The sequence below is a fragment of the Bifidobacterium sp. KRGSERBCFTRI genome, from assembly GCF_025908335.1.
Map to the genome: position 1 here is coordinate 2,246,309 of NZ_CP109653.1, position 115,343 is coordinate 2,361,651.

The 115,343-nt window shown below is 61.0% G+C and carries 85 protein-coding genes, 2 tRNA genes, 1 other RNA gene and 3 pseudogenes (2 of these 91 running past the window's edge); 32 read left to right on the forward strand and 59 right to left on the reverse strand.

Annotation, left to right across the window (positions count from 1 at the left end; genetic code table 11):
• The 5 genes from feoB to pgl all read left to right on the forward strand — a co-directional run.
• On the forward strand, positions 1 to 1,226 hold the 3' portion of the coding sequence (gene feoB / locus OGI63_RS09765) for a ferrous iron transport protein B (protein WP_004217690.1). The gene continues 826 nt to the left of window position 1, outside the view; only the last 1,226 of its 2,052 coding nucleotides appear in the window; the start codon falls outside the window, past its left edge; it ends in the stop codon at positions 1,224 to 1,226.
• Positions 1,223 to 1,591, forward strand: coding sequence for a hypothetical protein (locus OGI63_RS09770; RefSeq protein ID WP_014482984.1), 369 nt, complete (start codon positions 1,223 to 1,225; stop codon positions 1,589 to 1,591). The genes feoB and OGI63_RS09770 overlap by 4 nt, the downstream gene beginning before the upstream one ends.
• A gap of 138 nt (positions 1,592 to 1,729) precedes the next feature.
• On the forward strand, positions 1,730 to 3,289 hold the full coding sequence (gene zwf / locus OGI63_RS09775) for a glucose-6-phosphate dehydrogenase (protein ID WP_004217688.1): 1,560 nt from the start codon (positions 1,730 to 1,732) through the stop codon (positions 3,287 to 3,289).
• Positions 3,286 to 4,236 carry a glucose-6-phosphate dehydrogenase assembly protein OpcA gene (locus OGI63_RS09780; protein WP_004217687.1) on the forward strand — a complete coding sequence of 317 codons (951 nt, stop codon included), beginning with the start codon at positions 3,286 to 3,288 and terminating at the stop codon, positions 4,234 to 4,236. Before zwf ends, OGI63_RS09780 begins: the two co-directional genes overlap by 4 nt.
• A 79-nt stretch (positions 4,237 to 4,315) precedes the next feature.
• On the forward strand, positions 4,316 to 5,107 hold the full coding sequence (gene pgl / locus OGI63_RS09785) for a 6-phosphogluconolactonase (RefSeq protein ID WP_004217686.1): 792 nt from the start codon (positions 4,316 to 4,318) through the stop codon (positions 5,105 to 5,107).
• Between the two features lie 78 nt (positions 5,108 to 5,185).
• Here pgl and gndA read toward each other — a convergent pair whose 3' ends face one another.
• Together gndA and OGI63_RS09795 are read right to left on the reverse strand one after the other, a co-directional pair.
• Positions 5,186 to 6,643 (reverse strand): NADP-dependent phosphogluconate dehydrogenase, encoded by a 1,458-nt coding sequence (gene gndA / locus OGI63_RS09790; protein ID WP_004217685.1) that lies wholly within the window; start codon positions 6,641 to 6,643, stop codon positions 5,186 to 5,188.
• A 58-nt stretch (positions 6,644 to 6,701) separates the two neighbouring features.
• The gene (locus tag OGI63_RS09795) at positions 6,702 to 7,409 is read right to left on the reverse strand and encodes a Type 1 glutamine amidotransferase-like domain-containing protein (protein WP_004217684.1); all 708 of its coding nucleotides are present in this window, start codon (positions 7,407 to 7,409) and stop codon (positions 6,702 to 6,704) included.
• Positions 7,410 to 7,559: 150 nt separating this feature from the next.
• On the opposite strand from OGI63_RS09795, the gene brnQ reads away from it, so the two are divergent.
• Complete coding sequence (gene brnQ, locus OGI63_RS09800; protein ID WP_004217683.1) at positions 7,560 to 8,924, forward strand: branched-chain amino acid transport system II carrier protein; 1,365 nt, start codon at positions 7,560 to 7,562, stop codon at positions 8,922 to 8,924.
• A 16-nt stretch (positions 8,925 to 8,940) separates the two neighbouring features.
• On the opposite strand, the gene msrB is transcribed toward brnQ, so the two are convergent.
• Positions 8,941 to 9,933, reverse strand: coding sequence for a peptide-methionine (R)-S-oxide reductase MsrB (msrB, locus tag OGI63_RS09805; RefSeq protein WP_004217682.1), 993 nt, complete (start codon positions 9,931 to 9,933; stop codon positions 8,941 to 8,943).
• Positions 9,934 to 9,940: 7 nt separating this feature from the next.
• Positions 9,941 to 12,766 (reverse strand): heavy metal translocating P-type ATPase, encoded by a 2,826-nt coding sequence (locus OGI63_RS09810; protein ID WP_012619904.1) that lies wholly within the window; start codon positions 12,764 to 12,766, stop codon positions 9,941 to 9,943.
• A gap of 181 nt (positions 12,767 to 12,947) precedes the next feature.
• On the opposite strand from OGI63_RS09810, the gene OGI63_RS09815 reads away from it, so the two are divergent.
• Positions 12,948 to 13,757 (forward strand): SDR family NAD(P)-dependent oxidoreductase, encoded by an 810-nt coding sequence (locus tag OGI63_RS09815; protein WP_012619903.1) that lies wholly within the window; start codon positions 12,948 to 12,950, stop codon positions 13,755 to 13,757.
• A 252-nt stretch (positions 13,758 to 14,009) separates the two neighbouring features.
• On the opposite strand, the gene OGI63_RS09820 is transcribed toward OGI63_RS09815, so the two are convergent.
• On the reverse strand, positions 14,010 to 15,947 hold the full coding sequence (locus OGI63_RS09820; protein ID WP_004217677.1) for a DEAD/DEAH box helicase: 1,938 nt from the start codon (positions 15,945 to 15,947) through the stop codon (positions 14,010 to 14,012).
• A 232-nt stretch (positions 15,948 to 16,179) separates the two neighbouring features.
• Here OGI63_RS09820 and OGI63_RS09825 point away from each other — a divergent pair, with 232 nt between their 5' ends.
• The 5 genes from OGI63_RS09825 (at position 16,180) to OGI63_RS09845 (ending at position 21,042) form a co-directional block, all read left to right on the forward strand.
• A complete protein-coding gene (locus tag OGI63_RS09825) occupies positions 16,180 to 17,289 on the forward strand; it encodes a YeiH family protein (RefSeq protein ID WP_012619901.1) in 1,110 nt (369 codons plus the stop codon).
• Positions 17,290 to 17,517: 228 nt separating this feature from the next.
• A complete protein-coding gene (locus OGI63_RS09830) occupies positions 17,518 to 18,849 on the forward strand; it encodes a uracil-xanthine permease family protein (RefSeq protein ID WP_004217675.1) in 1,332 nt (443 codons plus the stop codon).
• A gap of 138 nt (positions 18,850 to 18,987) precedes the next feature.
• Positions 18,988 to 20,061: an alpha/beta hydrolase gene (locus OGI63_RS09835; RefSeq protein ID WP_004217674.1), complete on the forward strand. Its 1,074-nt coding sequence runs from the start codon at positions 18,988 to 18,990 to the stop codon at positions 20,059 to 20,061.
• A gap of 165 nt (positions 20,062 to 20,226) precedes the next feature.
• Complete coding sequence (locus OGI63_RS09840) at positions 20,227 to 20,526, forward strand: hypothetical protein (RefSeq protein ID WP_012619899.1); 300 nt, start codon at positions 20,227 to 20,229, stop codon at positions 20,524 to 20,526.
• 165 nt (positions 20,527 to 20,691) lie between these two features.
• Positions 20,692 to 21,042 (forward strand): cupin domain-containing protein, encoded by a 351-nt coding sequence (locus tag OGI63_RS09845; RefSeq protein WP_004269118.1) that lies wholly within the window; start codon positions 20,692 to 20,694, stop codon positions 21,040 to 21,042.
• 88 nt (positions 21,043 to 21,130) lie between these two features.
• Here OGI63_RS09845 and ychF read toward each other — a convergent pair whose 3' ends face one another.
• From ychF to OGI63_RS09860, 3 genes are all read right to left on the reverse strand, one after another.
• The gene (ychF, locus tag OGI63_RS09850) at positions 21,131 to 22,225 is read right to left on the reverse strand and encodes a redox-regulated ATPase YchF (protein ID WP_004217671.1); all 1,095 of its coding nucleotides are present in this window, start codon (positions 22,223 to 22,225) and stop codon (positions 21,131 to 21,133) included.
• Between the two features lie 132 nt (positions 22,226 to 22,357).
• Positions 22,358 to 23,152, reverse strand: coding sequence for a pyrroline-5-carboxylate reductase (proC, locus tag OGI63_RS09855; RefSeq protein WP_004217670.1), 795 nt, complete (start codon positions 23,150 to 23,152; stop codon positions 22,358 to 22,360).
• A gap of 62 nt (positions 23,153 to 23,214) precedes the next feature.
• Positions 23,215 to 24,552, reverse strand: coding sequence for an alpha/beta fold hydrolase (locus OGI63_RS09860; RefSeq protein ID WP_004217669.1), 1,338 nt, complete (start codon positions 24,550 to 24,552; stop codon positions 23,215 to 23,217).
• A gap of 122 nt (positions 24,553 to 24,674) precedes the next feature.
• Here OGI63_RS09860 and OGI63_RS09865 point away from each other — a divergent pair, with 122 nt between their 5' ends.
• A complete protein-coding gene (locus tag OGI63_RS09865) occupies positions 24,675 to 27,230 on the forward strand; it encodes a histidine kinase (protein WP_004269120.1) in 2,556 nt (851 codons plus the stop codon).
• A 95-nt stretch (positions 27,231 to 27,325) separates the two neighbouring features.
• Complete coding sequence (locus OGI63_RS09870) at positions 27,326 to 28,030, forward strand: response regulator (protein WP_004269122.1); 705 nt, start codon at positions 27,326 to 27,328, stop codon at positions 28,028 to 28,030.
• A gap of 115 nt (positions 28,031 to 28,145) precedes the next feature.
• On the opposite strand, the gene OGI63_RS09875 is transcribed toward OGI63_RS09870, so the two are convergent.
• From OGI63_RS09875 to OGI63_RS09895, 5 genes are all read right to left on the reverse strand, one after another.
• On the reverse strand, positions 28,146 to 30,752 hold the full coding sequence (locus tag OGI63_RS09875) for an ABC transporter permease (RefSeq protein ID WP_004217665.1): 2,607 nt from the start codon (positions 30,750 to 30,752) through the stop codon (positions 28,146 to 28,148).
• Between the two features lie 43 nt (positions 30,753 to 30,795).
• Positions 30,796 to 31,710 carry an ABC transporter ATP-binding protein gene (locus OGI63_RS09880; RefSeq protein WP_012619898.1) on the reverse strand — a complete coding sequence of 305 codons (915 nt, stop codon included), beginning with the start codon at positions 31,708 to 31,710 and terminating at the stop codon, positions 30,796 to 30,798.
• 185 nt (positions 31,711 to 31,895) lie between these two features.
• A complete protein-coding gene (locus OGI63_RS09885) occupies positions 31,896 to 32,699 on the reverse strand; it encodes an energy-coupling factor transporter transmembrane component T family protein (RefSeq protein WP_004217661.1) in 804 nt (267 codons plus the stop codon).
• On the reverse strand, positions 32,699 to 34,246 hold the full coding sequence (locus OGI63_RS09890) for an ABC transporter ATP-binding protein (protein ID WP_014483177.1): 1,548 nt from the start codon (positions 34,244 to 34,246) through the stop codon (positions 32,699 to 32,701). Before OGI63_RS09890 ends, OGI63_RS09885 begins: the two co-directional genes overlap by 1 nt.
• 236 nt (positions 34,247 to 34,482) lie before the next feature.
• Positions 34,483 to 35,805, reverse strand: coding sequence for an O-acetylhomoserine aminocarboxypropyltransferase/cysteine synthase family protein (locus OGI63_RS09895; protein ID WP_004217656.1), 1,323 nt, complete (start codon positions 35,803 to 35,805; stop codon positions 34,483 to 34,485).
• A 305-nt stretch (positions 35,806 to 36,110) separates the two neighbouring features.
• On the opposite strand from OGI63_RS09895, the gene OGI63_RS09900 reads away from it, so the two are divergent.
• The 7 genes from OGI63_RS09900 to OGI63_RS09930 all read left to right on the forward strand — a co-directional run bounded on the left by OGI63_RS09900 (position 36,111) and on the right by OGI63_RS09930 (position 44,001).
• On the forward strand, positions 36,111 to 36,980 hold the full coding sequence (locus OGI63_RS09900) for a pyridoxamine kinase (protein ID WP_004217655.1): 870 nt from the start codon (positions 36,111 to 36,113) through the stop codon (positions 36,978 to 36,980).
• Positions 36,981 to 37,176: 196 nt separating this feature from the next.
• Entirely contained in the window at positions 37,177 to 37,653 is a 477-nt protein-coding gene (locus tag OGI63_RS09905; RefSeq protein WP_004217654.1) for a YraN family protein, read from the forward strand.
• Positions 37,653 to 39,185 (forward strand): YifB family Mg chelatase-like AAA ATPase, encoded by a 1,533-nt coding sequence (locus OGI63_RS09910; RefSeq protein ID WP_004217653.1) that lies wholly within the window; start codon positions 37,653 to 37,655, stop codon positions 39,183 to 39,185. The genes OGI63_RS09905 and OGI63_RS09910 overlap by 1 nt, the downstream gene beginning before the upstream one ends.
• Before the next feature lie 33 nt (positions 39,186 to 39,218).
• Positions 39,219 to 40,364 carry a DNA-processing protein DprA gene (locus OGI63_RS09915; protein ID WP_004217651.1) on the forward strand — a complete coding sequence of 382 codons (1,146 nt, stop codon included), beginning with the start codon at positions 39,219 to 39,221 and terminating at the stop codon, positions 40,362 to 40,364.
• Between the two features lie 28 nt (positions 40,365 to 40,392).
• Positions 40,393 to 42,252: an FAD-binding protein gene (locus OGI63_RS09920; RefSeq protein WP_004269123.1), complete on the forward strand. Its 1,860-nt coding sequence runs from the start codon at positions 40,393 to 40,395 to the stop codon at positions 42,250 to 42,252.
• Between the two features lie 108 nt (positions 42,253 to 42,360).
• Positions 42,361 to 43,317, forward strand: a complete 957-nt coding sequence (locus tag OGI63_RS09925) for a succinate dehydrogenase/fumarate reductase iron-sulfur subunit (RefSeq protein WP_004217646.1) — start codon at positions 42,361 to 42,363, stop codon at positions 43,315 to 43,317.
• A gap of 12 nt (positions 43,318 to 43,329) precedes the next feature.
• On the forward strand, positions 43,330 to 44,001 hold the full coding sequence (locus OGI63_RS09930) for an O-methyltransferase (RefSeq protein WP_004217645.1): 672 nt from the start codon (positions 43,330 to 43,332) through the stop codon (positions 43,999 to 44,001).
• Between the two features lie 62 nt (positions 44,002 to 44,063).
• Here the strand turns inward: OGI63_RS09930 and OGI63_RS09935 are convergent, their stop codons facing one another.
• From OGI63_RS09935 to OGI63_RS10025, 19 genes and pseudogenes are all read right to left on the reverse strand, one after another.
• Positions 44,064 to 44,867: a TIGR00730 family Rossman fold protein gene (locus OGI63_RS09935; RefSeq protein WP_004217644.1), complete on the reverse strand. Its 804-nt coding sequence runs from the start codon at positions 44,865 to 44,867 to the stop codon at positions 44,064 to 44,066.
• A 230-nt stretch (positions 44,868 to 45,097) separates the two neighbouring features.
• A pseudogene (gene nhaA, locus OGI63_RS09940) lies at positions 45,098 to 46,346 on the reverse strand (Na+/H+ antiporter NhaA); the annotation flags it as partial.
• An 85-nt stretch (positions 46,347 to 46,431) separates the two neighbouring features.
• Positions 46,432 to 47,652 (reverse strand): MalY/PatB family protein, encoded by a 1,221-nt coding sequence (locus tag OGI63_RS09945; RefSeq protein WP_004217642.1) that lies wholly within the window; start codon positions 47,650 to 47,652, stop codon positions 46,432 to 46,434.
• Positions 47,653 to 47,818: 166 nt separating this feature from the next.
• A tRNA-Arg gene (locus OGI63_RS09950) sits at positions 47,819 to 47,892 on the reverse strand.
• Between the two features lie 46 nt (positions 47,893 to 47,938).
• Positions 47,939 to 48,012 (reverse strand) — tRNA-Arg (locus OGI63_RS09955).
• A gap of 89 nt (positions 48,013 to 48,101) precedes the next feature.
• Positions 48,102 to 49,430: an ATP-dependent Clp protease ATP-binding subunit ClpX gene (clpX, locus tag OGI63_RS09960; protein ID WP_004217641.1), complete on the reverse strand. Its 1,329-nt coding sequence runs from the start codon at positions 49,428 to 49,430 to the stop codon at positions 48,102 to 48,104.
• A 101-nt stretch (positions 49,431 to 49,531) separates the two neighbouring features.
• Positions 49,532 to 50,233, reverse strand: coding sequence for an ATP-dependent Clp protease proteolytic subunit (locus tag OGI63_RS09965; protein WP_004217639.1), 702 nt, complete (start codon positions 50,231 to 50,233; stop codon positions 49,532 to 49,534).
• 2 nt (positions 50,234 to 50,235) lie between these two features.
• Positions 50,236 to 50,823, reverse strand: a complete 588-nt coding sequence (locus OGI63_RS09970) for an ATP-dependent Clp protease proteolytic subunit (RefSeq protein ID WP_035136458.1) — start codon at positions 50,821 to 50,823, stop codon at positions 50,236 to 50,238.
• Between the two features lie 125 nt (positions 50,824 to 50,948).
• Positions 50,949 to 52,346, reverse strand: coding sequence for a chloride channel protein (locus OGI63_RS09975; RefSeq protein WP_004217636.1), 1,398 nt, complete (start codon positions 52,344 to 52,346; stop codon positions 50,949 to 50,951).
• A gap of 74 nt (positions 52,347 to 52,420) precedes the next feature.
• A complete protein-coding gene (tig, locus tag OGI63_RS09980; RefSeq protein ID WP_004217635.1) occupies positions 52,421 to 53,806 on the reverse strand; it encodes a trigger factor in 1,386 nt (461 codons plus the stop codon).
• Between the two features lie 57 nt (positions 53,807 to 53,863).
• Complete coding sequence (locus OGI63_RS09985; RefSeq protein WP_004217633.1) at positions 53,864 to 55,165, reverse strand: HRDC domain-containing protein; 1,302 nt, start codon at positions 55,163 to 55,165, stop codon at positions 53,864 to 53,866.
• A gap of 100 nt (positions 55,166 to 55,265) precedes the next feature.
• Positions 55,266 to 56,168, reverse strand: a complete 903-nt coding sequence (pflA, locus tag OGI63_RS09990; RefSeq protein WP_004217632.1) for a pyruvate formate-lyase-activating protein — start codon at positions 56,166 to 56,168, stop codon at positions 55,266 to 55,268.
• Between the two features lie 90 nt (positions 56,169 to 56,258).
• The gene (gene pflB / locus OGI63_RS09995; RefSeq protein WP_004217631.1) at positions 56,259 to 58,637 is read right to left on the reverse strand and encodes a formate C-acetyltransferase; all 2,379 of its coding nucleotides are present in this window, start codon (positions 58,635 to 58,637) and stop codon (positions 56,259 to 56,261) included.
• A gap of 225 nt (positions 58,638 to 58,862) precedes the next feature.
• Positions 58,863 to 59,063, reverse strand: coding sequence for a hypothetical protein (locus OGI63_RS10000; protein WP_004217630.1), 201 nt, complete (start codon positions 59,061 to 59,063; stop codon positions 58,863 to 58,865).
• A gap of 41 nt (positions 59,064 to 59,104) precedes the next feature.
• On the reverse strand, positions 59,105 to 60,805 hold the full coding sequence (locus OGI63_RS10005) for an NAD+ synthase (RefSeq protein ID WP_004217629.1): 1,701 nt from the start codon (positions 60,803 to 60,805) through the stop codon (positions 59,105 to 59,107).
• Positions 60,806 to 61,024: 219 nt separating this feature from the next.
• A complete protein-coding gene (locus OGI63_RS10010) occupies positions 61,025 to 62,188 on the reverse strand; it encodes a M20 metallopeptidase family protein (RefSeq protein WP_004217628.1) in 1,164 nt (387 codons plus the stop codon).
• A gap of 104 nt (positions 62,189 to 62,292) precedes the next feature.
• Positions 62,293 to 63,003 carry a methionine ABC transporter permease gene (locus OGI63_RS10015; RefSeq protein WP_004217625.1) on the reverse strand — a complete coding sequence of 237 codons (711 nt, stop codon included), beginning with the start codon at positions 63,001 to 63,003 and terminating at the stop codon, positions 62,293 to 62,295.
• Positions 63,003 to 64,298: pseudogene (locus OGI63_RS10020) on the reverse strand (methionine ABC transporter ATP-binding protein). Before OGI63_RS10020 ends, OGI63_RS10015 begins: the two are co-directional and overlap by 1 nt.
• A gap of 186 nt (positions 64,299 to 64,484) precedes the next feature.
• Entirely contained in the window at positions 64,485 to 65,483 is a 999-nt protein-coding gene (locus tag OGI63_RS10025) for a MetQ/NlpA family ABC transporter substrate-binding protein (RefSeq protein WP_004217622.1), read from the reverse strand.
• Between the two features lie 214 nt (positions 65,484 to 65,697).
• On the opposite strand from OGI63_RS10025, the gene OGI63_RS10030 reads away from it, so the two are divergent.
• Complete coding sequence (locus OGI63_RS10030; protein WP_004269135.1) at positions 65,698 to 66,237, forward strand: peptidylprolyl isomerase; 540 nt, start codon at positions 65,698 to 65,700, stop codon at positions 66,235 to 66,237.
• A gap of 94 nt (positions 66,238 to 66,331) precedes the next feature.
• On the opposite strand, the gene OGI63_RS10035 is transcribed toward OGI63_RS10030, so the two are convergent.
• The 3 genes from OGI63_RS10035 to OGI63_RS10045 all read right to left on the reverse strand — a co-directional run bounded on the left by OGI63_RS10035 (position 66,332) and on the right by OGI63_RS10045 (position 69,532).
• The gene (locus OGI63_RS10035; protein ID WP_264309044.1) at positions 66,332 to 68,665 is read right to left on the reverse strand and encodes a RelA/SpoT family protein; all 2,334 of its coding nucleotides are present in this window, start codon (positions 68,663 to 68,665) and stop codon (positions 66,332 to 66,334) included.
• Between the two features lie 106 nt (positions 68,666 to 68,771).
• Entirely contained in the window at positions 68,772 to 69,242 is a 471-nt protein-coding gene (dut, locus tag OGI63_RS10040; RefSeq protein WP_035136525.1) for a dUTP diphosphatase, read from the reverse strand.
• Entirely contained in the window at positions 69,239 to 69,532 is a 294-nt protein-coding gene (locus OGI63_RS10045; protein WP_004217617.1) for a DUF4193 domain-containing protein, read from the reverse strand. The genes dut and OGI63_RS10045 overlap by 4 nt, the downstream gene beginning before the upstream one ends.
• Positions 69,533 to 69,658: 126 nt before the next feature.
• Between OGI63_RS10045 and sepH the strand changes: the two genes are divergently transcribed.
• Positions 69,659 to 70,993, forward strand: coding sequence for a septation protein SepH (gene sepH / locus OGI63_RS10050; RefSeq protein ID WP_012754423.1), 1,335 nt, complete (start codon positions 69,659 to 69,661; stop codon positions 70,991 to 70,993).
• Between the two features lie 11 nt (positions 70,994 to 71,004).
• Here sepH and OGI63_RS10055 read toward each other — a convergent pair whose 3' ends face one another.
• Positions 71,005 to 72,282 (reverse strand): alkaline phosphatase family protein, encoded by a 1,278-nt coding sequence (locus tag OGI63_RS10055; protein WP_004217615.1) that lies wholly within the window; start codon positions 72,280 to 72,282, stop codon positions 71,005 to 71,007.
• Positions 72,283 to 72,404: 122 nt separating this feature from the next.
• Here OGI63_RS10055 and OGI63_RS10060 point away from each other — a divergent pair, with 122 nt between their 5' ends.
• Positions 72,405 to 75,080: a DNA topoisomerase (ATP-hydrolyzing) subunit A gene (locus OGI63_RS10060; protein ID WP_004217614.1), complete on the forward strand. Its 2,676-nt coding sequence runs from the start codon at positions 72,405 to 72,407 to the stop codon at positions 75,078 to 75,080.
• An 82-nt stretch (positions 75,081 to 75,162) separates the two neighbouring features.
• On the opposite strand, the gene OGI63_RS10065 is transcribed toward OGI63_RS10060, so the two are convergent.
• The 3 genes from OGI63_RS10065 to OGI63_RS10075 all read right to left on the reverse strand — a co-directional run bounded on the left by OGI63_RS10065 (position 75,163) and on the right by OGI63_RS10075 (position 81,572).
• Complete coding sequence (locus OGI63_RS10065; protein WP_004217613.1) at positions 75,163 to 76,122, reverse strand: GRP family sugar transporter; 960 nt, start codon at positions 76,120 to 76,122, stop codon at positions 75,163 to 75,165.
• 131 nt (positions 76,123 to 76,253) lie between these two features.
• Positions 76,254 to 80,927: a DEAD/DEAH box helicase gene (locus tag OGI63_RS10070; RefSeq protein WP_012619884.1), complete on the reverse strand. Its 4,674-nt coding sequence runs from the start codon at positions 80,925 to 80,927 to the stop codon at positions 76,254 to 76,256.
• 15 nt (positions 80,928 to 80,942) lie between these two features.
• Positions 80,943 to 81,572 (reverse strand): hypothetical protein, encoded by a 630-nt coding sequence (locus tag OGI63_RS10075; RefSeq protein ID WP_004217611.1) that lies wholly within the window; start codon positions 81,570 to 81,572, stop codon positions 80,943 to 80,945.
• A 173-nt stretch (positions 81,573 to 81,745) separates the two neighbouring features.
• On the opposite strand from OGI63_RS10075, the gene OGI63_RS10080 reads away from it, so the two are divergent.
• Complete coding sequence (locus OGI63_RS10080; protein WP_049754444.1) at positions 81,746 to 82,243, forward strand: hypothetical protein; 498 nt, start codon at positions 81,746 to 81,748, stop codon at positions 82,241 to 82,243.
• 47 nt (positions 82,244 to 82,290) lie between these two features.
• On the opposite strand, the gene OGI63_RS10085 is transcribed toward OGI63_RS10080, so the two are convergent.
• Complete coding sequence (locus OGI63_RS10085) at positions 82,291 to 83,472, reverse strand: MFS transporter (RefSeq protein WP_004217610.1); 1,182 nt, start codon at positions 83,470 to 83,472, stop codon at positions 82,291 to 82,293.
• Between the two features lie 112 nt (positions 83,473 to 83,584).
• On the opposite strand from OGI63_RS10085, the gene OGI63_RS10090 reads away from it, so the two are divergent.
• Positions 83,585 to 84,757, forward strand: a complete 1,173-nt coding sequence (locus OGI63_RS10090; protein ID WP_004217609.1) for a glycosyltransferase family 4 protein — start codon at positions 83,585 to 83,587, stop codon at positions 84,755 to 84,757.
• Between the two features lie 134 nt (positions 84,758 to 84,891).
• Here the strand turns inward: OGI63_RS10090 and OGI63_RS10095 are convergent, their stop codons facing one another.
• The 3 genes from OGI63_RS10095 to OGI63_RS10105 all read right to left on the reverse strand — a co-directional run bounded on the left by OGI63_RS10095 (position 84,892) and on the right by OGI63_RS10105 (position 89,668).
• Positions 84,892 to 87,231, reverse strand: coding sequence for a DNA gyrase/topoisomerase IV subunit B (locus OGI63_RS10095; RefSeq protein WP_004217608.1), 2,340 nt, complete (start codon positions 87,229 to 87,231; stop codon positions 84,892 to 84,894).
• Positions 87,232 to 87,365: 134 nt separating this feature from the next.
• The gene (locus tag OGI63_RS10100; RefSeq protein WP_072633050.1) at positions 87,366 to 88,892 is read right to left on the reverse strand and encodes an RNA polymerase sigma factor; all 1,527 of its coding nucleotides are present in this window, start codon (positions 88,890 to 88,892) and stop codon (positions 87,366 to 87,368) included.
• A 71-nt stretch (positions 88,893 to 88,963) separates the two neighbouring features.
• Positions 88,964 to 89,668: a hypothetical protein gene (locus OGI63_RS10105; RefSeq protein WP_004217606.1), complete on the reverse strand. Its 705-nt coding sequence runs from the start codon at positions 89,666 to 89,668 to the stop codon at positions 88,964 to 88,966.
• A 180-nt stretch (positions 89,669 to 89,848) separates the two neighbouring features.
• On the opposite strand from OGI63_RS10105, the gene OGI63_RS10110 reads away from it, so the two are divergent.
• Positions 89,849 to 90,949: a polyprenyl synthetase family protein gene (locus OGI63_RS10110; RefSeq protein WP_004217605.1), complete on the forward strand. Its 1,101-nt coding sequence runs from the start codon at positions 89,849 to 89,851 to the stop codon at positions 90,947 to 90,949.
• Between the two features lie 59 nt (positions 90,950 to 91,008).
• Entirely contained in the window at positions 91,009 to 93,234 is a 2,226-nt protein-coding gene (locus OGI63_RS10115; protein WP_004217604.1) for a protein kinase domain-containing protein, read from the forward strand.
• Between the two features lie 49 nt (positions 93,235 to 93,283).
• Here the strand turns inward: OGI63_RS10115 and OGI63_RS10120 are convergent, their stop codons facing one another.
• Positions 93,284 to 94,024, reverse strand: a complete 741-nt coding sequence (locus OGI63_RS10120; protein ID WP_004217603.1) for a lysophospholipid acyltransferase family protein — start codon at positions 94,022 to 94,024, stop codon at positions 93,284 to 93,286.
• A gap of 49 nt (positions 94,025 to 94,073) precedes the next feature.
• Here OGI63_RS10120 and OGI63_RS10125 point away from each other — a divergent pair, with 49 nt between their 5' ends.
• Positions 94,074 to 94,640 carry a TrbC/VirB2 family protein gene (locus OGI63_RS10125; protein ID WP_004217602.1) on the forward strand — a complete coding sequence of 189 codons (567 nt, stop codon included), beginning with the start codon at positions 94,074 to 94,076 and terminating at the stop codon, positions 94,638 to 94,640.
• A gap of 91 nt (positions 94,641 to 94,731) precedes the next feature.
• Here OGI63_RS10125 and trpD read toward each other — a convergent pair whose 3' ends face one another.
• From trpD to hpf, 3 genes are all read right to left on the reverse strand, one after another.
• Positions 94,732 to 95,784, reverse strand: a complete 1,053-nt coding sequence (trpD, locus tag OGI63_RS10130) for an anthranilate phosphoribosyltransferase (protein ID WP_004217600.1) — start codon at positions 95,782 to 95,784, stop codon at positions 94,732 to 94,734.
• A gap of 133 nt (positions 95,785 to 95,917) precedes the next feature.
• Entirely contained in the window at positions 95,918 to 98,842 is a 2,925-nt protein-coding gene (secA, locus tag OGI63_RS10135; RefSeq protein WP_004269150.1) for a preprotein translocase subunit SecA, read from the reverse strand.
• A 207-nt stretch (positions 98,843 to 99,049) separates the two neighbouring features.
• The gene (gene hpf, locus OGI63_RS10140; RefSeq protein WP_004217596.1) at positions 99,050 to 99,736 is read right to left on the reverse strand and encodes a ribosome hibernation-promoting factor, HPF/YfiA family; all 687 of its coding nucleotides are present in this window, start codon (positions 99,734 to 99,736) and stop codon (positions 99,050 to 99,052) included.
• Between the two features lie 281 nt (positions 99,737 to 100,017).
• Between hpf and rnpB the strand changes: the two genes are divergently transcribed.
• An RNA gene (gene rnpB, locus OGI63_RS10145) (RNase P RNA component class A) lies at positions 100,018 to 100,370 on the forward strand.
• Positions 100,371 to 100,407: 37 nt separating this feature from the next.
• Here rnpB and OGI63_RS10150 read toward each other — a convergent pair.
• From OGI63_RS10150 to miaB, 9 genes and pseudogenes are all read right to left on the reverse strand, one after another.
• A complete protein-coding gene (locus OGI63_RS10150; RefSeq protein ID WP_004217594.1) occupies positions 100,408 to 101,037 on the reverse strand; it encodes a regulatory protein RecX in 630 nt (209 codons plus the stop codon).
• Between the two features lie 109 nt (positions 101,038 to 101,146).
• Entirely contained in the window at positions 101,147 to 102,295 is a 1,149-nt protein-coding gene (gene recA, locus OGI63_RS10155; RefSeq protein WP_004217592.1) for a recombinase RecA, read from the reverse strand.
• Between the two features lie 271 nt (positions 102,296 to 102,566).
• Entirely contained in the window at positions 102,567 to 102,806 is a 240-nt protein-coding gene (locus OGI63_RS10160; protein ID WP_004269152.1) for a DUF3046 domain-containing protein, read from the reverse strand.
• A 141-nt stretch (positions 102,807 to 102,947) separates the two neighbouring features.
• Positions 102,948 to 103,461: pseudogene (locus tag OGI63_RS10165) on the reverse strand (helix-turn-helix domain-containing protein).
• Between the two features lie 22 nt (positions 103,462 to 103,483).
• Positions 103,484 to 104,110 carry a CinA family protein gene (locus OGI63_RS10170; RefSeq protein ID WP_004217587.1) on the reverse strand — a complete coding sequence of 209 codons (627 nt, stop codon included), beginning with the start codon at positions 104,108 to 104,110 and terminating at the stop codon, positions 103,484 to 103,486.
• A gap of 182 nt (positions 104,111 to 104,292) precedes the next feature.
• Positions 104,293 to 104,946 (reverse strand): CDP-diacylglycerol--glycerol-3-phosphate 3-phosphatidyltransferase, encoded by a 654-nt coding sequence (gene pgsA, locus OGI63_RS10175; protein WP_012619879.1) that lies wholly within the window; start codon positions 104,944 to 104,946, stop codon positions 104,293 to 104,295.
• A 115-nt stretch (positions 104,947 to 105,061) separates the two neighbouring features.
• Entirely contained in the window at positions 105,062 to 107,917 is a 2,856-nt protein-coding gene (locus OGI63_RS10180) for a DNA translocase FtsK (protein WP_012619878.1), read from the reverse strand.
• A gap of 17 nt (positions 107,918 to 107,934) precedes the next feature.
• Positions 107,935 to 108,969: a tRNA (adenosine(37)-N6)-dimethylallyltransferase MiaA gene (miaA, locus tag OGI63_RS10185; RefSeq protein WP_004217584.1), complete on the reverse strand. Its 1,035-nt coding sequence runs from the start codon at positions 108,967 to 108,969 to the stop codon at positions 107,935 to 107,937.
• Positions 108,950 to 110,440 carry a tRNA (N6-isopentenyl adenosine(37)-C2)-methylthiotransferase MiaB gene (gene miaB, locus OGI63_RS10190; protein WP_004269157.1) on the reverse strand — a complete coding sequence of 497 codons (1,491 nt, stop codon included), beginning with the start codon at positions 110,438 to 110,440 and terminating at the stop codon, positions 108,950 to 108,952. Before miaB ends, miaA begins: the two co-directional genes overlap by 20 nt.
• A 114-nt stretch (positions 110,441 to 110,554) precedes the next feature.
• Between miaB and OGI63_RS10195 the strand changes: the two genes are divergently transcribed.
• Positions 110,555 to 111,319, forward strand: a complete 765-nt coding sequence (locus tag OGI63_RS10195) for a GTP pyrophosphokinase family protein (RefSeq protein WP_004269158.1) — start codon at positions 110,555 to 110,557, stop codon at positions 111,317 to 111,319.
• 85 nt (positions 111,320 to 111,404) lie between these two features.
• Here the strand turns inward: OGI63_RS10195 and OGI63_RS10200 are convergent, their stop codons facing one another.
• Entirely contained in the window at positions 111,405 to 112,190 is a 786-nt protein-coding gene (locus OGI63_RS10200; RefSeq protein ID WP_004217580.1) for a Bax inhibitor-1/YccA family protein, read from the reverse strand.
• Positions 112,191 to 112,451: 261 nt separating this feature from the next.
• Here OGI63_RS10200 and OGI63_RS10205 point away from each other — a divergent pair, with 261 nt between their 5' ends.
• Positions 112,452 to 113,477 (forward strand): dihydrodipicolinate reductase, encoded by a 1,026-nt coding sequence (locus OGI63_RS10205; protein ID WP_004217579.1) that lies wholly within the window; start codon positions 112,452 to 112,454, stop codon positions 113,475 to 113,477.
• Positions 113,478 to 113,601: 124 nt separating this feature from the next.
• Here OGI63_RS10205 and OGI63_RS10210 read toward each other — a convergent pair whose 3' ends face one another.
• Together OGI63_RS10210 and OGI63_RS10215 are read right to left on the reverse strand one after the other, a co-directional pair.
• Positions 113,602 to 114,906, reverse strand: coding sequence for an ABC transporter permease (locus OGI63_RS10210; RefSeq protein WP_014483038.1), 1,305 nt, complete (start codon positions 114,904 to 114,906; stop codon positions 113,602 to 113,604).
• Positions 114,893 to 115,343, reverse strand: partial view of an ABC transporter permease gene (locus tag OGI63_RS10215; RefSeq protein ID WP_004217577.1) — the 3' end only. Its footprint extends 830 nt past the window's final position; only the last 451 of its 1,281 coding nucleotides appear in the window; its start codon lies beyond the right edge, outside the window; the stop codon is at positions 114,893 to 114,895. Before OGI63_RS10215 ends, OGI63_RS10210 begins: the two co-directional genes overlap by 14 nt.

The window sequence follows — 115,343 nt, forward strand, 5'->3', positions numbered from 1 at the left end:
GCGTCATCGTGTTCCTCGCCCTCATGTATGCGATGTTCCAAGCCACCACGGTATTGGCCGGCCCTGCCCAGGATTGGGTGGACGGCACTGTGCGCGAATGGCTCACCGCAGGCGTGGACTGGGTGTTCAATCTATTCGGGCCGCATACCGTAGACGGCTGGTTCCACTCACTCGTCGTCGACGGGCTCATCGACGGCATCGTCACGATCGGCACATTCATTCCACCAATGGGCATCATGTTCATCTGCCTGTCGTTGCTCGAAGATTCCGGATACCTCGCCCGCGCGGCCTTCGTGATGGACAGGGCGATGCGCTGCATGCATCTCGACGGGCGCGCCTTCTTGCCGATCGTCATCGGATTCGGCTGCAATCTGCCGGCGCTCGCCGCGACCCGTACGCTACCCGATTCGCGCCAACGCGTGATGGTGGGCATGCTTGTGCCGTTCTCAAGCTGCACCGCGAGACTGTCGGTGTACATGGTGCTCGCCTATGCATTCTTCCGCGAGCAGGCGGGTCTTGTGGTGTTCCTCATGTATGTGATCTCCATTGTGCTCATTCTGCTGGTGGGCATCCTGCTGCGCAAGGTGAAGTTCACGAGCCTGACCTCCGAGCCTTTCGCAATGAGTCTGCCGCCATACCAGTGGCCGCGTCTCGTCGTGCTCATTCGCTCGGTGCTCATGCGCCTGTGGGGATTCGTACGTGGCGCGAGCTCGATCATCATCACCATGCTCATCGCCATGTGGCTGCTGCAGAGCATTCCGGCGACCGCGACGGCCGGCTCGTTCGCTGCGGTGGATGACGTGCATGATTCGGTGTATGGCGTTGTGGCCGACACCGTGGCCCCTGTGTTCAAGCCCGCGGGTTTCGACGACTGGCATGCATCGGCCGCCTTGATGACAGGCTTCGTGGCCAAGGAGGTCGTTGTCGCGTCCATGGCGCAATCGTACAGCATCGACACCGGCGATGAGGACGAGCAGCACCAGGGCGAAGGCTCGCTTGGCGCCCGTCTGCGCTCGTCGTTCGACGAATCATCCGGAGGGCACGGCAAGGCCGCGGCCATTGCGTTCCTGGTGTTCACGCTCGCGTACACACCATGTCTGGCCACGGTGGCGGAGATGAGACGGCAGTTCAATATGAAGATAGCGATGCAATCCGTGGGCATGAGTCTGATCATCGCCTATGTGCTCGCCGTGCTCGCATTCCAGTTGCTGAGGTTCATCTGGTGAGCACCGGTTTCCGTCGGACGGCCGCACACCCAGCTACCGACAGCGGGCGAGCGGACGGTGTGGTAGAACGCACCATCCGCTCGCTTGAATCGGGTATGTCAGTGGGCGAGGTTGCGCGCGCGAGCAATCTGCCACGCGATTTCATCGAACAGATCGCGGTGTTCGCACGCGAGCGCGGGCGGCTTGACTTCGTGTCGCTCTCGGCAGACTCGGGATGCGGAACCGGTTCATGCACGCCCGATCCCGATTCGATCATCTGTGCAAGCTGCCCGCTCGCGCCACCTGCCGCGAAGCGAGGCCATACGCCTCTGGCCCATATCGCGTCAACTGTACGCAATGCAATCGGCCGCAATAAGCGTTCCTAGGAATGCGGTTAACAAACGCCAGCCATCGTGAACCGCATGCATATTCGCCATGCGTTTGCATAGCGCAGGCACATGCGTATAGCGATGGGCTGAACAGGCGAGACCCCGCTCCCCCGCCCAGGTATTACTATGAACACTATGACTGAACACACAACGCACACTCCCGGGGACTCGCCCTGGGTCAATCCGTTGCGCGACCCACGAGATCTGAGGCTTCCCCGCATCGCCGGGCCATGTTCGATCGTGATCTTCGGCGTCACGGGCGATCTGGCTCGCAAGAAACTGTTGCCGGCGATCTACGATCTCGCGAACCGGGGCTTGCTGCCACCGAGCTTCGGTCTCACCGGTTTCGCACGGCGTGATTGGACGGAGGATCATTTCCGTCAATTTGTCAAGGAAAATGTGCAGCAGCATTGCCGCACGCATTTCAACGAGGTCACCTGGAACCAGCTTGCAGAGGGCATACGTTTCGTGCATGGCACCTTCGAGGATGCCGATGCATTCGAGCGCCTGAGCAATACGGTGGCCGAACTCGACAAGGACCGTGGCACACGCGGCAACCATGCCTTCTACATGTCGATTCCGCCCCGTGACTTCCCGCTCGTGGCGCAGCAGCTCGCCAACTGCGGTCTGGCCAAATCGAACGGCGACGCCTGGAGGCGCGTGATCATCGAAAAGCCGTTCGGGCACGATCTGGCCAGCGCCAAGGAGCTCGACCGCGTGATCTCCGAGGTGTTCGACCCGAACTCGGTATTCCGCATCGACCACTACCTGGGCAAGGAGACCGTGCAGAATCTGCTGGCGTTGCGCTTCGCCAACTCCATGTACGAGCCGATATGGAATTCGAACTATGTGGACCATGTGCAGATCACGATGGCCGAAGACATTGGCGTGGCGGGGCGAGCCGGTTACTACGACGGCATTGGTGCGGCACGCGATGTGATCCAGAACCATCTGCTGCAGTTGCTCGCATTGACGGCCATGGAGGAACCGGTTTCGTTCAATGCGCGTGATCTGACCGATGAGAAGACGAAGATTCTCTCGGCCGTACGCCTGCCGAAAGACCTTGCCGCGCATACCGCTCGCGGACAGTATTCAGCAGGCTGGCAGGGCTCCCGTCCGGTTGTGGGGTATCTGGAGGAGAAGGGCATCAACCCGGATTCCACCACTGAAACCTATGCGGCCGTCAGACTCGATATCGACACGCGTCGCTGGGCTGGCGTCCCGTTCTACCTGCGTACCGGCAAGCGCCTTGGCCGCCGCGTGACCGAAATTGCGCTGGTGTTCAAGCGCGCCCCGCATCTGCCCTTTGACAGCACCGCGACACAGGAACTCGGCAAGAACGCCATCGTCATTCGCATCCAGCCCTATGAGGGCGTCACCATTCGTTTCGGATCCAAGGTCCCCGGAGGCACCACCATGGAGGTGCGCGACGTCTCGATGGACTTCAGCTACGGCCGTTCGTTCACCGAATCGTCACCCGAGGCTTACGAGCGCCTCATCCTCGACGTGCTGCTGGGAGATCCGCCGTTGTTCCCGACCACACAGGAAGTGGACCTGTCGTGGAAGATCCTCGACCCCATCGAGGATTTCTGGTCCACGCTCGGCCAACCACAACCATATCGTGCCGGCACATGGGGGCCCCAGGAGGCGGTGGAGATGCTTGCCCGTGATGGACACCGTTGGAGGATGCCATGATCCTGACATTGACCGATACCCAGACCGATGAAATCTCGGCAAAGATCGACGAGCTCCACGAGGAGCGCGGCGAGGCCGCACTCGGCCGTGTGCTCACGCTTGTGGTCGCAACCGACGAGAAAAACCTCGAAAGTTCACTGTGCATTGCCAACGAGGCAAGCCGCGATCACCCATGCCGTGTCATCGCCATCTGCCCAAGCCATAGGGAGATGACCGAACCCGAGTCCGAACGCACCTATCTCGATGCGGAACTGCGTGTGGGCGCGGATGCCGGCGCCGGCGAAATCATCATTCTGCGCCCGCGTGGCGGCCTCACCCATCACCTCGACACGTTGGTGATCCCATTGCTGCTGCCTGACACCCCGATGGTGGTGTGGTGGCCGACCGAAGCGCCGGCGAACCCGTCACACGACCTGCTCGGACAGATGGCACACACGCGCATCACCGACGCATATCGTTCATCGAACCCGCAACGCACCATTGAGGATCTACGCCGCAACTGGTCGTCGAAGAACGTCGACCTGTCGTGGACACGGCTGACGCTGTGGCGTGCCGTGCTCGCCTCAATGGTGGATCAGCCGCCGCATCTGCCGATCCAGTCGGTGCGCATCACCGGCGAGCAGGACTACCCGCCAATGGATCTGTTGGCCGCATGGCTGACCCTGCGACTCAATGTGCCGGTCACCATGGAAATCGAGCCAAATGCGCAGGCGATCACCGGCGTCTACCTCACCCGCAAGGACGGCGAGCTGAGTCTGGAACGGCGTCCGAGTGAAGAGGGCATTGCGCGCATTAGCGTACCCGGCCAGTCACCACAGGCCATGCCGCTGCCGATCCGTTCGATGATCGATTGCATGAGCGAGGAACTCGGCAGACTCTACCCCGATGAAATCTATGCCGAAGTGCTCACCAAGGGCTGGCAGAAGATTCACCCGAGCATCCGCTAACACATTCCCTGCCCCGCATGCTGCCCGCTTGTTTGAGCGGGCAGCATCTTGTTTACCACCCTTTCGAAGACGAGGACTCATGAACCGCGAACACATCTCCTACTCCACCCCCCAACTTCTCGCCGATGCCGTGGCGGCACGCACATTGCTGCTGGCCAATGACATTCTGTGCCGTCCCGACCGCGAACGCGTCGACATCGCATTGACAGGTGGCACCGATGGCACCGCCATCCTCCGCGCCCTCGCAGGCAGTCCGCTGCTTGACGTTCCCGATTGGAGCAAGGTGCATCTGTGGTGGGGGGACGAGCGCTTCGTGGCTGCGAACAGCGCCGAGCGCAATGCCGTGGGAGCATCTGACGCGCTGCTCGACATGCTGTTGGAAACGAAACGCATCGCCCGCAACCAGATTCACGAAATGCCTGCAGACCGCCGTTCGCAGGAGGAGCTCGCAGCCGCCACCGATCAGGACAACGCCGTGGCGTTGGCGGCTGCGGCGGCCGATTATCAGGACGAGCTCGAAAAGGAACTCGGTGAGAATGGCCATTTGGACATCGCGATGTTCGGCCTGGGACCCGACGGTCACTTCGCTTCCCTGTTTCCGAATATGCCCCAAGTCGGCATCAACGACCCTGATGTGCTGGTGACGGGTGTGACGAATTCGCCGAAGATGCCTCCATTGCGCCTGTCATTGACGGTGCCGATGATCGTGAGGACGGATTACGTATGGGTGTGCGGCTCCCGTGAGGGCAAGGCCGAGGCGATGGGATTGACGTTCCACGCCCAGAACAATCCTGCCCTTCCCGCCTCCTATGCGGATGCTGTGCAGCAGGTGCTTTGGATCACTGACGAGGCGGCCGGCCGGGACTGCTGATATCCGCACGGCTTGTGGTATGGGAACGGGGCGGATGCATGTTCATGCATCCGCCCCGTTCCCATACCACAAGCGAAATCAGTCGGAGATCTTGACTTCATTCTGCTCAGGCGTAGCCCACAGGATGTGGTAGGCACCCGGCATATCGACACGGCCATAGGTGTGTGCACCGAACAGATCACGCTGGCCTTGCGTGAGCGCGGCTGGAAGCCTCTTGGCACGCAGGCCGTCGAAATACGCGAGCGATGACGAGAACACCGGCGCCGGCAGGCCGGACTTGGCTGAGGTGGCCACAACGCTGCGCCAATCCGCCTCGCTGTGCTCTATGCCGCTCTTGAAATACGGGGCGAACAACAGCGAGACATCGGCCTGCCCGGATTCGAAGGCCTCGGAGATGCGATCAAGGAACTGCGCACGAATAATGCAGCCGGCGCGCCAGATGCGTGCCAGATGCGCCATGTCAATGTTCCATCCATAGGTCCGTGCCGCGACGCTGATCTCATTGAAGCCCTGCGCATAGGCAATGATCTTCGAAGCATAGAGTGCGTTACGGATCTGCCCGATGAACTCCTCGCGGCTCAGATCGCCGAGATCGATATGGCCGTCGGGACCTGCAAACGGATTCTGCTGTGCCATCTCGCGCAGTACGTTCTGGTCGGAGAGCCCGCGTGCGAACACGGCCTCGGCGATGCCGGTGACCGGAACACCGAGTTCAAGGGCGGTCTGCACCGTCCAGGTTCCGGTGCCTTTCATGCCTGCATGGTCGACGATCACATCGACCAACGGCTTTCCGGTGCGCGGATCCTTCTTGTGCAGCACCTCGGCGGTGATCTCGATGAGGTAGGAGTCGAGGTCGGTCTTGTTCCAGCTTTCGAACACGCCGCCGATCTCATCGGGCGTCATGTTCAGGCCACGGCGCATGATGTCGTAGCTTTCGGCGATGAGCTGCATGTCGGCGTATTCGATGCCGTTGTGCACCATCTTGACGAAATGGCCGGCCCCGTTTTCCCCCACATGCATGACACACGGCTCGCCATCCGTTGCCTTGGCCGCAATCGATTCGAGAATCGGCTTGAGACGCTCCCACGACTCATCGCTGCCACCCGGCATCATCGATGGTCCAAGCAATGCGCCTTCCTCGCCGCCGGAGACACCCATGCCCACGAAATGAAGACCCTTGGCGCGCAGTTCCCTCTCACGGCGAATGGTGTCTTTGAAATAGGCATTGCCACCGTCGACGATGATGTCGCCAGGCTCCATATATTCGGCAAGCTCGTTGATCACCGCATCGGTGGCCGATCCTGCCTTGACCATGATGATGGCGGTGCGGGGACGTTCGAGCAGATCGACGAACTCCTTGACGGTCTTCGCCGGGTAGAACGCGCCCTCGTCGCCATACTCCTCCATGAGCTTCTCGGTACGGGAATAATGCCGGTTGTAGATGGCCACGGCATTGCCATGACGGGCCAGATTACGAGCCAGGCTCGCCCCCATGGCAGCAAGTCCCACGACACCCACATTTGCCGGTGCACTCATAAATGTATGCCTCCTGTATTCGATTGTGTTCCGTCACCAAGTCTAGCCCACATTCTGCCTAATGCACATGCATCTTCCCTGCACTGTGCATGCATTCACGGCATGCATTGCGTAGTCGGCGAAATTGCTCGACCAAAGGCATCGAGGCAATTCGAGCCACATGACCTCGAACGACCAATGCCTGACCATTGAACAGCGGGACATAGTCCTGCTGCCCGGCATGCATGGCGACGATCCGACGTGCGCTGGAGCCCATCGACACCGAGCCGACGTGCGGAATGACATGGAAGCGCGTGAGGGCGAGCCCCCGCATACGCGTATGCCCCCTGTTCTCATCCATCGGCGCGATGTACGAGATGTCGTCAGACGCCACCACCGCCCCAGCCGACTCCCCCACATACGGCACCCCTTCGCGCACCAGCTTGCGAATGACGTCATCCGCATCGGCCGCATGCAGATGGTGCATCAAATGGAATGTGTTGCCGCCACCCACATAGATGATGTCGCTGGACTGCAATCGCGCACATACTTGAGCGGCGGGCATACGTTCGGGATCCACCATCTGCACCCGCAATCCAGCGAGCGCGAACCGTATGCGCATGAGCCTGACAAGCACCCCATACGACTCCACCGTGCTCGCCGTCGGTATGAATGCCATGCGGACGCCACGCAACGGGCCGAGCTCACGTCTCAGCACAGGCATGAGCCCTGTGCTCGACGAGGCCAGAACCAGCGTGGGACCGCATACGTGCGTGTTCACATTCATATGGCGTCTCCTCGATGTCGCTCAAGCGCCACACTAGAACCGAACATACGGCACAGGCACGTTTTCCTCTGACAGCGTGCACAAATCTGTCGCATAGGCAGGCACAATAGGAAAGGACACACACGGCACACACGGCACACAGGAGCAGACATGGGCAAACTGAATCCTCATTCGCATAAGCGACTCGACACACGCCAACGCATCATCGTGGGCATCACGTTCTTCTCGATGTTCTTCGGTGCCGGCAATCTCATCTTTCCCCCCTATCTCGGGGCTCTCGCCGGCAATCGCACACTCGTGGGCATGGTCGGTTTCGTCGTCTCCGCAGTGGGACTGCCGATCCTCGGCGTGATCGTCGTGGCGCAGGCGGGCGGATTCGGCAATCTGAGCGCCAGGGTGTCCAAACGTTTCGCTCTGGTGCTGGGCGTGGCCATCATGCTCACGATCGGCCCGCTGTTCGCCATTCCGCGCACCGCTTCCACCTCGTTCGAAATGGCGGTCGTTCCCTTCGCCGGCCAACAGAACCTGTGGCTGGTGCGTCTGCTGTATTCATTGGTGTTCTTCGGCTTGGCGTTCCTCGTGGCCCAGCATCCCGACAAGCTGTCGCAGGTGCTCGGCAAGGTGATGGGCCCACTGCTGCTCGTCATGATCGTCGTGCTGTTCGCCGCCTGCCTGTTCGCCAAACATCCCGGATTCGCGAATCCGCAGGGCTCCTATGCGCACCATCAGCTGATGCAGGGCTTCATCGACGGCTACCAGACGATGGACCTGCTCGCCGGCCTCTATTTCGGCATTGTCATCTCCGCGAACATCTCCTCGATGGGCGTCGAAGACGAGCATGACAATCGCGCGGAGACCGGCATCGGAGGCATCTTCACCGGCATCATGCTCGCCATAATATATGCGATGCTGGGTTTTGTGGGGGCGGTCTCCGGTTCGTACCAGGCAATCGATGGCGCCACCGATACAGGCGCCACCGTGCTGACCAATCTCACCGACCGTCTGTTCGGCCATGTGGGCACCATGTTTGTGGGACTCATTTTCATTGTGGCCTGCTTCAATGTGTGCTCCGGACTCCTCTCCACCTGTTCGTCCTACTTCCATAAGCAGTTCGGCACCGTGCTTGGCTACCGGGGTTGGACCATCGTTTTCACACTCATCGCACTGGTCATTGCAAACATTGGGCTGAGCGCCATCATCAAACTCTCCGTACCGGTGTTGGAGGCCCTGTACCCCATAGCCATCGTGCTCGTACTGCTCTCGCTCCTGCATGGCGTGTTCACGCGGCATTTCCCTGCTGTCTATTTCTGGACGGTGCTGTTCACCGCCATCGACAGCGTGGCCAATGGCATCGCCAATCTCGTCGCCGCATTCGGCGGACGGCTGGTATGGCTCGAGACTGCGTGCAATTGGCTTCCACTCAACTCGGTGGCTCTTGGTTGGGTCGTTCCAGCGCTCGCCGGGTTTGTCGTGGGGATTATCGTGAGCATTGCCGAACGCATGCACACGCACTGAACCGGAACGGGATTCCTCACTCGCCGGCAGAAGCGCTCAGCCGCGCGTCGAGCTCTCCTACCAAATCCCCATAGCCTTCCTCGGCCATCCGATCTCGCGGTACGAATCGAAGTGACGCCGAATTCATGCAGTACCGCATGCCGCCACGTTCGCGGGGGCCGTCTGCGAACACATGGCCCAGATGACTGTCGGATTGCACGGCCCGCACCTCGAGGCGCGGGTGCAGCGGCAAGCTGTAATCCTTGACCATGCGTACCGACCCCTGATCGATCGGCGTGCTGAACGACGGCCAGCCACAGCCGGAATCGAATTTGTCGGTCGAGAAGAACAACGGTTCGCCGCTGACTCGATCCACATAGATGCCGGGGTCGAACAGACGATCATATTCGTTATGGAACGGCGGTTCGGTGGCAGACTGCTGCGTGACCGCATACTGTTCCGGGCTCAGGCTCCAGATGCGTTCGATATGACGCTGACGTTCGCGCATGTGGTCGATCACGCTCAGTGGAATATGACAGTAGCCTGTTGGATTGGCGAGCAGGTAATCCTGATGTTCGGGCTCCGCAATCGTGAAATTGCGCAAATCCTCGATCTCAACGGCCGGAGTCGATCCGGAGCGTTGCGCGAGTTCGTCCAACGCCTGCTCATACACCGCGCGCTGCTCGGCGGCATGCGCACCGGCCGGATACAGTCCGGAACGGTATTGCGACCCGACGTCGTTGCCCTGACGGTCGACGCTGAATGGATCGATGATGCTCAGGAACAGCAAGGTCAGTGTTCGCAGACTCACCCGCGTCGGATTGTAATCGATGCGCACCGTTTCCACGGCGTGGGTCGTTCCCGAACACACCATGCGATAGGTGGGATCCGGCGTAATGGATTGCGCGTATCCCACCGTGGTGTCAAGGACGCCATCGACATTCTGCATGGCTCGTTCGAGTCCCCAGAAGCATCCGCCGGCCATATAGGCCACATGCGTCTCGGGGGCGGCCGCCTCCGTCCGTTGCATTGTCATCTCACTGCCCGACTTCGTATTTCGCCGGATCCTCGTCGAAGACACCTGCGCAATGCTTGCTGCAGAAGTAGATTGTCCGCCCGTCATAGACGCGGGTGTCGGCGGCGTCCTTCGGATCGACGACCATGCCGCAGATTGGGTCGATGTGTTCCTGATGTGCCATGGTATGCTCCTTATGTTCATGTTCCGTGATGGATTCATGCCGGCAGTCGGTGTGCGTGCCGCAGGACTGGAGAGTCTGCGACGGCAACGCGAAACGAAGATTCAACGGCGTGCGCGCACCTCTGCGTACAGGCTTAGCATGGTTCGGCACGAAGGCGTGCAGTCTGTTTGCGTTGAGCACAACGGACAACGAGGAGAATGCCATTGCGGCACCTGCGATCATCGGACTGAGCAGCACATGCCACAGTGGGTAGAGCACACCGGCGGCGACCGGGATGCCCAGTCCGTTGTAGCCAAGCGCAAAACCCAGGTTCTGGTGGATGTTGCGCATCGTGCGATCCGACAGATCGATGGCGGTGACCACCGACTCGAGCGACGAATTCATCAACGTCACATCCGCGGATTCCACCGCCACATCGGTGCCCGAACCCATCGCCATGCCGACATCGGCCCTGGCCAGCGCTGGCGCGTCATTGATGCCGTCGCCCACCATGGCCACCACGCGGTGCTGGTTCTGCAGTTCGCGTACAACGGCCTCCTTATCGGCAGGCGTGACCTGTGCGACGGCATGGGTGATGCCGAGCTCCCGGGCGATTGCCTGTGCCGTGGCCTCATGGTCGCCGGTGAGCATCACGACGTCGATGCCCCGCATCTGCAATGCTTCGATTGCCTGGGCCGAGGTCTCCTTGAGCGCATCGGCGACGGCGACGACCGCGATCACGACGCCATCCACGGCAGCGACGACCGGCGTGCGTGCTTTCTCGGCCATCTGTTCGACGGCGTCATGCACCCGCTTCGAAACAGCTGCATCTTCATCAACATGCGCCTGCACGAAGCGTTCATTGCCTACGACCACGCGGTGGCCTTCGACATGGCCGCTCACACCGCCACCGGGCTCGTTATGAAAATCGCGCACCTGTGGCAACGCCCCATGCGGGGCTTGCACCTCGGAGCGATATGCCTGCACAATCGCCTCGGCAAGCGGATGCTCGGATTTCGCCTCTACTGCGGCGACATACGAGAATCCCGGTATCTTAGCCATATGGGAGACGTCGATCGGACCGCCGTCATCATCGGCCAGGCCCACCACGTCGACGACCTGCGGCTTGCCCACGGTGATCGTACCGGTCTTGTCGAGCACCACGGTGTCGATGCGATGCGTGTTCTCGAGCGCCTGCGCCGAACGGAACAACACACCATATTGTGCACCCTTCCCCGTGGCGATGGTGATGCTCAATGGGGTCGCCAGTCCAAGCGCGCACGGGCAGGCGATGACGAGCACACTGATCGCACAGACAATGCCGTAGAGCACATGCAATGGCATCGGAGCCATCTGCCAGAAGACGAAGGTCCAGACGGCGATGATCATGACGACCGGCACGAACACGCCGGCCACCCGGTCCGCAATGCGCTGGATGGGCGCCTTCGAGGTCTGCGCGTTACGCACGAGCCGAATGATCTGTGCGAGCACGGTCTGGGATCCCACACGGGTGGCACGGTAGCGGATCGTGCCATTGCCGTTGACCGTCGAACCGACCACGCTGGCTCCTTCCCCCACCGCCACCGGCATCGACTCGCCTGTCACCATCGACTCGTCGATGCTTGTGTGGCCGCTCACAACAATGCCGTCGATCGGCAGGCTCTCGCCGGGGCGCACCTCGATGATGTCGCCCACCGCAACGTCGGCAGTGGGGATATCCCGCATACCATGCTCCGTGACGACATGCGCCGTGTTCACCCGAAGTCCTACCAACGCCTTGATCGCCGCACCGGTGCCGGCCTGCGCCTTCGCTTCGAACAGCTGTCCGAGGATCATCAGCGTGATGATCGTCGCCACCGCCTCGTAATAGGGTTCGCGTGACCCCACGGGCAGCGCGTCTGGCCAGATCGTGACGAACAGTGAGTACAGGAAGGCCACGCAGGTGCCCGTGGTGACCAGTGAGTTCATCTCCGGTGCGCGGTGGGCAATGGCGAGCCAACCGGTACGATGGACGGGCCAACCGCAATAGAACATCACCGGTGCCGTGAGTATGAGCTGCAGCCACGGGCTCATCACCCATGCGGGCAACGTATGCGCCATCCATGCCCCCACAGCGGGGATCATGGGCAGCATGGCGATGAGCAGTTCAGGCACCGTGAACGCGATACCGACGATCAGTCTTCTCTTGAGCTCGCCGATCTCATGCTCCCGCTCGGCGTCGTCCGCCGACTGCAGCTGTTCGAGCTGCTCCGCATCGGAGAGTCCCGTGGCCTCCGACACGCCATTGGATTCGGCTGCTGCGGTTTCCCCGTTGCCTTTACCGGTCACCCGCAGCATCCCATGGAGCATGTTCATGCCACAGGCGAACGGGTATTCCCCGGGTGCGAGGGCGGGCAGCCTCACCTCCGTATGGGCGAACGCCTGCAGGGTGCGGTCTATGCCGAGCTCCGGGAACACGACGTGGGAGGAGCATTCCCCGCTCTCTTTCCTATCGAAGTCGAGTACGATCGGCGTCCCGGCCTTGACCTCAATGAGCGACGGCTCGTAGCCTCCGCGGACGACGACATGCGCGGTCTGCATACCCTGTGAGACCTGCGCCTTGTGGGCTTTCCTAGGGGCGAAGAAGAACCATACGATGAACGCGGTGAGTGCCACGGCAACTAGAATCGACCAAACCAACGTCATGTTGCACCTCCCACTGGATGAATGCCTGCGTTACGACAACGTGGGCGCGTCCACACATATTCCCGCCGCGCTCCACGCGTGGCGGAAATGCATGCCATGGGCAACCCGCGTGATTAGTGTGGGGCATATCGATGCGCATGTCAATACCCACGCATCAGAACATTGCATGAATCGAGGCATTATGACCACTTTGATCACCGGTGCGACAGGCGGCTTGGGGCGCGAACTGGCGCTGCTGTTCGCCAACGACGATCACGATCTCCTGCTCACTGCTCGGCATGCGGACCAGCTTGCCGAGCTGCAGGCGAAGTTGATCAAGCAGTTCCATGTGCACGTCACGTCGGTGGTGCTCGATCTTTCCGACACCGAGGCCGCCGAGAAACTGTTCCGCTATGCCCAGGAGAAAGGCATCGTGATCGATACGCTCGTCAATTGCGCAGGCTTCGGGGATTGGGCGGACTTCATGCATGAGGACAGGCGGAAACTCAATGCGATGATGCAGGTGAACATGGTTACGCTGGCCAAGCTCATGCGTCTGTTCGGCGAGGACATGGTGGGCCGTCACGGCGGGCGGATTCTCAACATCGCCTCGGTCGCGGCGACGATTCCGGGGCCGTATATGGCCGCATATTACGCCTCGAAGGCCTTCGTGCGCTCACTGAGTGTGGCCGTGGCCCGCGAGGTGCGCGGCACCGGCGTCACCGTCACATGCATCTGCCCCGGATCCATCAGCACCGGATTCGAAAAGGCCGCTGCCATGCAGGGGCACAATTTCTTCACGATGGTCAGGCCCTCCACGCCAAAGGCCATTGCCCAGTTCGCGTACCGCAAGATGCAACTCGGCCGTGCGCTGGGCTATGCGGGAGCCTTTGCAAAGGGCGTCGCCTTCGCCACCCGCCTCGCCCCCGAATACCTCAATGCGCTCTGCGCAGGCTTCATGAACGGCGGAGATCCCTCGGCTACAACTTCATCCGAGAACCCCCAGAAATAATTCTTACAATCAATCAGGTGAGGTGTTTGGGGTGGGGCTGGCAGGCACATTTCGTCACTGTCGCAAGCTCCCTTACGTTCCTCGATGTGCCTGCCAGCCCCACCCCAAACACCGGCAATACAGCCTGAACATGCGAGATGGCACTCCCTTTGGCCGTGAGGGTGGGCATAGGCTGAGGAACGTAAGGGAGCTTGCGACAGTGACGATGCCTATGCCCACCCTCACGGCCAAAGGGCGAACCCGTACACACGTTCAGCGACGGCCACGGCCCCCGCGGAACGGATTGTTGTTGCGGCGCTTGCCCTTGTTCTTGAACTGCCCATGCTTGCCTGATTTCTGGGCGCGCTTGGGGGTGGTTCGACTCTGCTCGCGGGCCTCGAGCCTGCGTTCATGGCGCTTGACCGATTCATCGCGGGCATCGAACAGACGGCCGTTGTCGTGGTGGTGGATGCGTTTGCCACCCCGACGCTCTTCACGCTCCTCCTCGCGACGGGCACGACGCCGTTCGATGCGTTTCTTGCCGTTGTTGCGGTTCTGGCGTGATTTCTTGTAATCGCGGTCGTCACCGGCCTCGCCGAACTGCTCGGCGCGACGTTCCTGCCGGTTGCACGGCCGTTCGTCGCGCCGATGATTGCGCTCATGGCGGCTCGCCTGTTCCGACTCCGCAGGCTCGGAGTAACGTGGGTTGTCCGAACTCACATCGCCGAGGAACAATGCGGCGAATTCCTGCTGCTCCTTGGCAATCCGGCGTTCGCGTTCGGTGGGCCTATGCTCGCCCTTGCCGGTACGGCGTCCACCACGGGCCGAGCGGTTGCCCCGTTCCTCATCACGGTTCGTGCGACCCCGGTCACGACGCGACTTGCCGCCATTGCCTTTACGAGGTCTGCGCTCAAGCTCGGGAAGCTCCCAGCCATGCACCGGATCGGCTTTCTGCCCCACGAGTTCCTGCACCTGTGGGGATTCGGGGGTGACTTCGACTGGTTTGAGCTTGATGTCGACCTCTTTGAACAGGTGACGAATCTTGCGCTTCTGATCCGGCGTCATGAGTGTGACTACATCGCCGGACTGGCCGGCACGTGCGGTTCTGCCGGAACGATGGGTGAACGACTTGGGATCCTCCGGCGGCTCGACCTGCACCACCAGACCAACGTTGCTCACATCGATGCCGCGGGCAGCCACATCGGTGGCCACGAGCACGTTCACCTGACCGGATTCGAAGACCTGCAGGTTCCGATCGCGTTGGTGCTGACTCAGGTTCCCATGGAGTTCGGCTGCCGGGATTCCGCTCTGCGTCAGTGTATGGGCGAGCTTCTTCGCCTGGAACTTCGTACGCGTGAACAGGATGCGGCGCCCACGTCCACTGGCGAGCTCCCTCACGACGGCAGCCTTGTCGTTGCGGGAGACGAGGAACAGATGATGGGTCATCGAATCGACGTTCGACGTCACCTCGTCGACGCTATGCACCTTCGGATCATGCAGGAATTCACTGACCACCTCGTCCACGCCATGATCGAGCGTGGCCGAGAACAGCATATGCTGCGCATCCTGTCGAATCTGCTTGAGAATGCGTTTGATCGGCGGAAGAAAACCCATGTCGGCCATCTCATCGGCCTCGTCGAGCACCACGATGCGCACATCGGCGAGTGTCAGCGCCTGCTGCTCGATCAGGTCCTCCAGACGTCCCGGGCAGGCAACGACGATGTCGGCGCCTGCGTCGAGAGCACGGAACTGGCGTTCATACTTGACACCGCCATACACCGTAGTGACAGCCATGCCATAGGCATCTGCGAGAGGAGTGAGCACGTCACTGATCTGGTTGGCGAGCTCACGGGTCGGCGCCAGCACCAGGCCGCGCGGATGCGGCATGTACTTCGAGACACCGCGCTTGAAACGCAGCGATTTTCGCAACGTCTGCGAATCCATGTCGCGGGGGAAATCCTGATCGTCGGCGCGATCCATGCTGGAGAGTCTGGAGACAAGTGGCAGGCCGAAAGCCAGGGTCTTGCCGGAACCGGTCTGTCCTCGGCCGAGCACATCACGCCCGGCAAGCGAATCCGGAAGCGTGTCCTGCTGAATGGGGAACGCGGTCTTTTTGCCGTCGGCGGCCAGCAGGCGAACAAGTAGCCCGGGCACGCCGAGTTCACCGAACGACTGCGCGGGCTCCTCATATACAGAGTCTGCATCATTCATAGTGGTATCTAAATCATTCAACGATGGTGTAAGTGGCACGATGGCCTTTCAGGTCGTAATACGATGCGCGAGTGCGCAAACTCACCCAGTTTAGCGGACGGCCACAACCAAATGGGCCCACCGGACACGCCACGGGAGCTGAATGGCCGGCGTTTCAGTATGACTTCCACGGCAATTGCTCAAATAAATGAAATACTCGTCTCATGCATGGAGCAACTGTATTATGAAAACCATGAAAGAATTCTGTAGAAAATGGGCCAAACGCATTGCCACGAAACAGATGGCGCTGATTGCCATCATCACATTGACGGCCACACTCATCGGCATGTGGGCCGCGCGGTTCGAGGGTCTCAAGATCCTCGGCGCGCTCATTATCGCCCTGCTCATCGGCATGGTGGTTCAGTTCCCGATTCGTGCCTGGTACACCAAGGATGATCCGCAACGTGCGGCAGGGGTGAAGGACGCAGCTGGTCTCATCGCCAACAAGTTCCTCCGTTTCGGCATCATCCTGCTTGGGTTCAAGCTCAATCTCGAACTGCTTTTCACCACCGGCGCGAAGTGTCTGCCCCTTGCCGCGCTCGTCGTGACCGTCACCGTGTTCGTCACCTACTGGATCTGCCGTTGGATGGGCGTCGACCCGCTCATGGCCATACTGGTCTCCTGCGGCACCGGCATCTGCGGAGCTGCGGCGGTCATGGGCGTCTCCGGCTCCATCAAGGTCTCCCCGAAACGTGAGAGCGAGAAGGAGAACGACGAAGTCACCGCAATCGCAATCGTCGCCATTATGGGCACCATCTTCGCATTGCTCGAAATCGCCATTCTGCCGCTGCTCAACCTCACCCAGCCCCAGGAGGGCTTCATTGCAGGTGGCTCACTCCACGAAATCGCCCATGCCGTCGCAGCCGGCGAAGGCCTCAACCGTCCGGTTCCCGCCGGTCAGGTCGATGCGGCCACCATGGCGAACATCATGAAGCTTTCCCGCGTGCTCATGCTCGTGTTCGTCTCGATCATCGTGGCCATCTGGTGGGATAAGCGCCATAGCGAGGTCACCGAGGTGGGTGGCAAGCGCAAGGTCGCATTCCCCTGGTTCATGCTCGGATTCATCGCCACGGCAGCCATCGGCACGCTGTTCCTGCAGACGGTTCCCGCCAGCGCCGGTTTCATCAACGCACTCGGCGGCAATGTGGCGAAGATCTTCCTCGGCATGGCCATGGCCTCCCTCGGCATCAACGTGAACTTCAAGGCGATTGCGAAGACCGGCGTCAAGCCACTCATCGCCAGCTTCATCGCCTCGATCATCCTGGTGCTCATCTGCTGGGGTCTGGCGGTGCTGTTCTTCTGACACCACCGGTATTTCGAAACCTATGTGTACCCATGTGAAAAGGGCCTTGGGACTATCCTAAGGCCCTTTTCACATGCCGTCACCTGCTGCTTCACACATGTCACACAGTGGTTTCCCGCTGCCGCTACAATGTATTCGGCCGGTGGCATAACGCCTATGGCCGCATTTTCCAAAGCTCAAGTGACCTCAGAGAGAAACGGCGAGGAAATCGTGACATCATTGAAGCAAATGTTCACATGGACGCTCCATGGAAACGGAAAAACACTCAAGCCCGGCGAGATCGTCGAACCGAAGGAGCGCCTCACCTGGCCTCGCACCATCGGCATCGGCGCACAGCACGTGGTGGCCATGTTCGGAGCCACATTCCTGGTCCCAATCCTCACGGGCTTCGACCCGTCGACCACACTGTTCTTCACGGCGTTCTCCACGGCGCTTTTCCTGCTCATCAACAAGAACCTGCTGCCGTCGTATCTGGGTTCCAGCTTCGGCTTCATCGCCCCGATCGCAGCCGTGGCAAGTTCCGGCAAAGGCATTGCCGTCGCGTCCTTCGGCATTCTGTGCACGGGCCTGCTGCTCGCGATCATAGGCTTCGTCGTCCAGTGGGCGGGCGCCATCTGGATCGACCGAATCATGCCCCCTGTGGTCAATGGTGCCATCGTGGCCATCATCGGCTTCAATCTGGCCCCGAATGTCTGGACCAATTTCAAGGCCGCCCCTGACACCGCATTGGTCACCCTTGCAGCCGTGCTGCTCATCGCCGTGCTATTCAAGGGGCTCATCGGCCGACTCAACATCCTCCTCGGCGTGCTCGTAGGCTACGCCTACGCATGCATTCGCGGACAGGTCGATTTCCAGGCCATCGAACAGGCCGCCTGGGTCGGCTTCCCGAAGTTCCACCTGCCTCAGGCCGACTTCACGATCCTGCCGATGTTCCTGCCTGTCGTGCTCGTGCTCATCGCCGAGAACGTCGGCCATGTGAAGTCCGTTGCCCAGATGACCGGCCATAACTATGACGACCAGATCGGCACCGCCCTCATCGCCGATGGCCTGGGTACGACAGTCGCGGGCATCGGTGGCGGTTCGGGCACCACCACTTACGGCGAGAACATCGGCGTCATGGCCGCCACCAAGGTGTACTCCACGGCCGCCTACTGGTGCGCCGCGGGATTTGCCTTCCTGCTTTCGCTGTGCCCGAAGTTCGGTCAGGTGGTCAATTCGATCCCGGTAGGCGTACTCGGCGGCGTCACCTGCCTGCTCTACGGCATGATCGGCATGATCGGCGTGCAGATCTGGGTGGACAACAAGGTCGACTTCGCCAAACCGATCAACATCATGACGGCCTCGGTCGTCATGATCGTCGGCATCGCGAACTTCGAGTTCAATGTGAACGGCATCCAGTTCAACGGCATCGCCATCGGCTCCATCATCGTGCTCGTGCTCTACCATGGCATGAAGGCCATCGGCCGCGCCACCGGCACCATCGTCAAGGAGGCGCCGGAGCCCACACCACAGGAACGCAAGTTCGAGAACCTCGACGAACCAATAGATCCGACGCGCTAACACGCTGATTCATCGATTGACAACAAGCCGGGTGAGCCTGTACGCCACCCGGCTTTCCCATATCCGGCCCCATCCATCTCCCGCAACGATATAGACAAGACATCGTCATACTGTTGTTCCAAACAGTATGGAGGCTTTATGGAGCTGTACAGGAACAATGAGATCCCACCCATCGAATACACGCCAGGCACCAGCGAATTTCGCGACGCAGTGATCGGTCTGGCCCGTTACTGGACGGCGATTGCGGAGGATCTGCATGCCGACGAACCGGGCGTACAGGAGCGCACGGCAGCCGCCTGCCTCAGATTCCGCAAGGAATGCGCGATGTTCGACTATGCACGCGCATTGCAATGGCACGATCCGCAAGGTGTGTATGTGCACACCGACATCCCCTACCTGCCGGACGGCGGCTACCGGGACGGCGAAGTGCGCGGCCATCTGCTCGACGTCTACATCCCACGCGATGCCATAGTTCGCGGCGGCAACACATTGCCGGTGTACATAGACATCCACGGCGGCGGGTTCACCTATGGGTACAAGGAGCTCAACCGCAATTTCAACACGCATCTCGCCGATCTCGGGTTCGGCGTGTTCTCGCTGAACTACAGACCGGCTCCGCAGACCGATCTCGTCGGCCAATTGCACGACATCCAGGCGGCGCTGTGCTGGATCGGCGAGCATATCACACAGTTCCCCGTCAGTCCGGACAACATCTTCATCACCGGCGATTCGGCCGGTGCATGCCTGAGTCTGCTCACCTTGCTCATCGAGCACAACGACGATGCCGCCCACGCATTCGGCATCGAACGGGCGTCGGGAATCCACCTGCGCGGAGCTTCGCTCATCTCGGGAGTCTATGACATCACGCCGAGTTCGCCAATGCGCGCGCGACTTGCCGAAACAGTGGGAAACGAGTTCTTCGCAGGACTTGACGATGCCACCGTGTTCCTGGATCCCGCGGATTGGCTCACACAGGGCATCGGCATCCCACCCCTGTTCCTGGTGACGAGCAGCGACGACTTTGTGCAGTCGGAGACGCTGGCCTTGGCGACGTCCCTCGCCCGCAATGGCCGTGATTTCGAACTCCATGATTTCAAGGTGCCATGCACGCAGACACTCGGCCATGTGTTCCCCGTCGGCATGACCTGGCTTCCGGAAAGCGAACGTGTGCTACACGGCATACGGGAATTCTCCTACCCTTTGACACGATAGATTGTTCACCCTAAAAGATACGAAATTAACCCTGTTTTTTTTGTAGAAAGTAGCCTTCTCTGTACGTTGCCTGCATGAATTGTCATGGAATGGGCAGCATGCATGCATACGGCTTGCATAAATGATTTCTATGATGAGAGCAACAGCAAAAGAAAGGTCAACACCATGACTACCACAACGAACAATATGGATTCGAACAACATGAACAACGGCACGGCTAACGGAGGTTCCACGCCGGGCGCCTCCAGCGACGGCGACCTCGACTTCCAGGGCAAGGCCGACGCAGCCGAGAAGGGCGAGAAGGGATGCGGCTGCAACTGCAGCGCGAAGCAGACCGAGAGCCGCGAACAGCCGAAATCGAACGAGGTTCGCCAGCCTGCAGAGCCGAGCAATCCGTTCCCGCAGTCCGAAGCCCCCAGCGGTGACGGCACGGGTATCAAGGCCGGCGGCGGGCAGGCCGAGTGATTCCGCTCCCCTATCGCAACATCTTGCGATTCTGGATGCAAATTCAAGCTCCGCTCCGATACGCGGGGCTTTTTTATGCCCTCAGCGGCGGTCGATGCACAATTCGGCGCGCCTTGGCTAGGCTATACGTTCAGGATGTTTGGTAACCAAGGAGGTCATATGCAAATGGACGAACCGGGGATGCAGATGCTCGACGGCGTGGCGGATATGGTGAGCATCCAGCCCGAGGCGACGGTCTCGCGCACCGCGATGAGAACCGAAGGCGGCAACGTCGTGCTATTCGCCTTCGATTCGGGGCAGGAACTGAGCGAACACACGGCCGCCATGCCGGCGTTCATACAGGTGCTCCGTGGACGCCTGCTCGTCAACGGCGGCGACGACGAACGCGAGGTGGCCCCCGGCGACCTCGTCTATTTGCCGACCCGACTGCCGCACGCGGTGAAGGCACTTGAGCCTTCGGTGATGATGCTCACGATGATCACTGCTGCACGCGCAGCCGATGCCATCGACGGATGAGCCGAGGGTGAAGGAGCACAATGCCGCATGGCCCTCCCGGGTCATGCGGCATTGACGTCTTCGGCCAAGGCCCTCGGCCATATGCCGATCATTTACTCACATTGAACTTGAACTCGACGATGTCGCCGTCCTGCATCACATAGTCCTTGCCTTCGAGGCGCAGTTTGCCCTCTTCCTTGATTTTCGCCATCGAACCGTAGGCCTCTACGAAATCGTCGTATGAGACCACCTCGGCCTTGATGAATCCCTTCTCGAAATCGGTGTGGATGACGCCGGCCGCCTGTGGAGCGGTCCAACCCTTGTGGATCTGCCAGGCGCGCACCTCCTTCTCCCCTGCGGTGAGGAAGGTCTGCAGGCCGAGAATGTCGAAGCCCACGCGAGCGAGCTGGTCGAGCCCGGACTCGTCCAGTCCCGCATCCTCGAGCATCTCGCGAGCATCCGCCTCATCGAGTTCGGTGAGTTCGGATTCGAACTGCGCATTGAGGAAGATCGCCGGGGCGGGTGCCACCGACTTCGCCAGACGCTGCTTGAGTTCCTCGTTCTGCAGCTCCGAATCGTCCACATTGAACACGTAGATGAACGGTTTGGCGGTGAGCAGGTGCAGGTCGTACACCTCTTCCTTCTTGATCTCGCCGGCCTGCGCAGCCTGATCGATGGTGCGACCGGATTCGAGGATCTCCTTTGCCTTGAGCACGGCATCCATGTAGCTTTTCTCGATCTTCTTGCCGCGCAGGTCCTTCTCGAGCTTCGGCAGCGCGTTGTCGATCGTCTGCAGATCGGCGAGAATGAGCTCTGTGTTGATCGTGTCGATGTCATCGTCGGGATCGACATGGCCGTTCACATGGATGATGTCGTCGTCTTCGAACGCTCGCACGACCTCGCAGATTGCATCCGCCTCGCGAATGTTCGCGAGGAACTTGTTGCCCAGTCCCTCGCCTTCGCTCGCGCCCTTGACGATGCCGGCGATGTCGACGAAGGTGACGGTTGCCGGCACGATCTTGTCGGTGTGCACAAGCTCGGCCAGTACCGGCAGCCGTTTGTCGGGCAGTGGCACGATGCCGGTGTTCGGTTCGATCGTGGCGAATGGGTAATTCTCCGCAAGCACGTTGTTGCGGGTGAGCGCGTTGAACATGGTGGACTTGCCCACATTGGGCAGGCCGACAATTCCGATAGTAAGAGACATAGTGCCTACACTAGCGGTCTGCCAAGTCATTTCACCGGTTTTGCACATCTACGCGAAACGCCGGTGCGGCAGCGTGGACCACGCTCCCTCACCGGCGTCACGGCATTCGTTCGGAATACAGACGAGAACGATTCAGCCCTGCTCGATGGCATCGACCGCACTGATAACCGCACCACGGAACGCACGGTTCTCGAGTTCGGCGACACCCTTGATGGTGGTGCCGCCAGGCGAACACACCGCATCTTTCATGGCACCCGGGTGAACTCCCGAGTCGAGGCACAGGGCACCGACACCTTCAATCATCTTCGCGGCCAAACGATATGCGGTCGCACGCTGCAGACCGTACTTGACGCCGGCGTCGCCGAGCGCCTCCAAGTACATGTCGGTGAACGCCGGGGCACAACCGGCGATGCACATCGCAATCCCCATATGCGCGGTATCGACCTCCTCGATGAGCGATATACGGGAGAACAGGTCGACGAATCCCTGGCATTGGCTCGGGGTGAGGGTGTTCACGTTCTCACAGATCAGCACCCCCTGGGCCACGGCCATCGGAGTGTTCGGAATCGTGCACTGGATGTGGATGCCGGTGGCCGCCCCACCGAACAGGGTCTGGTATCTCGCCAGATCCCAGCCTGCGGCAAGCGATACGAGCATCTTCGAATCGTCGGCGAGTGCTCCGGCCATTGGAGCAAGTACATCCTCGACCTGATATGGTTTGATTGCCACGACCACCATGTCGGCGGCCGCGACGACCTCCTGCGGGGTGTGCATGGCAGTGCCGCCCACTGCCGCGATGTTGCGTTCCAACTTGTCGAAATGCGCGGCGCATGCCACAATGTCGTTCCCGTCGACCGCATGCGCACGGGTCAATCCCTGTGCGATTGCCTGTGCCATGTTGCCGTAGCCAATGAAACCAACCTTCATACCACTCTCCTGACAGTGTCCGATATGCCAATACTGTATACGACCTGCGGAAAAACCCGATGCTAGAACAGTTCGTGCAGGTCGCCGCGGTCGCGTGCCTCGTCGAAGAGATGACGGAAGACGATGCCACCGTGCACGCCATCGTGTTCGAACTCGTTCGTCACCCAATAATGCGAGTTTCCTATGCGCGAAAGTGTGTCGAGCTGCAGACCGCTGTCGACATACAGGTCGTCGAAATACACCGCACTGTTGAGCGGCACTGTGTTCGCGGCGAGTTGGTTCACGTTGTAGATCACCCCGAAATGCGTGTCCTGCATCAGCACGTCCATTGCGGCGCGGAAGGGTCTGAGCGCGCGCTCCTGCTCGAACATCCACGGGAAAATCGCCTCGCCGGTGAACAGCAACGGGCGCGCGTCAGTGCTGAACTGCGGCAGACTCCCATACACGTGGTCCGCCGCCCAATCAATGGGGGCGTCGAGGTCGCCGTCCGCGTAGATGAACTCCTGGAGCGGCCAATACAGCGGATTGGAATAGGTCGCGGTCATCGCATCGAACAGGAACTCGTCGGCGAGCGGGGAATCCGAGTTTGCCGAACCGTCGCCGTCGAGAAATGCCTCGTCGAAGAGCCAATGTACCCGTTCGAATGCCGGTTTCATCCCGAAACTCGAGCCGAGGGTCTGCAGACGCTCCACTGTGAACGGGTCGCCGTTGGGCAGCGTCACATCGGTGCTGCGCAGAATGTCGGCCACGCAGCCCACGCGTTTCGTGTCGAGCGGGTAGCGTGCGTAGAACTGTTCGGTCTTCGTCTGCATGCGTGGGAAGGTGTGCTCGTACACCTCCCTCGCGCTCGCCGGCACATGGGGTATGCCACCGGTGGTGAAACTGGCGATGAGGCTTTGGGGGAACAGCGAAAGGTATGTCAGCGTCAGGAATCCGCCGTAGCTCTGCCCGAGCGTCACCCAGCGCTCCCCATCGAACTCGGTGCGCCGCAGGTGCTCGAAGTCGCGCACAATGGGGCCGGCGAGGAATTTCTTCAGATACTCCGCAGCCTGCCGTCCGTCCATATTCGCCACGGTGTGTGAGTCGATATGCGAGGAACGCCCGGTGCCGCGTTGATCGGGCAGCACCACACGGAAATGCTTGATGGCCTCGGCAACCCAGCCATCGGAGTCGGGCGAGAGCGGGCGGGGAGCCGCGCCGCCGGGACCCCCTTGCAGGAACACCAGCAACGGCAACCGGTCGTTCACATGCTCCGGGGCACAGACCACGCGGTAGAACAGGCGAATCGTCTCTCCATCGAATCCCATGCCTGGCTCATGGCCATCCCAGTCGAGTGGCACGTCGATCGCATACTCAGACACATGGAGTCCCGGAACATAGTATTCATTGAGCAGTGCCATCATACTCCCTCACGGCATTTGAACGATGCAATGCCTTCAATCTCACCCACATGCACCGACAAGGAGGCACAATCATCCCACAGACCCATGTGCAGGTGGTCTGTGGCCTATATGCTGAAGATATGGGAGAACGCTTGAAAGCCTTCTTGGCGACACACCGCATGCTGGTCATCGACACCATGGCCACCATGCTGATCTGCCTGCTGTGGGCCATCACCACGATCCCGCCATTTCTGGAGGATGGCCTGCTGTTGCGCTGGGATGCCGACGGGTGGACGCGCATCTGGTCGATTCTGCTCACGTTGCCCTTCGCATTGCGCCGCACGAAGCCGCATGCCGCCGCCATCTGGTTCGTCGTCACGGTGGCGGTGCAGCTGGTGTTCGGGCCGGCATTCCTCTTTGCGGATGCCATGGCGTTGCCCATGTTCTATTCGGCGGTGGTCTATGATTGCCGGAACCGGACCCGCGAATACGCCATCATGGCGTTGGCCTTCGATGTCGCCACCGTCGCCGTGATCGTATTCGCGAACACCCATGGCACAATCTTCGGGCGCAATCACATGGCGATCCTGTCAGGGGTCTATGCCTGTGCGCCCGAGGGGGCCGGATTCTCGATGCAGTCATGTGCAGCCGCCAGCATGGAATCGAGCCTCCTCTACTTCATCATGTTCACGCTGGTACTGGCCACCACGCTCGTGGCCGCACTATGGCAACGGGCGCGCCAACACACGATCCGCATGTTGGGCGAGCGGAATGCGGCCATAGCCGCCCGGGAGCAGGAGGAGAAACTCATCGCCGCCTCGGCCGAACGTGCGCGCATCGCCCGTGACATGCACGACATCGTGGCCCATACCCTTTCGATCATCATCATCCAATCCGACGGTGGGCGGTATGCCGCCACCCATGATGTGCAACTGGCACGGTCGACGATGGACACCATTCGGCACGAGGCCGAACATGCGATGCACGATATGAAGCAGCTGCTCGGTGTATTCGGGGGCTCGTCGCATGCCGACTACCACGATATCAATGCCTTGATCGAGCAGGCGGCCAAGGTCTCCCCCGACATCCACGTGCGACGTGAGCTCGTGGGTGAGCCCTCACCGCAGCTATTGAGCGAGTCGGCGAGTGTGGCCATGTACCACGTGGTGCAGGAGGCATTGACGAACGTACGCAAATACGCGGGGCTCAATGTGAACGTCGAAGTGCGTGAGGAGTGGAACAGCGGAACCCTTTCCTTCACCATCAGCGACGACGGACGTGGTGCCTCGGCGGCCATGGATGGGCATAAGGCCGGCTACGGTCTGCTTGGCATGAACGAACGCATCGAAGCCGTCGGCGGCATGGTGGAGGCAGGCCCCCGTCTCAACGGCGGTTTCGCAGTGCATGCTGAGGTCCCATTGGCCACCTCCGTGCAGCAGGCCGGCATCGGCTCGGAATCGCTCCTGCAGGCAAGTGCGATGCACACAGCAATGCACGGCGGCTCCTCCGCCGTGGAAGTCTCGGAGGAAAGCTGGGACGGTGATGCGGCCAACAGTACCGGAGCAGACGTGGATGACAGGGATGCTCAGCAGGGCAACGACAAGGGCGACCACGAGATTTGGCCCAATTTCATGCAACTGGGCGAGTCGTTGCGTTCCAAACCCATCGCGCAGATACACGAGGACGGACACGAGAACTGGATTACCAGACTGTCACATTGGGCCGAGCACCATTATGTGCTCACCGACACGATTCTCGTCGCTGTGACGACCGCCATCATCGTGACGGTTCCTGGCGGCATGGAGCTGCAGGTCGCCGGCTACCACTTCTCCTCGGCATCCGGCGCCTTTGGGGTGATGATGACCGTACTGCTTATGCTGCCACTGTGCTGGCGCAGGCGTTTCCCTCGTGCGGTCGCATTGGCGTTCGCCATTCTCGTGTTCCTGCAACTGGTTTTCGTGAGACCATTGTTCACCGCCGATTTGGCGGCGCCATTCATCGCCTATGCCGCCATGCTCTACAGCAGCAAACGGGGCACCTGGAAATGGCTCAGCGCACTGATTGCACTCGATGGGCTGCTGTTTGCGTTCAAGACGATGCTGCTTGTCGAGGGCCACACCTCGGTCGTCGAGTGGATGCTTCATGCCACGCCTGCATTGCGACCCGAAGATGGCACCGTCAGCATCGAGTTCGCCAGTCAAGTGTTCATCGAATTCGCCGTATTGTCCATCATGGTGTGCCTGCTGGCGATGGCGCTCGGCGCATGGGTCAAGATCAGCGGATCGAATCCGCAGGTGCTGGAAGCCCGGGCCGAGGCGCTGCGCGAAGAGCAGCGCAAACAACGTATCTCCGCCGCCAACCGTGAACGCGACCGCATCAGCGCGAGCATCCAATCCGAGGTGAGTGAAACGCTCAACAGCGTGATTGTCGAGACAACGCAGGAAATATCGATCATCGACCATCAGCTTGCGCAGGGAGAGGAGCCGTCTGCAGAATGGATCAGTCAGGCGTTCGCGGCCATCGGCAGTCAGGGACGCACCGCTTTGAAGCGCATGCGCGAACTGCTTGGTGTGCTGAGGGAAACCGGTGCCAGCGATGAGACGAATCCTTCGCAGAATCAGCTCAATCTGACGCCCGCGAAATCGCTTGACGAGCAGATCTCCGCCGCGCAGAGCCGTGGTGTGGGCAATGCCTAGAATTCACCGCGTTCCCGCAGTCCACAGCAGGTATGCATATGTTCCACACATGTCTGGAATCTGCATGAAGGCATGCGTTTCGCTAGAGTGGAAGCATGGCAGACGCAAGCAGGATTCGTATGGTCATCGCAGATGATCAGGAACTCGTCCGTGCCGGGTTCACCATGGTGATCAACTCGCAGCCCGACATGCAAGTCGTCGGGCAGGCCTCCGACGGCACGCAGGCGGTGCAGCTCGTCGAACGGCTCCACCCCGACATTGTGCTCATGGACGTGCGTATGCCGAGTATGGACGGATTGGCGGCCACTGCGCAGATCACGTCACATGCCGATGGCGAGCAGCACACCCGTGTGATCATTCTCACCACCTTTGATCTCGACGAGTACGTCATGTCGGCAATCAACGCAGGTGCTTCCGGCTTCCTGCTCAAAGACACCGAACCCGAGACGCTGCTCAACTCGATCCGCACCGTGCACCAAGGCAATGCCATCATCGCACCGACCGCCACAAAACGGCTCATCGAAAAGATGATGGAGACGGGCGTCACCCAGGAAGGGCCCGGCAGACAGCAGTCAGAAGTCGCCGCCGAATACACGGATCCGGAGCTTGCCACCCTCACCGAACGCGAACGCGAGGTGCTCATTGAGATCGCCCATGGACTGTCGAACCAGGAGATCGCCGACAAGCTGTTCATCTCACTGCCCACCGTGAAAACGCATGTGGCGCATATTCTGCAGAAGATCAACGCCCGCGACCGCGTGCAGGCGGTGGTCTTCGCCTATGAGAACCACCTGGTGTAGTCCGTACCGTTCAGGCATATGCGAAAGCCGGCCAGTTGGAGACTACTGGCCGGCTTTGCCGTGATGTCAGGTATAAACTCCATACCCGACATCAGGTATTTGATATCCTTCCAAATCAGGCTTCGGCGAGCGCCTCCACCGGCGGCGTCTTCACTGCACGGCGTGCGGGGAACACGCTGGCGATGAGCGAGCAGACGATGGCGATGGCCAGGATGATCGCGTAGGTTCCCCAGTCGATCACGTAGACGACGTCGGCAATCGAACTCATCACGATGTAGATGCCGAGCCAGCCGAACAGCGTGCCGACGACCATGCCCACCACGCTCGTGACCAGCGAGATCAGCAGGGCCTCGATTGCAAGGGAGGCGCGGAGCTGGCCGCGTGTCATGCCGATGGCGCGCAGCGTGGCCGATTCCCTGGTGCGTTCGATCACCGACAGGCTCAGCGTGTTCGCCACGCCGATGACGGCGATGACCACGGCCACTGCGAGCAATGCGACGAGCAGCATGAGCATCATGTTGACCATGCTCTCCCACTGGTTGCGTTCCGCCACCGGGCCTCCGACTGAAACGTTCGGGTAGACTTCAAGGTCTTGCTCGATGGTCTCGAACACATCCGAGAGCGACATGTCAGACGGCACATTGAGCTTGATGAGCATAGCATTGCCGTCCGCCTTGAACGTGCCGTCGTCGAACAGCGCCGTGTTCACGAAGGCGACCGCCTCGTTGTTCTGTGCGCTGCGCTTGTAGTCGCGCTGTTCCACATGCAGATCGACCGGGTGCTGCGACGGATTGCCTTCGGCATCGGTTTGGCTCAGACGCACCGTGTTGTTGGCGAAGGTGAACGATGCTCCGGTTGCGTTGTTGACGAGCGGCATGATCGCATCACCGGCCCCGAATGCAGGCGCGGGATTGTCGATCGAGATGTTGAGCACCGACTGCAATGCCGCGATGTCGGGCACGCCAATGACCGTCGTGGGCACCGCATGCCCCTGCTCGTCGGTGAATTCCGCGCTCGCGGTCTTCGCATACAGCAGTGAGCCGACTCCCCGTTCGCTTCTCACCTTGTTCGCGGCGTGCTGCGGGATATTCGGGCCATAGGCCACGACGTCGACACTGTAGCGGGTGTCGAGTGCCTGATTCATCGTCGCTTTCGCGGCGGCGGCACCGGTGGCCAACGTGGAGATGAGCGTGACGCCTATGAGCAGTGCCGTTCCCGTGGCGGCAATGCGTCGCGGGTTCTTCTGGATGTTGGCATTGGCGAGCTTGGCGGCCGGCCCGAACATCGAGACGAACGCTCCCACGCCCTTCATGAGCCAAGGCAACCAGAACAGCGCCGTCATGGCCAGTCCGATGAATGTGAGCATGCAGCCGCCGACACCGGCGAGCAATGCGCTGGCGGAGATATCGCCATCCTTGCTGTGGTTCATCGGGATGGCGATCAAGGCGAGCGCGACGCCGAGGGCCAGGAACAGGCAGCCGAAGACGGCGCGACCCACACGGGCCCGATGCTGGTTGGAGATCTCAAGCGGTCTCATGGCTTCCAACGGGGTCACGCTGGTGGCGGTGCGTGCGGCGCTCACAGATGCGAGTACCGTCATTGCAACACCGAAGAGCACGGGCAATGCGATGACCTGCCAGCTCATATTCAGCGTCAGTCGCATGCCGCCGAGAGACTGGTCCCGTGTGGCAATGGAGGCCAATGCCATGAGGCCGGTTCCCACGCCCACGCCGAGTATCGAGGACACGAGTCCGAGCATACCCGCCTCCTCAAGCACCGACACGTAGAGCTGGCGCTTGGTGGCACCGATGGTGCGCAGCAATGCCAGCGTACGGCGGCGCTGCGCCACGAGCACCTGGAACGTGTTCGCGATGACAAGCGCGGCGACCACCAGAGCGAGCACACCGAAGGCGAGCAGGAACTGCTTGGTCACGTCACCACCGTTGGAGCTGAGGGATTTGATGGCCTGCTCTTCCATATGCGCGCGATCCTGCAGCGTCAGCCCCGGCGAAAGCGCGGCCTTCACCTGCGCGACCACGGTGGATTCATGTGCCGGCTCGATGTGCAGGTACGCAGCGGTCGCTGGTATCGCATCGAAGGAGGCGACATCCGAATAGGCGACCATGAGGTCGTTCGAGGCGACGGAGGCACCGTTGTAATAGCCATACACGTTGTTCGGATCGGTGGTGAGACCCGTGATCGTCGCCTGCACGTCCTGCGCATCGTCGCCATGTTGCGCATGCGACGAGATGGTGTCTCCCACCTTGAGGTTCCACTGCTCGGCAAGCTTCCTCGGTATTGCAATCTGCCGGGCACCATCCGGTTCGGGGGCGTTGCCCTCTACGATCGAAACCGGGAGCAGCTTGGGGTCGGCACTCGTCGACAACGCCACCCCGCTGCCGTGCTGGGAGCCGGTATTCAGTATGACACTGCGCGTGACATCGGCACGGACGCCTTCCACTCCCCCGATGCCCGCTATGGTATTGAGCTTAAGACCACCAACCGTTGAGTCGTGTGCATCGTCGCCGGATTGCGCATCCGCCGTGACCGCATAGTTCGAGCCGCCGAACTGGCCGGTGGTCTGTTCGCGCAATGAGGCGTCGAAGGCGTTCGTGAACAGCAGCGTCGCGGCAATGAACGCCGTGCCGATGAGAATGGCGATACCCGCGGGAATCAGCATTCTCAGGTTCTTCTTCATCATCTTCATCGTGATTGACAACATGGTATTCCTTCGGATTCAGGATCGTCTGTGCTCTTGGCCTGCATTAGCGACGCTGCTGCGGCGGCTTCGGAGCCTGCATGAGGGTTCCCTGTGCCGGCTGGCCGCCGATGTCCGCCGGATTGTTCCGGGGCTGCCGCGCAATGGGTGGATTCTGGTTTGCCGGCATCGTCTGAACTGCGGAGCGCCCGGCGGTCTTCGTGGAACGTTCGCGCTCCTTCATGAGCAGATCACTCATCTGCGCCGGTTGCGGGTCGGAGACGTCGGCGATGATGTGTCCGTCGGAGAATACGATGGCACGGTCTGCATAGGAGGCGGCCACCGGATCATGCGTGACCATGATGATCGTCTGCCCCAATTCCCGTACCGAGGCCTTGAGGAAGCCAAGCACCTCGGCGCTTGAAGCGGAGTCGAGGGCACCGGTGGGTTCGTCTGCGAACACGAGCGACGGCCTGGTGATGAGGGCGCGTGCGATGGCCACACGCTGCTGCTGACCTCCAGACAATTCGTTCGGACGGTGGCCCAGACGTTCACGCAGTCCAAGTGTGTCCACCAGACGGTCGAACCATGCACGGTCCACCTTCTTGCCCGCCAAAGTCAGGGGCATCACGATGTTCTGCTCGGCCGTGAACATCGGCAGCAGATTGAAGCTTTGGAAGATGAAACCGATGTAGTTGCGGCGCAGCAGCGTGAGCTGCTTGTCGTTGAGCTTCGTCAGGTCGCGCCCCTGGAACACGACGCTGCCGCTGGTGGCCGAGTCCAGACCGCTCATCACATGCATCAGCGTCGATTTTCCGGATCCGGACGGTCCCATAATCGCCGTGAACCGGCCCTGCTCGAACTGCACGTTGACATCTTTCAACGCATGCACCAGGCTTTCACCCGTGCCATAGTCCTTCACCAGATCGATGGCCTCGATCGCCACCGGCGTATGGGTCGGCTGGTGAATCTGGTCAACCATGTTCTGCAACGCGGAATTCGACATGTTCTCTCCTTCTTGGGGCCTTCGCCACTTCAATCACGTGCTCTGACGTGCATATCTGCGAATATATGCCCTACAACCATGCCGACCCATCACCCGCAAGGGTGAAAAACATTCGGGGCTCATCCTTGAGGATGAGCCCCGAACACAACATCGTGGTGAATTCACCACCCGAATACGACCATCATCACAATTACGGCGGCGATGTACACCAGCACCAGTATCAGCAGCATCCAATCGGTCAGACGCATATGCGCCGGATGCAGATATGTGCGTTTGGCACCCATGCGGTCTATATGCGCACCGTGAGCCAAAGCTGTGATGCTGCGGGCGCGGTTCAGGTGGCTCAAATGGGCTGGTGCCGCAATGATCGCACGAGCATGAGCGCTGCACCATGCAGCAGTGCGGGTGAGGGGATTGTGCTTGCCAATGCGCGCATACCGTCCACGGATGTGTTGGGTGAGCACCAGGTCATGCACGGTGGCCGCATAGGTCGGCAGCCACTGGATCGCATCCGTCACGGCGGCCCCTGCCGTGTATGGCAATCCCAGTCCCGCCAGACCACTGATCCAGGCGGCACGCGAAGTGGTGAACAACACGGTGAACACGGCGAACACGATATCTGCGATACGGAGCGCCACCACCGCGCATAGATCCATGGTGCCGGAGGTGACCAGCCAGCTTCCCCATCGCCACAAGGTCCAGCCGGGCAGATGCACGGTGAGGAGCATGATGCAGAACACAATGACGATCACCGGCAGGAAGAATGACCACACCTTGAGCGTCTTGCGTGCAGGTATGCGGGTGGACAGCAGGAACAGGTGCTCCGCGAGGAGCATGGCCGTCAGGAATACCCAGTTTCCCCAAATCGAACACATGACGATAACGGCGATCATGGTGAACAGCTTCACACGTACATCCACTCGGTTGAGCCAACCATCAACCGGGACATAGAACTGCGAACGCATCAGACTCTCCCCTCCTGATCATGGTCCAATGAGCGCAACTGCGCGGAATGCAGAGGGCCAAAGTCCACTATGCGCCCTTCCTCCATACGCAGGGCATGGGTGCAGTAGCGTTCCACGAGATCATCGTCATTGCTTGCCATGATCACGGTGATGCCTTGCTTGTTGAGGTCTCGCACTAAGGTCATGAACTTCGTTTTGAGCCGGTAATCCAACCCGGACACCGGTTCATCAAGCACAAGTATGGGTGCCTGCGTGGCCAATGTGGAGGCCAGTGCCACGAGTCTGGTTTGCCCGGTGCTCAGCCGAATGGGATCGGCATCTTCAATGTCGAACAGGTCAAATGCCCGGATGAGCGCATTGACACGCTTGTTCACCTCTTGGGCTGGCACGCCCAGGGCACGCGGGGCGAATTCGATTTCCTTGCGCACGTTGCGCGTCAGCATCATATGCAACGGGTCCTGATCGAGATAGGCCACTTCACGGGCCATGCGGCGCACCCGGCACTCGGCGGTGTCGTTCTCGTCCACAATCACATGGCCACGCGAGGGCAGAATCTGAGAATTCATCATCGACAGCAAGGTCGTCTTGCCGGATCCGTTCGGGCCCACGACGCCCACGAATGAGCCGCGGGGGATGCGCAGGTTCACGTCGCGCAATTGGGGGGCATCGCTGTTCTCGCTGTGCGGGTGGAGGTAGTACACATGATCGAAGATGATGATCGGATCGGTCACGTCCTGCGGCTCAAGACGGGCGATTGTCAACGGCGTGTGGTCGTCGCGAGATCTGCTCACGCCCACCGATTCCAGCAACGACGCCTCGCGGAGGAACACTTCGCGTGTGGTACGGCGGATCACCTCACCGCCCACCATCACCAACACCGAATCGGCATGCTCCCGCAGCCAACGAGTGTCGAGGTCGATCATCACCACCGACGTGTGGTTGCGCTTCATGAGGTCGTCCAGAATGGCATAGAGATCCTGTGCGCCGTCTTCGTCGAGCACCGCCAGCACCTCATCGAGAATGAGCACCTCGGGCTCTGCTGCGATGGCCGAGCCTATGGCGACGCGCATCATCTCGCCTTCGGAGAGCATACGCGGATCGCGGTGCCGGAGTCCCTCTATATGCAGTCGGTCAAGCACCTCATCGACACGGGAGCGTATTTCGTCCGGCGCCACACCCCTATTCTCCAAGGGGAATGCGATTTCGTTCTCCACCTCGTTGGTGACGAACAAATCCACCGGGTTCTGGGGCACATACCCCACCTTGGCGGAGATATTAGAGACGCTCGTGCTTTTCACGTTCATGCCAGCCACCCTGATGAAACCGGTAAGCGTGCCATCGAGAATATGAGGGATGATACCGGTGAGGGCCTGCGCCAATGTGGACTTGCCCGAACCGGTCGGCCCTACTATCCCGGCCAGGGTTCCCTCCGCCACATAACAACTCACATCATGCAGTGCCCCTCTTGGCGTGCCGTGCGCCGAGGAGGGCGCATACTGCCAACCCAGGTTCATCACGGTGATTACATCGGTCACAATCGGCTCCATCAATCTCACAACAAGTGCGCTTGGCTGGGTGAACTTCTACCCTACGTTCACACGTAACCGTAAGCATACTATGTCATCTCGTTGATATCCTGCATCATTCGAGCTGACCCGTCCATGGGCGAACGATTCGCGCCCATGGACGGCGGCACCGACAAACGGGAGATCCCGCATGCCCACGCATGCGGGATCTCCCCAGAAAAGCTGTTGACCATATGCATGGCATACGTCATACATGCTCAATCGGCGAAGCCGGAGGCGCGCACCGCCTCGAATCCGCCTTTCAGATCGTCGATGATGTCGTCGATGTACTCGGTGCCGATCGACAGACGGATTGTTCCCTGATGTATGCCCTGATCCTCCAACTCAGTCTCGGACTCCTGAGAATGCGTCGTGGAAGCCGGGTGAATCACCAAGCTCTTCGCATCGGCCACATTGGCCAGCAGCGAGAACAGATGCAAATTGTCAATGAATACCCGGGCTGCATCCTTGCCGCCCCGAATGTCGAAAGTGAAGATGGATCCGGCACCATTCGGGAAGTATTTCTCGTACAGGTCGTGGTCAGGGCGTCCCTCGATCGATGGATGCGAGATCGACTCGACTTCGGGCACGGTTTTGAGGTAATCGATCACTTTGAGCGCATTCTCCACATGGCGCTCGACGCGCAGTGACAGCGTCTCGGTGCCCTGCAGCAGCAGGAAGGCCGAGAACGGCGAGAGCGTGGCACCCGTGTCGCGCAGCAGGACCGCGCGGATGCGGGTCACGAATGAAACCGGCCCGAGCGCCTCATAGAAGTTGAGGCCATGATACGAGGGATCCGGTTCGGTGAGCGTCGGGAATTTGCCTGGCACCGCATCCCACTTGAAATCGCCTCCCTCGACGATCACGCCCCCGAGCGTGGTGCCGTGGCCACCTATGAATTTCGTGGCGGATTCCACTACGATGTCCGCACCATGTTCGAGTGGGCGGAACAGATATGGCGTGGCGAAGGTGTTGTCTACAATCACCGGCAAGTGGTGCCGGTGTGCGATCTCGGTGATTGCGTCAAAATCGGGCAGGTCGGCGTTCGGATTGCCGAAGGTCTCGAAATAGACGAGTTTCGTGTTGTCTGCGATCGCCTCCTCGAATGCGTGGGGATCGTTGGCGTCGACGAAGGTGGTGGTGATGCCGTCGCGTGGCAAGGTGTGGCGCAGCAGATTGAACGTGCCCCCGTATATGTTCTTGGCGGCCACGATATGGTCACCGGCCTGCGTGATGTTACGCACGGCGTACTCCACGGCCGCAGCACCCGAGGCGACCGCCAATCCCGCGGTGCCCCCTTCGAGCGCTGCGATGCGGTCTTCGAACACCCCTTGTGTCGTATTGGTCAATCGCCCGTAGATGTTGCCCGGGTCGGCCAGACCGAATCGGGCCTCGGCGTGGTCGAAGTCGTGGAATACATAGCTGGTCGTCTGGTAGATCGGCACTGCACGGGCGTCGCTGGCCGGGTCTGCGCTCTCCTGGCCGACATGCAGCTGCAGTGTCTCGAAATGGTATGGTGTGTGGGTTTCCTGTGCGCTCATGGTGTTCCTTACGCTCATGCACGTTGCCGTGCGTCGTTTTCGTCTGGCGACCCTCGGGTCTGGGCAGCAGATTAGGGAACTCGCACAGCACAATGCAAGCCAGACGTTATCGCGATTGGTTATACCCGTTTATCAATCGGCGCCTGCGCACCTGAACATGGGATCCGTCAGTCCCCACGAGACGGAGGCGACACGCCGAGACCCTGTGGTGGACCATCTCATCCATGCAACACGGCAGGAATGCGCTTGGCATATCGTTCACCTATTGTATGAGGCATATATGGTCGATGACTGCAAGGAGCAATATGCCAGAAGTGCTTTACGAACGCAATCGCGAATATATTCCACGCATCGCAGCGGTGCATGACATGTGCGGGTACGGCAAATGCTCGCTCACCGCCGCCATCCCGATCCTCTCGGCTGCCGGATGCGATGTCTGCCCGGTGCCGACCGCTCTGTTCTCGGCGCATACTCGCTACAAGGTGTTCACCATGGAAGACACCACCGACATGCTGGGCGGATACCTCGACGCCTGGCAGCAGGAGGGCGTTGAGCTCGATGGCGTCTACTCCGGATTCCTCGGCTCCCCCGATCAGGTGGCGATCATACAGCGACTGTATCGCGAGTACCCCAAGTCGCTGCGTTTTGTCGACCCGGTAATGGGCGATGCCGGTGAGATGTATGCCACGTACACGGCACAGCTTTGCGAGGCGATGGGCGCGCTCGTCGATGGCGCGGACCTGCTCATGCCGAACCTGACCGAATCCTCCATTCTCACCGGCACTGAGTACCCCGGACAGGACATCACGAACGAGCAGGTCAGGCAGATCATTGGCAATCTGTTCGATATGGGCGCCAAGAACGTCGTGCTCAAGGGCATCGACCACAATGACGGCCGAATTCGCAACTTCGTGGCCAATGCCAAGGAGGGCGTGGACCGGATGACCGAATGCGTGCACGAGAAACTGCCCTACATGTGCCATGGCACCGGCGACGCGTTCGCCTCCGCCATGATCGGGGGCGTGATGGCCGGACTCGACCTTGCAGCGGCCTCCAGACTTGCCGGCGAATTCGTGCACAACGCGATGGTCCAGACGAAGTTCCAGCCCGACTATCAGGATCGTGGCGTGAGTTTCGAACTGAGCCTGGGAGATTTGACCAGCCTCGTGGATTGAGCAGGTCGTGGATCTGACGCATTCGCCCCGCATGAAAATGCGGGGCGAATGCGTATTCCAATGCCGACACGCACAGTGGACATCCCGAATGTGAATAACCGCTTGGGTGTCCACATTCGACACCAATGCAAGCCGGGTTATCCACAAATCTTCAAAGCCGGTTGCATGCGTGCCGCGATGTTGCTGGACTTGGAGCATGGACATTACATCACAGCACAACAGCACATCGCCGACACTGGCGACCATACCCACGCAGACAGTCGTGGACGCGGATACCTTCGAGCAATGCAAGGCCATGCTCTTGGCCCCGGACCTCACCGCCAAGCAGATCGGCTCCCTGGGAGAGCGGCTTTGCCGGGCATGGCTGATCGAACATCATTGGCACGTGTTGGCCTGCAACTGGCACTGCCGGTTCGGCGAGATCGACATCATCGCGCTTACCTCGCACAGCACCATCGTATTCGTCGAGGTCAAGACGCGTAGATCCACATCATGCGGCATCCCCGAGGAGGCAGTGCATGCTGCCAAACAGATGCGTGTTCGTCGGGCCGCAATATGCTGGCTCGGTGAGCATGGATCGACCATACGCCACATCGGAGTGCGTTTCGATGTCATCGCCGTCACCGTCACACCCACCGACGTCTTCATTCATCATGTGCCGGAGGCGTTCTGATGGCTCTGGGAACAGCATTGTCAGTCGGGCTGGTGGGGCTCAAGGCCTTCATGATTCAGTTGCAGGCATTCATCTCTCCTGGCCTGCCGTTCTTCTCCATCATCGGGCTGCCCGACGCGTCGCTGAGCGAGGCCAGAGAGCGCGTGAAATCGGCATGCACCGCAAGCGGCTTCAAATGGCCCCAGACCCGGGTGACCGTCAACATGTCGCCGGCCTCGATGCCCAAACGAGGTTCTTCACACGATCTTGCCATCGCCGCCAGTGTGCTCAGCGCCTCGGAATTCATAGAGCCCGACGCGTTGGACAACACTGTGCTACTCGGCGAGCTCAACCTCGATGGCACGGTGCTGCCCATCAACGGCCTGCTGCCAATCATGCTGCATATGAAGGAGCATGGCATGAACCGCGTCGTGGTTCCCCGTGCCAACCGCGATGAGGCTGAACTGATTGACGGCTTGGATGTCATGTACGTCTCGCATCTGGGTGAACTCATCGAATTGTTCGGAGGTCGTGCCAACTACACGGTCCATGAGATTCATGTGGACACCCGAAGACGCGACCTGCCGGAGGGCAATCTGCTGCCTGTCGGCGACATGAACGAAGTGGTGGGCCAGCACGACGCGAAGGAGGCGCTGAAGATCGCAGCAGCCGGAGGACACCATGTGCTCATGACCGGGCCACCCGGCATGGGCAAAACCATGCTCGCCTCACGCTTCCCCGGCATACTCGCCCCGCTGAACCAACAACAGCAATTCGAAGTGGCATCCATTCGTTCGCTCTGCGGCCAGCTGGGCACCCACGGCATCGACAGCATGCCGCCATTCGAGGCTCCGCACCACACCGCCTCCGTCGCCTCATTGGTGGGAGGAGGCACCGGCCTGGGAGAACCGGGATCGGTGACACGCGCCCACCATGGGGTTCTGTTCCTCGACGAGGCGCCTGAATTCGCACCACGCGTGCTGCAATCGCTCAGGGAACCATTGGAGGCTGGGTATGTCGCCGTGTCACGGTCCAGGGGAACCACAATCTTCCCCGCACAATTCCAACTCATCATGGCGGCGAACCCATGCCCCTGCGGCTATGGGTATGGCACCGGCGAACGCTGCACCTGCAGGGAACGCGACCGCATACGGTATTTCAGCCGACTCTCCGGCCCCATTCTCGACCGCGTCGACATGCAGCTGCAGGTATGCCCCGTTTCCCACATAGGGTCCCGGCAGTTGCCGGAAGGCGACAGCAGCGAGCGCATCCGCCAGCAGGTCATCGCTGCACGGTCCATGGCGGTGGAGCGATTCCGATCATTCGGCTGGACAAGCAATGCCCAAGCTGCAGGGTCGTGGTTACGTGAGCACACTCCCCACCGTGTGCTCGCCGTGGTGAACCAGGCGCTCTCCTCCTATCAGATCAGTCTGCGAGGGGCCTACCGCGTGATGAAGCTCTCATGGACCATCTGCGATCTCGATGGACGTACAAGTCCGAACCTTGACGATGTCGACCGCGCGCTCTCGTTGCGCACCACTGAAGTCAACTGAACCTACCCGGCCCCACCTTGAAACGGAGAAGACATGACCGCCCTCACCCATCAGACCACGTCACAATCACACACGGCACCCGCACAACCCACGTTGAGCGCCAAGGCGCTGCTGCAGTCTGACGACGAAGCGCTCGCCCGCATGTTGCTGACCCACTGCAGCGAATGCGCCAATGCGCTCATGACCTCGTTGCTGAAGGGATGCGACAGCGAACATCCAGGTGTGGAGGCACTGCGCGCGCTGCTCATGGTTGCATGCGCCACCACCGAACAGGAGCAACGACGCGCACGCAACACCTTGGAATGCATGTTCATTCTGGGCACGGCACGCTGGGGCCGCAAGGCGCGCAGCGAAGGCGTGGCATCCTTCCAGCTGGCCTCACAACGGTGGATCGGCCGCCTGCTGCAGCTGCCGACCTTCGACCCGGATGCGCTATGCGCACTGTTCACCGGACAAGGCGCCTATACCGTTGTCATTCCCGGTTCGCCCTACTGGCCAGAGTCGTTGGAGGACCTCGACGTGCGCTCTGATTGGGCGCCTCCACTTGCCTTGTGGGTGCAGGGCGACGCAACGGCCCTCACATCATGTGATCGCCCGGTGTCCATAGTGGGTTCGCGTGGCGTGAATGAATATGGGCGTCACGTTGCGAGGAACCTGGCCTGCCAGACGGCCTTGAATGGCCATCTCGTCGTTTCCGGCGGTGCCATGGGCATCGATGCCGCGGCGCATTGGGGAGCGCTCGAGGCCATGAATCAGCTCGGAGCCAAAGTAGCCGGAAGAACCGTGGCGATATTCGCCGGCGGACTCGACCATTGTGGCCCCACCACGAATATGCGGCTCTTCGAGCAGATCTGCGCCCAGCATGGAGCCTTGGTGTCGGAATGCACCCCGAGCACGATACCGGAGCCACGTCGGTTCCTGCTGCGCAATCGGCTGATCGCGGCACTGGCCTATTCGGTCGTGGTCGCACAGGCCCGGCTGCGCTCCGGAGCGCTCAATACGGCAGGCTGGGCGAACGAGATGAACCGCAGGCTCTTCGCAGTGCCGGGCGAGATCACGACACCCGCGCATGCCGGGTGCAACAGGCTCATCGCCGACCAGCAGGCGTCGTTGCTCTCCAGCACCTCGGACATCGAGCAACTGTGCCATGAGACCCATGCACCGAGCATCAGACCATAAACGTCAGGCCCTATGGCAGAATCGAGGTATGAGTCCAACCAAGGTTGAAGACATGTATGATGCGGTGATCGTGGGTGCGGGCGGGGCCGGTCTGTCCGCAGCGCTGGGATTCTACCGCAGCCAGGAGGTCGCTGATCTCAGGGATCGGGGCATCGAGCCCAAGGTGTTGGTGATTTCCAAGTTGCAACCCCTGCGATCGCATACCGGATCCGCCGAAGGCGGCATAGCCGCCAGCCTCGGCGACATGGAACCCGACGAATGGCAATGGCATTACTACGACACCGTGAAAGGCGGCGATTGGCTCGTCGATCAGGATGCCGCCAAGTTGTTGGCCAAGGAGGCCGCCCACACCGTACGTGACCTGGAGCATGACGGAGTCGCCTTCTCCCGTACCGAGGATGGAAGAATCGCCCAACGGCGTTTCGGAGGCCATACCAGCGACTTCGGCAAAGCCCCGGTCAAACGTGCCGCCTATGCCGCCGACCGGGTGGGCCACCAGATTCTGTTCGCCCTCTGGCAGCAATGCGTGGCACAGGGCGTTGCATTCGCTGAGGAATGGTACGTGACCGATCTTGTACTCAACGCCGATCATACGGCCAGCGAAGGTGTGGTCGCCTACGACGTCGCCACCGGCACGACCCATGCCATCGCCGCGCGCAACGTGCTCATGGCGACCGGCGGTGCCGGACGCCTGTTCCATACGACGTCGAATTCCCACGATCTCACTGGCGATGGCATGGCATTGGCCTTGCAGGCGGGTCTTGATCTCGAAGACACCGAGTTCCTGCAGTTCCATCCCACTGGTCTGGCGCACACCGGAATCCTTCTCTCGGAGGCCTCGAGGGCCGAAGGTGGCGTATTGCGCAATGCCACGGGAGAGGCATTCATGGAACACTATGCGCCCGAGCACAAGGACCTGGCCGCGCGTGATGTGGTTTCAAGGGCCATTCGCAGCGAGGTTATGGCCGGGCGGGGCGTCGCCGACCCGAAGGATCCGGAAGGGCCCAAGGACTGTGTATGGCTCGATATGACCGGCATCGACGCCACCCGAATGCATGAGGTGCTGCCACAGGTGGTCGAAACGATCCGGGATTATGCCGGGCTCGATCCCGCCACGGACCTCGTGCCGGTCAAACCGACCGCGCATTACACGATGGGCGGCATTCCAATCACCGTCGATGGCGAAGTCTACATTCCCACAGCCGACGGGCGTCAGATTATAACGGGAATGTATGCGGCGGGCGAATGCTCGTGCGTCAGCGTGCATGGAGCCAATCGCCTTGGAGGAAACTCCCTGCTCGACGCATGTCTGTTCGGCACTCGCGCCGGACGCTCCATCGCCACCCGAGTGGCATCCGATCCGGTTGCCGCATCGGATGTGGAAGGTGACACGCACGCCCTTGCGCAGGAACTCGTCGATGCGTCGAATCGACGCAAAGGCATCATCGACACACTGCTCGAATCCGCTGACTCTGCAGAGGGAACGTCCCAGAGCGACAACGCCTATGCGCTCATCGCCGATCTCGGCACCTTCATGGAGGCGCATGCAGCCGTGGTCACCGACGCCACTTTGCTCGACAAGGCAATGGCCGCATTACGAAACGACCTCATTCCACGTTCTGAGCTACTGCATGCCCATAGCGATTCCAAAGTGTTCAACCAGGAGATCACCGCGATTCTCGAGGCGCATCATCTCTGCGAACTCGCGCTGGCCATGCTCACGGCCACACGCGCCCGTGAGGAGTCCCGCGGCTCGCTCTATCGCAGCGATTTCCCCGAGCGTAACGATGCCGAATATCTCAGGCATTCATTCGTGAACCTCAACGGCGACGTCAGCTGGGCGCCGGTGAACATCGTAGACATCGAACCAGGCTCGCGCTCGTACTGATTCCAGCCGTGACCGGCGCAACCGTGTGAATGTTGCACCGGTCACGGCTTTTGCATGCGCGCGCATATACAATATGAGACAGTATTCGACACTGTGGAAAGGCATTGCATGAGCTCCCCATCCTCCGTCATCCAAGCGACGGTGACATTGCGTGTGCACCGCTTCACCCCGCGTCCCGAACGGGAGCGCCGACATTCGTCAAGTCCGTTCGGCAGGCGCGGCGGCTCGCCGTTCGCGGATTCCGCACGCGCCGGCAGGCCACGCGGCAAATCCTGGGTGCAGGAATACGAGTTGCTCGTGCGTCCTGAAGACACGTTGCTTGACTGTCTGCTCACCATCAAACGCGATATCGACCCGACACTGGCATTCCGCTATTCCTGCGGCCATGGCATGTGCGGTTCGGATGCCGTCGCCGTCAACGGCACACCCACGTTGCTGTGCACGGCACAAGTGCAGGATTGGGTGCAGCGGCTACCCAACATCTCCTACCCCGACGACGAGGGATTCCGCCGTACCGGCGATGTCGACGACGCAGACAACGCCAACGTATTCGAGGAGGATCTCGCACATCAGATCGACGAGGGGGATCATCTGGGTGTCATCGAACTCGCCGCACTTCCCGGTTTCCCGGTCAAGCGCGATCTTGTCGCCGACATCGATTCGATGCTCGAACAGATTCGCCGTCTCAAACCCTACCTCATTCACCACAATGCCATCAAGACCCGTGAGGACGGCAAGGTGGATGTGCTGGAGTATCTGCAGAATCCACAGGAACTGGCCAAGTATGAATTGCTCAGCAACTGCATCGCCTGCGGCGTGTGCGAGGGGGCGTGCCCGGTCTATGCCGGCGGCGAGGCGTTCATCGGCCCGGCGGCGCTCATCAATCAGGCGCGATTCATCAACGATTCGCGTGACACTGCAACCGAGGAACGCCTTGAGGCCCTTGACACCGCCGATGGCGTGCAGGCCTGCCAGTCGGTGCGGGCATGCTCTAGGCAGTGCCCCCGCGGCATTGACGTGGGCGAGGAGATCTGGCAACTCATTGCGCAGGTGAAAGAGCGGTAAGGAAGAATGAATATGGACAGAACGTCATTCGAAAACCATGCGCGGGCATGGGATTGGATTGAAACCCGCGAATTCGCGCTTGAACCCGACCTTGTGCATGAGGCGCGCACGCTGATGCAGGAAGACAACGACCCGTCGGTCTCCGCATGCGAAGGCGCCATGCTCAGCATGTTCAAGACGATGTCCGGCGCATCGTCGGTCATTGTGATCGGCACCGGATCATTGGTACAGACGGCTCGAATCGCTTGTTCACTCAATGACGACGACAAACTCACTGCCGTCGACTCCACACCTCAAGGTCATAGCCAGATCAAGAGACTATTCCGCACCGCCGCCACGATGACCCGGGCCACGCTGCGCACCGTCAACGCAGATCCAACCCAATTCTTGTCGCGTCTCAACGGCGACGACTACGATCTCATCGTTGTATGCGGCGATGCCTCGAACTACCCTGCCGCCTACGAGCAGGCACCGCGATTGCTGCGCAGACATGGCGTGATCATTTTCACCGATGTGTTGGCCATGGAATCGCCGGATTCCAAAGGCGGTCTCACCAACCCGGCGGATCGCGGCGACAAGGCCGTGGCCATGCGCGAACTCATCGACGCCGTGACCGATGACGACCGCTTCATCTCCGCACTCTCCCAGACCGGCTGGGGTATGCTCATCGCCACATTGCAATAATTCGGCATGGTGGAGCGGATCGGAATTGGATTCCCGTGATTCGCACCACCATGCCATACGGATCAGTGCGCACCGGTCTGCCTGGGAACCATGCTGGTGGCGACATCGACGGCCTCGTCGATGTCGTCGGTGATCGTCACCAGATCGGGATCGATGTTCGAGATCATGCCCCGTTCACGCACCGGCCCGTCAATCCAATCGAACAGCCCTCGCCAGTATGCGGAATCGAAGAGCACAATCGGCATTTTCGCCACCTTCTGCGTCTGTACCAACGTGAGCGCCTCGAAGGTCTCGTCCAACGTGCCGAAGCCGCCGGGGCAAACAATCACGCCAGACGAGTACTTCATGAACATCGTCTTGCGCACGAAGAAGTAGCGGAACGTCATGCCGAGGTTGATCCACTTGTTGAGCCCCTGTTCATGCGGCAATTCGATTCCCAGACCCACCGATTTGCCCCCGGCCTTGGCAGCACCCTTGTTCGCCGCTTCCATGATGCCCGGGCCGCCTCCCGTGATGACGGCAATGTCTCGCTCGGCGATCTTCGCGCCCATTGCGACGGCGGCCTTGTAGTCCTTCGTATTGGGCTCGACACGTGCGGAACCGAAGATGCTCACGGCAGGACCGAGCTCGGCCAGCGATCCGAAGCCATCCACGAATTCGGCCTGAATGCGCAGTACACGCCATGGGTCGCGATGCAGCCAATCCGTGTCGGAATCATTGCGCAGGAAGCGTTCCGAAGTGCTTTCACTTGGAATCATCTTGCCGCGCAACAACACCGGTCCCTGCGAATAGGTCCGTCCGAGCGGCTCCTCCGCATGATTCATCGTCTGCCCGCCATTCGCATTCTCCTCATTGTTGGATTGCATGCCACTCCTTCGATTCTGTGGTGTATTTCCAACTGCGAGTGTAGCGAGTGCAGACCCCGGCCATGTAACATGGCCACCTCAGCTGCGGGAGTCTTCTTCCTTGAGTTGCGCCAGATCCTGCTCGGCATCCCTACCCATGGTCTGGGAGACCACAACGGTGCCATCCCGGAGCGTGCGCGTGGCCTCGAGGGGGCGTTCCATCGCGGCCAAACGCTCCTCGACGGAGTCCATGCGGGCGAATCTGGCCGACTGCCGGCTCAGCAGCACCGCCGACACCGCAGCCGCCACCAGCGACCCCAGAAGCACGCCGAATCTGGCCTCCGCGGAAAGCTCAGCGTTCGCATACGCCAGCGATGCGATGAGGAAGGAGACGGTGAAGCCAATGCCGCAGGCGATTGAAGCCGGGAACATGTCGCGCACGCGCAGTCCCTTGGGCATCGCAAACGGGCCGATGTGGGTGGACAGCCATGCGGTGGCCATGATGCCGAGCGGCTTGCCCACGAACAGCGCCACGATGATGGCGATGACCACCGGAGAGACCAGCAACATTGGGGTGATCGAATCGAAGTGCACACCAGTGGCGAAGAAGGCGAAGATGGGCAATGCCAGCAACGCCGAGAACGGCTGCAGCTTGTCGGCATACCGTTCGGCACGCGGCGAACGTTCGCCGTACATGGCACGTGCAGGCGTGAGCAATCCCACGAGCACGCCGGCCAATGTCGGGTGCACGCCGGCCTCGTACATCATCACCCAAGCCAGAATGCCTATGACGGCCACGCCGAACCATGGCACCTTCTTCATGCGCACCAGGAAGTACCAGGCAACCGCGCAGATCGCAATGCCCACAAACCAGTACCAGGCGTTGAGCGACGAGAAGAACACGGCGATCAGAATGATCGCCAACAGATCGTCCACCGTGGCGAGCGTCATCAGGAAGGCACGGATCGAGCCAGGCAACGCCTTGGCGAACAGCGCGAGCACCGCCAGCGAGAATGCGATGTCCGTGGCCGTGGGAATCGCCCATCCGTGTGCCGTCTCGGCAAAACTGAACATCGAACCGTTCGCGATGATGAGGCTGCCCGGATCTCCGGCACCGAAGTTCGAGAACAGTGAGATGACGGCAACGAACAGCACCGGCGGCACCAACATGCCGCCCACCGCACAGAGCATCGGCACCGCGGCCGCGCGTACATTCGACAACGAGCCGGTGGTGAGTTCCTGACGCAGCTCGAGCCCGACGACCAGGAAGAAGATCGTCAGCAGGCCGTCCTGAGCCCAATGGCCCAACCCCATGTCAATGTTGGTTCCCGGAATGCCCAGATGGAAATGCGAAAGCTCTTCGAACCAGTGGTAGGTCGCCGGCAGATTCGCCAGCACCAGACCGAGCAACGCGAATCCGAGCATGATGAGACCTGATATGCGGTCGGATGCCGCCACTTTCCGAATCGATGCCCACACTCCACGCTGCCTGTTGCTCATGCCGCCCTCGCTGTACTCCTATGCCAATATCCAGCTATCCATTATGCCGCATTCACCCGCCATACGCCCAATGGGACGCCCCCGCTCATACACAATCCGCAAAATCCGCGGCCACGGGTCCCACTCCCAGCTTGCAAAGCGCTGCGTCTAGCTGCCTGCACATCCGCTCGATCACGCGCACAGGGCAAGCGAGGTTGATGCGTTCGAAACCACTGCCCTCCTGGCCGAACAGATATCCTTCGTCGAAATAGAGCCTCGCCTGTTCGTGCATGAACGTCTCCAGCTCATCATTCGAAAGGCCCAGCCCGCGGCAATCCAGCCATGCCAGATAGGTTCCCTCCGGCTCGATGAGCCGTATGCCGTCGTGGGTGTCGGCGAAGGCACGTACGGTGTCGAGATTACGCCGCACCACCGCGAGCATCTCCTCGAACCAGTCCTCGCAGCGGGCATAGGCGGCCATGCATGCCACCATGCCCAGATGATTCACCGTGCTGCCGCCGGTTTTCGCCGCGGCGATGTCGAACTCCTGCTTCACCTTGGCATTGTGGAAGATCGCGTTCGAGCACAGCAGACCCGCCAGGTTGAATGATTTCGACGGTGCGGTGAACTCGATGAGATGGTCTGCATACCGCTCCCCCAACGTGCCGAACATCGTCACGGCGTGCCCGGGGTGTTCAAGATCGCCATGGATCTCATCGCATAGAATCATCACATCGTTGGCCACGCAGATGTCGCCGAGCATACGCAGCTCCTCGGCCGTCCACACACGGCCCACCGGGTTGTGCGGATTGCACAGCATGATCGCCTTGCAGCGCGGGTCGGAGGCCTTGCGTTCCAGATCCTCGAAATCCATCGAATACCGACCGGTCTCCCCATCAAACAGCAGGGCGTTGTTGAGGATCTCCAGACCATTGTTCATGGCCGCGTTCGTGAACGGGTAGTACACAGGTCGCTGGATGATCACCGCATCGCCCGGATGGGTGAACGCACGCAACGCCGTGTTCACCGCCGGCATCACGCCCGCCGAAAGCGAGATGAGCTTCGGATCGGCCTCAAGACCATGGCGGCGGCGCATCCAGTCGCACACGGCGGCCAAGTACTCGTCGGTGGCATAGTCATACCCGAATACATCATTGCGAGCAGCATCCACAAGCGCCTCGACGACGGCCGGCGGCGTGACGAACTCCATATCCGCCACCGACAACGCCAGCACATCCTCATGACCGACACCCAGCTCGGTCTCGATCATCTTCCATTTCACCGAAGTTGTGTCGTGCCGCTCTGGCCAGGTTTCGAAATCGTACATATTCCCTTTCCCTCCGTCGCTGCGGTCTGTTCTCTCATACGGTGGGTCAGCTTAACGTCGCCATGTTACGGCGGCAACACCACAGTTCACGAATGGGTTACGGCCAACATCGCGCCGCATGCAATTGGAAAAGCCCTTGAGCGTATGCACGTTCAAGGGCTTGTTGTGCGCGAGACAGGATTCGAACCTGCGACCTGCTGATCCGTAGTCAGCTGCTCTAATCCGCTGGGCTACTCGCGCATGCTACCTGAATCGCATGCATTTGCACACAGTTCACATAGCCAAGTGCGCGAGACAGGATTCGAACCTGCGACCTGCTGATCCGTAGTCAGCTGCTCTAATCCGCTGGGCTACTCGCGCAATTGCTTGCTTCAGGCAACTCGACTAACATACAACGTTTCATGGTCAATCACAACTTCGGCGTGTCGAAATCGTGAAGATGACGGCATTCACAGGGCATGGATCACACGTCGCCGCTCGGGCCGGACCATCTGCGGAGGCACGCCCTCCGTCACGCAATCGGCATTCACCACCACTTCGGTCACATCGTCCATGTTCGGCAATTCGAACATCGTCTCCTCGAGAATCGATTCGATGATCGAACGAAGCCCTCGGGCACCCACTCCCCGCTCCAGTGCGGTGCTGGCGATGGCTTCGACGGCGGCGTCGGTGAACGTGAGCGTGACCCCATCGACTGAGAACAGTTTCTGGTATTGCTTGAGCAGCGCGTTCGTGGGTTTGGTGAGTACGTCCTTCAGATCGTCCACCGTGAGTTCTCCCAGCGTGCACACCACCGGCAGGCGCCCTATGAATTCGGGAAGCAGGCCGAACTCCGCCAAATCGTCGGCATTCACCTGTCTGTATATCTCGTGTTCGTCGATCGGATTCACGCGCCACGACGCCCCGAAACCGCTTTCATGCCGACCCAGCCTGCGCGAGACGATCTCGTCGAGCCCCACGAAGGCGCCTCCGCATATGAACAGGATGTCGCTGGTGTCGAGTTCCACCGTCTCGCCGTCCTTGTGCCTATGTGCGCCGTCGACCGGCACATGTACGAGCGTTCCTTCGAGAATCTTGAGCAGTGCCTGCTGCACGCCCTCGCCGGAGACGTCGCGGGTCATCGACGTGTTGTCGCCGCTCTTGCGCGCGATCTTGTCTACCTCGTCGATGTAGACGATACCGTGTCGCGCACGGTCCACGTCGCCGTCAGCCGCCTGCAGCAGACGTGACAGCACCATCTCGACGTCATCGCCCACATAGCCCGCCTCGGTGATGGAGGTGGCGTCGACGATGATGAAGGGCACCTGCATCGCCTTCGCCAATGTCTGCGCCAGGTAGGTCTTGCCCACGCCGGTCGGTCCAAGCAATAGTATGTTCGACTTCGCCACACTCACCTCGTCGAGCGGATCGAGAATCGAACGTGTCGAATCCGCAAGCCTGGACTGCTCGAACTGGCGGTGTGCATTGGCATCGTGGCGTTCAATCTGCGCGCGTTTGAAATGGTTGTAGACCGCCACGCTGAGTGTGCGCTTGGCGTCGTTCTGCCCGATCACGTATTGGTCGAGCACATCGCGAATCTGCGAGGGCTTCGGCAGTTTCAACACCTCAAGACGCGAGTCCTTGGCGTTCTCCTCGCTCAGGATCTGCACGCAGAGGCCAATACATTCGTCGCAGATCGCCACGCCGGCACCGGCCACCAGACGGTGTACCTCATGCTCGCTTTTGCCGCAGAACGTGCAGCGCTGCACGCCGTCGTTATAGCTGACCACACGTCCCATATTCACCCTCATTCCGCATGCATACAAAAACGGGCACGTGCACTGGGCACGCACCCGTCATTCTAGAACAGATCGCAGATTACCGCATTCGTCAGGCTGCGTCAGGAGCGGTGCTCGAGCACCTCGTCGACGATGCCGTATTCCTTCGCCTCCGAAGCGGTGAGGAACGTGTCGACCTCGATGTCGCGGGAGATGCGTTCACGGCTCTGGCCGGTATGCTTGGCAAGCGTGTTCTCGAGCCATTCGCGCATACGCATCATCTCCTTGGCCTGGATCTCGATGTCGGTGGCCTTGCCGAAGCCCTGGTCGATTGCAGGCTGGTGGATGAGCACGCGGGCGTTCGGCAGCATGAGACGCTTGCCCTTCGTACCCGCCGCCAGAATGATCGCCGCCGCGGATGCCGCCTGGCCGAGGCACACGGTCTGCACATCGGGTTTGATGTACTGCATCGTGTCATAGATGGCAGTCATGGCCGTCATCGAACCGCCCGGCGAATTGATGTACATCATCACGTCGCGATTCGGATCCATGCTCTCCAGCACGAGGAGTTGGGCCATGATGTCGTCGGCGGACGTGTCGTCCACCTGCACGCCCAGGAAGATGATGCGGTCGTCGAATAGACGGGTGTAGGGGTTCTGTGTCTTCATGCCGTAAGGCGTGCGCTCAGTGAACTCCGGCACCACGTACCGGTTCTGCGCGGCCAGGGCTCGGTCACGCGCGGCCGCGGGCTGGAAACCGGCAATGCCTGCAGGGCCTGCGAGACGCTCGGCCCTGGCGACGAACTGTGCTTCTTCGGATGCCATGCTTACTCCTTATCGCTGTTCATCGTCTCGTGCGTGGAGACGAGCTTGTCCACGAAGCCGTACTCCAACGCCTCCTCGGCGGTGAACCAGTGGTCGTATTCGTTGTCGCGGTAGATCTCCTCGATCGTGTGGCCGGTCTGTTCCGCGGTCAGCTCGCCGAGGGTCTTCTTCATGTCCATGATGAGTTCGGCGTTGATGCGCACGTCGGTGGTCGTGCCGCCGATGCCGCCGGACGGCTGGTGCATGAGCACGCGGGCGTGCGAGGTGAGGAAACGCTTGCCCTTCGTGCCCGAACTCAGCAGGAACTGGCCCATCGAAGCGCACATGCCGATGCCCACCGTGGCCACATCCGGTTCGATGAGCTGCATCGTGTCGTAGATGGCCATGCCCGCGGTGATCGAGCCACCCGGCGAGTTGATGTACAGCCAGATGTCGCTCTTTGGATCTTCGGCGGCGAGCATGAGCATCTGTGCGCAGATGCGGTTCGCCATATCGTCCTTGACCTCCTCACCCAGCCAGATGATGCGGTCCTTGAGCAGTCGATTGAAAATCGGATCGGCCGGACCCGCCGGCATGTCTTCACCAGCCATGCGAGGGGACGTGATCAAATCACTCACGTTGTCTCCTTAATCTTTGCAGATTTTCCTATGTGTACAAACCAGCTCTCCCGGCAATCTATTCCCCGTCTGCCGAATACGGCGAACAGATTCGCGCGTCAGCCGAGCACAGTCACCGACCGGCGTTCCACCACACTCAGCGTCGCGTGCGAGGCGAGCAAAGAGATCATGGAAATAAACACCACCGGCACGAACAGGTTCATCGGCGCCTCGGTGAGCTCCATCACCAGGCACATCGCCATGAGCGGGGCGTTCTGCGAGGCGGAGAGCAGGGCGCAGGCGCCGAGCAGCGCGTAGACGCCGATTGAGTTCGTGCCGGTCATCTGCATCCACAGGATCCCGAGGATGCATCCCATCGATGCGCCGAGTGCGATGCCCGGCGTGAGCACGCCGCCGGAGGCGCCCGCGCGAATCGTGAACAGTGTGATGAGCGCCTTGGCGGCGAATGACAGCAACAACAATGGGATCAGCGACATCGTCGGCGTGCCCGAGAATGCCAGCTGGGCGGTGGCGCGGCCGTTGCCCATCACCTGCGGAATCCGAATCGCCACGATGCCGGTCACTGCACCGGCGAGCGGCAGCATCCATAGAATCGCATTGCCGGCCGCCTTGTTCCTCTCGGCCCACTGCGACCCTTTGCGGAACAACGCGCCGCAAACGCCCAGAATCACCCCGGCGGGTATGGCGAAAACCATGAGATCCCACGAGAAGTGCGCATCCACATGCCCGATCACGTAGAACGTGTGCGTGCCTTTGACGAGGGTGGCCACCCAGGCCGCCAGCGTGGAGCAGAGGAAGGAGAGGATCACGGTGCCACCGCTGACATCGACGAGCAGAATCTCCACGGCGAAGAACGCACCCGCAAGCGGGGCGTTGTAGACACCGGCAAGACCGGCCCCGGCGGTCACGGCGACGATTGTGCGCATGTCGGTCGGATTCAGCCGCAGCATGCGTGCGCATCGCTGCGCGAGCATGGCACCGAGTTCGCGCGGCGCCACCTCTCGGCCCACCGACAGACCGGTGCCGACGATGAAGATCTGCAGCAGCACATGGGCAACGGTCTGCCAGATAGGCATGAGTCTGCCTGCCACCGCCTGTTTGACCGACGGGACCGCCTTCGATTTCGTGCGCAGGGCCCACCATGCGATGGCGGCGACCGATGCGCCGCCGAACACCGATGCCGCACGCCTCCATGCCGGCGTCAGAAAGGGGCCGGGCAGTTCCGGATGCTCCACGAAGCCCAGGCACAGGTGTTCGATGGCATAGAGCAGCAATGTGAGCAGCCCCGCGCAGATGCCTATGAGTGCACCGAGCACCAGTGTGGAGACGAGCAACGAGAAAGCGCGGGAGACCACCGGCGGTCGGCCTTCACCGGTGGCATCGGCACGTGTGTTCGCCATCGTCGCGAAATCGTTGTCGAAATGTCCCCCGCTTTCCGCGCATGGGGGCTGGGCGAAGGAGGAAAGAGGCGAATCTTGTTCACTCGGAGTGGACATATCGGGGGCGCTCCAAAGACGTTCGGATATGGGAAGACCCCCGCCGAGGGCAGGGGTCTTGAAGGAAAATGAGATCACTCGGCGTCGGTGCCGTCGTCCGAGGTGAGGTTGTCGGCGACGGCGGCCGCTGCAGCCGCTGCGGCAACTGACTCATCCTCTTCGGCCTGTGCCTCGGCCTCTTCGGAACCGAGGAAGCCACTCAGATCAAGCGGTTCGCCGTCAACGGTGAACTTCACCTGACGCATGCCGGCGAGCATGCCCTTGGAACGGGCCACCTCCTCGACGGCGGAGCCGATCTGGCCGTTACGCATGAGGGCCTGGATGAACATGTTCGGATCCATGCCGTACTGCTGGGCAATCGAGCCGAGGAAGTTGAACACATCGGACTGGGAGACCTGCACGTCGAGCTTCTCGGCAAGGGCATCGAGCACCATCTGGTCCTTGAGCATCTTGTCGACGGCCTCCTCGGCCTCCTTCTTCTGATCGGAGGTCGCCTTGCCGGCCTCGACGCCCATCGACTTGAGCTGCTGCTCGACCATGTTGTTGCGCACACCCTTCGGCAGCGGAATGTCAAGGCCTTCCTCAAGGGTCTCGATGAACGCATCACGTGCGATCGTGGCCTGACGGCCCTCCGCATCGGCCTCGATGTTCTTGCGAATCTCGGCCTTGAGCTCGTCGAGCGTGTCGAACTCGGAGGCCTCCTGGGCGAAGTCGTCGTCAAGCTCGGGAAGCTCCTCGGCCTTGACGGAGTTGACCTTGACCTTCACCTGGGCCTTCTCGCCCTCATGGTCGCCGCCTTCCAGCGTGCTTTCGAAGGTGGTCTCCTCACCGGCCGACAGGCCTTCGAGCGCCTCGTCGAGTCCGTCGAGCATGGTGCCCGAACCGATCTCGTAGCTCACGCCCTCCTGGGAGTCCACGGTCTCGCCGTCGGTCTGTGCGGTCAGGTCGATGTTGGCGAAGTCACCCTTCTGTGCCGGACGGTCGACACCCACGAGGGTGGCGAAACGCTGGCGGAGGGTCCCGAGGCGGTTGTTCACATCGTCATCGCTCACCTCGGCCTTGTCCACTGCGATCTCGAGGCCCTCGAGATTCGGCAGCTCGAACTCCGGACGACGCTCGACCGTGGCGGTGAACTTGAGCTTGGTGTCGTCTGCGGCGCTCTGCGGCATCTCCACGACCTCGATCTGCGGCTGGTCCATCGGACGGATGTCCTTCTCGTCCAGGGCCTTGGCATACATATCCGGCAATGCCTTGTTCACGGCCTCACCCGCAACGGCACCGAAGCCGACGCGCTGGTCGACGAGCTTGCCTGGCACATGGCCTTTGCGGAAGCCCGGAACGGTAATCTGCTCGGCGATTTCCTTGCGAGCATCTTCGAGGTACGGATCGAACTCATCCTGGTCGACGGTGATGGTGAGCTTAGCCTTGGTCGGCTCAAGATTCCTTACGCTGATTTTCACGCTTGCGCTCCTGAAAGTTCTGTTCTATTGGTATATCAACTGCCCCTTGGGCAACCGTTACATGATAGCGCGGGACAGCGACTCGCTGAGCAAGTCGACCTGCCATGGTCTGGCGCCTTGTTGCGCAAGGAATTGGGCCACATCACGACGATGTGGATGGTCCGTCCAGCATAGGTTGCGCAGGATCTGCGGCTTGAGCAGCACGTCGGTAGGGGTGCAGGTGTCCTGCGAGATCTGGTTCAGCACGGCCTTGCACCTCTGGAGCTGCCGGTACCGTTTGGGCTCATGGGTCTGCCAGAATTTCGCAGACCGTGGCGCATTCACCACGTCCTCACCGTGACCAGCCGCTTTGCCGGGAAGCTCGGGAAGCTCGTCGGAAGGCAGGTCCAGCGCCTCCTGGATTGTCCGTTTCCATAGCGACGGCTTGACTTTGCGCTGGATGGGCGCATAGCGTTCGAACATCTTGTCCTGCTCGTTGCCCAGATGCATGCGCACCCGTTCGTTGAGCGAGCGCACTGCACGGAACTGACTGGCATTGTGCGGCTTCCTCTGTGCCGCTTCGATGATCGCGGAATCCGCCAACAGCAACGATGGCGAGATGTCATATTCGCGGGCGAGTCGGTCCCGTTCGGTCCATAGCGCCTTGGCCACGGCGAGTCCTCGACGGTCGCGTTGCAGCACATTGATATGCGATATGCGCATCCACGGCACCGGATGCGGTTTGGGAGGCTGCAATCCCTCGTGCAGGGCATAATCGAACTCCTCCTGCGCCCATTCCCACTTGCCCTGCCGTTTCAGCTCATGCGTCATTGCCCGCTCGAGATCGGAGAGCAATTCGACGTCGAGTGCGGCATAGTTGCGCCAATCGCGAGGCAACGGGCGGTATGACCAATCGGCTGCCGAATGCTCCTTGGCCAGCGTGATGCCAAGGAAATGCGCCGTCACATAGGCGAGGCCGACCCGATGCAGCCCCAATAGCTTGGCGGCGATCTCGGTATCGAACAGCCGGCGCGGCTTCAGGCCAATCTGGGCGAATCCGGGGAGGTCCTGACGTGAATCGTGCAGAATCCATTCCGCGTCGCCCACAGCCTCATTGAACGCATTCCAATCCACACCCTGTTCATCGAGGGCGATCGGATCGAGCAGCGCTATCGGTGCACCGTCGCGTTTGAATTGGATGAGCCAGTCCTCGTGGCCGTACCGGTACCCACTGGCCCTTTCGGCATCGGTGGCCAGTGGGGTGTTCACCGCTGCGTATTGTTCGCAGATGAGTTCGAAGCCAGCCAAGGTGTCGGTGACTTCGGGAACCCCTTCCTTCGGCTCGGTCTGCAACACCGGTTCCTTGTTCACCGAATCCAACGCAGGTCCCTCCTGATGCACGGTTTGCCTTCAACCGTCAAATATAACGAATGCGCTGACACCGGTGTCAGGGATCATGTGTCGGCGCATTCGCCGTCGCTTAGACGTAGACCGTGAATCCGTGGCTCTCGAACTGCTGGCGCACGCGGTCGCGCAACGCCTGGGAAGGTCCCTTCTGGTCCTCCAACGGGTAAGGGATTCGCAGCTCATGCCACTTCGGACGCCCGAGCTGGTGGAACGGCAGCACGTCTATATGCTCCACCGCGTCGCCGAAGCTCTCACAGATGCGGGCCACATTCTCCACGTTCTCCTCCGACGAGGTGAGCCCGGGAACCAGCACGAAGCGCACCCAGATCTTCTTGCCCCTCCTGTTCAACCGCTGTCCGAAATCGATGGTGGGCTGGAGCACTCCCCCGGTTACCCGCTTGTAGGTCTCCTCGTCTCCGGACTTCACATCGAGCAGGCACAGATCGATGTCGTCGATCATTTCATCCGAATAGTTGGCGTTGAGGAAGCCCGAAGTATCAAGGCAGGTGTGCACACCCATCTCCTTGGCCGCCCGGAACACCCGCGACACGAATGCCGGCTGCATCATGGACTCGCCGCCCGAGAAGGTGATGCCGCCTTTCGTGGCTTCGAACAGGTCCTTGTACCGTTCGATCTTGACCACCATGGCATCGAGGTACACCGGCTTGCCGTCGCGCATCTTCCAGGTGTCGGGGTTCTGGCAGTACTGGCAGCGCAGTGGGCAGCCGCTCAGGAATACCGTCATGCGGGTGCCCGGGCCGTCCACCGACGTATTGATGTCCCAGGAATGCACAAAACCTATGTCGCCGGTTTTCAACGCATTGATGCGGTCACGCCGATCGAGTCCGATGGGCGATTCGAATCCTGACAGACCGCCCATGAGCGTCTTGCGCTGGTACTCCTTCGACGACTTGAGCATGTGCCGCGTCGTGGTGCGGAATGCGGATGCACCGTGATTCGACTCTGAATTCGACATGGCTACCTCCAGTATCACTATAGCCGAATGCAAAGGGGCGGGGCCGAAAAGCCCCGCCCCTACCGGCGATAAAATCGCCTCTCGCGTGCCTTAGTCCTCGACCGCGCCCTGATGGAAGGTGCGGGAAATGACGTCAAGCTGCTGTTCCTTCGTAAGCTTGACGAAGTTCACGGCGTAACCGGAGACGCGCACGGTCAGGTGCGGGTACTTCTCCGGGTGCTCCACGGCGTCTTCGAGCTGTTCCTTGCGCAGCACGTTGATGTTCGCATGGTACAGTCCATGGCCGTTGCCTGCGTCGAGGATGCCGACGAGGTTGCTGATGCGTTCGTCCTCATCGCGGCCCAGGCCGTCGGGTGTGATCGTGTTCGTCAGCGAGATGCCGTCAAGGGCGTCGTTGTAATCGATCTTGCCCACCGAGAACATCGAGGGGAGCATGCCATGGGAGTCCATGCCGTTCTCCGGGTTCGCGCCCGGGGCGTACGGCGTTCCCTTGGCGTGGCCCGACGGGAAGGATCCGGTGTTCTTGCCATACTCGACGTTCGAGGTGATCGTGAGGATCGACTGCGTGGGGACGGCACCACGATACACCGGCAGGCGCTTGACCTGGCCCATGACGGTGGACACGACCCACTTGGCAATGTCATCGGCACGATCGTCGTCGTTGCCGTAAAGCGGGAACTCGCCCTCGGTGCGGTAGCCGACCACCAGATCGTCGTCCGCGCCTTCGACATATTCGTACTCGTGACCCGGCATGTCCTTGGCGTCCTTGTTGTAGATTGGGTACACCTTGGCGTACTTGCATGCGGAAAGCGAATCGGCGGCGATCGACAGGCCGGACATGCCGCAGCCCAGGGTGCGGTAGACCTCGCGGTCGTGCAGCGCCATCTCGATGGACTCATACGCATACTTGTCATGCATGTAATGAATGATGTTCAGCGCTTCGACGTAGGTCTCCGAAAGCCATTCGAGGGCCTTCTCATAGTTGGCCTTCACCTTCTCGTAATCGAGCGTGCCGTCAGCCTCGGGCTGGATCGGCTCGATGATGCCCTTGTCGATCACCTGCATGCCGGTCATCTCGTCACGGCCGCCGTTGATCGCGTAGAGCAGCGCCTTGGCGGAGTTCACGCGAGCCGCGAAGAACTGCATTTGCTTGCCCACACGCATCGGGGAGACGCAGCATGCAATGGCCGCATCGTCACCCCAATGGTTGCGGATCTCCTTGTCGGATTCATACTGGATGGCCGAGGTATCAATGGAGATCTGGGCGCAGAAACGCTTGTAGCCTTCCGGCAGCTTCGGATCCCAGAAAATCGTGATGTTCGGTTCGGGTCCCGGTCCCAAATGCTCGAGCGTGAGCGTGTTGAGCAGACGGAACGACGTCTTGGTGACCATGGTGCGGCCATCGTCGCCGAAGCCTGCATCCGACCATGTCGCCCAGTAGGGGTCGCCCGAGAAGATCGAATCGTAGTCCTTGGTGCGCAGGAATCGCACGATGCGCAGCTTCATCACCAGATTGTCGATGATCTCCTGGGCGTCGGTCTCGGTGATCTTGCCTTCCTTGAGATCGCGCTCGAAGTAGATGTCGAAGAACGCTGACACGCGGCCGAAGCTCATCGCGGCGCCGTCCTGGCTCTTGATGGAGGCGAGGTAGCCCATGTAGGTCCACTGCACGGCCTCACGCGCGTTCATGGCGGGGCGCGCCAAATCGAGTCCGTATTCCTTGCCTAGGTTGATGAGCTTCTTCAGAGCCTTAATCTGCTCGTCGTGCTCCTCGCGGTAACGGATCCAGTGCTCGATCTCGGTCTCCGAGAAGTCGTTGCGGTACGGGATGGCGTCCTTGTCACGCTGCTTGAACTTAATCAGCGCATCCACGCCATACAGGGCCACACGACGGTAGTCGCCGATGATGCGGCCGCGGCCGTAGGCATCCGGCAGGCCGGTGAGAATCTTGTTGTGGCGTGCCACTTTGATGTTCTTCGTATAGACGCCGAACACACCGTCGTTATGCGTCTTGCGGTACTTGGTGAAGATCTTCTTGATCGCCGGGTCCGGCTCCTTGCCGGCCTCCTTGATGGCCTGCTCCACCATGCGCCAACCGCCATTCGGCATCATGGCTCGCTTGCATGGCTCATCGGTCTGCAGGCCGACGATCACATTGTCGATCTCCGGGGAATCGATATAGCCAGCCGGGAAGGCGTCGATATCCGCCGGCGTGTGGGTGTCCACATCATAGACACGCTGCTTGCGCTCCACCGCCAGATAGTTGTCGTCGAGGTACTTCCACAGGTACTTCGTCTTGTCGGTCGCATCCGCGAGGAACGATTCATCACCCTCGTAAGGCGTGTAGTTCTTCTGAATGAAGTCACGAACGTCGATGTCCTTCTCCCAGTTGCCGGGAACGAACCCCTCCCAAGCCTGTTCCTTGATGGCTTCCGGGGACACCTCGGCCACGTTTTCAATTGCTGACATTGCCACTCCTTCTGGGTGTAGCTTGTATACGACGCCACTTTGTGCCGCATCTCTAACAAAATCCATAGTACTTCAAATCGCTGTGCCGCGACCAGCGGCAAACGCGTGAGCTTGGTCACATTTCCACTTGTGCATCGCCCACATTCTGCACAACACAAGGCGGGCGCCCTCCATTCCGGATGGCCGCCCGCCAAAGTGGGTATGCACATAATATACACATTCAGACTACTTCTTGTCCGTTCCCCAATTATTCCAGTCCCTGTCCTGGTCCTCCCATTTCTTGTTGCGCTTCTTGGCGATCTCGAGCGCCTTCTCGGCGTCCTCACGCGTCGCATACGGTCCGAGACGGTTCTGCATCGGGGACTGTGGGCCGAGCTCCACTTCACCGGTCACCGTATTGTAGTACCACTCCTGCGGTTCTGTCATGTCATTCTCCTTGTCTCACATCATGGGGTATAGCTACGCGGTTATTCGCGGAATGCGTCGGTGACCGGCAGACGGCGGTCGCGGCCAAATGCGAGCGCGCTCACCTTCGGCCCCAACGGATACTGGCGACGCTTCCATTCGGCACGGTCGACGAGACGCATGACGGTGTCGACCGTCTGCTCGTCGAAATCCGCATGGGCGAGCAGATCGGCCCGCCCTTCCGAATGTTCTATATAGGCGGTGAGCACCTTGTCGAGAATATAGTATTCAGGCAGCGAATCGGAGTCCTTCTGCTCGGGCCGCAGTTCGGCGCTCGGTGCCTTCACGATGGAATTGTTCGGGATGAGCTCGCCGCTGGCGGGCACGACGCCCTCCGCATTCGGGTCGTAGCCGACCACGGGCAATGCCCCGAGCCCCAGACCTTCCTTGAGCGCTTTGTTGCGCCAACGCGACAGCTGCCATACCTTTGTCTTGAACACGTCCTTGATTGGAGCGTATCCGCCGACGGCATCGCCATATATGGTGGAATACCCGCAGGCGAGCTCAGACTTATTGCCCGTCGCCAGGGCCAGCAGCCCCTTGGAATTCGAATACGCCATGACGATGACGCCGCGGATGCGGGCTTGCAGATTCTCGGCGGCCACGCCCTCGAGATCCAACTGCTTCTGGAATGCATCGAATTCCGGTTTAATCGGCTGCACATCGTACGAGGCGCCCAGATTCTCGGCGAGTTGGGCCGCATCGTCCTTCGACCCCTCCGACGAGTACATGCTCGGCATGGATATGCCCTGCACATGCTCACCGCCAACGGCATCGGCTGCCATGGTGGCCACCAGAGCGGAGTCGATGCCGCCCGACAGTCCCAGGCACACTCCGTTGAAACCGTTCTTCACCATGTAGTCCTTGAGACCGAGCACGCAGGCCGTGTACACTTCGCCGTCAGGATCCATCTCGGGTGCGATGTCGGCCGGCTTCTGGGTGGCCGCAGCGGAATCGATGTCGATGTAGCTCAGGTCCTCCACGAACATCGGCGAGCGTTCAAGCAACGTGCCATCCGCATCCACAACGAAAGTGCCTCCGTCGAATACGAGGTCGTCCTGGCCTCCCACCTGGTTGACGTAGATCACCGGTGCCCCGACCTCGGCGGCACGGCGACGGCACAGCTGCAGTCTGGTATCGGTTTTGCCCTCCTCGTACGGCGAACCATTGATCGTCACGAGCACATCGATATTCCGCTCGGCAAAATCGGCGACAGGACCGCCCTCCTGCCAGATGTCCTCGCAGATCGCAAAACCCAGCCTGACGCCGTCGATGTCCATCGTCACCGAACGGTCGCCCGACGCGAAGATTCGGAATTCGTCGAATACACCATAGTTCGGCAGGAAATGCTTGTCATAGCCCGCCCATACGACGCCGTCGTGCAGTACGACAAGCCGGTTGTATGGCTTCTGTGTGCTGTGCTCCGTGCCCACGGTGCCTACGACCACATAGAGCGAACCGAGTCCGTCGTCGGCCAGACGCTGCGCCAAGTCATTGGCGGTGTCCCAGGCGGCCTGACGGAAGGTGCGCCGCAATGCGAGATCCTCAATGGGATAGCCCGTGAGTGTCATCTCGGGGAACACCACCACCTGTGCGTTGTTCGAGGCGGCGCGTGATGCGTATTCCAGAACCTTGTCGGCATTGCCCTTGAGGGCGCCGACACAGGTGTCGATCTGTGCGAGTGCAAAACGAAGCTTGGTCATAGCTTCCTAGTCTAGGCCCGTCACCGTTACAACCGCACCGTTCAGCGCATCGCGTGTCGGAAGGAGCACGATGCATCAGTGGCATCAGTGATTGGTGGCGGGCAAACGCGCAGGCGGCGCCCGGCAAGGTTGAGGAACGTAAAGGGCGCTTGCGATCCAGTGACGAAGCCTTTCCGGGAACGCTCCGACACTCCCTCGGCGATCGCCCCCTCATGGCACTCAGCTCAGATGCTCGAGCACTTCCAACGCCGAGTTCGCATAGAATTCGGCACCGGTTTTCACCGCGTCATCAAGCGCAACGAACTTCGGTGAGTGGAGGTCGGCACAACCTCCGGAGCCATTCGATCCTATGAAGGCGAACAACAAGCGCGTGTGGCCCTCGTATTCCGCGAAATCCTCCCCTGCCATCGATGGGTGAATCGGCTCGAGCTGCGCGTATTCCGGCACATGGCTCATGGCCAGCGTCGCCAGATCCGGGTCGCTCACCAGCGGACGCTGGAAATCGTCCCACACATAGTCCACGGCAATATCGTAGGCGGCAGCCGTACTTTCGATGACCTGCCTGAATCGGCGTTCCGCCAGATCGCCGTCCTCACGGTGGAAGTAGCGTGCTGTTCCTTGGAATCCGGCCTCGGCTGGCACCACGTTCCACACGTCGCCGCCATGCACCTCGGTCACCGAGATGACGAGTGGATGGAATGGCGAGGCATTGCGGCTCACAATGGTCTGCAGTGAAAGGACCATCGCCGCCATCGCCTCAAGCGGCCCGGTACCCCGGTGCGGATACCCGGCATGAGTGCCCTGTGCATGCAGGTTCACCCGGAATTTCACACATCCCGCCATCATGGGATCCACGCCGACGGCAATCTGACCGGGCTTATAATCGGGGTTGTTATGTGTGCCGATCATCGCGTCGAGGCCGTCGACCAATCCGGCATCGGCCACCGCACGCGCCCCCTGCCCGAGTTCTTCGGCCGGCTGGAACACCAATCGAATGGTCCCGTGGATCAGCTCCCGATGAGCCGCCAGCCAGAATGCCGCCCCCAGCAGTGATGTCATATGGATGTCGTGGCCGCAGGCATGCATGACCCCTTCGTTCTCGGACGCGAAGACGAGTCCGGAGTCCTCGTGCACGGGCAACGCGTCGATATCGGCACGCAAACCGATCTGCGGTCCATCATGCTCTCCCTTGATCTCACCGATCACACCGGTGTCAAGCGGGTTGTCCAGCACCGTGATGCCGTGTGATTCGAGCAGATTGCGCAGCCTCATGCTCGTTTCGAACTCCTTGAATGAGCGTTCCGGATGCCGGTGGAGCCGGCGGCGAATGCCTAGCAGCTCGTCGGTCAGCGCAATCTCGACATGCTCAGTATGGTCGGTCATATGCCCTCCTTCGAAGTCGGCAACGAGGTCACGGAGTCCAATCCGTGTTGCCCATACAGCATGGGCGCAATGCAAAAGGGGCGCCGATCCGGGCGCCCCATCGTTCAGTTGTTCTGTGTGCGACGCAGCAGGTGCTTGGCGATCGCATTGGCAATCGACTGCACCACCTGTACGAGCAGGATCATGATGATCACAGCGGTCCAGGTGACGGTCTGGTCGAACTTCTGGTAACCATAGGCGATTGCGAAGTTACCCAGGCCGCCGCCGCCGATGTAGCCGGCCATCGCCGACATGTCGAGCACGCCGATGAACAGGAAGGCATAGGCGAGGATGAGCGGTGCCAAGGCTTCTGGGATCAGCACCGTGCGAATGATCGTGAATTTCGAGGCACCCATCGAACGCGCAGCCTCGATCACTCCTGGATCGACGGGCACGAGGTTCTGCTCGACCAGACGGGAGGTTGCGAAAGTGCACATCACGCACATCGGGAAAATCGCCGCCGCGGTGCCGATCGACGTGCCGATCACCTTGATGGTGAGCGGCTGCATGGCGGCGAGGAAGATGATGAATGGGATCGGGCGGATGATGTTCACCAGAATGTCGAGAATGCGGTACACATACCGGTTCTCGAACAGGTTGCCCGGACGTGTGCCGTAGAGTATGACACCGAGAATGAGACCGAGGAAGCCTCCGACGACGATTGTGATGAGCACCATCTGCAGCGTCTGCACCACGGATTGTCCAAGCAGGGGTCTCAAGACGCTCCAGTCACTGCGTGAGGCGAGGGTCGTCTGGTCGAATGCGAGAATATGCATCACTTCGTCTCCTTTCGCGCACCGTTCGCGTCATCAGACGCGACACGGGTGTCGGCTTGCGCTCCCGGGGTGTCCTGCCCGTTGATTCGGCTGACGGTGACCACATCGTCCACCTGCTCGAAATCAAGCGCGTTCGTATTCGCATGGTCATCAGCGGCGCGATTCTCGGGGGCGGCAATTCCCGCTCGCTCCACCGCCTGCGCATAGTCGACCGGTTCCGCGGCGGTGCCGAAATCGACGATGTCGCTGTTTTCGGCGAGTTCGGCAAGGAACGGCTCCACTTCGGCCTCCGGCCCGTCGAAGGTGTAGGTGATTGCGCCGATTGCGACGCCCTGCACGGTGTCGATGCCGCCATAGATGAGGTTGCTTGCCACGCCGTGCTTCGAGATGAGCTCGGAGATGTTCTGTCCTGAGGACGGTATGCGCGTGTTTGCATTCTCGTCGTCGATGTCGTGCTGTCGCACGATCACGGTGACGAGGCGGCCGCTCCAATCCCGATGCATCTATTCGACGCGTGTCTCGTCTGGCAATCCCGACATGGCGGTGGCGATGAACCGCTTCGTCACCTCCTCCTGCGGTGCGGCGAACACCCGGTACACGGTGCCTTTCTCGACGAGGCGCCCGCCGCTCATCACCGCGACATGGTGGGCAATCTGCTGCACGACGTTCATCTGGTGCGTGATGAGCACAATCGTCACGCCGAGCTGCTCATTGATCTTCCTGAGCAATTCAAGCACCTCGGTGGTCGTCTCGGGGTCGAGGGCGCTCGTCGCCTCGTCTGCGAGCAGGATCTTAGGGTTCGTGGCGAGCGCGCGTGCGATGCCCACACGTTGTTTCTGGCCGCCGGAAAGCTGTGCCGGATACCTGTTCGCATGCTCGGAGAGGCCCACGAACTCGAGCAGCTCTTTGACTCGCTTGTCCTGATAGTCTTTGCGCCAGTGGTCGAGCTGCAGCGGATAGGCCACGTTCTGCGCAACGGTCTTCGTGGAGAACAGGTTGAACTGCTGGAAGATCATGCCGATCTTCTGTCGTACCGCACGCAGTTTCGACTCGCTCATGCCCGAGACCTGCTGGCCCATCACCGTCACCGTGCCGCTTGTCGGATTCTCGAGGGCGTTGATCATGCGCACCAGCGTGGATTTGCCGGCTCCCGAATAGCCGATGATGCCGTAGATGTCGCCCTCGTCAATGGACAGTGTGACATCGTCGACCGCTTTCGTCTGCTTCTTGCCACGCCCGGCATACACCTTGCTCACGTGGTCGAATTCGATGATGGCGTTCTTCTCTTGCGTCATTTCCCTCTAACTTCTCCGTTTACGTCGAGGTTCCGTCCGGTGCCTGCACTGCGGCCGGATACTCGCATATGGTAGCGCGACCCAATGGCGAGTGTGTGAACGTCGTGTATATGGGAGCAGGTTGGGGAATAGCTCTCCCCAACCTGCTCATTGTGTTCAGCGATCTGCAGCCATGCTATGAACGGCTCACTTGTTCTTGATATCCGTCTCGATCTGCTTCAGATAGCTCGCCAGCTCCTGCTGCGAGAACTTGTCGGCAAACACCGCGGTGCCGCCGGACTCCTCCTGCAGGGCGTCGAGGACCGGCTTCGTCTGGTAGATCTCCACGCACTTCTTGTACACCTCGTTGTTCACATCGTCGGCGCGCACGGCGAAGATGTTGATGTATGGGCGCGCCTCCTCGGATTCGGCGTTGTCCTGGTAGATCGCATCGGTGGGCTTGAGCCCCGCGTCCGCCACATAGTCGTTGTTGATGACGCCCGCGGACAGATCGTCGCCGCCTGCCTTGAGCGTGTTGGCAATCTGCTCGGCCTTCATCGGCACGACCTTGACCTTCGACTTCGCCTCATCGATGTCCTGCGGGATCGTGAACGCCGTCCAGTCGCCTTTCAGCGTGACGACGCCGGCGGCCTTGAGCACGCCGATTGCACGAGCCTGGTTCGTCTCGTCGTTCGGAATGGCGACGGTGGAGCCAGCCGGCAGGTCCTTGATGTCGGTGTACCTCGGCTTGCCGTCCTTGTCGAACGCGGAGTAGACGCCGAGCGGGTAGATGGCGACGCCTCCGAGCGGCTGCAGGTTTTGCTTGTTCTGCACGTTGTAGTTGGCCAAATAGAGCAGATGCTGGAACTCGTTCATGTCGAGGTCGCCCTGCGCCAGTGCCGGATTCTCGCTCGTGTAGTCCTGGAAGTCCTTGATCTGCACGTACACGCCCTGCTGCTCGGCCTGCTTGGTGAACTCCATCCACTGCGGATCGGTGGCGCCGACCACGCCGATCACCACCGGGTTGTTCTTGGAGCCCTTCGGTGAATCGTCGTTCTTGTTCACCGCGCGCATGCCGAAGACGATGGCGAGCACAATCGCCACCACGACCACCACGGCGATGACGATGTTGCGTGTGGTGTGGTTGACGCGTACCGGTTCCTCCGGTGTGTTCGGAGCGGTTGGCTGCGTGTTGTTCGAAGTCATTGCCTTGTCCTCTGTTGTTCCTCTGTTGCTGTTCTCTGTGTGATCTGCCGGAAGATTCCCTCTCCCGAACACCGTGTTCAACCATACGGCATGGGTGTCATGAACGCACGCGCGTTGTTATCGAATCTGCTTATAGTGCGCGCAAACCGAACCGGCCTAAGCGCTCACGGAAAACCTGACACCCGTTAGTCGCCCTGTGCTACGGTGAGAGGCTATGAGCACTATTATCATGCACACCTCCGAAGGTGATATCAAGATCAATCTGTTCGACGAGCAGACACCGAAGACCGTGGAGAACTTCCTCGGCCTGGCCAGCGGCAAGAAGGAGTGGACCGATCCGTTCACCGGCAAGCCAAGCCATGAGGCCTTCTACGATGGCCTCACCTTCCACCGCATCATCAAGGATTTCATGATCCAGGGCGGTTGCCCGCTGGGCACCGGCACCGGCGGCCCGGGCTATGACTTCGACGACGAGATCGACCCGTCGCTCAAGTTCGACAAGCCGTATCTGCTGGCCATGGCCAACGCCGGCCTGCGCCGCGGCGCCGACGGCAAGATCCACGGCACCAATGGCTCGCAGTTCTTCATTACCACCGTGCCGACCCCGTGGCTCAACGGCCACCATACGATCTTCGGCGAGGTCGCCGATGAGGCCTCCCGCGCTGTGGTCGCCACCATTGACGGTGTGGCCACGGATGCGCAGGATCGCCCGCTCGAGCCGGTCATGATCGAGGGCATCGAGATCGTCGACTGATTCGACCCACCTGCATCCCAATGGGGGCGGCCTTCCACGTGGAAGGCCGCCCCCATTGTCGTTTCATCTCATATGGTGCATGCCGTGGGACTAGTCACGGTAATGGTCCGCGCATCCGGCGCATGCGCGGCTCGCTGGAGTCCTTTGCACCGGTGATGCGGTACACGTCGAAGACGCCGTCGATCTTGCGCACCGCCGACAGCAGCGTGTTCAGGTGCCCCGGGTCGGCCATCTCGAAGCTGAACTGGCTCGTTGCCACACGATCGGAACCAGTGGCGATTGTGCCGGAGAGAATGTTGACGCCATGGTCGGAAAGCACGCGGGTCACATCGCTCAGCAGATGAGGCCGATCGAGCGCCTCCACCTGAATCTTCACCATGAACAGACCCTTGTTGCTCGTCCAGGAGACGTCAACGACACGTTCCGGCTCGCGTTTCCTCAGGTTGATCATGTTCAGGCAATCTACGCGATGTACTGAGACACCCTCGTTGCGGGTGATGAAGCCGATGATGTTGTCGCCCGGCACCGGCATGCAGCAATGGGCGAGCTTGACCCACACGTCGGTGACGCCCTTGACGGCGATTCCCGGGGTGTTGCCCTTCGATTTCGAAGCCTGCGTGGGCCGCAGCGGCAAGAGTTCCTGCTCGGCCTCCTCGGCTACTTCGTTCGTTCCCGCGTCCTTGACCAGATGGGTGATCACATTCTGCGTGGACACCTGCCCCTCGCCTATCGCCGCGAGCACGGCGTCGGCATTCAGCAGGTTGAGATCGTCGGCCACTCCCACAAGCACCTCCGGCGTGAGCAATGCGGAAACCGGTAGGTTGCGCTTGCGCATCGCACGTGTGAGTTCGTCGCGCCCCTCCTCGATCGACTCGGAGCGACGTTCCTTACTGAACCATTGGCGAATCTTGTTGCGCGCCTTCGGGCTTTTGACGAAGCTCAACCAATCGCGGGACGGGCCGGCGGTGTCGGATTTCGACGTGAGCACCTCGACGGTGTCGCCATTCTCCAGCTTGGTGTCGAGGGGGACCAAGCGCCCGTTCACACGCGCGCCCATCGTGCGGTGACCGACCTCGGTGTGCACGTTGTATGCGAAGTCGACCGGTGTGGCATCGGCAGGCAGCGAGACGATCTTGCCCTTGGGGGTGAATACGTACACCTCGGCGGAACCGAGGTCGTCTTTGAGGGAGCCGAGGAACTCGCTGGAATCCGGGGTCTCGCTCGTCCAGTCGGCGAGCTGCTGGATCCATTGCAGATTGTCCTTCTCCTCGAGGTTCCTGTCCCCGCGCTTGAGATCGGACTTATCGGGGGCGCTCAACGCACGGCCCGCCTGACCGTTCGCCTTGTATTTCCAATGGGCGGCGATGCCGAATTCGGCGCGCCGGTGCATGTCCCACGTGCGAATCTGAATCTCCACCGGCTTGCCGCCGGGTCCCATCACCGTCGTGTGCAGGCTCTGGTACATGTTGAGCTTCGGCATCGCGATGTAGTCCTTGAACCGGCCGGGAACCGGGCTCCAGCGTGCATGCACGGCGCCGAGCACGGCATAGCAGTCGCGAATCGAATCGACGATGATGCGCACGCCCACCAAATCGTAGATGTCGGAGAAATCATGGCCGCGCACAATCATCTTCTGGTAGATCGAGAAGTAGTCCTTCGGGCGGCCGGTCACATAGGCGTCGATGTGCGCGTCGTCGAGATCCTCGTGGATCTCCTCGATGATCTGCTTCAGGTACACGTCGCGCTGACCGGCACGGCGTTCGACGAGCACGACGATCTCGTTGTAGATCTTCGGATAGAGCACCTTGAAGCTCAGTTCCTCGAGCTCAGTCTTGATGGCGTTCATACCGAGGCGATTGGCGAGCGGTGCATAGACGTCAAGTGTTTCGCGGGCCTTCTTCTGCGCGCTGGAGGGCTTGACGTAGCGCCAGGTGCGGGCATTGTGCACACGGTCGGCGAGCTTGACGACGAGCACCCGTACATCGCGGCTCATCGCGACGACCATCTTGCGGATCGTCTCGGCCTGCGCCGAATCGCCATAATCCATCTTCGTCAGCTTGGTCACGCCGTCGACCAGACCGGCCACTGTGTCGCCGAACTCGGCGCGGCACTCATCGAGGGTATAGTCGGTGTCTTCCACGGTATCGTGGAGCAATCCCGCGGCGACGACACTAGGACCCATGCCGAGGTCGGCCAGAATCTGCGCCACTGCCAACGGGTGAATGATGTACGGCTCGCCGGAACGACGGCGTTGCTCGGCATGCTGGATCACCGCGCGGGTGTAAGCGCGTGACAGAATCTCCATGTCCTCATCGGGATGGTGCTGTCGGCACATCGCCTCGATCGGTGCCAGTGGGTCAAGTGGATTCGGGCTGATCTCACAGCCCAGCATGTTGGCGGGGCGCAGATCCTCTTCATGCTCGCTCATCGCTCTCAACCCTCCTTGCTCTCCTCCGATATGGATTTGAGATTAGTCGTTTTGCCTCCGAAATGCACATCGCACATCCATGCGTGAACAGGCATGGATGCGCGCGTCACACTCCGCTCGAGCCGAACCCACGCTCCGCTCGGTCGGAACCCGGCAATACGGACGCCTCGATGAATTCGGCCTGCACATAGCGCTGAATCACCAGCTGCGCAATACGGTCGCCCGGTTCGAACACCGCGGTGTGTTCCGGATCGAGATTGATCAACGGCACCTTGATCTCACCGCGATATCCGGCATCTATGGTCCCCGGCGCATTGAGCACCGTCACCCCCTGCTTCACGGCCAATCCCGATCGCGGGTGCACCAGGCCGACATAGCCGGCGGGCAAGGCGATGCGTACACCGGTTGGGACCAGTGCACGCTGGAAGGGTCCCAATTCCACATGTGCAGTCGTCACGAGATCCGCACCGGCGTCCCCCGCATGCATGTAATGCAACTCCACCGGCTGTGCCGGATTGACCGGTGCGACCAATACCTCGGTGCGTTCCGGCTCCACATATGCCTCGTCGAACATCAGGCGGCGCATTCCTTGCATACCGGCTGGCCATCAGGCGTGGTGTACGCCAACTGGCTGCGATGCTTCACCAGGAAACATTCCGAGCAGATGAACTCATCACCCTGCATGGGGATCACGGTGACCGAAGCGTCCTCATTGCTCAGATCCGCACCCGGCAGCTCGTAATCCTCGGCGATGGCGTTCTCGTCGTCATCCATGTCGTTCGAGGCATTCTGCGAGCTCTTGCCGAGCGCCTGGAGCGACTCCTCGTCCTCGTCCTTGCTACGCGGGGAATCATAGTCCTGTGCCATGAGAGGATTCCTTTCGTTACGTGTTTTTACGTACCCGTATTAACGTGTAATACTACGCAAGTATTCCCCGCATAGGATACACGATTTGGCAACACCGTAAAATCCGACACGAGGGGCACAATGTAAATGTTCACATTTTTCGATGACGACGAAGGCGTGAAAATGGGTACTGGCTCCTTCCCCGCAGCACAATTCGACCATGTGACACCGGACGGTGACCTGGTGTTCACGGCCGACGGCATGCCGTTCCTGGTGCGTGTCGACGATACATTCGAACGGGCCATGTTGGAGGCCAAGCAAATCCGTTCAGAGAAACGGATCACCACCGCGGTGCACCAGCAGCGCACGCTGCCCATTTCGCAGATCCAATCGCTGATCCGCGCCGGCGCCGACCCGGAGCACATCGCTCGGCAGTATGAGCTGAGCGAGGTGATTGTGCGCAGATTCGCCACCTCGATCGAAGCGGAGAAGAAGTACGCCATCGAACAGTTCCTGCGTGTGCGCGCACCCAAGGAAAGCAAGGTGCGCACGCTCTCCGAGCTCATTGACCGCACCTTGGCGGCCGCACGGGTGCGCCCCGAATCGGTGCAATGGAAGGCGACGCGGCGGGGTCTGGAACCGTGGCGCATCAGCGCCACCTTCATCTCGGCGGGGCATCGGATCCACGCCGAATGGTCGTGGAACATGCACGACAACACCGTGGTGTGCATCAACAACGCCGCGAGCAAGCTGATCGGCGAGATGGGATCTGTCACAGGCGCCTCGTTCGACGATGCGGGAACTCAGACCGCCCTCGACGAGGCCCTCCCCTCATCCGTCGACCTGCCAGGTGATTCGGCGCGTTCGGCGCGCATCGAACAGACCATGCGAGCATGGAATGGGTCGGGAAACGAGGAACCTTCCAACGAACAGGAGACGCTGACGACCAATGAGACCGAGGCCCGCACCGCAACCGATACCGCACGGGCCGCGGACGCATACGCCCATGCCACCATGGACGCCATGCCGGAAGACGCCGGCACGACACCTGCCGAGGAAGCCTCGCAGTCTGAATCTGCACCATCCGCGGTCGAAGAGCCGGTGCAGAAGGGCACCGACACCTCCAGCCAGTCTGACTCCCCACATTCCGACGATGCACCTGAGCCCGCTCCATCCCAAGAACACAGACCCGACGAACCGTCACAGCTGCGCAAACGTGTGCCGATCAGCGCACTGTACCCCAAGCAGAAGGCTCCAGCGCAATTCACTCCGAAGAACACCGGGGCCCAGCGTCCTGCCATCAAGCCGGATGCCGTGCAAAGCCAGCCGGAGCAGCATGGCGACGACGACACCCCCACCCAGCAACAGCCACAGGCCCACAGGAACACCTCGGAGCAGCATTCGCCGCACCGATCGAACCGGGCATCGATGCCAAGCTGGGACGAGATCATGTTCGGCAAGGATCCGCATAAACACGACTGAATATGTCGGATTCAGTCGACGAGATCGATGAGGCAGGGCACATCCATCTCCATCATCGTCTGCGATCCATGCACGCCGGGCATGCGGGTGGCTCCTTCGGTTTGCGAGCGCGTGTCCACGATCGTGTTCTCTCTGGCGGCATAGACGAACACATCGCCGAGCATCTCAGGAACGTCGGGCCGCATTGGTCCGAGCAAACCGCAATCAATCACCTGCTGTTTCGTGCGGATCCACGCACGGTCCCCCAGTCGCGCACGCCAACGTTCGGCTATGCTCTCGGCATCCACGCCATCCTGGGCATACAGCATCGTGGCGCGGGGTTCGCCTCCCACCAGTCTCACGCCCTGCTGGAGCACCGGATCCAAGGCCATGTCTATACGCGCCTCGTCGCCTTGGTCCGCGGTCGCCATGCCATGGTCGGCGATGACCACAATGAGCGTGCCCTTCGGGACTTGCCTGTGCAACTGCCCCAATCGCATGTCGACCCGCTCGAGGGCCACCTGCCATTCGTCGCTGTGCCAACCGTATGCGTGGCCAGCCTTGTCTATCTCGCGCATGTACAGGTAGGTGAGCCCGGGTTCCTTGGCGGTGTCGGCGGCGATGCGCACGCGTTTGTTCGCATCGTCATGGCCAATGTAATCGGAGCCGCACAACGCCGCACGGGTCAGCGGGGACGCCATGAATCTGGTCAGCCCCACGCTGGTGGCGCGGTTGCCGGCATCGCTGATGAGCGAGAACACAGTGGGTTCCGTCTGCAGTTCTTCGGGATGTATGGCACCACGGAACTGGATGAGTTGACTCAACGCGCCGGTGCGGGGATTGAGCTGCGTGTAGCCGGCCATGCCTGTCAATCCTGGGCAGGTGCCGGTGCCGAAGGTGGCCATGGCCGCCGTGGTGGTGCTTGGCGAGCATGTGCTGATCGGACGTTGGTTGAGCGGTTCGTTCATGAGTGAGCGCATATAGGGCGCGTAACCGAGCTTCATGTTGAGATTCCAGTACCCCAGTCCATCCACGAGCACCACAATTGCTGATTTGGCGCGCGGCATGCCGAGCCGTTGGCGCAAGCCCTCGGCGTCGACGTGCACATCGGTGCGCACCGGTGTGCCGATGGCCGCACTGAGTGCCGGCAGCACCGCGGAGATGTGCAGCGCGCCTCCACGGGCTCCCTGCTGTGCATTCCCGAGACCAGCCGGCACATCGCTCGGCCGGTCGGCGTCAATCTCATCGCCGTACTGTGCTGTGGGAACAAAGCCGAGGAGTGTGCCGGAATCTGGAATATCTACGCTCATACTGCTATTCAAGCGCGGTTGATGGACTCGTGGGCACGCGTGGCGGAACTCATTTCACCACATGGGTCTTTCGGCGCGGACGGGGTAGAATGGGACGGTTCATTGGATAAGGGAGAGCAAATATGACGCGTCGCAGGCAGGCAGCGGCCGGGTACGACCCCCGGCAGGTCGAGGAGCACATCGTGGAGACCCCGCTCGCCGAGGAGATGAGCAAATCGTTCCTGGAATATGCCTACTCGGTGATCTACGCGCGCGCGTTGCCGGATGCACGCGACGGCATGAAGCCGGTGCAACGCCGCATCGTGTACCAGATGGGTCAGATGAACCTGCTGCCCACGCGCCCGTACATGAAGTCCGCCCGCGTGGTGGGCGAGGTGATGGGCAAATTGCACCCCCATGGAGATTCGGCGATCTACGAAGCCATGGTGCGTCTCGCGCAGCCATTCGCGATGCGGCTGCCGTTGGTCGACGGCCACGGTAATTTCGGTTCGTTGGACGACGGTCCTGCGGCATCGCGATACACCGAGGCACGCCTTGCACCCGCCGCGCTCGGCATGAACGCCGACATCGACGAGGACACGGTCGATTTCGTGCCGAATTACGACAACAAGCTCAAGGAACCGACCGTGCTGCCGTCGGCGATTCCTAACCTGCTCGTCAACGGCGCCTCGGGCATTGCCGTCGGCATGGCCACGAATATGGCCACGCATAACCTCGGCGAAGTTGTCGCCGCAGCCAAATACGTGATGAAGCATCCCGATGCCACACTCGACGACCTCATGCAATACGTGCCCGGACCTGATTGGCCGGGCGGAGGGATCATCATAGGGCGACAAGGCATCCGAGATGCCTATGAGACTGGCCGAGGCGTGGTCACCACCCGTTCCGCCACACATGTGGAGAATCTCACCGCACGCAAGAAGGCCATCGTAGTGACGCAGCTGCCATACATGGTGGGTCCCGAGCGTGTGCTCGAACGCATCTCCGAGGGTGTGAAGAACCATAAGCTCGACGGCATCTCCGGTGCCATCGACCTGACGGACCGTCACAATGGCACCCGCATCGTGATCGAGCTCAAGACGGGATTCGACCCGGCAGCCGTGTTGGCACAGCTCTTCAAACACACCCCGTTGCAAGAGAACTTCGCCATCAACAATGTCGCCTTGGTGAATGGGCGCCCCCACACACTCGGACTGCGTTCCCTGCTCGATGTATGGATCGAACACCGGCGTGGTGTCATCCGGCGCCGCAGTGAGTTCCGCCGTCAGAAGGCGTTGGACCGGCTGCATCTGGTCGAGGGTCTATTGCTCGCCTTGGTGGACATCGACGAGGTGATCCGCGTGATCCGCTCAAGCGACGATGCGGAGGCGGCCAAGAACGGACTCATGAGCCGATTCAGCCTTGACGATATTCAGGCGCAATACATTCTCGACCTGCGCCTGCGCAGACTCACCAAGATGAGCCGCATCGAACTCGAATCCGAACGCGACGAACTTCAGTCGTCGATCACCGAATTGGAGCGCATCCTCGGCTCGGCCGCATTACTGGATGGCGTGGTGATCGACGAGATGGACAAGGCGGTGGCAACCTACGGCACGCCACGACGGACGGTGCTGCTCGATGAGGGCGACGACGGCCGGCTCGTGCCAGTCGTGGCCCACGGCGATGACATGCCTTCCGACGCCGCACTCGATGCCGCACGCCATGCGGAGAACGTACTCGACGCCGCCGATGCGGTGGCGGCAGCCCGTAAGGCCGGCGAAACCGCCGAGGCGCTGCGGATAGAAGACGAACCATGCGTGATCGCATTGAGCGCCTCAGGGCTCATAGCCCGCATGAGCATCGATGCCCTGACCATTTGGGCCAAACGAGGCGCTCACACCGAAAAGCGTGAACCCGACGATGTGATCGTCTCGCTGATGCCGGCACGCACCCGTGCCGACTATGCGTTGGTCACCTCCGCGGGCCGCATGGTGCTCGCCCATGTGGTGGAGCTGCCGAATCTGGAGGTCACCGGCCACCTGAGCCTCACAGGAGGCATTGAAGCCACCGAGCTGCTCACCTCCACCGAAAGCACCGATCCGGTGCCCGGCGAACGGGTGATCGCCACGCTCGCGCTACGCGACACCGTCGGGCAGGACGATACGGCGGCACAGCTGCCGCCGGTCGGGTTAGGCACACGCAACGGCATTGTGAAGCGCTGGAACCGTGAATCCCCCACCACGATGGATTCCTGGAGCATCATCGATTTGAAGGACGGGGACGAGCTGCTTGTGGCGGCCGATGCGCATGACGACGACCGCTTCGTGTTCGTTTCCTCCGATTCCTCGCTGCTCACGTATGAGGCCAGGAATGTACGTCCCCAGGGCCGCACTGCGGCAGGCATGGCCGGCATACATCTCGCCGATGGATGTACGGTGCTCTCCTGCGCCGTGGTTGCGCACGCCGATGTCGAATGGCATGATGCCGAGCACGATGACGCAGGCAATCTGCTCTCTCCCGCCAGTGGAGCCGTGGTGCTCACTGTCGCCGGCGATGTGGATGCGCTGCCGGGCACCGAGAACGGTGCGGCGAAGGTCACGCCATTGGAGCTCTACCCCACCAAGGGAAGAGCGACCGGTGGTGTGCGCTCGCAGCGCTTCCTCAAGGGGCAGAACACGTTGATCAGGGCGTGCGTGGGTTCCTACCCGCTGCTGGCCGCAACGTCGGGGGGCCATCCCGTCGAGCTGCCGGCGCCGGATATGCGTCGTGATGGTTCGGGAACCGAGCTGCCTGCACCGATCGCCTACGCGGCCTAAGTGAGATCGCAGAGTCGGTATACGACAGGCCTCGGTCAGAGTAGCTCTGACCGAGGCCTGTCGTATACCGACTTCATACCTATCATGTGGTGGTGTACATCGCCATAAGCACCGCACCTGCCACGATGAGCAATGTGCCGAAGAGTATGCAGATCATCTGATGTCTTGTCTTGTGTTCCTTGAGGATCACGATGCCACCGAAGGTGGAGACGAGCACTCCCAGTTGGGAGAAGGTCGTGGCGATGGCCTGACCGACATTCGGGTTGGCTGCCGAGATGAAGATGAGGCAGTTGCCTATGGCCCAGGAGAGGCCAGTGAAGATGTTCAGCGCGGTCTTGCGGGTGAAGATGAGCGACTGGTTGTGCTCGCCAAGCACAATGATGGCGACTGCAGCGAGCACCTGCCCAACCGACTGCGGCAGGATCATTGCGGTCATATAATACAGGCCGTTACCGTCCGGCGCATTGTAGATAGCGTTGTCGATATACCCGGTCTTGTGCAGAAGGTTCGGGAACACGAAGTACATCATGAACCCGATGGTGGAGATGAGCAGGGCGATCATGCCGAATTTCATGTTCTTCGCACTGATATGCACGGCATCGGTGACGGAATCTCTGGCCGAACACAGTATGGCGCCGGAGGTGACGAGAATGATGGCGATGATCCCGATCACCCAGACTCGCAATGAGCGCCACTCCCCCAAAACGATGGCGGCCATGAGCGCATTGCCCACCACCTGACCGGCCGTGGAGATCGGCATCGCCAAAGAGACGCCGAGCGGTTTCAAGGCCGAGAACTGGCCGATGGATCCTATCGTCCAGAATATGCCGGAGCATAGGCCCACCACCCAGATGCGGGGATTGAACGCGAACGATGCCCCTGCATGGGGAATCGTGTAGCACACGGCCATCAGCACCGCGAAGAGGAATGCGCCGAAGGTGGTGCCCAGCGTCCCCTGACTTGGCTTGCCGTCGATCTTCGCCGTCATCACACTGTTCGAGCCGAGGAACAATGCCGGCAACAACGCAATGAGCATGCCCATGTGAAGTCCTTTCCCTGTACAATGCCAAATCGTTGTACGCAGAACGCAAAACACAAGCATTCTAGGACCTCCACCGCTACGTTCGGACCGCTCTTCCGCTCATAGCGAGGAGGCTGCCCGCCATACCCGCCTCATCGATACAGTCGGAGCCCCTGCGGCGACGGGGTGAATCCGGCATGCCGAAGGGCGTCGGACATCGCGTTGCCGCCCTGCAATGGCACGCCGTTGCAATCACGGAAAGTGATGCTGGCCCCATGCAATCGCGAACATGTCTGTTCCAAAGCCGTCGCCGCCGTTTTAAGCACGCTCGGCGAAGGCTCGAACGCCACGATACGACCCGACCACAGTGCCGCATACAGCACCGCGCGCCCCTGACGCAGCACCACCAATGAGCCCGGGCGTCGTATTGGTTTCACGGCAGCGCGCCGTTTGGAGTCCGTGCGGGCATTGGATTCAAGTATGGCCGGCGCCGGCCATTCCAATGACGAACCATAGAGATTCGCCGGATCGCATACATCCATGGTGACGGTCATGACAGGCTCGGAATCGATATGGTGACGCAGCAGGTCCACCGTCTCCCGCTCGGCGAATTGAGCGGCACCGAACCCCTTGACGAATACACCTCGCAATAGCGTGCCTTTCTCCTCCATGCGTTTGAGCACCGGATAAATGGCACTGAATCCGCCGGCGACACCGGCATCTGACACCGTATTGGGCGCAATGATGCCGTAGCGGTCGAGCAGAATACCTATCAGGTCGATCATCGCCTCCTCATGGCTCGCATCGCCTTGGGTGCGCACCAGTGACCACAGACCGCCGCCGAACATACCGCGTGTGGGTATTCGGGCACGCAAGCGGAGACGATGCGACCGCACCGTGGCCTTACTTCCACCCGTATGCGTTGACACCGACCGGACTGGTTGCAGGGAGGTGTTGGTAATGAATCCATGCCAGACCAATGACCATAGGGTCTGCTCGAATCGCGAATGGGACCATGATGTGGCCATCACCTCGCCGGTCGTCTCATTCACCTCCGGCTCCGGATTCGCCTGCCACAGGGATTGCGCACGCTCCTCCAATGAGTGCGCCGTGTAAGCGCCACCGTCGTGCAGGGCAAGCAGTATCGCATCGCGCACCGTCAGCGGCATGTCGGATTCCGGCGCAGCCGCTCGACCTAGGGAGGATTCCAATGCCTCAGCATGCACCTGCAACTGTGGGGAGTCCGCCGGGAAGAACATGACGCGTCCCGCCTCGTCACCCCCTTCGCCGCTGCCCGTGGGATCACCCACCCATACCACATCGCCGGAGCCAACCAGCTCGTCGAGCAATGTCGGCGTGTAATCTCGCACACGGGCCGGGAACACGTGGCGCTCCCACACGGGCATCGGCAATGCGACACCCTCCAGCTGTTCAATGGCACGCAAGAGTCCATCCAGACCTTGCAACCGTTCGCCGCCCACCGAGCCGACACCCTGCCGATGAACGAGAAACGCCTCGTACCGCTCGGGTTCCACAGGTTTGATTGCCGCCCGGGCCTTGGCCAACGACTGCGAGCGAATGCGTTTGAGCACGTCGGCATGCACCCATTGCGTCACCCCCGGAGCGAGTCGTTCGTCGAAACGACCGTTGATGAGCTCGCCGGCATCGCGCAGTTCACCAAGCAGTTCGACGGCCGTCTGCGCGTCGATCTCAAGTTCGGAGAGCAGGCGATCGGCAGTGAACGGTCCATGCGTCTTGGCGTAGCGATTCACGCGTCCCCGCAGATCGTGCTTGTCGAGTTCGTTCCAGAAGGTCTTCGAAGCCAGCTGGCCGGCCACTGAATCGATCACCTGTGTATCGAGCACCTGGGCCAGGTTGTCCGTCCCCAACAACCGTTCCAGCACCAGCGGATCCATCGAGAGCAGTTGCGCATTGCGTTCGGCCTGCGGCACATCGTACTGGTACATCACCGACCCCACGAAACCGAACAGAAGATGCTCGGCCATAGGCGATGGCACTTGCGTCTCGCATGCATGCACGTCGATGGCTCCCCCACGTATGCGGGTGAGCACTTCGCGGAGGGCAGGAACGTCGTAGACGTCCTGCAGACATTCGCGGGCGGTCTCGAGCAGCAGCGGGAAGTTCTTCCTCGTGCGCGCCGCGGCCAGCAGCTGGGTGGCCCTCAGCCTCTGCTGCCATAGAGGCACTCGTTTGCCCGGGTCGTTCCTCGGCATGAACAGCGCACGCGCCGCGACCTCACGGAATCGGGCGGCGAACAGCACACTGCCGGAGACCTGGTTCTCCACGATGCGCTGAATGTCATCGGGGTCGAAGTCGATGAGCGCGCCGACGTCGATGCCTCCTTCCCCATCGGGCAGACGCAGCACGATGCCATCGTCGGCGGCGAAGATCTGCCCGTCGAAACCATAACGCTGCGTCAACCTCATGTTGATTGCGAGCGCCCATGGCTCATGCACACGACGCCCGAACGGCGTATGAATGATCACGAGCCAATCGCCCTCCTCCTCGCGGCAGCGTTCGACCACAACCGCACGACCGCTCGGGATCACACCGGTGCTCGCCCGCTGCTCGGAGAGGAAGGCCGCCAGATTCTCCATAGCGTTGGCGTCCAGACCATCGGCTCGCAGGCGTTTGAGAACCACGTCGCTGAATCGGGATTCCGGCGCGTTCCCGACATTGCCGTGCGCCGGTTGCAATCCCGCGGCGATGTCATGCACCCATTCCCCAAGCGACATGCCGAAGGAATAATCGCGCCCGTTGCCCTCCCCATGCCAGAACGGCAGGCGTGCCCTTCGTCCGGGCGCCGGCACCACGACCACGCGGGAGTTCGTGATTTCCTGCACCTGCCAATTCGTGGTGCCGAGTGTGATGATGTCACCCACCCGTGTCTCATACACCATCTCCTCGTCGAGCTCACCAACCCGTCTCGGACCTGTTCCCGCCTCGGCCTCGGGCAGCACTACAGTGTAGAGACCGCGGTCGGGAATCGTGCCGCCGCTGGTCACCGCGAGGCGCTGTGCACCCGGACGCGCCGAGATCATGGCCGAATCCTCGTCGAACATGAGCGGTGGTCGAAATGCCGAGAAGTCCTCGGAATTATAGGCGCCGGTGAGCATGCCCACCACGGCGTCGAACATCGCCCGGTCCAACGAGGCGAAGGGGGCGGCGCGTCTCACCGTCGCATACCAATCATCGGCGGCGATGGGCTCCAGACTGGCGGCCGCCACGGTCTGCTGCGCGAGCACGTCCAAAGGATTCATTGGCATATGCAATGGTTCAATCGCCCCGTTGAGCATGCCTTCCACACTGGCACCTATGCCGATGATCTGTTCGCGTGTCACCGGGTACATGACGGCGTGCGAGACTCCCCCCACCCTATGGTCGGCTCGGCCCACGCGCTGCAGGCCAGAGGAGACCGACAACGGCGGCGTCACCTGAATCACCAGATCCACCGACCCCATGTCAATGCCGAGCTCCAGACTGCTCGTCGCCACCACACAACGCAGACGTCCGGATTTGAGTCTCTCCTCTATTTGCTTGCGGCGGTCTTTCGACACCGACCCGTGATGCGCCATGGCAATCTGCTCGTCAGGGCCGTGCGCCCCCACTTTCATTGTGGTGGACCCATACGTGGAATGATAGTGGGCTGGCTCGTCCGTCTCGCTGGTCGGCAGTTCCACCGGATTGCGTTTGCCGAGCCGTTGTGCGTGCAGATCGTTGATCTGCGCGGTCAGGCGTTCGCATAGGCCGCGCGAATTCACAAACACCAATGTGGTGCGGTGCGAGAGTATCTCGTCGAGAATATGGCGTTGGATCGCCGGCCACGCGGATTTCACCCCCGACGGATTGTGCGCGCCTTCGCTCACCGGCGTACCCGGCGGCAGCGAATCCCCCCATCGCTTGGTTGTCTCGCCGGTGGTTGCAGATTGCGGATCGCCTTGGCCATCCCGTTCCCTCGCCTTGCGCTCCGCCAAGCGTTGCATCGCGGGCGTCACGCCGGTCATTGGCGCAGAAGTGCTGCCGACCTCCCCAGCACCCCCCTTGCGCCTGCCATTGGCCACGGGCCCGTCACCAAGGGTCTTCGCCGGTTCGACCACAGTGATGTCGAGTGCAGGCTTTCCCCCGGTGGCGATGACCGTCACCGGCAATGCTCCTGCGAGGAACTTCGCGGCACGCTCAGGCGGGTTCACCGTCGCCGAAAGCCCTATGCGCTGTGCCGGCCGTTCCAGAAGGTCATCGAGACGCTCAAGGCTCAGCGCCAGATGCGCCCCCCGTTTCGTGCCGGCGACCGCATGCACCTCATCCACGATCACGGTATCCACCGTTTTCAGGATGCCGCGCGCTTTCGAAGTGAGCATGAGATACAGCGACTCCGGGGTCGTGACCAGAATGTCCGGCGGATGCGACATGATCGCACGTCGCTCCTTCGGGGTCGTATCTCCACTTCTGGTGGCGACGGTGACCTGCGGCGCATGCGAGCCAAGGGCATCGATCTGTTCGCGAATACCGGCCAAAGGGACATCAAGGTTCTTCGCCACGTCGACGCCAAGCGCCTTCAACGGTGAGATATACAACACGCGCACGCCTTTGCGTGCATGGTCGGCGGCACTGCGGGACAGAAGCGAGTCGATGGCGAACAGGAACGCGGAGAGGGTCTTTCCCGAACCGGTCGGCGCGATGACCAGCACATTCTCGCGTCGCCCGATCGCCGGCCATGCCAATCGCTGCGCCTCGGTGGGTTCTCCGAACACACGTGAGAACCACACGCGTGTGGGTTCGCTGAACATTGCCATACATTCGCACATATGTTCGATTATTTCCTACCTCGCTCGCGATTGCAAATGTGACACGCTCATGAGAATGACGGCGGCCAGTATGCCAAGCGACGTGAAACACGCCAAGTACCACGGCAGGGCCGCCATGCCCACCGTGGCAGAGAACACGGCGAACAATACGGGACTCACCAGTGTGGCCACGGCGATGACGGCGGTCTCCCAGCCGATCATGGTCATCGTATGAACAGCGCCGAACAGCCGTGGTGTCATATGCACGACGGCCGGATTAATCGGGGCACACCCAAACCCGAGCATGACCGGCGCGACGAGGGCGCGCCATGACCCCATGGGCACAATCATCACCACAAGCGCCGCAACAAGTACGCCCAAGCCGCCGCCGAGCAACGCGCCGTCGGACAATCGCAGCGCCAAGCATCCTGCGATCACGGAACCCAGCGTCAATCCAATGAAGAATAGGTTCGCGTAGATACCGGCATAATGGATGCTCATGTGGCCGGCATGCACCATGTAGCTGCTCGCCCACAGCATGGTGCTCTGCTCCACCGAAGCGTAGGCGAACAGAAGCAACAGTGTCGGGAACGCGCCGCGCAATCTCAGGGCTCGCACCCAGACGGCCATGCGTATGCGCGTCGACATGCCAATCACGCTCGCCATATGCCTGCATGCCGAATGTGGCGCGCTGGATGGGGGTCAGTTCGTCGCGCCACAGCTTCGTGGCACTCACCAACACGATGGCCAGCGCAAGTTGCACAAGGCCTATGCAGCGGTATGCCCACCTCCAGTCGGCATCGTTCGCAATGATCCAACCGAGCATCGTATGACCTGCCATGGCACCTGCGGCCGTCGTGGCGTGCATCCAAATAATATGCGCACTCGGCAAGCGCAATGCTATGTATGCGTTGAGCGCGAGCGCAAGCAGGCCGGAGCCCACGCCATATGGCACGGCGAAGAACAGCAGCAGCCAATATGACGGCGTGAACGAGAAGCCAAGCAATGCCACCACGGTGCATGCCACACCAACATCCACACTGCGCCCCGAGCCCCAGCGACGCAGCCAAGGCTCACCGGCCAGCGCAGCCCACATGGCCCCTGCGGCGATAACGACGGGGATCCCGATGACGGCGGCAAGTGACGCATGCAGTCCCGACCCCATAGCCGGCCACGAGGCACCGAGCGGGGCCTCCGGCAACCCCATGGCAGCGAAGCCAACGTATACCAACGCCACCAACGCCATCGGCATGCCATCGCCCCCTCATTCAGACGTCGTCGGCTCGGATTACATGCTGCATATATTTGCCTATACAGTGCATACACGGTCATCGTAAGGCGCATCGACGGCGCATATGGCACGGCATCGCCTGTTACGAACATGTCAGACGGCCATGTCGTCGCGTCGCAATGCGCGCAGCCACTCGTGCATCGCCGCCATGAACGCGACGAACACCAGCAGACACCATGGCAGCACGGCAATCGTCGTGGCCTGCGCGATCACGCCGAACAATGGTGGCATGAGCATGGTGCCCACATACGCGAACGCCATCTGCACACCGACGATCGCCTGCGATTTATCGGCCCCGAAGTATGTGGGCGTGGAGTGGATGATGCACGGATAGACCGGAGCGCATCCAAGGCCGACGAGTATGAACGCCACGGCGGAGAGGGCGGGGTTGTGCACGGGAACGAGCAACAGGAGCGCCCCGAGGCCGATCGTCATGGTGCCGATGCGAATCATGGCGGGATCGGAGAAGCGCATGGTGAGGAAGCCGTTGGCGAATCGGCCAACGGTGATGCCGATGAGGAAGATGCTCGTGAACGTCGCAGCCACGTCTTCGGCCATGCCATCCATGCCGACCATGTAGGAGCTGGCCCATAGCATGGCGGTCTGTTCGATGGCGCAGTAGCAAAAGAACATGATGAGAATCTGCGTGGCGCCACTGATGCGCAATACACCGAGCAGGCCGATTGGCTTTCGGTCCGTGGCCTGCGTGCCTGCGTCCGCGGCAGCGGGGCGCCTCTTCCACAACGGCAGGCTGAAGATGAGCACGGCGGTGAGCACGAGCTGGATAACACCAACCGAACGGTAGCCCCACTGCCAACCATGCCGGCTTGCCATGGCGTAACTCATCATGTACGGTCCGATGAGCGCGCCGAGCCCCCACATGCAGTGCAGCCAGCTCATATGCCGGCTCGTGTAGTGGATGGCCACGTAGTTGTTGAGCGCCGCATCCACGCCACCCGCGCCGAGCCCGTAGGGAATGGCGCACACGATAAGAACCCAGTAGTTCGGTGCGAAGGAGAATCCCATGAGGGCGGCCGCAGTGAGCGCCACGGAGAACGCCGTCACACGCCCTGCACCAAATCTCAGCGTGAGCCGGTCGCTCAGCAGTGCGGAGATGATGGTTCCGGCACTGATCGTCATCGAGATGCCACCGGCCCTCGACAGTGGAGCATGCAGGTCACCGCTCATGGTGGGCCATGCCGAACCGAGCAGTCCGTCTGGCAGCCCCAGCGAGATGAAGGCCAAGTAGATTACGGCGAGCAGCAGATTCGTCATTGCACCTCCAAATAGTGTGCGCCAGTTTCTGCATCGACAGCCCATAATTATCTTCTTACGTAAAGAAAATATCCGGTTCTTCGAAATCTGTTCGATGATTAGACTGGTGCCCATGAGCTTGAGAATCGGATTCGTGTTCGACGACACCCTGGACGTGCTCGACGGCGTGCAGCAGCATATCGTGACCTTGGGCCAGGAGCTGGCGCGACGGGGGCATGAGGTGCATTATCTGGTCGGCGAGACGCATGACTCCCCCGTGCCGAACACGCATCCGATGTCACGCAACGTCATGGTCCGGTTCAACGGAAACCGCATGCGCATCCCGCTTCCGGCCAACACACGGCATATCCGCGAGGTGCTCGACGAATACGATTTCGACATTCTGCACGTTCAGGCGCCCTACAGCCCGTTCATGGCAGCCAGGGTGCTCGACCATGCGCACCAGCGCACTGGCGTCGTCGCCACCTACCACATCGCATCGGCCGACCTTGCCTCCCGGATCGGCGGCCGTGCGCTCGGGCTGGTCAATATGCACTCCCACCGCCGCGTCGACGAGGTGATCGCAGTCTCCCAGATCGCCGCGCAGTATGCCGAGCAGACCGCGCATGTTCGCGGTGTCGTCATTCCGAATCCCGTCGATGTCGATCGGTTCGCAGGCGCCTCCCCCACCCATGCCATTGTGCAGGGCGACACGGCCAGTGCGCACTCGTCCGAGGGACCCCTCGCGGTGTTCCTTGGTAGATTCGTTCCGAGAAAAGGCGCGGAATTGCTTCTGGATGCCGTCGAATACGGCGAGGAGCATGATCTGTTCCCGCGGGGCTTCCATGTGCGGTTCGCCGGCAAGGGCCCGCTGCTCGACGAATGCCGGGAACGTGCCTCGCATCTGCGCACGCCGATCGAGTTCCTCGGCTTCGTGGAGGAAGAGGAGAAGCCGAAGCTGCTGGCGAGCGCCGATGTGGCCATCTTCCCCGCAACCGGAGGCGAATCCTTCGGCATCGTGCTGCTCGAGGCCATCGCCTCGAATGCCGGTGTCACGCTGGCCGGTGACAATCCCGGCTACCGGTCGACCATGCTCGATGACGAGGACTCGCTCTTCCCGGTGAGTGGAACAGACCGTGCCCGCATTCTTGCCGAACGCATTGCCCGCGCACTCACCGACGAACCTTGGGCGGCCGACCTGCATGCCCGCGAAGCGGGGCTACTCGATCGGTATAACGTTCGCACCGTGACCGATCAGGTGGAACAGGTCTACGGCCAGGCGATGGCGGCTCGCCACGCCGACTGACCCATATCGTGCGAGACCGATGCCCACAGGGGCCCGGAACCCGCGCTTCGTCAAAGTGTCTGCGCGCTTTGCGCGTAGAGCACGCTCCTCAGCGCGGGTTCCGGGCCCCTGTGGGCATCGGTTGCACGAAAGCGTCAGGTGTCAATCTTCGAACGGTCGAAATCCTCGGCGTTGTCGACAATGAACTGGCGGCGCGGAGGCACTTCGTCGCCCATGAGCAGGCTGAAGATGTCGTTCGCCTGCTCGGCGTCCTCCATGCGGATGCGACGCAGCAGACGCGTGCGCGGATCCATCGTCGTGTCGGCAAGCTGGTTCGCGTCCATCTCACCTAAGCCCTTGTAGCGCTGGATGTCGTCGGCATACGGAATATGCTCAGCGTCGAGCTGCGCGAGCCTGCCCGCCAACTCGTCATCTGAATACGTGTAGATGTACTCGCCCTTGCGTGCCCCCGCCAAAGCGATGCGGTGCAGCGGCGGCACGGCCGCATACACGTGCCCCGCCTCGACGAGCGGTCTCATGTACCGGTAGAACAGCGTGAGCAGCAATGTGCGAATATGCGCGCCATCCACATCGGCATCGGTCATCATGACGATTTTGTTGTACCGCGCCGACTCGATGTCGAAGCTGGCCCCCGAACCCGCACCGATCACCTGGATGATCGACGCGCATTCCTTGTTCGAAAGCATCTGCGACAACGACGCCTTCTGCACGTTGAGAATCTTGCCGCGGATCGGCAGCAGCGCCTGGAACGCCGAATTGCGGGCGGCCTTCGCCGTGCCGAGTGCGGAATCACCCTCGACGATGAACAGTTCGGCGATGTCGTCGTTGCCCGGCTGGCAATCCGACAGTTTACTCGGCATAGAAGCAGATTCGAGTGCGTTCTTGCGACGTGTGACCTCCTTGGTCTTGCGTGCCTGAATGCGCGCGTGCATCTCGCCCACGATCTTCTCGAGCACGCGCGCCGACTGCTCCTTGTACCCGCGTTTCGCGCCGGTGATGAGCTCGGCGAACTGCTTGTCGGTGATGCGTGTGACAAGCGGCTTGACCGGCGCGGTGCCGAGCACGTCCTTCGTCTGCCCCTGGAACTGCGGCTCGGCGATGCGCACGGTGACCACGGCCACCAATCCGGCGAGAATGTCGTCACGCTCGATCTTCATCTTCGGGTCTTTGAGATTGACCTTGAGCTTGCGCGCGTTGTCTTCCACCGTCTTGCGAATCTGCTTAGTGATACCCTGCAGGAAGCCGTCCACATGCATGCCGCCGCCCGGCGTGGCGACGACGTTCACGAAGCTCTTCAACACCGTGTCGTAGCCGTTCGTCCAACGCATCGCGATATCGACATCGCAGGTTCGCACGATCTTCTGCGCATGCAGGTCGCCGTTCGCGTCCACTGCCTGCGTCTCCTCATGGTACGTGCCCTGCCCGCTTATTCGCCACACGGTGGAAACGGCCTCGCCGTGGGAGAGGAAGTCCACGAAATCGACAATGCCACCGGTATGGCAGAATTCCTCCACACGCCGGTGTCCCGGCACTGAGGCGCCCGAATCCGCAGATTGCACGACCGGTATGGCTGCGACTGCCTGCTGCGGGTCCTGTGCCTGTTCCTGCGCGTCCTCCGCATTCGCCCGCTCAAGGCCGATCTTCGCAGGATTCTCGCTTGCCTCGGTCTCCGCCTCGATCCGCTCGACCGGGTCGGATTGCGCCTGTTTGACGTCGGTCTCCTCGAACACGTCGGTGTCGACGTCGCCTGTCTCACGGATGCGTTCGTCGATCACCGTGATCTTCAGACCCGGCACCAGGAAGCTCGTCTGGCGCACACGGTCAATCAGTTGTTCGTAGTCGAATTTCGCGGTGTCATTGAAGATTTCCGGATCCGCCCAATAGCGGATGCGCGTGCCCGTGCGCTTCGGGGGCACCTTGCCGATGATCTCGAGCTCTGTGGGGCGGTTCTTGCGCGTTTTCTTGAACGGTGAGTCGGGGGAAGGACGCTGTGGGTCCTCGTCGGTATACACACCTGGATGCCCTTGGTGGAACGCCATATGGTAGGTGTGGCCGTTGCGGTCGACTTCGACGTCCATGCGCGAGCTCAATGCATTGACCACCGACGAGCCCACGCCATGCAGACCTCCGGCAGCGTTGTACGACGAATTGCCAAACTTGGCACCCGCATGCAGCTTGGTGAGCACCACCTCGACACCGGTGAGCTTCGTCTTCGGCTCCACATCCACCGGTATGCCTCGGCCGTTGTCGGCGACTTCGATCGAACCGTCTTCGTGCAGGGTGACGACAATATGCGTGCATGCCCCGGCGAGCGCCTCGTCCACCGAATTGTCGATGATCTCCCACAGGCAGTGCATGAGACCCTGGCTGTCGGTGGTGCCGATGTACATGCCCGGACGCTTGCGCACCGCGTCCAGCCCTTCCAGCACCGTCAATGAGCCGGCGCCGTAGCTGCCGGGTTCCTTCTTCGCCATAACCCTCCTCCGTATCTCCTCTTCGATGCAAAAGAGAGCGGAGCCACTCGGCTCACGCTCTCCCTGGCACTGTCATGTCGTCTGGCGTCGGCACGCACCCATCGGGGTGCGCCGGCAATGGACGCCGTTCAGCGTCACTGATCGAGGAAGTCGCGCAGCGTCTGCGAACGGGACGGATGACGCAACTTCGACATGGTCTTCGACTCAATCTGGCGAATGCGCTCGCGGGTCACGCCATATACGCGGCCGATGTCGTCGAGCGTCTTCGGCTGGCCGTCCTCGAGACCATAGCGCATCTTGATCACGCCCGCCTCACGCGGCGAGAGCGTTTCAAGCACCTGACGGAATTGCTCCTGTAGCAGTGAGAATGCGACCGCCTCCGATGGCGCGATGGCATCGGTGTCTTCGATCAGATCGCCGAATTCGGAATCGCCGTCCTCACCCAGCGGCGTATGCAACGAAATCGGCTCGCGGCCGTACTTCTGCACTTCCTGCACCTTCTCCACCGGCATGTCGAGCTCGCGGGCAAGCTCGTCGGGCGTGGGCTCACGGCCCAGATCCTGCAGCATCTGGCGCTGGACGCGCGAGAGTTTGTTGATCACCTCGACCATATGCACCGGCACACGAATCGTGCGGGCCTGGTCGGCCATGGCGCGGGTGATCGCCTGACGGATCCACCAGGTGGCATAGGTGGAGAACTTGAAGCCTTTCTTCCAATCGAATTTCTCGACGGCGCGAATGAGACCCAGATTGCCTTCCTGGATAAGGTCGAGGAATAGCATGCCGCGGCCGGTGTAACGCTTGGCAAGCGAGACGACGAGTCGCAGATTGGCCTCGAGCAGGTGGTCCTTCGCCTTCTTGCCGTCGGCGGCTGCCCACTTGAGTTCGCGTTTGCGTCTGAACTCCATCGTGTCGCCCTCGGTGTCGAGCAGATGCTGGGCGTACAGGCCGGCCTCGATACGCTCGGAGAGGTCGACCTCCTGTTCGGCATTGAGAAGGCTCACACGACCGATCTGCTTGAGATAATCCTTCACCGGGTCGGCGGTCGCGCCCGTGGTTACCACGCGGCGCTTCGGATTCACGCCCGGATTCGCCAGAAGGGCTTCGTCGTCCTCATCGTTGTCGCTGACGACGAACGCACCCTTCTCCTTGGGCTCCTTCGGGGCCTGCGGCTCTTCGTCGTCGTCTTCCTCCGGCTCGGGTTCGTCCTCCGACTCCTCGTCCTCGAGGTCGTCATCGTTCTCGTCGGCGTCAAGATCCTCATCGAGGTCAAGATCCTCCTCGTCGATCACATCCTCACCGATCATGTCCTCGTCGTCGATCTCCTCGGACTTGGAAATGGCCTTCTTCGCGCCGGTCTTCGAAGCCGCACGAGTCTTCCTTGCCGGCGTTGACTCGCTCTCGGCGGCATCCTTCTTCTTCCGGGCCGTGGCACGCTTGGTGGTCTTGCCGGCGGAGCCCTTCTTCGCCGACGAAGCCTTCGAGGAGGCCCTCCTACGGGTGGTCTTGCCCTTCTCTTCGACGGCGGCTTCGTCGTGGGCGCTTTCGGAGGCCTTCTTCTTCGCGGCTTTCTCGGTGCTCGTCGTTTCCTTGGCGACCAAACTGTACCTCCCTGGGTCTTGTGGAACGCGGCCGACCGTCGTATGCTTGCTTTTGGGCATAGCTACGGCAAGGTCAAGTCGCTGACTATGTGAGTTAACCATGTCTTCGGGACGATTATTCCCATAGACCCTCAGGTGCCTGCAATCGGTGCGTCCTCCGTCTCGGCGCGGCCTGCATGTGCCGGGTAGACGTGTCGGGTGACCGCAGCCGCGACGATAGCCGCCAATGTGACCCGTTCATCCTCCTCGAGCACCCCGAGCGCATCGTGCAGCGCGGACTCGTCGCCACGCCACCATTTAAGATAGGCCCTCACCGCCCGCAATTGCCTGGTGCATTCGGCGGGAAGACGCCCCGACATCGTGTGAAGCAGTTCGACGACCCGCACGCACCGCCGTTCGTCCGATTCGGGTTCCTCGAAGGCCGCGGTAAGCATGGCGGACATAGATTGTGCCACATCTTTGTCATGGGGATGCGCGGCGAACCGTGAGATGACGCCTTCGTCCCACTGCGACTCGTCCGCCACCACTGTCATGATGATCGCATCGCGCACCGCCAACGAGATGTTGAAACCGGTGACCAACATCAACTGCACCTCATCATCGAGATCCTGCGGCTTCATTTCAGGCTCCCGCAGCCACGTCAGCCATGGAGGCAGCAGATCGGCGATCCACCGGGCCGCCGCCGATGCCGTACCGATGTCGGTCATCCGCTCGAAATACTCGCGGCGCATACCCCCGAGCCGCGCCACCGGCAATGGGTGCATGCCCAGACCCGCGATACCGCCGTCTTCCCGGTTCATCTCCGCTTCCTCGTTGTGTTCATTGTTCGACACCATATCTACTCCTTGTCCGTCTTGCATTGCGACCCAAACGGGCCTTGCATCCACTGTGGCGGCAGAATGGAAAGGATTCCATCCCAACGGGCATTTGTGGTCGGAGAACGTGTTATCCACATTGCAGGTCGGGCATATTGTGCATGACCTGCAATGTCGGAATGCTGTGAATACACTGGAACCATGAGCGATTCCAGCAGTATCGGCGCCATTGAAACCCGCATTCGAGAACTTGTGCACGACTACGTGGGGGTGAACGGCACAGATGCACCCATCACCCCGGCTCTGCGCCCGATGTTCCATACAGTGGTGGATCAGGCGCTCGCCTCAAGCGAAGGGGGCAAACGCCTGCGCGCGCTACTCACACTGGATGCCTACGATGTGCTGGCCGGCGCCCCGGATTCCACACAATCGCGAAGCGTGCGCACCAAGGTGCTTGACTTCGCCTGTGCCATTGAGGTGTTCCAGACCGCCGCACTGGTGCACGACGACCTCATTGACGACTCGGATCTACGCCGCGGCAAGCCCTCCGCGCACTGCGCGCTCACCTCGTTCGCCGGCGCACGCAGCATTGGCCGCGGGCTGGGCCTCATGCTGGGCGACATGCTCGCCACGGCATGCACGCTCATCATGGAGGACGCCAGCACCGGTATGGTCGAACATCGACGCTTGGTGGAGGCCTTTCTTTCGATGCAACATGACGTGGAGGTGGGCCAGGTGCTCGACCTTGCCATTGAGCGCATGCCACTCGACGATCCGCAAGCGCTTGCCGAAGCGTCGCTCGACGTGTTTCGCTGGAAAACCGCCAGCTATACCACCATTGCCCCGTTGATGCTGGCATTCCTGGCATCCGGTATGACCAGCGAGGCAGCCAACCTCCACTGCCATGCCATAGGGCTGCCATTGGGGCAGGCATTCCAGCTGGCCGATGATCTGCTTGACGTCACTGGCTCCTCCCGCAGCACGGGAAAACCTGTCGGAGGTGATATTCGTGAGGGGAAACGCACGGTGTTGCTCGCCGACGCCATGATGTTGGGCACCGCCGCACAACGCGTACAGCTGCAGCAGCTGTACGAGCAGCCGTTCCGCTCCGACGCGCAGGTGCATGAGACCATTGCGCTGTTCCATGACACCGGGGCCATCGAGCATTCGCACGAACGTATCGCGAAGCTGTGGTCGCAAACCCAGGAAAGTATCGAAGCAATGGGTCTCACCGCCGCACAATCGCAAAGCCTTCGTAAAGCCTGTGAGCGCTTTCTGCCGGATTTCACAGCCGAACGGTAAAATATCCTCCGAAGGCACACTCGCAATCGGGGCATCACAGCAGAAGGAACACAACCAGCATGGTGGATACCACGGCACACGGCACGGACCACTACAATCTCATTGACGGCCGCTACCGCATTGTGCGCAAGATCGCGGATGGCGGCATGGCCACGGTGTACCAGACCGTCGACGAAAGGCTCGGGCGCAATGTGGCGGTCAAAATCATGCACATGCAGCTGGCCCAGGGCCCCCACCGCGAGCAGTTCATCGAGCGCTTCCGACGGGAGGCCAAATCCGCGGCAGCAATAGCCAATCCGCATGTGGTGCAGGTGTACGACACCGGTGAGACGAATGGCTCGTACTATCTGGTCATGGAGTATGTGCACGGCGTGAATCTGCGTAGTCAGATGCAGACGCACACCACGTTCTCGGTGCGCGACACCCTGCGCATCGTCGGCGAGACATTGAACGGACTTGCCGCCGCCCACGAGATCGGCGTCGTACACCGCGACATCAAGCCGGAGAACATTCTGATCAACGACCGCGGTCATGTGGAGATCACCGATTTCGGCCTAGCCAAGGCCGCCTCGCAGGCCACGCTCTCCTCCACCGGGATGCTGCTTGGCACAGCGGCCTATCTCGCCCCGGAGATGATCGAAAACAACCAGGCCACTCCTCAGGGCGACTGCTATTCCGTGGGCATCATGGCATGGGAGCTGCTGGCGGGGAGGGTGCCGTTCCAGTCAGACAATCCGGTGACGATGGTGTTCAGGCACGTCAACGAGAACATCCCCTCCATAGGAACGGTGTGCTACGGCATCGACCCCCGGGTTTCGGCCTTCATCTCGTACCTGACCGCACGTGACGTCAATGCCCGTCCGAAAAGCGCACAGAAGGCGTTGGATCGCCTCCGTGAGCTCATGCCCACGCTGAGCCGCCAGGCATTGGACTATCGCTTCCGCCCCCAGGAACCACCCATCAACAGCACTCGGGTGTTCCCAATGGGTGCGAATGAGCAGGATTCCGACCGTCCCTCCGTTTCGAGCAAATCGGATTCGCCGGAAGAATCCACTCCACCACCTACCTCTGCCGCCGCGCTTTTCACTGCATTGGCCTCCCCCGATCTCACTGAAGAGGAGGCGGAACAGGCAAGAACGGTAGCTCTCGCCACACCGCCGGACGACTCCTCGACGCCAGGCTCTGGGGTTCCGGCCTCCGGTGGAACCACCGTTCCACCATATGGAGGCTCTACCGGAAGTTATGGGCGTAATTCCGGCCGTCCCGGCGAGCCAGGTGCGCCATTGCCCAGCAATGCCCAGACGCAAGTGCAGCCTCGCAAGAAGCATAGAACGGCGATGATCGTTTCGATCATCGCCGCCATACTCGCATTGGGTGCCGGTGGCGGATTCGCATTGTGGTACTTCGTGGGGCCTGGCAGCTACTGGACACTGCCCAAACCCGAGGGGCTCAGTTGTGCCGAAAATGCGCCATGCAAGATCACAGGTGTGAAATGGGATGCCTATGAGCGTCTGCTCAAAGTCTCGCAGATTCCGTACAAAAGCACACAGCAGTATAGCGACACAGTGCCTGCCGGCGAGATCATCTCCACCGACCCGCAATTTGTGGATGCCCATGTGAGCAAGCGGGCCAGCGGCGAGGTGCATGTGACGGTGTCGCAAGGTGTGCAGCAGGCCACCGTTCCCGAAGGCATCATGAGCAGCTCGTCCCCTCTGGACGACCTGCGGAAGGCGGGCTTCACCAACATCACGCACAGCGAAGACAACGACGAGTATTCCGAAAGCGTTCCGGAAGGCGAGGTCATCGACATCACGCCCAGCGCCGGCACCACACAGAACCATAACGACGACGTCGTGGTGACGCTCTCCAAAGGGCCCATGCCGGTGGCAATGCCGAATGTGGTGGGCATGACGCGCGGTCAGGCGCAGAAGTCGTTTGATGACGCCAAGCTCAAGGCGACCTACACCGAAGAGTACAGCGATACGATTCCACGGGACCAGGTGATTTCAGTGGATCCCGAGGCGGGAACCCAATTGCACTGGGGCGATGCGGTCACAGTCACCGTCTCGAAGGGCCCTGAAATGGTGACCGTTCCCGACATCACGGGCAAGAAGACGGAGGAGGCCAGGAAGATCCTTGAAGACCTCGGCTTTGAGGTGAAGGTCTCATCACCGTTGGGCGACCTCCTGCACACCGTGCGATTCCAAGATCCCAAAGGCGGCCAGCAGGTGCGTCTGCGTGGCGAAGACGGCAAGAAAACGGTGATCACACTCACGGTGATCTGAGCGGCGTATGCGCGTATACATTGTGTCCCAGAGCCAGACTCAGGTCAGCCTATTCATGTTCACGCTCGAGATCAGCTGCTGCCTCTGCGCCAGCGGAATCGAGCACGTCCTGCTCCTCCTTCATCTGCTGCTTGACCACCTGGGCGTATTCGGGAACGTATTCCTGCCCGCTCATCGCCTGGATCCTGCGCGTGATTTCGTCGGTGAGCTCACGCAGCCGTTCATGCGTCACCTCGTCAGATGGAGTCTTCTCCACTTCGATGGGTTCACCATAGATCACCTTGGAGTGCCCCTTGCCCGGAATCACCTGCCCCGGCTTCTGCAGTTCGCGTGAACCGATGATGGCGGCAGGAATGATCGGGCAACCGGTTTCCAAGGCGAGACGCGCGGCACCGGTGTGCCCCTTGTATAGACGGCCGTCCGGGCTGCGGGTGCCTTCGATGTGGATGCCGAACAGGTGGCCTTCCTCGATGATCTCACGTGCATGCTCAAGCGCACCGAGCGACTTTGAGCCGCCCGAACGATCCACGGGGAACACGCCCACCGAGGTGAACCACCACTTCTTGAACTTGCCTTTGATGCCCTTGCCTTCGAAATACTCCGCCTTGCCCATGAAATGAATCATGCGCGGACAGGTGAGCGGTAGCAACGCATCGTCGATCACAGCCAGATGATTGGCTGCAATGATGCCCCCGCCGGTGCGTGGAATGTTCTGGAGCCCTTCTGCCACGGGCTTGAAACGATGCCGCGCCACCGGACCGAGCGTTCTCATGAAGAACCAATACAACATGCTGCCTCCTCCTACATGTCTCATAGCATCCGCTTGCTACAGTGAACCTATGACTGACCTCAACAATAGCAACGACGGCGAAGAAACGAAGCCACACGATTCCGGGCGCAACGGGGGTGATTCGAGCGAGATCTCCGAGGAGGCCGCCTGGAATCGCTTCCTCGACGAGTATTCCGACGATCTGGGCGAGGTGGAGCGATCACGCACCGCGAGGAAATTCGACAGGCACGCCACGCGTCAGGACAAACGCGAGGAGAAGAGGGCGATTCTTTCGGTGAACGACCTCAAACAGGGCAGTTTCGTCGATTCGTCAGGCCCGCGTGATTTCACGCAATCGAGTTGGCTCGACACCGACGATGTGATGGATCGCAGCAGCGTGTTCACTCCCCCCAATCCCGATCTGGGTCAGATTCGCTGGTCGCGTCTCATCTGCGGCATTCTGCTCGTCGTCGGCGTCGCCGGCATCATCGCCACGGCGTTTCTGCCAGCCTGGGCGACCGTGCTCGGCATCGTCTTCGGCATCTCGATACTCGTCGGCGCCGGTGGCCTGTTCGTCACACACCGCGGTCATGACGAAACGAAGCGAGACGAGGAAGACGACGGCGCTCGCGTATAGGATTCCCGAAAGAACAAGGTGCCATTCGGCCGTGCATAGCCGAATGGCACCTCTGGTTATAGGGACCAGGTAATCCCCGTACTCCTACAACTCAGTCGACATGTTTGCTTGCGACGGCGATCCACTCGTCGAGCAGGGCGGCGGCACGACCGGAATCGACTGCCTGTTCGGCGATGGCATGGGCTTGGCGGAACCGTTCGCCCAGAGGAGCGGAGGCATCGATAAGCGAGCCATCCGCCACGATTGCGGAGGCGGCATTGAGCAATGCCGTCGTACGGAACGGCACATCCTTTCCGGCGAAGAGATCGCGGGCGGCCTGGGCATTGTAGTCCGGCTCGCCACCACGCAGATCCTCAATCGTGACCTTGGCGAGCCCAAGCTCCTCGATCGGGTCGAATTCCGTTTCGCAGACCTTGCCGTCCTTGAATTCCCAGACGGAGATCGGACCGGTCGGCGCCATCTCGTCGAGTCCCTCGTTCGAGGTGTACACCATGCCGCTCTGGCCGTTCGCCGCGTAGACCGCGGCCATGATCGGGCTCATCGCACGGTTGGCGCAACCGATTGCCATATGCTTCGGGGTCGCCGGATTCGTCAGCGGGCCAAGCACGTTGAACACGCACGGGACGCCGAGCGCGGCGCGCACCGGTCCCACGAATCGCATCGCCGGGTGGAAGGTTTTGGCGAAGGCGAAGGTGATGCCCACCTCATCGGCCACCTCGGCCACGGCCTGCGGTTTGAGATCGAGCGGCAGCCCGAGCGCCTCCAGACAGTCGGCCGCCCCGCACTTGGAGCTCGCGGCGCGGTTGCCGTGCTTGACGATCGTCACGCCCGCAGCGGCTGCGATCACCGCCCCCATCGTCGATAGGTTGACGGTATGCGCGCCATCGCCACCCGTGCCGACGATGTCGGTGCATTCACGGTTCACTTCCAACGGCACGGCATGCGACACCATCGCCTTTGCGGCACCAGCGATCTCATCGGCCGTCAATCCGAGCTGCTGTTGTGTCGCGAGCACGGCACCGACGGCTGCCGGGTTGGCGTTGCCCTTCATGAGGTCATCGACGAACCACTCGGATTCCTCGGCAGTCAGGTGATTGCCCTGCACGAGCTTGGTGAGAATCGATTTCCATGTGATGTCGGCCATGACCACTCCTCGTTTCGTAGCTGCTACGCACAGTCTAGGGAACACAAGCAACGAACACATGTCGAGTCCCGCATCATGGTCAACACAAAAGGGGCGCCGCATGCGGCGCCCCTCGATATCGGGTTGAATATGCTCACTGCTCGTTCTGGCCGTGGCACATCTTGTACTTACGTCCGGAGCCGCACGGGCATGGTGCGTTCTTCGGCGTGCCCGGGAATGTGCGACCGTCGGACCATGGGGTCTTGAGCTCCTCGCTCTTCGGACGCTTGCGCGCCGGCACCTTGCCCTCGGCATGGCTCATCGGCTCCGGGCCGAGCAGACCGGATTCCGGAATCCGCTCGCCTTCCTCCGCCGCTTCCTTGACCGCAGCGATGTTCTCGGCGGTCTCCAGCTCGTCGGCATGATTGTCGATGCGCGCGGCCTCTTCGGGCTCGTGCTCCGACAGATTGCCCTTGTTCAGCTCGTCGTCCTCGCTCACATCGTCGCCCATCTTGATTTCGGCGGAATCGACCGCCGCGTCGTCGATGGAGTCAGTGCCGTCGTCGTTCGTCTGGGCGATGCTGTCGAGGTCGATGTGGAAGAGCAACTGCACCGTCTCCTCCTTGATGGCCTCGATCATCTGGTTGTACATCTGGTAGCCTTCACGCTGGTATTCGACCAGCGGATCACGCTGGCCCATGCCACGCAGGCCAATGCCGTCCTTGAGGTAGTCCATCTCGTACAGATGTTCGCGCCACTTGCGGTCGAGCACGGCGAGCACGACGCGACGCTCCAGCGTACGCAGGCCATCGGCGCCGAGCTTGGTCTCGAAGGCCTCATACTGCGCCTCGGCGTCGTCGACGAACAGCTTGACCACGGCGTCCACGGCCTTGTCGCCCTTGAGCCCTTCCGCCGCCTCCTTGGCCTCGTCAATGGTCACCTTGGTCGGGTACAGGTCGTTCACAGCCTTGAACAGGCCGTTCCAATCCCAATCGGCTGGCTTGTCGGATCCATTCTTCGCGCCTCGCACATAGCTGGTGAGCGTGTCGGAGATGAAGGCCTCAATGTCCTCGTGAATGTCCTCGCCCTTCAACACGGCCTGACGTTCCGAGTAGATCACGGTGCGCTGCTTGTTCATCACATCGTCGTACTTGAGCACGTTCTTACGAATCTCGAAGTTACGCGATTCCACGGCCTTCTGCGCATTGCGCACGCCCTTGGACACGCTCTTCGACTCGATCGGCTCACCCTCGGGCATGCCCTTCGCCATCACACGGGCGACGAGCTGCGTGTTGAACAGGCGCATGAGGTCGTCTTCGAGGCTCAGGTAGAACCGGGACTCACCCGGATCGCCCTGACGTCCGGAGCGGCCGCGCAGCTGGTTGTCGATTCGGCGTGATTCGTGGCGTTCGGTACCGAGCACATACAGGCCACCGAGCTTCTTGACCTCTTCGTGCTCGTCCTTGACCTGCTCCTTGATCTTCTTCAGGGTCTCAGGCCACAGCTTTTCATATTCCTCCGGGGTGTCGTCCGGCGAGTAGCCCTTCGCCTTGAGTTCGGCGTCGGCGAGGAACTCGACGTTGCCGCCGAGCATGATGTCGGTGCCTCGACCGGCCATGTTCGTGGCGACGGTGACGGCGCCCTTGCGACCCGCCACAGCCACGACCGCCGCCTCCTTCTCATGCTGCTTCGCGTTGAGTACCTTGTGCGGGATCTCAACCACGTCAAGCAGCGAGGAGACGACTTCGGAGGACTCCACCGAGGCGGTGCCGAGCAGCACCGGCTGGCCTTTGCGATGACGCGCAGCCACATCCTTGACGATCGCGGCGAGCTTCTCCTTCTTCGTACGGAAGATGAGGTCGTCCTGATCGATGCGGATCATCGGCTTGTTCGGCGGAATCGGCAGCACGCCGAGTTTGTAGGTGCCCATGAACTCCGCGGCCTCGGTCTCGGCCGTACCGGTCATACCCGCAAGCTTGTCGTACATGCGGAAGTAGTTCTGCAGCGTGATCGTGGCAAAGGTCTGGTTCTCGGCCTTGACCTCCACGTTCTCCTTCGCCTCGATGGCCTGGTGCAGACCCTCGTTGTAACGGCGGCCGGGCAGAATACGTCCGGTGTGCTCGTCGACGATGAGCACCTCGCCGCCGGTGACCACGTAGTCGCGGTCGCGCAGGAACAGCTCCTTGGCCTTGATCGCATTGTTGAGGTAGCCGATCAGCGCGGTGTTGCTCGGCTCATACAGGTTGTCGATGCCCAGGTAGTCCTCGATCTTCGTGATGCCTGGGTCGAGAATGCCCACGGTCTTCTTCTTCTCGTCGACCTCGTAGTCCTCGTCACGGTTGAGCTTGAGCACCAGCTTGGCGAACTGACGGTACCAACGGGTCACATCACCCTCGGCAGGTCCGGAAATGATGAGCGGCGTACGGGCTTCGTCGATGAGGATCGAGTCGACCTCGTCGACGATGGCGTAATGGTGGCCACGCTGCACGAGCTCGTTCTTCTCCCACGCCATGTTGTCGCGCAGGTAATCGAAACCGAATTCGTTGTTCGTGCCGTAGGTGATGTCGGCATTGTACTGCTTGCGACGTTCGGCCGGCTTCTGGCCGGTGACGATGCACCCGACGCTCATGCCGAGGAAACGGTAGATGCGGCCCATCAGCTCGCTCTGGTAGCTGGCGAGATAGTCGTTGACGGTGATGACGTGCACGCCCTTGCCTTCGAGCGCGTTGAGGTAGCTCGGCAACGTCGCCACGAGGGTCTTGCCTTCACCGGTCTTCATCTCGGCGATGTTGCCCCAGTGCAGTGCCGCGCCACCCATAAGCTGCACGTCGAAGTGACGCTGACCCAGCGTGCGCTTGGACACCTCTCGCACCGTCGCGAAAGCCTCCGGCATCAGGTCGTCGAGCGTCTCGCCGTTGGCCAGGCGTTCCTTGAACTTGGCGGTCTGCCCTTTGAGCTCGTCATCGCTCATGACCACCATCTGATCTTCGAGCTTGTTCACGGCTTCGGCGACGTGTTCGAGCTTCTTGATCTGGCGACCTTCACCCATACGCAGGGCTTTGTCTACGATATCAACCACATTTACTCCCTAACGGTGTTTGCAACAACACTCCTACAATAAGCGGCTCGAGCCCCCTATTCCACTTTTTTCGGCTATTCTACGAAGATTTGCGCATTTTTGGCATTCCTTCGCATTCCGCACACAAATGTGTGAATGCCGCCCCTTTTCCGACAAAGCAAAAGCGGCCCGCAACGCGAGCCGCTTTCCATTGAGGACGAAACCTGTTCAGGCCTTGCGCTCCTCTTCGAGCTTCTTGATGTTCTCGGGGGTGTCGATCTCGAAGACGCCGTAGCTCCAGCCGTGACGGTGGTAGACGACCGACGGACGGCCGGTGTCCTTGTTCACGAACAGGAAGAAGTCGTGGCCGATGAGCTCCATCTCATACAGCGCCTCATCGATGCTCATGGGTTCTGCGACATGCAGCTTGCGACGGATGACAATCGGGGTGTCGCCGACGTGAACCTCGACGGACTCGCCCGGACCGAGATCTCCGGCGACTGCGGAGGCGGGGCTGTTGTCGACGTCCTCGTCACCCATGATGTCTTCGCGCTCCTCGCTCGGCGGCACGAACTTGCCCGCATCGACCGGCACCGGCGTGTAGTTCTTGCGGTGATCCTTGCGGCGATCGCGCGCACGGCGCAGACGCAGCGTGAGCTTGTCGAGCGCCAGATCGAGGGCACTCACCTCATCGAGGCTGGACGCCTCGGCGCGAACCACGGTCGAACCAGCCACAACGGTCAGTTCCACGCGGACGGCGGTGTCATGCAGACGTGGATTGCCTTCATGCGACAGCACGACCTGTACGCGCTGCGCGTCCGGCGCAATTGTGGTCACACGATTCATCTTGCTTTCGACGACGTCACGGAACTTCTGCTTGATCTGAATGTGACGGCCTGTCAGAACGATATCCATGTGGACCTCCCTAGACTCAAGCGGCTTTCACACCGCTATATACGGACCGAACGGCTACTGCCATTCGGATATGACTCATATTGTAATCGAGTTCGGGCAAGAATTGGCAAGACACGCCCCCGCTCTCCCCTATTTGTTGAAAAAACGGCGTCTTTTCCCACGAGTCGGAACGGATTGCTCGCGTCGCAGATGCATATGCCGCACCAAAGCACCAGTTTCGTCACAAGGCGCCTCCTCCAGCCACCACTGCAGGCAGTCACACCCCTTGCTACAATCGGACGCGAGACCTCTTGATGGCCGCGGCCACTTTGTGGCTGAGGAACTTCCGGGCTCCACAGAGCACGATGGCGGATAACGTCCGCCCAGGGTGACCTGAGAGATAGCGCAGCAGAGAACAGACCGCCTGCCTTCGGGCCGGTAAGGGTGAAACGGCGGTGCAAGAGACCACCGGGCAACTGGTAACAGGAGCCGCATGGCAAGCCTCATCGGGAGCAAGGCCAAGCAGAAGGCTATAGAGTTGCTCGCTCTGCCTTCGGGTAGGCTGCTAGAGCCTGACGGCGACGTCAGGTCGAGATGGATGGCCATCCATGCCTTCACGGCATGACAGAACCCGGGGTATAAGAGGTCTCACTCCTTATCTTTCGGTCTTTTCGGCATGATTGATTTGACCGTCATTCGTAGATCCGACGTCGAAACAACTCGTCGCTTACGGCGCGCAGATCCTCCGGCGCATGGCCCTTACGGCCTCCGGCGGACCAGAAGCGCCGTTTGCAGACCTCGACATCTTTACCGGCGTTCTTTTTCGCCACAGTCCTGCCGAGTTCCCACGCGCAGTCTTCGAATACCCCGGCCTGTGCGGTCTCCCGTACCATGCGTTCGGCCAGAGGGCGAGGAACCCCCTTGCGCACCAGCTCCCGTATGACACCACGCGCACCCATCATGCGGGCGGTGCAGGAACGAATCACATTGCGGGCGTATTCCTCATCGTCAATGAGTCCAAGCTCCTCGAGACGCGCGACGACGCGGTCGATCACCTCGGCATCGTATTCCCGTTCGACGAGCTTGTCCCGCAGGGATCCGCTGGACCGCGCGGCCGCGTCGAGCAGACGCAATGCGCTTTCCTTGCACTCATCTTCGTCGTGCGAATCCGCCGCCACCGAATAGGCGAAGCCACCAGACAGCTTTCGACGCCGTTCCTTCGTCGGGTGCTTCCCCGGAACGTCTCGATTTGAGCTGTTGGGCGCCGACGGCTCACGCACCATCTGCTCATGGGAGCTCAGAAACTCCTCTGCACTGATCATTGCAACTCCATTCTCCGCATTCCTTCGGTACGGCATGCAATACGCCGGTGCCCCCTGGATCGAGCGTCGGCCGGCCGACACCCGATCCACGGGGCACCCAAAGAAGCACTCAGGCTTCAGCACTCGTCTGAGCCTCCGCATTCGACTCACTGGTGGTTATAGACTCACCGTTCTCCTCCTCGGTGCCGTCGACGCCGAACTGGTCGTCGGTGGAGATGAGCCCGGTCTTGACCTTCACCTGAGTGGAGATCTCCTCGGCGAGCTTCGGATTGTCGATGAGGAACTTACGCACGTTCTCACGGCCCTGCCCCAGCTGTTCACCGTTGTAGGTGAACCAAGAACCGGACTTCCTCACCACGTCGGTCTCCAACGCCATGTCGAGAATCGACCCTTCCTGCGAGATGCCCTGCCCATAGAGCATGTCGAACTCGGCGGTCTTGAATGGAGGTGCCATCTTGTTCTTGACCACCTTGACACGAGTGCGGTTGCCAATCGGCTCGTCCTTGTCTTTCAGCGTCTGGATGCGGCGGATGTCCATGCGGACGGATGCATAGAACTTCAACGCCTTGCCGCCGGTGGTCGTCTCCGGGCTTCCGAAGAATACGCCGATCTTCTCTCGCAACTGGTTGATGAAGATGGCCGTCGTGTTCGCCTGTGCCAGCGCACCGGTCATCTTGCGCAGCGCCTGGCTCATGAGCCTTGCCTGCAGACCGACGTGGCTGTCACCCATATCGCCTTCGATCTCGGCCTTCGGCACCAACGCCGCCACCGAATCGATGACGATGACGTCAAGAGCCCCGGAACGAATGAGCATGTCGGCGATTTCCAGCGCCTGCTCCCCGTTGTCCGGCTGCGAAACGATGAGCGAATCGGTATCGACGCCCAGGTGGCGCGCATACACGGGATCAAGGGCGTGCTCGGCGTCGATGAACGCGGCCACGCCACCGTTCTTCTGCGCGTTGGCGACCACATGCAACGCCAGCGTGGTCTTGCCCGACGACTCCGGGCCATAGATCTCCACAATGCGTCCACGGGGCAGACCGCCGATGCCCAAAGCAGTGTCGAGGGCCAACGAACCGGTGGGAATCACCTCGATGTCCTGTTCCGGCCTATCTCCCAAACGCATGGCAGAGCCCTTGCCGAACTGCTTCTCCACTTGGGCCAACGCCGAATTGAGCGCATCCTCGCGCTTCTTGTCGACGCCAGGCGCCTCGGTCTTCTCCGTCTCCTTGACGGAGGACTTGCTTCGTGCAGCCATCTGTACTCCTCACTTCAACAGTCAAACGCGCCATGATCGGCGAACACCCCAACCCTACCGGCACAGTGTCGGGCGGCACAAGCGCGCCGGGGCCTTGTGGTCGGAGGACACCGATATCCACACATCATATGCAGCATACGCATGCAATCGACGCCGTGGCTTTTGCGATATGCTCAGTATACCCTCTCATGCGAACATTTGTTCGAATACGCCCATCTGCCGACTGGTTCTCCACATTCTCAACACGCCCCGCCAGACCACCCAAGCACCCCTAGTGAAAATCGACGGGCAGCGGCGGTGCATTGTGATCCCGGCCCCAACGCTTCGCATCGGGCACATCCATCTGGCCGCACAACACATTCCACACCACACGAGGCTCTTCGCCGGCGGCCAGCGCCTCCACCACCGTCATGCCATGCAACTTGGTGAGCCCCTGGTCATGGGCCAACGCCCTGCCATAGGAGCGACCGAACACTTCTTCGAGCAACTGCCAGAATTCCCGTTCACGCATGGCCCCAAGCATAACCGCGTCGGCACAGCGCCGCAAGAGGAGCCGACCAACCCAGCTTCGATATATCAGATGCGGCGCATAGACACGAAAAAGGCCCGCCACCAAAGCAGCGGGCCGACATTCATAGGCGAACGCCCGAATTCACGCCTCGACGGAATCGAGGTAATCCGCGACCATGCGCAGCATCTGCGATGTGCTCAGACCCAGCGATTCCGAGATGGACGCCAGCAGCTCGGAGCTGGCCTCCTTCTGGCCACGCTCGACTTCGGAGAGGTAGCCGAGGGACACGCCCGCCTTCTCGCTCACCTCACGCAACGTCTTGTGATCGCGTGTACGAAGGTCGCGCAGTACATGCCCGATCGCCTTGCGCAGGGACACTTCCTTCACCTCGCCCACGGTCTCACGACGGTGCACCATCGCGCGCGGACGCGCGGTCTCGGCGTCTTCCTCCTGCCACATGCGTGCGAGGGCGGCCTGATGCTCGTCCTTGGCCTTCTTTGCGGCACGGGCACGAAGAACCTGCTGCTGGGCGAACATCACCGCACGACGCTGGGCCGGAGTGAGTTCGCGCATGCGTGCACTGCCTGAGCGCACCTGCTCCGGAGTCTCAACCGATGACTTCAACTTGCTCGTTAACCATTGTCATCTGTTCCATCACGAACACCTTTCCTTTCCTACTACCCCTCATGAGTTTCCCTTGTCTCCATTATCGGAATTTTTTCCTGTGAAGAACCTGTGAATTCTCTCATTTTTCCCAGAACACAGGCCACGGTGAGATGTCTAACCAGTTCTCGCGAGCCGCGTAACGCTAATCTGAGCGCAAAATCACGTTCCTGTATTACGCTATGAGAAAAACACGGCACATCGAAGCCGATATACACGGTTCCTGCCGGTTTTCCCTCGTCGGGTCCGGGCCCTGCGACACCAGTGGTAGACAACCCCACGACTCCATGCGCATATTGCTCTTGGTAAAACAGATGGGCGGCCCCGCGGGCCATCTGCCGCGCGACTTCCGGGTCGACCGCGCCATGGGTCCGTAAGAGTTCCGCATCGACGCCCAACACCATCGCCTTGGCGTGAATGTCATACGTCACCGCAGAACCGAGGAACACGCTCGACGCCCCCGGAATCCGCACAAAGGAATCCGCGAGCAGACCAGCGGTGAGGGACTCTGCGCATGCAATCTTGAGTCCCCGGACGTCGCAGTGAGCAAGAATATGGCGCGCCTGTTCGTCGCAATACCGCTGTACATCGGCCACGTCGGTCACACCGGCGAGTTCGGCGACCTCGAAAAGTTCTGCCACACCTGCTCCCTCCACGTCGTCATCTGCATGCCGTTCACTCTCAGTGTGAAAAATTGTGCAGACATTGTGAATAACGGCGTGTTGTCTGCATGTTTTGCATATGCAACGGCAAAGCAACGGGCCCGCACACCGAAGTACGCGGGCCCGTATGCGATCGTTGCGACCGTTGGTCAGATATTCGCCTATTTGCGCGTCACCGCAGGTTTCGCGAACACGCCTCGCAGATACTCGTAACCGGAATACAGGCACAGAATGAGCGAGAAGTAGATGAGCGCATACGCGACAATGAAGTACACGGTCAACCACGCCGGCTGCGACACGGCATGCGTGAAGCTCCACACCGGGATCAGCAGCAATCCGAGACCCAGGCAGAGCGTGAATGTCTTGTATTTGCCCGCCTGCGACGCCGCGATCACCTTGCCGCCGTGGTCGATGACGAAGAACCGCATGATCGTGATGCCGATCTCACGCACCACGTAGAGTCCGGTGACGATCCAGCCAATCCACATGTTGCCAAATTCGTTGAAACAGGCGGCCACGACGAGCGCACCAAGCGTGAGCAGCTTGTCGGCGATCGGATCAAGGAGCTTGCCCAGTTCCGTCACCTGATTGTATTTGCGTGCCATCCAACCATCGATCTTATCGGTCGACGCGGCGATGATGAACACGATGGCGGCGCCCCACCGCATGCCGATGTTGCGGGCACCCCATGCACCACCGCCGATGTAGAGTCCCAGGAACACGACAACGAGTACGATTCGGGCGAGCGTCACCAGGTTCGGCGGTGAACTCCACTGGCTCCACATCGATTGCTTGGTTGATTTCTCAGTCTCCATAGTGGCTAGCGTACTCGCTTACATGTCCATAGCGTTGCCGTGTCGGACAACCTGCACCATATCCCGAGAAACATTCACACCGGCATGCCGCCGGGCACGCCCAGCACCAAGTACATCAGTACTCGGCAGTGCCGGAGGCGCCAGAGGTCGGTTCAGCCGGGGCTCTGGCACCGGTCAGGCTGCCGCTCTCCCCCTTGATGAACGCAAGCACCTGCGGCAGATCCTGAGGCTGCACCAGCACCTCACGGGCCTTCGAACCTTCGGACGGCCCCACCACCCCACGCGATTCAAGCAGATCCATGAGTCGACCGGCCTTTGCGAAGCCGACGCGCAGTTTGCGCTGCAGCATGGAGGTGGAACCGAACTGCGAACTGACCACGAGTTCGGCGGCCTGCAGCAGTTCGTCCATATCACCGCCAATGTCCTCGGTGGGATCGACCTTCTTCTGGTCCGCTTCCTTGGCCATCTGCTCGATGTCCTCGCGGTAGTGCGGCTTACGTTGCGTGCGCACGAACTCGACGGCCTTGCGGATCTCAGACTCGTTCACCCAGGCGCCCTGCACACGAATCGGCTTGGCCGAGCCCATGGGCAGAAAAAGCGCGTCGCCCTGACCGATGAGCGTCTCGGCGCCGGTGGTGTCGAGAATGACCCTCGAATCGGTGGCCGAGGAAGTCGCAAAAGCCAGACGTGACGGAATGTTCGCCTTGATCAGGCCGGTGATCACATCGACGGAAGGGCGTTGGGTGGCGAGCACCAGATGCACGCCCGCCGCACGCGCCAGCTGTGTGATGCGTTGGATCGAGCTCTCCACGTCGTTCTTGGCCACCATCATGAGGTCGGCCATCTCGTCGACGACCACGAGCAGCGACGGATAAGGGGCCACCTTGCGGTTCGACCCCGCCGGCGCATGGACCTTGCCGGCACGCACCGCCTTGTTGAAATCCTTCACGTCACGGAAGCCGAAGAACTCCAGATCGCTGTATCGGGCGTCCATCTCCTTGACCACCCATTCCAATGCCTGGGCCGCCTTCTTCGGATCAGTGATGATCGGTGTGATCAAGTGGGGAATACCCGCATATGCGGAGAGTTCCACGCGCTTCGGATCGACCATGATCATACGCACCTGATCGGGCGTGGCGCGCATGATGATCGACGTGAGCATCGAGTTGATGAAGCTCGACTTGCCGGAACCCGTCGCACCTGCCACCAGCAAATGCGGCATCTTCGTGAGGTCGGCAGTCACGAAATGCCCCTCGACGTCCTTGCCCACACCGGTGAGCATAGGATTGGGGTCGTTCATCGCCTTGTCGGAGCGCAACACATCACCCAGATGCACGATCTCACGGTCGGCGTTCGGAATCTCGATGCCGATCGCGCTCTTGCCTGGAATTGGCGAGAGGATGCGCACATCCGAACTGGCCACAGCGTAGGCGATGTTCTTGTCGAGGTTCGTCACCTTCTCCACCTTGACTCCCGGTGCCACCTCCACCTCATACTGCGTGACCGAGGGGCCTCGCAGGAATCCCACCACCTTCGCATCCACCTTGAACTGGCGGAACGTCTCATTCAGCGCATGGATCACCGTGTCGTTCGCCTGAGTGTGCGCGGCATGCGGTTTGCCCTTGACGAGCAGGTTCAGATCCGGCAGATGGTATGGCGCATCAGGCTGTTGCGGAATGTCAGGCATGCCTTCATGGTCTTCAGGCGTCGCGGGGGATGGCATGGCCGGCGGTATCCTGGAGCCGGTTGGCGGCATGGGCGACGAGGCCGGCGACCGGTCGAGGATCTCGCCGGTCTGGGTGGAGACCACCATCGTCTCGCCCTCCGCATCGAGATGCGCCCAGGGATCGGTGCCGGTGGCCGTCGCTGCGGGCATGGAGCCGGATGGCAGCGGAATGGTGCCTGAAGGCTGGGCGTTCCATGTGCCCGAGTCGATGCTTCGCGTGGCGTCGTCATTGAAGGCACCGCCACTGCTCACCCTGCGCGGGCCCTCGTGCAGATCCGTTTCGTTGGCATCCCCATGGCGGCTCGCGGCGTTGAGGAACGCCTCGTCACCTGCATAGCGATCGAGTTTCGTGTCGGTGCCGGGGCCCTTCCCGCGTCGATGGAACAGCCTGGCGAGGAAGCCGACCTTGCTGTCCGGTTCCGGCACGTCAGTGCCGTCATGCGCAGGCACGCCATCCGCGAACGCCAATGTATCGTCGCCCACGCGCACCTCGTTCAGGAACTGCCCGACCTCGGGATCCGACTGCTGCGCATCCGCGGAATCAGCAGATCCCCGCCGGGAGAATCTACTCAGCTTCTGCGGAATCTCGGTCACATGGGTGCGCGTCATCAACAGCACGGAGAACACCGCAGCCACGACGAACACGATGATTGCGAACGTCTGGGAGAGCCCCCATGCCAGAGGTGATCCGACGACGAAACCGACCAGACCGCCGGCCTGCTGAATGTTCTGCCAGGAGAACTCCTTCGTGTCCGCAGCCATGATCACGTCGATGATCGAGCAGATCGACCACAGCAACATCACTCCACCGGCAATCACCTGCGTGTTGTGGGATTGCTTGCCGGAGTTGCGCATGAGGCGAATCGCCAACACGATGAGCAGCACCGGCACCACCACGCTCATCACACCGAAGATCGCGGAGGCGAACGAGTGCAGCCCGCGTCCGAGCGCTCCGTCGACGCGGAACCATTCGGACCCGCAGAAGAACACGGCGAGGATGATCATGACGAAGCACAATCCATCCCGACGATACGCCGGGTCGTACTCCCCCACGCTCACCTTACGCACGGCAGAGCCGAACGCCCGTGGCACACATAGCAATGCCTTGTGCCAGAACGGTTCCGCTCCTTGGTTCCGCGCACCACCCTGTGAACTCTGCGCGGAACCTGCACGTGACCCCGTCCCGCCGCCGGAGGAGGAACGGGCGGTCCTGCCCTTCGATGATTTGGAAGATGATTGTGCCATAACGGTTGAATTCTACCTCAGACCGGTCCCGCACCAGACGGCCGGCGAATATCGCCCAGATGATGCTGCACATATTCCTGTGCATGCATGTCGATGGCATCGTAGTCGCCGGCGTCGGCGTGGTCGATGACCGCCATCGCATTGTCGACCAGAGCCGGGTTCAATGCCGAGAGCCAGTGGATGCGTGGGTCTCGGCCGAACCATCCCATTTGCTTGCGGGCGAGGCGCTTGGTCTTCTGCGCGATGTCTGCCATGGTGTCGTCCAAATCGACCAGACCATCGAGATGGTCGATCACCTGCTGGTAGCCGAGCGCACGGGCTGCGGTTGGCCCCAGATGGGAACGCAGACGCGCCACCTCATCCACGAAGCCCCCGTCGAACATCTGCCTCGTGCGCACGTCAATGCGCTTGTCCAGATCGGCACGGTCAAGGTCGAGCCCCAATTGCACCGACGGAATCACATAACGGTACCGGGGCAACGTGGCCGAATACGGTTTGCCGGTCACCTCGATCACTTCGAGTGCGCGAATGATGCGACGGGGATTGCGCGGATCCATATGCTCGGCCGCCTGCGGATCCTTGACCGCCAACTCGCGGAACAATGCCGTGGCTCCCTCGGTTCGCTCACGCTCCTCCAGATGCTCCCGAATCTGCGGGTCGGTGCCCGGGAAGGAGATGTCGTCGATGGCCGCACGGGCGTACAGGCCGGAGCCACCGACCAGAATCGGCCGTATGCCACGCGACTTGAGATCGGCGATGGTTTCACGCGCCATCTGTTGGAACCTCGCGACAGACATCGTCTCGCTCGGCTCAATCACGTCGAGCAGATGATGCCTGACCGCCGCACGTTCCTCGTCGCTCGCCTTCGCGGTGCCGATATCCATGCCGCGGTACATCTGGTAGGCGTCGGCATTCACTATCTCGGCACGTTCACCACGATCGGCGAGTCTCCGGGCGATCGCGATGCCCAGGCCAGTTTTCCCAGAGGCGGTGGGGCCGACGATCGAGATCACACGCGCGCCGTCATGGCGCTCAACTCCTGCGGATGGCATAGGTCTGTCCTTTGGCGAGATCGGGGTCTGCAATCAGGTTATGACGGCCAGCATGGGTGACGGTGGCAGTGACGAAATCACCGATCTGCGGTGCATCATGCCCTTCGGGCACCCCCACATGCACCAGCACGCCGGTTTTCTCGCGACCGGTGTAGCGGTGCGTCTCGGCATCCTTCTTCCCGGTCACACCGGTGATCATCACCTCGACGTCACGGCCCACGAACTTCTCGAGAATCTCCTCGGTAATGCGCTCCTGCACGGCGAGCAGACGTTCGAGCCTGTCGAGGGCCACGTCATAGGGCACCTGTTCCATTGCGGCTGCGGGCGTGCCGGGCCGCGGCGAATAGATGAACGTGAAGGCCGACGAGAATCTGGCTTCCTCAACCACGCGCAGGGTCTGCTGGAAATCCTCCTCCGTCTCGCCCGGGAAGCCGACGATGATGTCGGTGGAGATCTGTGCATCCGGCATCGCCTCACGAATCTTCGCGAGAATGCCCAGGAACCTCTCGGAACGGTATGAGCGGCGCATGGCGCGCAAGATGCGGTCGGATCCGGATTGCAGCGGGAAATGCAGCTGATGCATCACATTGGGGGTCTCGGCCATCGCGGCGATCACGTCGTCGGTGAATGCCGCCGGGTGGGGCGAGGTGAACCGCACGCGCTCCAGTCCCTCGATCTCGCCACAGGCGCGCAGCAGCTTGGAGAACGCATAGCGGTCGCCTATGCCATAGCCATACGAGTTCACATTCTGCCCCAGCAGCGTGATCTCCTTCGCCCCGTTCGTCACCGTCTCGCGGATCTCGGCGAGTACGTCGCCCGGTCTGCGGTCGCGCTCCTTGCCACGGGTGGTGGGCACGATGCAGAAGGTGCACGTGTTGTTGCACCCCATCGAGATGGCCACCCATGCGGAATGGGCGGAGGCGCGGTGTGCGGGCAGCTGGCTCGGGAAGAGCGTGAGATCCTCGTTCACCTTCACCTGTGTGTGTTGCGCTGCACGGGCCTGATCGAGCAATGCGGGAAGGTCCTCTATGTTCTTCGTGCCGAACACGGCATCCACCCATGGCGTACGTTTGGCGATGCGTTCGCGGTCGAGTTGCGCCATGCAGCCGCCGATGGCGATCTGGGCATGCGGGTTCCTGTATTTGAAACGCTTCCATTTGCCGATGGTGCCATACATGCGTTCTGTGGCATTCTCTCGCACCGCGCACGTGTTCATGATCACGACGTCGACATCGTGCGCCAGGAACTGCTCCTCGCTCGCCGGGCGGTAGCCGTTCTCCTCCATCACGCCCGCGATGCGCTCGGAATCGTGCACGTTCATCTGGCAGCCAAGCGTGTGCACATAATACAGACCGCGACCACGGCCGGATGCTCCCCCGTACTGCGGGGCGCCGGGCTCGACCTGCGTCGTATGCTGTGCTTGCGATATGTTCGTGCGGCGTTCCTCAGGCGTCATCATGTCTTCGTTCATAGAGGCCATGCTAACCGAAGCTCGGCACAGTGGGTCGCCCGGACGTGGATTCCGCACGCGTTGTTCGCTCTCGTTTTCTACAATGGCAATGTGATACTCGACAGACAGAAACGGATGAACACCGCGGAGATCCGCGCCCGCCTGACGGCGGCCGGGCATTCGCTCGGATTGGACGGCACCGAGGAGGGGGAACGGGGCGTCGACCTGATTACCGATTTCATCAACCAGATGCAGATCTACGAAGGTGCGATGTACGAGATCAGCACGAAACTCGAGATTCTCGACTCCGAATTTCAGGTGCAGTTCTCTCATAATCCAATCCACCACCTCGAACGCAGATTGAAATCAACCGAATCTATTCTGGGCAAACTCGACCGACGTGGCCTTCCCTATACGGTGGAGGCGATTCGTGACAACCTGTTCGACGTCGCTGGCATACGCGTGATCTGCAATTACCGGGACGACGTGTATTCGGTGGCGAATTACCTCTCGGCGCAATCGGACATTCAGGTGCTGCGCGTGAAGGATTACATACGCAACCCCAAGCAGAACGGCTACCGCTCGCTGCATGTGATCTATGCGGTGCCGGTGTTCCTGTCGAGCGGCGCGCATTACACGCCGGTCGAAGTGCAGTTCCGCACGATCGCGATGGACTACTGGGCGAGTCTGGAGCATGCGCTGCGCTACAAGACCGATCTGCCCGACGACAAGCACGCCGAGCATTCACAGACGCTGCTGGACTGCGCGCGTGCATTGCAGAACGTGGAGACGCAGATGCAGACGATTCATCGCGACATCAACGGCGCACCGCAGGGTGGCGAGGCACCGACCGCGAATGAGGACTCCCCGATTCGCAATGCGACGCTCAAGGGGCAGTGAGCTTCCGCAGCGGAAAACAGATGGGGCGACCGTGTTTCCACGGTCGCCCCATCTGTTGGGAGTGCCCGGACGGAACCTGTCGGTTCTAATCGCGGCTCAATCCAAGCGCCTGCAGAATGTACAGGAACAGGTTGATGAAGTCGAGGTACAGGTTCAGCGCGCACAGGATGGAGATCTTCTTGATTGCCTCCGGTCCCTGCGAGGCATAGACGGCGAACGCCTTCTTCGTGAACTGCGCGTCATAGATCGTCAGTCCTGCGAACAGCAGGATGCCGATTGCGGTGACCACCTTGAGCATCGTGTTGCTCGGCGCCACGAACATCATGATCACCTCGGCGATGATGAGCACGACCAGTGCGATCATGAGGATCGGACCCGCCTTGAGCATGTTGCCCTTCGTGGTCAGACCGAACATGGTGAGTGCGAAGTAGAAGCCGGCGCTCACCAGGAATGCGATGCCGATGGTGCCCAGATCGTAGGCCAGGAAGATGGTGCTCAGCGTGACGCCCATCAGCGCCGCATACACGTAGAAGCACACGCGGGCGGCCGTGGTGGACATCTTCATCACGCGCATGCCCAGATATATGGCCAGACCGATCTCGACGATGGCGAGGATCCACATGCCCATGCCGCCCGTAGCCTGCAGGAAGCGCATGTAGAAGCCGCTCATCTGCGTGAAGATCGCCATGGCGGCGGTGACGAGCAGGCCCAGGCACATCTCGCCGTATGCGCGCGTCACCGAGACATGCTCGGCGCGCTCGTATGACTGCGAGGCCTGAACATTGATCGTGTTGGCATAGTTCATCGGTTGCTGCCCATATGGTTGCTGGCCATATGGCGAGCCGTTCATAGGCTGCTGCCCATAAGTCATGTTCGTTCCTTCTGTCGTATGTGCTAACAGTATAGGCTGTTCGTGCAGGGAATACCCCCAGAGGAGGCTGAAAGCCGGCTGGGAGCATATGCATCTTCACTCATTGTAGGCAACAGCCATGGAACGCAGGTATTCCGCAGACGGCCTGCCGATTATGGAGGTTCCGCGAAGCCGGACGCCGGCGGGGTTTCGTCCGCTATAGTGGGAGGCACGGCCCGCACACGCAACGAGGCGTGATGGCCGTCAAGCAAAGGAGTGGTTATGGAACCTATTCGCGCAATCCAATTCGGCTGCGGCAAGATGGCCAAGTACACCGTCAGGTACATGCATGACAAAGGCATGCAGATTGTGGGTGCCATCGATGTGAACCCCGACGTGGTGGGCATGGATGTCGGCGAGTTCGCCGGAATCGGACCGCTCAACGTGACGATCAGCGATGACGCCGACGCCGTGCTCGACTCATGCGATGCGGACATTGCGGTCGTCACGCTGTTCAGCTTCATGGACGACATCGAACCGATGTGCGAGGCATGTCTCTCCCGCGGCATCAGCGTGATCACCACCTGCGAGGAGGCGATCTACCCGTGGACGACGAATCCGGCCGTGACCAACCGCCTCGACCGCATCGCCAAGGAGAACGGCGCCACCATGGTCGGCTCGGGGATGCAGGACATCTTCTGGATCAACATGGTGGCCCAGGTGGCAGGCGGGTGCAATTCGATGACGAAGATCAGCGGCGCCACCAGCTACAATGTCGAGGATTACGGCCTGGCGCTTGCCAAAGCGCACGGCGTGGGTCTTACGGCCGAGCAGTTCGAGGAGCAGCTGGCGCATCCCGACGAGGTGGTGCCGTCATACGTGTGGAACTCCAATGAATCGCTGGTGCAGAGGCTCGGACTGACGATCAAGTCGCAGACGCAGCGTGCGGTGCCTTACTTCAGCGATGTCGATGTGTATTCGGAGACGATGGGCGAGACGATTCCGGCGGGGGTGTGCATCGGCATGTCGGCGGTCGTCACGACCGAGACGATGCAGGGACTCACCATCGAGACCTCATGCATCGGCAAGGTGTATGGGCCGGACGACGGCGATATGTGCGATTGGAGAATCGAAGGCGAACCCGACACCGAATTCCATGTGGTCAAACCAGCGACTGTGGAGCACACCTGCGCCACGATGGTCAACCGCATCCCCAATGTGCTCAATGCGCCGGCAGGCTATGTGACGGTCGACCAACTGCCTGAGATCAACCATCTCTCCTACCCTGCGGCGATGTACGTCGCCTGACACGCTCCGGTTCAGGCGAGGGCATATCTGAGGGGCAGCGGCGCTGAGGAGCGTGCTACGCGCGTAGCGCGCAGACACCTTGACGAAGCGCCTCTGCCCCTCAGATATGCCCTCGCCTGTTTCGCTAGACCTCGGCCAATTGGGTCGAGGCCGGAGCCGCAAGATTCGGGCGCAGACGGCGCATCTGCGACAAGGCGAGTCCCAATGCGATGAACGCCACGCCGAACAGAAGCACCAACGCAATACCCGGGAACCAGTTGGATACGCTCACGGTGCCTTCGGAATTCATCGCGGCGCTGATCGACCGGCAGAACCACCAACCCGGGGTGCATTTGCCTATGACGATCATCACCTTGGGCATCAGATCCACCGGGAACGCCATGCCCGAGGTGAACATGATGACCAGACCATACACATTGGCGATCGCGTTGATTGCCGCACTGTTGACGGCGATCATGCTCACCATGAAGCCACTGGCCGCGGCCGTGAGACTATAGGCGACCATCGTCAATGCGCACAGTAGGAATCCCCTCGGGTCGACGCCGGTGATCGGCAAGCCGGCCGCCACCGGAAGAGCCAGGGCGAGCGCCAGATAGAACAGGCTCACGAGCACACCGAACAAGCCACAACAGGCGAACTGCTGGAACAGCATCGAACCGGTGCGTTGCGGTGAGGCATACATGCGTCTGCGTACCCTTGCCCCCGAGAACGATCCCATCGTCATTGCGGTGATCGTGAACATTGCCGCGACCATCGGATAGGCTCCCATGTCCATCATCGTCTGGAACGCGTACCGTCCGTTCGCCTCCCGGTCGTCGGTCCCTGCCGGGTCCTCGGCGATGGCGATCTGCGGGTAGGCGTCGGCATTGCCGGTAAGATCCGCGATCACCGAACCGGCCGCCGCATTCAATGAGGCGACGCTAACGGAGGAACCCGACGACGCTGCATCTGCAAGCGCAGTCATCCGGGTGAGGTTCAGGAAATCCTCCACCTGCAGTTTGGCGAGGGAGCCGTAGGCTCCGGTGAAGCTGGTGACCATCTGCAGCTCGGGGACGGCGGAATCCGAGGTGAATGCCGCAGCCAGGTCATCGACATAGTGTTCGGGAATGATGACGATGAGGTCGGCATAGTTTGAGGCCGCAGCGGTCTGCAGGTCCTGGGAGGTGGTGCCCACATCGACGAGGTCGCAGTCCTTGGACAGGAATTTCCTCAGCGAATCCGAGAACCCTGAGCCGACGCCCCCATTCCGGTCGACCACCGCCACTTCGGGTCGCAGCGTCTCATAGGTGGTGGAGTTGTCGGTGTTCGAAAGGTTCTGGATGATGCTCCAGGACAGCCCGAACATCATGAGGCTCAGGTAGACGATGTAGACGAGGATCATGGTTCGTTGGGCGAACAGGACTCGCCAGCATGTTCTAAAGGTGCTCATAGCGTTGCCTCCTGAGGAAGATCGTGGACAGTGTCAGAGCGAGCACGGTCATTGCGAGGAGAATGCCCGACGTGCGTAGGGACGGGGCGTAGGAATCGTAGTGGAGCAAGTCGTAGAACAGGTTCGTGATCTGCTGGGTGGGATTGACGATGGCGAATCCGGGGGCGTTGCGTTGGGTCCAGTCGCTCAGGTTCATTGCGCCGGTGCCGTAGAGTCCACTGAATATCGAGAGCACGCACGACAGCGCGGTGGTGATGCCTATTTTCACGCCGGAAGTGAGCTTCGGCAACGATCCTATGAGCGTGCCGAGCGCATTGGCGGTAAGGGACGCGAGCAGCAGCGCCAGGACGAGCACGGGCCAACGGCCGCCGAAATCGACCTTGCACACGAAATGGACGTAGAGCGTCGCAACCACCATCGACACCGATGCGCATAGC

What these genes read in the sequence shown, in the direction of transcription:
- zwf (WP_004217688.1), top strand. Translation starts at nt 1,730, where the DNA reads ATGACTGAACACACAACGCACACTCCCGGGGACTCGCCCTGGGTCAAT.
- OGI63_RS09780 (WP_004217687.1), top strand. Translation starts at nt 3,286, where the DNA reads ATGATCCTGACATTGACCGATACCCAGACCGATGAAATCTCGGCAAAG.
- pgl (WP_004217686.1), top strand. Translation starts at nt 4,316, where the DNA reads ATGAACCGCGAACACATCTCCTACTCCACCCCCCAACTTCTCGCCGAT.
- gndA (WP_004217685.1), bottom strand. Translation starts at nt 6,643, where the DNA reads ATGAGTGCACCGGCAAATGTGGGTGTCGTGGGACTTGCTGCCATGGGG.
- OGI63_RS09795 (WP_004217684.1), bottom strand. Translation starts at nt 7,409, where the DNA reads ATGAATGTGAACACGCACGTATGCGGTCCCACGCTGGTTCTGGCCTCG.
- brnQ (WP_004217683.1), top strand. Translation starts at nt 7,560, where the DNA reads ATGGGCAAACTGAATCCTCATTCGCATAAGCGACTCGACACACGCCAA.
- msrB (WP_004217682.1), bottom strand. Translation starts at nt 9,933, where the DNA reads ATGCAACGGACGGAGGCGGCCGCCCCCGAGACGCATGTGGCCTATATG.
- OGI63_RS09810 (WP_012619904.1), bottom strand. Translation starts at nt 12,766, where the DNA reads ATGACGTTGGTTTGGTCGATTCTAGTTGCCGTGGCACTCACCGCGTTC.
- OGI63_RS09815 (WP_012619903.1), top strand. Translation starts at nt 12,948, where the DNA reads ATGACCACTTTGATCACCGGTGCGACAGGCGGCTTGGGGCGCGAACTG.
- OGI63_RS09820 (WP_004217677.1), bottom strand. Translation starts at nt 15,947, where the DNA reads ATGAATGATGCAGACTCTGTATATGAGGAGCCCGCGCAGTCGTTCGGT.
- OGI63_RS09825 (WP_012619901.1), top strand. Translation starts at nt 16,180, where the DNA reads ATGAAAGAATTCTGTAGAAAATGGGCCAAACGCATTGCCACGAAACAG.
- OGI63_RS09830 (WP_004217675.1), top strand. Translation starts at nt 17,518, where the DNA reads ATGTTCACATGGACGCTCCATGGAAACGGAAAAACACTCAAGCCCGGC.
- OGI63_RS09835 (WP_004217674.1), top strand. Translation starts at nt 18,988, where the DNA reads ATGGAGCTGTACAGGAACAATGAGATCCCACCCATCGAATACACGCCA.
- OGI63_RS09840 (WP_012619899.1), top strand. Translation starts at nt 20,227, where the DNA reads ATGACTACCACAACGAACAATATGGATTCGAACAACATGAACAACGGC.
- OGI63_RS09845 (WP_004269118.1), top strand. Translation starts at nt 20,692, where the DNA reads ATGGACGAACCGGGGATGCAGATGCTCGACGGCGTGGCGGATATGGTG.
- ychF (WP_004217671.1), bottom strand. Translation starts at nt 22,225, where the DNA reads ATGTCTCTTACTATCGGAATTGTCGGCCTGCCCAATGTGGGCAAGTCC.
- proC (WP_004217670.1), bottom strand. Translation starts at nt 23,152, where the DNA reads ATGAAGGTTGGTTTCATTGGCTACGGCAACATGGCACAGGCAATCGCA.
- OGI63_RS09860 (WP_004217669.1), bottom strand. Translation starts at nt 24,552, where the DNA reads ATGGCACTGCTCAATGAATACTATGTTCCGGGACTCCATGTGTCTGAG.
- OGI63_RS09865 (WP_004269120.1), top strand. Translation starts at nt 24,675, where the DNA reads ATGGGAGAACGCTTGAAAGCCTTCTTGGCGACACACCGCATGCTGGTC.
- OGI63_RS09870 (WP_004269122.1), top strand. Translation starts at nt 27,326, where the DNA reads ATGGCAGACGCAAGCAGGATTCGTATGGTCATCGCAGATGATCAGGAA.
- OGI63_RS09875 (WP_004217665.1), bottom strand. Translation starts at nt 30,752, where the DNA reads ATGTTGTCAATCACGATGAAGATGATGAAGAAGAACCTGAGAATGCTG.
- OGI63_RS09880 (WP_012619898.1), bottom strand. Translation starts at nt 31,710, where the DNA reads ATGGTTGACCAGATTCACCAGCCGACCCATACGCCGGTGGCGATCGAG.
- OGI63_RS09885 (WP_004217661.1), bottom strand. Translation starts at nt 32,699, where the DNA reads ATGCGTTCGCAGTTCTATGTCCCGGTTGATGGTTGGCTCAACCGAGTG.
- OGI63_RS09890 (WP_014483177.1), bottom strand. Translation starts at nt 34,246, where the DNA reads ATGGAGCCGATTGTGACCGATGTAATCACCGTGATGAACCTGGGTTGG.
- OGI63_RS09895 (WP_004217656.1), bottom strand. Translation starts at nt 35,805, where the DNA reads ATGAGCGCACAGGAAACCCACACACCATACCATTTCGAGACACTGCAG.
- OGI63_RS09900 (WP_004217655.1), top strand. Translation starts at nt 36,111, where the DNA reads ATGCCAGAAGTGCTTTACGAACGCAATCGCGAATATATTCCACGCATC.
- OGI63_RS09905 (WP_004217654.1), top strand. Translation starts at nt 37,177, where the DNA reads ATGGACATTACATCACAGCACAACAGCACATCGCCGACACTGGCGACC.
- OGI63_RS09910 (WP_004217653.1), top strand. Translation starts at nt 37,653, where the DNA reads ATGGCTCTGGGAACAGCATTGTCAGTCGGGCTGGTGGGGCTCAAGGCC.
- OGI63_RS09915 (WP_004217651.1), top strand. Translation starts at nt 39,219, where the DNA reads ATGACCGCCCTCACCCATCAGACCACGTCACAATCACACACGGCACCC.
- OGI63_RS09920 (WP_004269123.1), top strand. Translation starts at nt 40,393, where the DNA reads ATGAGTCCAACCAAGGTTGAAGACATGTATGATGCGGTGATCGTGGGT.
- OGI63_RS09925 (WP_004217646.1), top strand. Translation starts at nt 42,361, where the DNA reads ATGAGCTCCCCATCCTCCGTCATCCAAGCGACGGTGACATTGCGTGTG.
- OGI63_RS09930 (WP_004217645.1), top strand. Translation starts at nt 43,330, where the DNA reads ATGGACAGAACGTCATTCGAAAACCATGCGCGGGCATGGGATTGGATT.
- OGI63_RS09935 (WP_004217644.1), bottom strand. Translation starts at nt 44,867, where the DNA reads ATGCAATCCAACAATGAGGAGAATGCGAATGGCGGGCAGACGATGAAT.
- OGI63_RS09945 (WP_004217642.1), bottom strand. Translation starts at nt 47,652, where the DNA reads ATGTACGATTTCGAAACCTGGCCAGAGCGGCACGACACAACTTCGGTG.
- clpX (WP_004217641.1), bottom strand. Translation starts at nt 49,430, where the DNA reads ATGGGACGTGTGGTCAGCTATAACGACGGCGTGCAGCGCTGCACGTTC.
- OGI63_RS09965 (WP_004217639.1), bottom strand. Translation starts at nt 50,233, where the DNA reads ATGGCATCCGAAGAAGCACAGTTCGTCGCCAGGGCCGAGCGTCTCGCA.
- OGI63_RS09970 (WP_035136458.1), bottom strand. Translation starts at nt 50,823, where the DNA reads ATGGCTGGTGAAGACATGCCGGCGGGTCCGGCCGATCCGATTTTCAAT.
- OGI63_RS09975 (WP_004217636.1), bottom strand. Translation starts at nt 52,346, where the DNA reads ATGTCCACTCCGAGTGAACAAGATTCGCCTCTTTCCTCCTTCGCCCAG.
- pflA (WP_004217632.1), bottom strand. Translation starts at nt 56,168, where the DNA reads ATGTCGAATTCAGAGTCGAATCACGGTGCATCCGCATTCCGCACCACG.
- pflB (WP_004217631.1), bottom strand. Translation starts at nt 58,637, where the DNA reads ATGTCAGCAATTGAAAACGTGGCCGAGGTGTCCCCGGAAGCCATCAAG.
- OGI63_RS10000 (WP_004217630.1), bottom strand. Translation starts at nt 59,063, where the DNA reads ATGACAGAACCGCAGGAGTGGTACTACAATACGGTGACCGGTGAAGTG.
- OGI63_RS10005 (WP_004217629.1), bottom strand. Translation starts at nt 60,805, where the DNA reads ATGACCAAGCTTCGTTTTGCACTCGCACAGATCGACACCTGTGTCGGC.
- OGI63_RS10010 (WP_004217628.1), bottom strand. Translation starts at nt 62,188, where the DNA reads ATGACCGACCATACTGAGCATGTCGAGATTGCGCTGACCGACGAGCTG.
- OGI63_RS10015 (WP_004217625.1), bottom strand. Translation starts at nt 63,003, where the DNA reads ATGCATATTCTCGCATTCGACCAGACGACCCTCGCCTCACGCAGTGAC.
- OGI63_RS10025 (WP_004217622.1), bottom strand. Translation starts at nt 65,483, where the DNA reads ATGACTTCGAACAACACGCAGCCAACCGCTCCGAACACACCGGAGGAA.
- OGI63_RS10030 (WP_004269135.1), top strand. Translation starts at nt 65,698, where the DNA reads ATGAGCACTATTATCATGCACACCTCCGAAGGTGATATCAAGATCAAT.
- OGI63_RS10035 (WP_264309044.1), bottom strand. Translation starts at nt 68,665, where the DNA reads ATGAGCGAGCATGAAGAGGATCTGCGCCCCGCCAACATGCTGGGCTGT.
- OGI63_RS10045 (WP_004217617.1), bottom strand. Translation starts at nt 69,532, where the DNA reads ATGGCACAGGACTATGATTCCCCGCGTAGCAAGGACGAGGACGAGGAG.
- sepH (WP_012754423.1), top strand. Translation starts at nt 69,659, where the DNA reads ATGTTCACATTTTTCGATGACGACGAAGGCGTGAAAATGGGTACTGGC.
- OGI63_RS10055 (WP_004217615.1), bottom strand. Translation starts at nt 72,282, where the DNA reads ATGAGCGTAGATATTCCAGATTCCGGCACACTCCTCGGCTTTGTTCCC.
- OGI63_RS10060 (WP_004217614.1), top strand. Translation starts at nt 72,405, where the DNA reads ATGACGCGTCGCAGGCAGGCAGCGGCCGGGTACGACCCCCGGCAGGTC.
- OGI63_RS10065 (WP_004217613.1), bottom strand. Translation starts at nt 76,122, where the DNA reads ATGGGCATGCTCATTGCGTTGTTGCCGGCATTGTTCCTCGGCTCGAAC.
- OGI63_RS10070 (WP_012619884.1), bottom strand. Translation starts at nt 80,927, where the DNA reads ATGTGCGAATGTATGGCAATGTTCAGCGAACCCACACGCGTGTGGTTC.
- OGI63_RS10075 (WP_004217611.1), bottom strand. Translation starts at nt 81,572, where the DNA reads ATGGCGAGCGTGATTGGCATGTCGACGCGCATACGCATGGCCGTCTGG.
- OGI63_RS10080 (WP_049754444.1), top strand. Translation starts at nt 81,746, where the DNA reads ATGGCACCTGCGGCCGTCGTGGCGTGCATCCAAATAATATGCGCACTC.
- OGI63_RS10085 (WP_004217610.1), bottom strand. Translation starts at nt 83,472, where the DNA reads ATGACGAATCTGCTGCTCGCCGTAATCTACTTGGCCTTCATCTCGCTG.
- OGI63_RS10090 (WP_004217609.1), top strand. Translation starts at nt 83,585, where the DNA reads ATGAGCTTGAGAATCGGATTCGTGTTCGACGACACCCTGGACGTGCTC.
- OGI63_RS10095 (WP_004217608.1), bottom strand. Translation starts at nt 87,231, where the DNA reads ATGGCGAAGAAGGAACCCGGCAGCTACGGCGCCGGCTCATTGACGGTG.
- OGI63_RS10100 (WP_072633050.1), bottom strand. Translation starts at nt 88,892, where the DNA reads ATGCCCAAAAGCAAGCATACGACGGTCGGCCGCGTTCCACAAGACCCA.
- OGI63_RS10105 (WP_004217606.1), bottom strand. Translation starts at nt 89,668, where the DNA reads ATGGTGTCGAACAATGAACACAACGAGGAAGCGGAGATGAACCGGGAA.
- OGI63_RS10110 (WP_004217605.1), top strand. Translation starts at nt 89,849, where the DNA reads ATGAGCGATTCCAGCAGTATCGGCGCCATTGAAACCCGCATTCGAGAA.
- OGI63_RS10115 (WP_004217604.1), top strand. Translation starts at nt 91,009, where the DNA reads ATGGTGGATACCACGGCACACGGCACGGACCACTACAATCTCATTGAC.
- OGI63_RS10120 (WP_004217603.1), bottom strand. Translation starts at nt 94,024, where the DNA reads ATGTTGTATTGGTTCTTCATGAGAACGCTCGGTCCGGTGGCGCGGCAT.
- OGI63_RS10125 (WP_004217602.1), top strand. Translation starts at nt 94,074, where the DNA reads ATGACTGACCTCAACAATAGCAACGACGGCGAAGAAACGAAGCCACAC.
- trpD (WP_004217600.1), bottom strand. Translation starts at nt 95,784, where the DNA reads ATGGCCGACATCACATGGAAATCGATTCTCACCAAGCTCGTGCAGGGC.
- hpf (WP_004217596.1), bottom strand. Translation starts at nt 99,736, where the DNA reads ATGGATATCGTTCTGACAGGCCGTCACATTCAGATCAAGCAGAAGTTC.
- OGI63_RS10150 (WP_004217594.1), bottom strand. Translation starts at nt 101,037, where the DNA reads ATGATCAGTGCAGAGGAGTTTCTGAGCTCCCATGAGCAGATGGTGCGT.
- recA (WP_004217592.1), bottom strand. Translation starts at nt 102,295, where the DNA reads ATGGCTGCACGAAGCAAGTCCTCCGTCAAGGAGACGGAGAAGACCGAG.
- OGI63_RS10160 (WP_004269152.1), bottom strand. Translation starts at nt 102,806, where the DNA reads ATGCGTGAACGGGAATTCTGGCAGTTGCTCGAAGAAGTGTTCGGTCGC.
- pgsA (WP_012619879.1), bottom strand. Translation starts at nt 104,946, where the DNA reads ATGGAGACTGAGAAATCAACCAAGCAATCGATGTGGAGCCAGTGGAGT.
- OGI63_RS10180 (WP_012619878.1), bottom strand. Translation starts at nt 107,917, where the DNA reads ATGGCACAATCATCTTCCAAATCATCGAAGGGCAGGACCGCCCGTTCC.
- miaA (WP_004217584.1), bottom strand. Translation starts at nt 108,969, where the DNA reads ATGCCATCCGCAGGAGTTGAGCGCCATGACGGCGCGCGTGTGATCTCG.
- miaB (WP_004269157.1), bottom strand. Translation starts at nt 110,440, where the DNA reads ATGAACGAAGACATGATGACGCCTGAGGAACGCCGCACGAACATATCG.
- OGI63_RS10195 (WP_004269158.1), top strand. Translation starts at nt 110,555, where the DNA reads ATGAACACCGCGGAGATCCGCGCCCGCCTGACGGCGGCCGGGCATTCG.
- OGI63_RS10200 (WP_004217580.1), bottom strand. Translation starts at nt 112,190, where the DNA reads ATGACTTATGGGCAGCAGCCTATGAACGGCTCGCCATATGGCCAGCAA.
- OGI63_RS10205 (WP_004217579.1), top strand. Translation starts at nt 112,452, where the DNA reads ATGGAACCTATTCGCGCAATCCAATTCGGCTGCGGCAAGATGGCCAAG.
- OGI63_RS10210 (WP_014483038.1), bottom strand. Translation starts at nt 114,906, where the DNA reads ATGAGCACCTTTAGAACATGCTGGCGAGTCCTGTTCGCCCAACGAACC.